The sequence below is a fragment of the Streptomyces sp. NPDC002133 genome, assembly GCF_040296405.1.
Classification (GTDB): domain Bacteria; phylum Actinomycetota; class Actinomycetes; order Streptomycetales; family Streptomycetaceae; genus Streptomyces.
This window is the reverse complement of the sequence record NZ_JBEOXF010000013.1, coordinates 28,011-139,400: the sequence shown is the minus strand read 5'-3', so window position 1 is coordinate 139,400 and position 111,390 is coordinate 28,011. Positions and strand designations below refer to the sequence as shown.

106 protein-coding genes, 10 pseudogenes and 1 riboswitch are annotated in these 111,390 nt (G+C 71.4%); of the genes and pseudogenes, 52 read left to right on the top strand and 64 right to left on the bottom strand.

Annotated features, from left to right (window positions below):
- Positions 1-557: 557 nt before the first annotated feature.
- Complete coding sequence (locus tag ABT078_RS16655; RefSeq protein WP_351228214.1) at positions 558-794, bottom strand: hypothetical protein; 237 nt, start codon at positions 792-794, stop codon at positions 558-560.
- Positions 795-1,028: 234 nt separating this feature from the next.
- On the opposite strand from ABT078_RS16655, the gene ABT078_RS16650 reads away from it, so the two are divergent.
- Complete coding sequence (locus ABT078_RS16650; RefSeq protein WP_351228212.1) at positions 1,029-1,715, top strand: alpha/beta hydrolase; 687 nt, start codon at positions 1,029-1,031, stop codon at positions 1,713-1,715.
- Between the two features lie 305 nt (positions 1,716-2,020).
- Here ABT078_RS16650 and ABT078_RS16645 read toward each other — a convergent pair whose 3' ends face one another.
- The 3 genes and pseudogenes from ABT078_RS16645 to ABT078_RS16635 all read right to left on the bottom strand — a co-directional run.
- Complete coding sequence (locus ABT078_RS16645; protein ID WP_351228210.1) at positions 2,021-2,326, bottom strand: transposase; 306 nt, start codon at positions 2,324-2,326, stop codon at positions 2,021-2,023.
- 198 nt (positions 2,327-2,524) lie between these two features.
- Positions 2,525-5,257 (bottom strand): FG-GAP repeat domain-containing protein, encoded by a 2,733-nt coding sequence (locus tag ABT078_RS16640; protein ID WP_351228208.1) that lies wholly within the window; start codon positions 5,255-5,257, stop codon positions 2,525-2,527.
- Between the two features lie 236 nt (positions 5,258-5,493).
- Positions 5,494-5,574, bottom strand: a pseudogene (locus ABT078_RS16635) (cation transporter); the annotation flags it as partial.
- Between the two features lie 250 nt (positions 5,575-5,824).
- Between ABT078_RS16635 and ABT078_RS16630 the strand changes: the two are divergent.
- Complete coding sequence (locus ABT078_RS16630) at positions 5,825-7,969, top strand: SpoIIE family protein phosphatase (RefSeq protein ID WP_351228205.1); 2,145 nt, start codon at positions 5,825-5,827, stop codon at positions 7,967-7,969.
- A 154-nt stretch (positions 7,970-8,123) separates the two neighbouring features.
- Here ABT078_RS16630 and ABT078_RS16625 read toward each other — a convergent pair.
- A pseudogene (locus tag ABT078_RS16625) lies at positions 8,124-8,309 on the bottom strand (tyrosine-type recombinase/integrase); the annotation flags it as partial.
- A gap of 208 nt (positions 8,310-8,517) precedes the next feature.
- On the opposite strand from ABT078_RS16625, the gene ABT078_RS16620 reads away from it, so the two are divergent.
- Entirely contained in the window at positions 8,518-9,681 is a 1,164-nt protein-coding gene (locus ABT078_RS16620; protein ID WP_351228203.1) for a cupin domain-containing protein, read from the top strand.
- A 312-nt stretch (positions 9,682-9,993) separates the two neighbouring features.
- Here the strand turns inward: ABT078_RS16620 and ABT078_RS16615 are convergent, their stop codons facing one another.
- The 3 genes from ABT078_RS16615 to ABT078_RS16605 all read right to left on the bottom strand — a co-directional run bounded on the left by ABT078_RS16615 (position 9,994) and on the right by ABT078_RS16605 (position 12,974).
- Positions 9,994-10,968 (bottom strand): alpha/beta hydrolase, encoded by a 975-nt coding sequence (locus tag ABT078_RS16615; protein ID WP_351228201.1) that lies wholly within the window; start codon positions 10,966-10,968, stop codon positions 9,994-9,996.
- 519 nt (positions 10,969-11,487) lie between these two features.
- Positions 11,488-12,429, bottom strand: coding sequence for a hypothetical protein (locus tag ABT078_RS16610; RefSeq protein ID WP_351228199.1), 942 nt, complete (start codon positions 12,427-12,429; stop codon positions 11,488-11,490).
- Positions 12,426-12,974 (bottom strand): SigE family RNA polymerase sigma factor, encoded by a 549-nt coding sequence (locus tag ABT078_RS16605; RefSeq protein WP_351228197.1) that lies wholly within the window; start codon positions 12,972-12,974, stop codon positions 12,426-12,428. The genes ABT078_RS16610 and ABT078_RS16605 overlap by 4 nt, the downstream gene beginning before the upstream one ends.
- Before the next feature lie 504 nt (positions 12,975-13,478).
- Here ABT078_RS16605 and ABT078_RS16600 point away from each other — a divergent pair.
- From ABT078_RS16600 to ABT078_RS16530, 15 genes are all read left to right on the top strand, one after another.
- Positions 13,479-13,637, top strand: a complete 159-nt coding sequence (locus ABT078_RS16600) for a hypothetical protein (RefSeq protein ID WP_351228195.1) — start codon at positions 13,479-13,481, stop codon at positions 13,635-13,637.
- Between the two features lie 245 nt (positions 13,638-13,882).
- On the top strand, positions 13,883-14,797 hold the full coding sequence (locus tag ABT078_RS16595) for a hypothetical protein (protein ID WP_351228193.1): 915 nt from the start codon (positions 13,883-13,885) through the stop codon (positions 14,795-14,797).
- Positions 14,794-16,242 (top strand): peptidoglycan-binding protein, encoded by a 1,449-nt coding sequence (locus ABT078_RS16590; protein ID WP_351228191.1) that lies wholly within the window; start codon positions 14,794-14,796, stop codon positions 16,240-16,242. Before ABT078_RS16595 ends, ABT078_RS16590 begins: the two co-directional genes overlap by 4 nt.
- Positions 16,239-16,976, top strand: a complete 738-nt coding sequence (locus ABT078_RS16585; protein ID WP_351228189.1) for an ABC transporter ATP-binding protein — start codon at positions 16,239-16,241, stop codon at positions 16,974-16,976. Before ABT078_RS16590 ends, ABT078_RS16585 begins: the two co-directional genes overlap by 4 nt.
- Positions 16,973-18,370 (top strand): ABC transporter permease, encoded by a 1,398-nt coding sequence (locus ABT078_RS16580; RefSeq protein ID WP_351228187.1) that lies wholly within the window; start codon positions 16,973-16,975, stop codon positions 18,368-18,370. Before ABT078_RS16585 ends, ABT078_RS16580 begins: the two co-directional genes overlap by 4 nt.
- A 168-nt stretch (positions 18,371-18,538) precedes the next feature.
- Positions 18,539-19,039, top strand: coding sequence for a SigE family RNA polymerase sigma factor (locus ABT078_RS16575; protein ID WP_351228185.1), 501 nt, complete (start codon positions 18,539-18,541; stop codon positions 19,037-19,039).
- Positions 19,040-19,043: 4 nt separating this feature from the next.
- Positions 19,044-19,772, top strand: a complete 729-nt coding sequence (locus ABT078_RS16570) for a hypothetical protein (protein ID WP_351228183.1) — start codon at positions 19,044-19,046, stop codon at positions 19,770-19,772.
- A gap of 695 nt (positions 19,773-20,467) precedes the next feature.
- Complete coding sequence (locus ABT078_RS16565; RefSeq protein ID WP_351228181.1) at positions 20,468-20,833, top strand: ArsR/SmtB family transcription factor; 366 nt, start codon at positions 20,468-20,470, stop codon at positions 20,831-20,833.
- Positions 20,830-21,087 carry a hypothetical protein gene (locus ABT078_RS16560; RefSeq protein ID WP_351228179.1) on the top strand — a complete coding sequence of 86 codons (258 nt, stop codon included), beginning with the start codon at positions 20,830-20,832 and terminating at the stop codon, positions 21,085-21,087. The genes ABT078_RS16565 and ABT078_RS16560 overlap by 4 nt, the downstream gene beginning before the upstream one ends.
- Before the next feature lie 180 nt (positions 21,088-21,267).
- Positions 21,268-23,382: an MMPL family transporter gene (locus ABT078_RS16555; protein ID WP_351228177.1), complete on the top strand. Its 2,115-nt coding sequence runs from the start codon at positions 21,268-21,270 to the stop codon at positions 23,380-23,382.
- A gap of 73 nt (positions 23,383-23,455) precedes the next feature.
- On the top strand, positions 23,456-23,653 hold the full coding sequence (locus ABT078_RS16550) for a hypothetical protein (RefSeq protein WP_351228175.1): 198 nt from the start codon (positions 23,456-23,458) through the stop codon (positions 23,651-23,653).
- A 217-nt stretch (positions 23,654-23,870) separates the two neighbouring features.
- On the top strand, positions 23,871-24,512 hold the full coding sequence (locus ABT078_RS16545; RefSeq protein WP_351228173.1) for a DUF6230 family protein: 642 nt from the start codon (positions 23,871-23,873) through the stop codon (positions 24,510-24,512).
- Complete coding sequence (locus ABT078_RS16540; protein ID WP_502981231.1) at positions 24,503-24,943, top strand: DUF6114 domain-containing protein; 441 nt, start codon at positions 24,503-24,505, stop codon at positions 24,941-24,943. The genes ABT078_RS16545 and ABT078_RS16540 overlap by 10 nt, the downstream gene beginning before the upstream one ends.
- Positions 24,944-25,199: 256 nt before the next feature.
- Entirely contained in the window at positions 25,200-26,693 is a 1,494-nt protein-coding gene (locus ABT078_RS16535; RefSeq protein ID WP_351228242.1) for a nucleobase:cation symporter-2 family protein, read from the top strand.
- Positions 26,694-27,000: 307 nt separating this feature from the next.
- Positions 27,001-27,171: a hypothetical protein gene (locus tag ABT078_RS16530; RefSeq protein WP_351228171.1), complete on the top strand. Its 171-nt coding sequence runs from the start codon at positions 27,001-27,003 to the stop codon at positions 27,169-27,171.
- A 95-nt stretch (positions 27,172-27,266) separates the two neighbouring features.
- On the opposite strand, the gene kdpA is transcribed toward ABT078_RS16530, so the two are convergent.
- The 8 genes from kdpA to ABT078_RS16490 form a co-directional block, all read right to left on the bottom strand.
- The gene (gene kdpA / locus ABT078_RS16525; protein WP_351228169.1) at positions 27,267-28,916 is read right to left on the bottom strand and encodes a potassium-transporting ATPase subunit KdpA; all 1,650 of its coding nucleotides are present in this window, start codon (positions 28,914-28,916) and stop codon (positions 27,267-27,269) included.
- A gap of 2 nt (positions 28,917-28,918) precedes the next feature.
- A complete protein-coding gene (locus tag ABT078_RS16520; RefSeq protein ID WP_351228167.1) occupies positions 28,919-29,800 on the bottom strand; it encodes a potassium-transporting ATPase subunit C in 882 nt (293 codons plus the stop codon).
- 1 nt (position 29,801) lies between these two features.
- Positions 29,802-31,991 carry a potassium-transporting ATPase subunit KdpB gene (gene kdpB / locus ABT078_RS16515; RefSeq protein WP_351228165.1) on the bottom strand — a complete coding sequence of 730 codons (2,190 nt, stop codon included), beginning with the start codon at positions 31,989-31,991 and terminating at the stop codon, positions 29,802-29,804.
- Entirely contained in the window at positions 31,991-32,080 is a 90-nt protein-coding gene (kdpF, locus tag ABT078_RS16510) for a K(+)-transporting ATPase subunit F (RefSeq protein ID WP_351228163.1), read from the bottom strand. The genes kdpB and kdpF overlap by 1 nt, the downstream gene beginning before the upstream one ends.
- A gap of 132 nt (positions 32,081-32,212) precedes the next feature.
- Positions 32,213-32,683 (bottom strand): SAV_915 family protein, encoded by a 471-nt coding sequence (locus ABT078_RS16505; RefSeq protein ID WP_351228161.1) that lies wholly within the window; start codon positions 32,681-32,683, stop codon positions 32,213-32,215.
- Between the two features lie 203 nt (positions 32,684-32,886).
- Positions 32,887-33,330: a GNAT family N-acetyltransferase gene (locus ABT078_RS16500; protein ID WP_351228159.1), complete on the bottom strand. Its 444-nt coding sequence runs from the start codon at positions 33,328-33,330 to the stop codon at positions 32,887-32,889.
- A 90-nt stretch (positions 33,331-33,420) separates the two neighbouring features.
- The gene (locus ABT078_RS16495) at positions 33,421-34,527 is read right to left on the bottom strand and encodes a sensor histidine kinase (RefSeq protein WP_351228157.1); all 1,107 of its coding nucleotides are present in this window, start codon (positions 34,525-34,527) and stop codon (positions 33,421-33,423) included.
- The gene (locus ABT078_RS16490; RefSeq protein WP_351228155.1) at positions 34,524-35,225 is read right to left on the bottom strand and encodes a response regulator; all 702 of its coding nucleotides are present in this window, start codon (positions 35,223-35,225) and stop codon (positions 34,524-34,526) included. Before ABT078_RS16490 ends, ABT078_RS16495 begins: the two co-directional genes overlap by 4 nt.
- A gap of 303 nt (positions 35,226-35,528) precedes the next feature.
- On the opposite strand from ABT078_RS16490, the gene ABT078_RS16485 reads away from it, so the two are divergent.
- Positions 35,529-36,383 (top strand): alpha/beta fold hydrolase, encoded by an 855-nt coding sequence (locus ABT078_RS16485; protein WP_351228153.1) that lies wholly within the window; start codon positions 35,529-35,531, stop codon positions 36,381-36,383.
- On the opposite strand, the gene ABT078_RS16480 is transcribed toward ABT078_RS16485, so the two are convergent.
- From ABT078_RS16480 to ABT078_RS16445, 8 genes and pseudogenes are all read right to left on the bottom strand, one after another.
- A complete protein-coding gene (locus tag ABT078_RS16480) occupies positions 36,309-36,782 on the bottom strand; it encodes a hypothetical protein (RefSeq protein ID WP_351228151.1) in 474 nt (157 codons plus the stop codon). The genes ABT078_RS16485 and ABT078_RS16480 overlap by 75 nt on opposite strands.
- A gap of 107 nt (positions 36,783-36,889) precedes the next feature.
- Positions 36,890-40,468 carry a phosphodiester glycosidase family protein gene (locus tag ABT078_RS16475; RefSeq protein WP_351228149.1) on the bottom strand — a complete coding sequence of 1,193 codons (3,579 nt, stop codon included), beginning with the start codon at positions 40,466-40,468 and terminating at the stop codon, positions 36,890-36,892.
- Positions 40,469-41,018: 550 nt separating this feature from the next.
- Positions 41,019-42,296 (bottom strand): threonine--tRNA ligase, encoded by a 1,278-nt coding sequence (gene thrS, locus ABT078_RS16470; RefSeq protein ID WP_351228147.1) that lies wholly within the window; start codon positions 42,294-42,296, stop codon positions 41,019-41,021.
- 278 nt (positions 42,297-42,574) lie between these two features.
- Positions 42,575-43,825 (bottom strand): formamidase, encoded by a 1,251-nt coding sequence (gene fmdA, locus ABT078_RS16465; RefSeq protein ID WP_351228145.1) that lies wholly within the window; start codon positions 43,823-43,825, stop codon positions 42,575-42,577.
- A gap of 25 nt (positions 43,826-43,850) precedes the next feature.
- Positions 43,851-44,489 carry an AmiS/UreI family transporter gene (locus ABT078_RS16460; RefSeq protein WP_351228240.1) on the bottom strand — a complete coding sequence of 213 codons (639 nt, stop codon included), beginning with the start codon at positions 44,487-44,489 and terminating at the stop codon, positions 43,851-43,853.
- 80 nt (positions 44,490-44,569) lie between these two features.
- Entirely contained in the window at positions 44,570-44,848 is a 279-nt protein-coding gene (locus ABT078_RS16455; RefSeq protein WP_351228238.1) for an FmdB family zinc ribbon protein, read from the bottom strand.
- Positions 44,849-44,964: 116 nt separating this feature from the next.
- A complete protein-coding gene (locus ABT078_RS16450; protein ID WP_351228143.1) occupies positions 44,965-45,207 on the bottom strand; it encodes a FluC/FEX family fluoride channel in 243 nt (80 codons plus the stop codon).
- 358 nt (positions 45,208-45,565) lie between these two features.
- Positions 45,566-45,838 (bottom strand): annotated as a pseudogene (locus ABT078_RS16445) (FluC/FEX family fluoride channel); the annotation flags it as partial.
- A 217-nt stretch (positions 45,839-46,055) separates the two neighbouring features.
- On the opposite strand from ABT078_RS16445, the gene ABT078_RS16440 reads away from it, so the two are divergent.
- From ABT078_RS16440 to ABT078_RS16430, 3 genes are all read left to right on the top strand, one after another.
- On the top strand, positions 46,056-47,219 hold the full coding sequence (locus ABT078_RS16440) for an NAD-dependent formate dehydrogenase (protein ID WP_351228141.1): 1,164 nt from the start codon (positions 46,056-46,058) through the stop codon (positions 47,217-47,219).
- Between the two features lie 277 nt (positions 47,220-47,496).
- Positions 47,497-47,919: a hypothetical protein gene (locus ABT078_RS16435; protein WP_351228236.1), complete on the top strand. Its 423-nt coding sequence runs from the start codon at positions 47,497-47,499 to the stop codon at positions 47,917-47,919.
- A 500-nt stretch (positions 47,920-48,419) separates the two neighbouring features.
- Positions 48,420-48,968: a DoxX family protein gene (locus tag ABT078_RS16430; protein WP_351228139.1), complete on the top strand. Its 549-nt coding sequence runs from the start codon at positions 48,420-48,422 to the stop codon at positions 48,966-48,968.
- Positions 48,969-49,100: 132 nt separating this feature from the next.
- On the opposite strand, the gene ABT078_RS16425 is transcribed toward ABT078_RS16430, so the two are convergent.
- Both ABT078_RS16425 and ABT078_RS16420 read right to left on the bottom strand, forming a co-directional pair.
- Positions 49,101-49,346 (bottom strand): FG-GAP repeat domain-containing protein, encoded by a 246-nt coding sequence (locus tag ABT078_RS16425; protein ID WP_351228137.1) that lies wholly within the window; start codon positions 49,344-49,346, stop codon positions 49,101-49,103.
- Positions 49,343-49,747, bottom strand: coding sequence for a YybH family protein (locus tag ABT078_RS16420; protein ID WP_351228135.1), 405 nt, complete (start codon positions 49,745-49,747; stop codon positions 49,343-49,345). The genes ABT078_RS16425 and ABT078_RS16420 overlap by 4 nt, the downstream gene beginning before the upstream one ends.
- A 195-nt stretch (positions 49,748-49,942) precedes the next feature.
- Here ABT078_RS16420 and ABT078_RS16415 point away from each other — a divergent pair, with 195 nt between their 5' ends.
- The gene (locus ABT078_RS16415; RefSeq protein ID WP_351228133.1) at positions 49,943-50,788 is read left to right on the top strand and encodes a maleylpyruvate isomerase family mycothiol-dependent enzyme; all 846 of its coding nucleotides are present in this window, start codon (positions 49,943-49,945) and stop codon (positions 50,786-50,788) included.
- A 178-nt stretch (positions 50,789-50,966) separates the two neighbouring features.
- Here ABT078_RS16415 and ABT078_RS16410 read toward each other — a convergent pair whose 3' ends face one another.
- On the bottom strand, positions 50,967-51,926 hold the full coding sequence (locus ABT078_RS16410; RefSeq protein WP_351228131.1) for a D-2-hydroxyacid dehydrogenase family protein: 960 nt from the start codon (positions 51,924-51,926) through the stop codon (positions 50,967-50,969).
- A 331-nt stretch (positions 51,927-52,257) separates the two neighbouring features.
- Here ABT078_RS16410 and ABT078_RS16405 point away from each other — a divergent pair, with 331 nt between their 5' ends.
- From ABT078_RS16405 to ABT078_RS16390, 4 genes are all read left to right on the top strand, one after another.
- On the top strand, positions 52,258-52,527 hold the full coding sequence (locus ABT078_RS16405) for an SLC13 family permease (protein WP_351228234.1): 270 nt from the start codon (positions 52,258-52,260) through the stop codon (positions 52,525-52,527).
- 127 nt (positions 52,528-52,654) lie between these two features.
- Positions 52,655-53,155, top strand: coding sequence for a hypothetical protein (locus ABT078_RS16400; RefSeq protein WP_351228129.1), 501 nt, complete (start codon positions 52,655-52,657; stop codon positions 53,153-53,155).
- Between the two features lie 73 nt (positions 53,156-53,228).
- The gene (locus tag ABT078_RS16395) at positions 53,229-53,969 is read left to right on the top strand and encodes a PP2C family protein-serine/threonine phosphatase (protein ID WP_351228232.1); all 741 of its coding nucleotides are present in this window, start codon (positions 53,229-53,231) and stop codon (positions 53,967-53,969) included.
- Between the two features lie 163 nt (positions 53,970-54,132).
- A complete protein-coding gene (locus tag ABT078_RS16390) occupies positions 54,133-55,077 on the top strand; it encodes a DUF5996 family protein (protein WP_351228127.1) in 945 nt (314 codons plus the stop codon).
- Positions 55,078-55,084: 7 nt separating this feature from the next.
- On the opposite strand, the gene ABT078_RS16385 is transcribed toward ABT078_RS16390, so the two are convergent.
- Positions 55,085-55,444: a UBP-type zinc finger domain-containing protein gene (locus ABT078_RS16385; RefSeq protein ID WP_351228125.1), complete on the bottom strand. Its 360-nt coding sequence runs from the start codon at positions 55,442-55,444 to the stop codon at positions 55,085-55,087.
- Positions 55,445-55,448: 4 nt separating this feature from the next.
- Positions 55,449-56,108 (bottom strand): NADPH-dependent FMN reductase, encoded by a 660-nt coding sequence (locus tag ABT078_RS16380; RefSeq protein ID WP_351228123.1) that lies wholly within the window; start codon positions 56,106-56,108, stop codon positions 55,449-55,451.
- A gap of 444 nt (positions 56,109-56,552) precedes the next feature.
- Between ABT078_RS16380 and ABT078_RS16375 the strand changes: the two genes are divergently transcribed.
- The 5 genes from ABT078_RS16375 to ABT078_RS16355 all read left to right on the top strand — a co-directional run bounded on the left by ABT078_RS16375 (position 56,553) and on the right by ABT078_RS16355 (position 61,145).
- Positions 56,553-57,287, top strand: coding sequence for a flavodoxin family protein (locus ABT078_RS16375; RefSeq protein WP_351228121.1), 735 nt, complete (start codon positions 56,553-56,555; stop codon positions 57,285-57,287).
- Positions 57,288-57,334: 47 nt separating this feature from the next.
- Positions 57,335-58,471, top strand: coding sequence for a sulfite oxidase (locus ABT078_RS16370; RefSeq protein WP_351228119.1), 1,137 nt, complete (start codon positions 57,335-57,337; stop codon positions 58,469-58,471).
- A 52-nt stretch (positions 58,472-58,523) separates the two neighbouring features.
- Positions 58,524-58,955, top strand: a complete 432-nt coding sequence (locus ABT078_RS16365) for a contact-dependent growth inhibition system immunity protein (RefSeq protein WP_351228117.1) — start codon at positions 58,524-58,526, stop codon at positions 58,953-58,955.
- A 125-nt stretch (positions 58,956-59,080) separates the two neighbouring features.
- Positions 59,081-60,367 carry a phosphoribosyltransferase family protein gene (locus ABT078_RS16360; RefSeq protein ID WP_351228115.1) on the top strand — a complete coding sequence of 429 codons (1,287 nt, stop codon included), beginning with the start codon at positions 59,081-59,083 and terminating at the stop codon, positions 60,365-60,367.
- 163 nt (positions 60,368-60,530) lie between these two features.
- A complete protein-coding gene (locus ABT078_RS16355; RefSeq protein WP_351228113.1) occupies positions 60,531-61,145 on the top strand; it encodes an MFS transporter in 615 nt (204 codons plus the stop codon).
- Here ABT078_RS16355 and ABT078_RS16350 read toward each other — a convergent pair.
- From ABT078_RS16350 to ABT078_RS16320, 7 genes and pseudogenes are all read right to left on the bottom strand, one after another.
- A pseudogene (locus tag ABT078_RS16350) lies at positions 61,118-61,261 on the bottom strand (4-hydroxybenzoate 3-monooxygenase); the annotation flags it as partial. The gene ABT078_RS16355 and the pseudogene ABT078_RS16350 overlap by 28 nt on opposite strands.
- Complete coding sequence (locus tag ABT078_RS16345; protein WP_351228111.1) at positions 61,258-61,551, bottom strand: alpha/beta hydrolase; 294 nt, start codon at positions 61,549-61,551, stop codon at positions 61,258-61,260. The gene ABT078_RS16345 and the pseudogene ABT078_RS16350, both read right to left, overlap by 4 nt.
- Positions 61,548-62,933, bottom strand: a complete 1,386-nt coding sequence (gene pcaB, locus ABT078_RS16340; protein ID WP_351228109.1) for a 3-carboxy-cis,cis-muconate cycloisomerase — start codon at positions 62,931-62,933, stop codon at positions 61,548-61,550. The genes ABT078_RS16345 and pcaB overlap by 4 nt, the downstream gene beginning before the upstream one ends.
- The gene (gene pcaG, locus ABT078_RS16335) at positions 62,917-63,462 is read right to left on the bottom strand and encodes a protocatechuate 3,4-dioxygenase subunit alpha (protein ID WP_351228107.1); all 546 of its coding nucleotides are present in this window, start codon (positions 63,460-63,462) and stop codon (positions 62,917-62,919) included. The genes pcaB and pcaG overlap by 17 nt, the downstream gene beginning before the upstream one ends.
- A complete protein-coding gene (pcaH, locus tag ABT078_RS16330) occupies positions 63,462-64,256 on the bottom strand; it encodes a protocatechuate 3,4-dioxygenase subunit beta (protein ID WP_351228105.1) in 795 nt (264 codons plus the stop codon). The genes pcaG and pcaH overlap by 1 nt, the downstream gene beginning before the upstream one ends.
- A gap of 8 nt (positions 64,257-64,264) precedes the next feature.
- A complete protein-coding gene (locus tag ABT078_RS16325; RefSeq protein ID WP_351228103.1) occupies positions 64,265-65,455 on the bottom strand; it encodes a thiolase family protein in 1,191 nt (396 codons plus the stop codon).
- Positions 65,452-65,966, bottom strand: a pseudogene (locus ABT078_RS16320) (CoA-transferase). Before ABT078_RS16320 ends, ABT078_RS16325 begins: the two are co-directional and overlap by 4 nt.
- Before the next feature lie 141 nt (positions 65,967-66,107).
- Here ABT078_RS16320 and ABT078_RS16315 point away from each other — a divergent pair.
- Complete coding sequence (locus tag ABT078_RS16315) at positions 66,108-67,736, top strand: IclR family transcriptional regulator domain-containing protein (protein WP_351228101.1); 1,629 nt, start codon at positions 66,108-66,110, stop codon at positions 67,734-67,736.
- Positions 67,737-67,738: 2 nt separating this feature from the next.
- Here ABT078_RS16315 and ABT078_RS16310 read toward each other — a convergent pair whose 3' ends face one another.
- The 7 genes from ABT078_RS16310 to ABT078_RS16280 form a co-directional block, all read right to left on the bottom strand.
- Entirely contained in the window at positions 67,739-68,380 is a 642-nt protein-coding gene (locus tag ABT078_RS16310; RefSeq protein ID WP_351228099.1) for a vitamin K epoxide reductase family protein, read from the bottom strand.
- A 358-nt stretch (positions 68,381-68,738) separates the two neighbouring features.
- Positions 68,739-69,242, bottom strand: a complete 504-nt coding sequence (locus tag ABT078_RS16305) for a DUF5949 family protein (protein WP_351228097.1) — start codon at positions 69,240-69,242, stop codon at positions 68,739-68,741.
- Positions 69,243-69,451: 209 nt separating this feature from the next.
- Positions 69,452-69,667 carry a hypothetical protein gene (locus ABT078_RS16300; protein ID WP_351228095.1) on the bottom strand — a complete coding sequence of 72 codons (216 nt, stop codon included), beginning with the start codon at positions 69,665-69,667 and terminating at the stop codon, positions 69,452-69,454.
- Between the two features lie 84 nt (positions 69,668-69,751).
- Entirely contained in the window at positions 69,752-70,036 is a 285-nt protein-coding gene (locus ABT078_RS16295; protein WP_351228093.1) for a hypothetical protein, read from the bottom strand.
- Positions 70,037-70,341: 305 nt separating this feature from the next.
- A complete protein-coding gene (locus ABT078_RS16290; protein ID WP_351228091.1) occupies positions 70,342-71,088 on the bottom strand; it encodes a hypothetical protein in 747 nt (248 codons plus the stop codon).
- Between the two features lie 273 nt (positions 71,089-71,361).
- Positions 71,362-71,601, bottom strand: a complete 240-nt coding sequence (locus tag ABT078_RS16285; RefSeq protein WP_351228230.1) for a chaplin — start codon at positions 71,599-71,601, stop codon at positions 71,362-71,364.
- Between the two features lie 232 nt (positions 71,602-71,833).
- Positions 71,834-72,073: a chaplin gene (locus ABT078_RS16280; RefSeq protein WP_351228228.1), complete on the bottom strand. Its 240-nt coding sequence runs from the start codon at positions 72,071-72,073 to the stop codon at positions 71,834-71,836.
- A gap of 295 nt (positions 72,074-72,368) precedes the next feature.
- Between ABT078_RS16280 and ABT078_RS16275 the strand changes: the two genes are divergently transcribed.
- Entirely contained in the window at positions 72,369-73,520 is a 1,152-nt protein-coding gene (locus ABT078_RS16275; protein WP_502981232.1) for a glycosyltransferase, read from the top strand.
- Positions 73,521-73,659: 139 nt separating this feature from the next.
- On the opposite strand, the gene ABT078_RS16270 is transcribed toward ABT078_RS16275, so the two are convergent.
- The 3 genes from ABT078_RS16270 to ABT078_RS16260 form a co-directional block, all read right to left on the bottom strand.
- Positions 73,660-74,427, bottom strand: a complete 768-nt coding sequence (locus tag ABT078_RS16270) for a chaplin (RefSeq protein WP_351228226.1) — start codon at positions 74,425-74,427, stop codon at positions 73,660-73,662.
- A gap of 110 nt (positions 74,428-74,537) precedes the next feature.
- The gene (locus ABT078_RS16265; RefSeq protein WP_351228087.1) at positions 74,538-74,771 is read right to left on the bottom strand and encodes a chaplin; all 234 of its coding nucleotides are present in this window, start codon (positions 74,769-74,771) and stop codon (positions 74,538-74,540) included.
- Positions 74,772-74,946: 175 nt separating this feature from the next.
- Positions 74,947-75,357, bottom strand: a complete 411-nt coding sequence (locus ABT078_RS16260) for a rodlin (protein ID WP_351228085.1) — start codon at positions 75,355-75,357, stop codon at positions 74,947-74,949.
- 377 nt (positions 75,358-75,734) lie between these two features.
- On the opposite strand from ABT078_RS16260, the gene ABT078_RS16255 reads away from it, so the two are divergent.
- Positions 75,735-76,145 carry a rodlin gene (locus tag ABT078_RS16255; protein WP_351228083.1) on the top strand — a complete coding sequence of 137 codons (411 nt, stop codon included), beginning with the start codon at positions 75,735-75,737 and terminating at the stop codon, positions 76,143-76,145.
- 397 nt (positions 76,146-76,542) lie between these two features.
- Here the strand turns inward: ABT078_RS16255 and ABT078_RS16250 are convergent, their stop codons facing one another.
- The 3 genes from ABT078_RS16250 to cobN all read right to left on the bottom strand — a co-directional run bounded on the left by ABT078_RS16250 (position 76,543) and on the right by cobN (position 82,038).
- Positions 76,543-77,697 (bottom strand): methyltransferase, encoded by a 1,155-nt coding sequence (locus ABT078_RS16250; RefSeq protein WP_351228081.1) that lies wholly within the window; start codon positions 77,695-77,697, stop codon positions 76,543-76,545.
- A 23-nt stretch (positions 77,698-77,720) separates the two neighbouring features.
- Positions 77,721-78,287, bottom strand: coding sequence for a DM13 domain-containing protein (locus ABT078_RS16245; RefSeq protein WP_351228079.1), 567 nt, complete (start codon positions 78,285-78,287; stop codon positions 77,721-77,723).
- A gap of 121 nt (positions 78,288-78,408) precedes the next feature.
- On the bottom strand, positions 78,409-82,038 hold the full coding sequence (cobN, locus tag ABT078_RS16240) for a cobaltochelatase subunit CobN (protein WP_351228077.1): 3,630 nt from the start codon (positions 82,036-82,038) through the stop codon (positions 78,409-78,411).
- A gap of 37 nt (positions 82,039-82,075) precedes the next feature.
- A riboswitch (cobalamin riboswitch) is annotated at positions 82,076-82,212 on the bottom strand.
- A 77-nt stretch (positions 82,213-82,289) separates the two neighbouring features.
- Between cobN and ABT078_RS16235 the strand changes: the two genes are divergently transcribed.
- The 3 genes from ABT078_RS16235 to ABT078_RS16225 are packed head-to-tail and all read left to right on the top strand — an operon-like array spanning position 82,290 to position 85,716.
- Positions 82,290-83,567, top strand: coding sequence for a ferredoxin-like domain-containing protein (locus ABT078_RS16235; protein ID WP_351228075.1), 1,278 nt, complete (start codon positions 82,290-82,292; stop codon positions 83,565-83,567).
- Complete coding sequence (locus ABT078_RS16230) at positions 83,564-84,205, top strand: precorrin-8X methylmutase (protein WP_351228073.1); 642 nt, start codon at positions 83,564-83,566, stop codon at positions 84,203-84,205. The genes ABT078_RS16235 and ABT078_RS16230 overlap by 4 nt, the downstream gene beginning before the upstream one ends.
- Positions 84,206-84,213: 8 nt before the next feature.
- Positions 84,214-85,716 (top strand): precorrin-2 C(20)-methyltransferase, encoded by a 1,503-nt coding sequence (locus ABT078_RS16225; protein WP_502981230.1) that lies wholly within the window; start codon positions 84,214-84,216, stop codon positions 85,714-85,716.
- 57 nt (positions 85,717-85,773) lie between these two features.
- Here ABT078_RS16225 and ABT078_RS16220 read toward each other — a convergent pair.
- Positions 85,774-85,881 (bottom strand): annotated as a pseudogene (locus ABT078_RS16220) (FAD-dependent oxidoreductase); the annotation flags it as partial.
- Between the two features lie 140 nt (positions 85,882-86,021).
- Positions 86,022-86,441: a hypothetical protein gene (locus ABT078_RS16215; RefSeq protein WP_351228069.1), complete on the bottom strand. Its 420-nt coding sequence runs from the start codon at positions 86,439-86,441 to the stop codon at positions 86,022-86,024.
- 39 nt (positions 86,442-86,480) lie between these two features.
- Between ABT078_RS16215 and ABT078_RS16210 the strand changes: the two genes are divergently transcribed.
- Positions 86,481-86,627: a hypothetical protein gene (locus ABT078_RS16210; RefSeq protein WP_351228067.1), complete on the top strand. Its 147-nt coding sequence runs from the start codon at positions 86,481-86,483 to the stop codon at positions 86,625-86,627.
- A 102-nt stretch (positions 86,628-86,729) separates the two neighbouring features.
- On the opposite strand, the gene ABT078_RS16205 is transcribed toward ABT078_RS16210, so the two are convergent.
- On the bottom strand, positions 86,730-87,890 hold the full coding sequence (locus tag ABT078_RS16205) for a cobalt-precorrin-5B (C(1))-methyltransferase (RefSeq protein ID WP_351228065.1): 1,161 nt from the start codon (positions 87,888-87,890) through the stop codon (positions 86,730-86,732).
- A gap of 11 nt (positions 87,891-87,901) precedes the next feature.
- Here ABT078_RS16205 and ABT078_RS16200 point away from each other — a divergent pair, with 11 nt between their 5' ends.
- On the top strand, positions 87,902-88,654 hold the full coding sequence (locus ABT078_RS16200) for a cobalt-precorrin-6A reductase (protein WP_351228063.1): 753 nt from the start codon (positions 87,902-87,904) through the stop codon (positions 88,652-88,654).
- 6 nt (positions 88,655-88,660) lie between these two features.
- Here ABT078_RS16200 and cobM read toward each other — a convergent pair whose 3' ends face one another.
- Genes cobM through ABT078_RS16185 form a run of 3 tightly spaced genes read right to left on the bottom strand, consistent with a single transcriptional unit; the run spans position 88,661 to position 90,838 of the window.
- A complete protein-coding gene (cobM, locus tag ABT078_RS16195) occupies positions 88,661-89,410 on the bottom strand; it encodes a precorrin-4 C(11)-methyltransferase (RefSeq protein WP_351228061.1) in 750 nt (249 codons plus the stop codon).
- The gene (gene cbiE / locus ABT078_RS16190) at positions 89,407-90,660 is read right to left on the bottom strand and encodes a precorrin-6y C5,15-methyltransferase (decarboxylating) subunit CbiE (RefSeq protein ID WP_351228059.1); all 1,254 of its coding nucleotides are present in this window, start codon (positions 90,658-90,660) and stop codon (positions 89,407-89,409) included. Before cbiE ends, cobM begins: the two co-directional genes overlap by 4 nt.
- 49 nt (positions 90,661-90,709) lie before the next feature.
- Positions 90,710-90,838, bottom strand: coding sequence for a DUF6126 family protein (locus ABT078_RS16185; RefSeq protein WP_351228057.1), 129 nt, complete (start codon positions 90,836-90,838; stop codon positions 90,710-90,712).
- 129 nt (positions 90,839-90,967) lie between these two features.
- Here ABT078_RS16185 and ABT078_RS16180 point away from each other — a divergent pair, with 129 nt between their 5' ends.
- Together ABT078_RS16180 and ABT078_RS16175 are read left to right on the top strand one after the other, a co-directional pair.
- Positions 90,968-92,056, top strand: coding sequence for an LLM class flavin-dependent oxidoreductase (locus ABT078_RS16180; protein WP_351228055.1), 1,089 nt, complete (start codon positions 90,968-90,970; stop codon positions 92,054-92,056).
- 2 nt (positions 92,057-92,058) lie between these two features.
- A complete protein-coding gene (locus ABT078_RS16175) occupies positions 92,059-92,685 on the top strand; it encodes an FMN reductase (protein ID WP_351228053.1) in 627 nt (208 codons plus the stop codon).
- Positions 92,686-92,792: 107 nt separating this feature from the next.
- Here the strand turns inward: ABT078_RS16175 and ABT078_RS16170 are convergent.
- The 6 genes and pseudogenes from ABT078_RS16170 to ABT078_RS16145 all read right to left on the bottom strand — a co-directional run.
- Positions 92,793-93,023, bottom strand: a pseudogene (locus ABT078_RS16170) (MerR family transcriptional regulator); the annotation flags it as partial.
- Positions 93,024-93,188: 165 nt separating this feature from the next.
- Positions 93,189-94,043 carry an ABC transporter permease gene (locus ABT078_RS16165; protein ID WP_351228051.1) on the bottom strand — a complete coding sequence of 285 codons (855 nt, stop codon included), beginning with the start codon at positions 94,041-94,043 and terminating at the stop codon, positions 93,189-93,191.
- Positions 94,040-95,035 carry an ATP-binding cassette domain-containing protein gene (locus ABT078_RS16160; RefSeq protein ID WP_351228049.1) on the bottom strand — a complete coding sequence of 332 codons (996 nt, stop codon included), beginning with the start codon at positions 95,033-95,035 and terminating at the stop codon, positions 94,040-94,042. The genes ABT078_RS16165 and ABT078_RS16160 overlap by 4 nt, the downstream gene beginning before the upstream one ends.
- Before the next feature lie 215 nt (positions 95,036-95,250).
- Positions 95,251-95,625 carry a hypothetical protein gene (locus ABT078_RS16155; RefSeq protein ID WP_351228047.1) on the bottom strand — a complete coding sequence of 125 codons (375 nt, stop codon included), beginning with the start codon at positions 95,623-95,625 and terminating at the stop codon, positions 95,251-95,253.
- Between the two features lie 72 nt (positions 95,626-95,697).
- Positions 95,698-95,913 (bottom strand): annotated as a pseudogene (locus ABT078_RS16150) (hypothetical protein); the annotation flags it as partial.
- 187 nt (positions 95,914-96,100) lie between these two features.
- Positions 96,101-97,482, bottom strand: a pseudogene (locus tag ABT078_RS16145) (aminotransferase-like domain-containing protein).
- Positions 97,483-97,557: 75 nt separating this feature from the next.
- Between ABT078_RS16145 and ABT078_RS16140 the strand changes: the two are divergent.
- Genes ABT078_RS16140 through ABT078_RS16130 form a run of 3 tightly spaced genes read left to right on the top strand, consistent with a single transcriptional unit; the run spans position 97,558 to position 99,411 of the window.
- Entirely contained in the window at positions 97,558-98,364 is an 807-nt protein-coding gene (locus tag ABT078_RS16140) for an alpha/beta fold hydrolase (RefSeq protein ID WP_351228045.1), read from the top strand.
- A gap of 37 nt (positions 98,365-98,401) precedes the next feature.
- A complete protein-coding gene (locus tag ABT078_RS16135; protein ID WP_351228043.1) occupies positions 98,402-98,833 on the top strand; it encodes a DUF7144 family membrane protein in 432 nt (143 codons plus the stop codon).
- Between the two features lie 23 nt (positions 98,834-98,856).
- The gene (locus ABT078_RS16130; protein WP_351228041.1) at positions 98,857-99,411 is read left to right on the top strand and encodes an ATP-grasp domain-containing protein; all 555 of its coding nucleotides are present in this window, start codon (positions 98,857-98,859) and stop codon (positions 99,409-99,411) included.
- A 50-nt stretch (positions 99,412-99,461) separates the two neighbouring features.
- Here the strand turns inward: ABT078_RS16130 and ABT078_RS16125 are convergent, their stop codons facing one another.
- A complete protein-coding gene (locus tag ABT078_RS16125; protein ID WP_351228039.1) occupies positions 99,462-100,289 on the bottom strand; it encodes an MBL fold metallo-hydrolase in 828 nt (275 codons plus the stop codon).
- Between the two features lie 206 nt (positions 100,290-100,495).
- Between ABT078_RS16125 and ABT078_RS16120 the strand changes: the two genes are divergently transcribed.
- The 4 genes from ABT078_RS16120 to ABT078_RS16105 all read left to right on the top strand — a co-directional run bounded on the left by ABT078_RS16120 (position 100,496) and on the right by ABT078_RS16105 (position 104,964).
- Positions 100,496-101,233 (top strand): TetR/AcrR family transcriptional regulator C-terminal domain-containing protein, encoded by a 738-nt coding sequence (locus ABT078_RS16120; protein ID WP_351228037.1) that lies wholly within the window; start codon positions 100,496-100,498, stop codon positions 101,231-101,233.
- 204 nt (positions 101,234-101,437) lie between these two features.
- Positions 101,438-101,890 carry an FxLYD domain-containing protein gene (locus ABT078_RS16115; protein ID WP_351228035.1) on the top strand — a complete coding sequence of 151 codons (453 nt, stop codon included), beginning with the start codon at positions 101,438-101,440 and terminating at the stop codon, positions 101,888-101,890.
- A gap of 13 nt (positions 101,891-101,903) precedes the next feature.
- Positions 101,904-103,016, top strand: coding sequence for an endonuclease/exonuclease/phosphatase family protein (locus ABT078_RS16110; protein WP_351228033.1), 1,113 nt, complete (start codon positions 101,904-101,906; stop codon positions 103,014-103,016).
- A gap of 4 nt (positions 103,017-103,020) precedes the next feature.
- Positions 103,021-104,964: an FUSC family protein gene (locus ABT078_RS16105; RefSeq protein WP_351228031.1), complete on the top strand. Its 1,944-nt coding sequence runs from the start codon at positions 103,021-103,023 to the stop codon at positions 104,962-104,964.
- A 463-nt stretch (positions 104,965-105,427) separates the two neighbouring features.
- On the opposite strand, the gene ABT078_RS16100 is transcribed toward ABT078_RS16105, so the two are convergent.
- On the bottom strand, positions 105,428-105,835 hold the full coding sequence (locus tag ABT078_RS16100) for an RNA-binding S4 domain-containing protein (RefSeq protein WP_351228029.1): 408 nt from the start codon (positions 105,833-105,835) through the stop codon (positions 105,428-105,430).
- A 121-nt stretch (positions 105,836-105,956) separates the two neighbouring features.
- Between ABT078_RS16100 and ABT078_RS16095 the strand changes: the two genes are divergently transcribed.
- A complete protein-coding gene (locus ABT078_RS16095; RefSeq protein WP_351228027.1) occupies positions 105,957-107,432 on the top strand; it encodes an APC family permease in 1,476 nt (491 codons plus the stop codon).
- 71 nt (positions 107,433-107,503) lie between these two features.
- Positions 107,504-108,478 carry a hypothetical protein gene (locus tag ABT078_RS16090; protein WP_351228025.1) on the top strand — a complete coding sequence of 325 codons (975 nt, stop codon included), beginning with the start codon at positions 107,504-107,506 and terminating at the stop codon, positions 108,476-108,478.
- Between the two features lie 72 nt (positions 108,479-108,550).
- Here the strand turns inward: ABT078_RS16090 and ABT078_RS16085 are convergent, their stop codons facing one another.
- On the bottom strand, positions 108,551-110,608 hold the full coding sequence (locus ABT078_RS16085) for a PhoX family protein (RefSeq protein ID WP_351228023.1): 2,058 nt from the start codon (positions 110,606-110,608) through the stop codon (positions 108,551-108,553).
- A gap of 281 nt (positions 110,609-110,889) precedes the next feature.
- On the opposite strand from ABT078_RS16085, the pseudogene ABT078_RS16080 reads away from it, so the two are divergent.
- Positions 110,890-111,390 (top strand): annotated as a pseudogene (locus ABT078_RS16080) (hypothetical protein); the annotation flags it as partial.

Sequence of the window (111,390 nt, the reverse complement as noted above, 5' to 3'; positions counted from 1 at the left end):
GATTCAGGACATCGTGATCCACTCAGAAATCACCGAGCACGGCGATTGCCTCTCGGCGACGGTCTACTACCACCTGCCGGAGGATTGATCGCCCGCCGAGGGGGATGAGGCTCAAGGCCACAGTGCGTGCCAGATCCGTGCCAGGACGGGCGGTCAGCCACGGTCAACCGCAGGACAACAGAGCGCGTTGCAACAGCGGTCGATCAGGGAATTCGCCCTGCTCAGCGGTCTTTTGGCGTCGATCCGGCCGGTGATTCCCAAGCTCAGAGCGCGGGTTCGATTCCCGTCACCCGCTCCAAAGATGAAGGCCCAGGCCAGGGACATGATCCCCGACCCGGGCCTTTGTGTTGTCTAGACCCTTCTAGGCTCCGCGCACCACCTCCGCACCACCTACCCCCTGTTATGCCTGGTCGGAGTGCCTCGTTCGCTGCTCTCGCACCTTGCGGTCGAGCCCCGCCGCAACCCTCCTTTCGAAGCCGACCCTCGTAGGTCGCAGGAGCCGAAGGCTCCTTCCTCATCTGCACTAGCCCCATTTGCGCACGTCCCGTGCGATCCGGTCAGGACGTGGGCGCGTCCACCTTCGGCTTCCGCTTCACATCAGTCACCTTCACGTCCTCCGTCTCCGGAGCCCCGAACGCTTCGACGATCACCCCACTGCTGGTGCCGGTGACCTCCAAAGCCAAGTGGCTGCCCATCATTCGCAAGTCGAGCCTCGCCCGGGGCGCACCCGCATGGTCCGGCATCTGGTGAATCCGCGACGCCGGATAGTCCAGGCCCGTCAGCTTCTTCTGCATCGCCCAGCGCATCCGACGCGGCCTGCGCCACATCCAGTACCGCGGCGACCTCATACACGGCGCCTGGCCGAACGGGCCTGGTCAACAACACCTGACCACCGCGACAACACGTTCAGCCTCGTAGGCCCAACGATTGGGATGGGGCGACACGCCTGGCCATCACGCAAGAACAGGCACTAAACGTGCAATGTGTTGCAATATTGCATATTTGATCTCCCTCTAGGAGGAAACGTCATGGCGGGCAAGCCCAGCATTGTCTTCGCCCACGGACTCTGGGCGGATGGGTCGTGCTTCAACAAGCTCATCCCCACGCTCCAGGCTGAAGGGCACGAGGTGTTCGCCTCGCAGCACGGCCTCGACTCGCTCGAAAGCGACGTCGCATGCGTCAACTTCACGCTCAACCACGTCCCCGGCCCGATCGTGCTAGTCGGTCACTCCTACGGTGGGACCCTGATCACCAAAGCGGGCACCCACGACCGCGTCGGCGCTCTGGTGTACATCGCCGCGCTCGCCCCGGACGAGGACGAAACGTCGCAGGAACAGCTGGACAAATTCCCCAGCACGCCCATCTTCGAGCACCTGGACGTCGCTGACGGCCGCGTGTGGCTCAAGCCCTCGGGCGTCCCGCACTTCTGCGGCGACCTCCCGGAAGCGGAACAGAAGCTCGTCCTGGCGACGGGCGCTGTGCCAGTGGCGGACCTGTTCAACCAGCAGGTTCCCGGCACCGCCTGGCGGACGAAGCCAAGCTGGTTCATCGTCGCCAACAACGACCGTACCGTGCACCCCGACCTGCAGCGGTCCGCCGCCGAGCGCATGGGCGCCAATGTCCGTCCCGTGGACAGCAGCCACGTTCCCATGCTCTCGCATCCTGACTTCGTCCTCGATGTGATCCGTGAGGCCGCGGAGTCCCTCGGCGCCTAGGCCAAGCCGACAACGATCAGCCGCAGCGCAACACGCAAGGAGGCGGCCCCGGACCGACCGGGCCGCCTCCTTGCAACGACATCACGCTTTCAAGCTCAGTAACACGTGCCGGAACCGATATTTCTGACTCCGATTCAAACGCCTTGCGCACAGACGTTCGCACTGGGTCGCACCACCCTGCACCACCTCCGCACCACCCGGCGCGGGAAACCACGGTCAATCACGGAGACACCGGCCGCTCCCCGAAGGACGGCAGCATCACCGTTTACGCGCCTTCTCCGCGTCGATGAACCGGTAGCGCGCGGCTACTTCGTCTTCTGCTGCGCGAAGAAGGCGGTCGCTTTTCCCAGCACCTCGATCGTCTGTTCCTGCTCGCGGACCTTGCGCCGCAGCCGGACCAGCTCCTCCCGCTCAGCGGTGGTCAACACCCCGGCCGGCCCCTCGCCCCGATCGATCTCGGCCTGCCTGACCCAGCCCCGCAGGCCCTCGGAACTCACCCCGAGCTCTCGCGCGACCTCCGTCACCGTCCGCCCGGACGAACGGACGAGATCGACGGCGTCCTTCTTGAACTCCGCCGTGTACCGCTTGCTCGTGTTGCTCTTCTTACTCACTACCTGGACTGCTTCCTCCGGGACCCATACGTCCCAGTATCAAGCTGTCCTGACATCGGGGGGAAGTTCACACTCCACCCGCCGGTCAGCCTGCTCCAGTACCAGAGGCTCGTCCGCTACCTCAGCGATCGTCAACAGCACCACAGCAGTATCCCTGCACCGCTCGGGCCCCAAAGAACCGCCATAAGAAACGACGTCTTAGAAAATGCCCTTGTAGCCCTGCCAGCCGGTGGCGATCTTCACCCGGGCGGCGAAAGCGCCGGTGCCCGTGCCGTTGTAGCGCCACAGCACGCCCGCAGTGTCGCGGGCCACCAGATCCGCCTTGCCGTCACCGGTGATGTCACCGACACCCACGACCGCGTTGTAGATCTGCCACCCGGTGCCGACCTTCACCCGCGCGGCCAGCGTGCCCTTGCCCGTGCCGTTGTACCGCCACAGCACACCAGCCGCGTCTCGCGCCAGCAGATCACCGGCCTTGTCGCCGTTCAGATCGCTGACACCCACGATCGTGTTGTAGATCTGCCACCCGGTGCCGACCTTCACCCGGGCCTTGAACGTGCCCGCGCCGCTGTCCGCGTACAGATACAGCTCACCCGCCGGCGTGCGCGCCAGCAGATCCGCACGTCCGTCACCCGTCAGATCACCCGGCGAGGTCAGCACGTTGTAGATGTTCCAGCCGGTGCCCAGCGTGGTGTACGGGGTCGTCGGCTTGAGCGCCGCCCCACAGGCCGGCTTGTACAGCCGGAGGGTGCCGGTACCGCTGCTCAGCCGGACGAGGACGTCGTTGCAGCGGTCCCCGCTCAGGTCCCCCATGGGTACCGGACGGATGCTCGTCGCCCAGCCGCTGCCGCTGACCTTCCCGGAGAACGTGCCCTTGCCCGTGCCCTGCTGGAACGTCAGCGCACCGGAGGAGTTGAGGGTGAGCAGGTCGCCGATGCCGTCCCGGCCCGCGTGGTCCCGGAGCACCGGTGCCGCAAGGGAGCCTGCGGTGAGGATGTGGATGCGCTCGCCGGCGTCCACGAACGCCACCCGGCTCCCGTACGGGTCGAGGGTCCAGCGGATCCGGCGGTCCGAGGTCGCGTCCTCCGGCCAGAGGTTGGACGGGGCGGGCAGATCGGCCACGTCGCCGGTTACCGCCGTCCCGGAGCCGACGTCGGTGCGGACCAGCTTGCCGCGGGCGTTGTCGTGGCGGACCAAGAACCCGTCGGCCAGCAGCGCGTCACCCGTTGGAACGGCCACCGACCGCCCTCGGGAGCGGTCGAACACTCCGGCCTTCTTCTGCGCGGAGCAGGCCCAGTACACAAAACGGCCGTTGACCTGCAGCTCGCTGGGCACGCACGCCGAACCGACGTTGACATCGACCGCCGGGTCGGTCGATCCGAGGCGGCTCATCGACAGGTGCCCTGCGGTGGACGTCGTGGTCCACAGCTGCCCGTCCCATAGGGCCGCGGCGTTCGCCGTGCGTGTCGAGACGACCTTGTTCTGCGTCCAGTCGACGAGGAACTGCTTCCGGTTCGCACCGCCGGACAGAAGGGCGTACCGCCCCTCCGCAGCCTCCACCATGCCGTAGAAACCCGGCACCGTCAGTGTCTGGACCTCACCCGTGGGCGTACGGCGGTGCACCCGCTGGGCGCCGTCCAGGTCGGAGTGGACGACGGACCCGTCACCGGCCCCGACCAGCCGGATGCAGCCGTAAATGAACACACATGGCTTCCACCATCCGCCAGCCTGCTGGACCGGCCCCACCTGGGGGACCGCGTCAGCGGACACCGTACGCGTGTTGAACATGACGTCGTAGGCCGGGGAGGAGGTCTGATCGGTCCAGGCCAAGGTGCCGTTGGCCAGCGACAGCCCGTCCACGGGCGCGGGCACCGGCGGCAGGTCCATCAACTCACGGTCCGCTATCTGGCCGTCCGATGCCTCGGAGAGCCGGTGCACGCCCCAGTCCGCCTTGTCAGGACCGCCGACCACGACGGCCGATCCGTCCGCCGACTGCCAGATCCAGCCGTCCATCTGCGGAAGTAGCGTGCGCCACTCTCCGGCGTCGGAGAGGGGCCTGGTGAGCACAGCGCGGGTCTCGTTGCCGTACGTGGCAACCACGACGTCGTCACCGACGACCGTGAAGTCGGTTTTCCCCTGGGTGCCCTCCCCCGGAACCGCGGTCACCGGCCCGTCGAGGGCGTCACGGCGCAGCAACTGCGCGCCGCTCCCCGGATACCACCAGCCGACGTAGTCCTCGCTCAGCACGGGTATCCGAGACGAGCGATAGTCGTAGGGGTTGAATACCTTGGTCCAGGTTCCATCGCGAACGTCGACGAGTACGAGCTGATCGAGGAACACTTTGGGGTCCTCGGTCGGCACGCGGTAGCGCATGAGCAGCGAGCGGTCGTCACGCTCGCTGCTCGCGAGGAGCTTCGCGTCGGCGGGCCAGCCGCTCAGCACCGTATCGCTGGTGCCGCCCTCGGCGGTCGCCTTCAGGAGGTGCACTTCCCGGACGTTGGCGGAGTTGCCGAGGTAGGCGACGACGACCCCCTCACCCGCCGTACCTGCGGGGCTCAGCCCGGTGGGGACGGTCACCGTGCCCCTGTCCGCACCAGAGCCCATCGCCCGGAACCGGAAGAGGCGTCGCCCCTCGGCGTCGCTTGACATCGTGTACGTGGTGTCCGACTGCGCAAGGTAGTCGGGTTGCGAGGTGCCGACGAACTCAGTCACATCCCTGGTCAGGCCCGACGCATAGTCGGTCCACCGCAAGCCGACAGAGCCCTCCGGGCTCGACAGCACACCGGTATCGCCAAAGCCTCTGAACACCGGGTTGCGCGTGGCGGACCGGTCCGCGGCAGGCAGAACGATCTCGCCCCCGCTGGCGGCCAGCGCCGTCCCAGCAGGCACGACGACCAGAGCGCCCGCAGCAAGGGCGACAGCCACGGCCACGGCCGCACCCTCCCGGCCGAGCAAACGACGTCGTACGACCCTGTAACCCTGCACGGAACCCCCCGGTCCCTCGCCCCCGACGGCTGTGTCCTCCCAACCGCCGCGGATGACCTGTCCTTGTCATGCGCGACGGGAGCGTACCAGCGTGCGGTATTCCAAAATCTTCCGACTCACGGCTCGCCCCTAAGCGCTCGCTCCACAAGTCGCCCTGAGGCTGGTGCGTGACGCACCACCTAGGCGACCGCGGCGGCGGAGGACGCCTCGATGACGGAGTCGAGGCCGAAGCCGATCAGTGCCGTCGTGGAGGTCAGTGTTCCCGGTGATGCCTGGGGCCGTACCTGTTCCGTACCCGATCACAGTGGGCGGTCACGACCGAACCGGCATTGCCACGGCTGCGGCCCAGACTGCCGTGCCGCCGCCCGCAAGGCCGGCCGCGAGGAGTTCGACAAGGTGCGCGCCGGGCGTTGTCACAAAGCAGAACCTTGCCCGGTCAAACATCCCAGAATGGGCGAATCGCTCATTACACCCCATATGCCCCGACCCCAGCCATTCGAGGACAACAGCTCGATGACTCTGACCACGATCAGCACCAACCCGATGACACTCAGCAAGCAGATGAACGTATCGGAGATGTCCGATACGGCGATCGCCCTGCTCGACGAGCAGGGAACGGTGGTCGCATGGACGCAGGCCGGCGAGCAGCTTGTCGGGTACTCCGCCGGGAGCGTGGTGGGCCGGTCCGCCGCACTCGTACTACCGTCCCTTGGCGAAGCGTCGACGATGTCGGCGTTCGTCGAGCGGTGCCGTGCCCAGAACGGCTGGTCGGGCGCGACGGCGGTGCGCCACCAAGACGGCCGGGTGCTCGACGTCGGCCTGCGGATCTCGCCTCTGCAGGGGCCGACGGGAGCTGAGTGGTGGCTTGCGTCCGTGACCCACATCGGCGCGCTGTCCGGGGACGTGGGGCACGGGTCGGTGCAGGGGGCGCTTCTTGCCCGTGCGCCGATCGGCGTCGCTGTTCGTGACCTGCAGCTGCGCTGCACCTGGGTGAACGACGTGATAGAGAGCCACGACGGCGTTCCCGCCGGCCGGCGGCTCGGACGTCGACTCACCGATGTGCGGCCCGGTGTCGAGGCCGAAACGACCGAGGCGGTGATGCGGAAGGTGCTCCGGAGCGATACGACCAAGGTCCACGAGTACCGGACGTGGCTGCCGACAAGTCTGGGTCAGGAGCACCCGTTCGCGGCCTCGTTCTCCTATCTGCAAGGCGCTGACGGCGAAGCCCTGGGGGTGTGCACGATCAGCGTCGATGTCACGGAGAGCCGGCGGGTGCGTGAGCGCCTCGCCGTTCTCGGTGAGGCAGGCACGCGCCTGGGCAGGACCCTGGATGTGATGCAGACCGGTCAGGAACTGGCCGATCTTGCCGTGCCCCTGTTCGCCGACTTCGTCACGGTGGACCTGGAGCAGTCGGCCCTGTTCGGCGAGGGAGCCCCGGTCCGCATCGGCGCGGTGGGCGAGCGCCTCCCCGTTCTCCGACGCGCCGGCCTGGCCTCGATTCACCAAGGGGCGCCGGAATCCCAGTGGGGGCGCGGTGATGCGGTCCCCATGCAGCCTGACACGCCCGTCACCGACATTCTGCGCACCGGCAGGTCCCACCTGGAGCCGGTCCTGGACACCGCTCCAGGCTCGTGGATCGACAGGGATTCGGTACGGGCGCAGAAGGTCCGTGAGACCGGCATGCACTCCGTGATGCTCGTGCCCATCCGCGTACGGCGCGTCCTGCTGGGCGTGGCGTTGTTCGCCCGCACCGAGAATCCGGTGCCGTTCCAGAAGGCGGATCTGCTCCTGGCCGAGGAGCTCGTCAGCCGTGCCGCGGTGTCGTTGGACAACGCTCGCCAGTACACGCGCGAGCACACCGCGGCCTTCGCACTCCAGCGCAACCTGCTCCCACGCCGTTTGTGTGGTGGCAGGGCGGTCGAGGCGACCTCCCGCTACCTGCCCGCCGACGTGGACCGCGGCGTCGGGGGCGACTGGTTCGATGTGATCCCCCTGTCCGGCGCCCGAGTGGCCCTCGTCGTCGGCGACGTGGTCGGACACGGCATCAACGCCGCCGCGACCATGGGAGGGCTCCGCACCGCCGTACGCACACTCGCCGCCATGGAGCTGCCCCCCGACGAACTGCTGGCCCGCCTCGACGACACGGTCCAACTACTCTCAGAAGCGGACCCCGACGCCCCGGACCAGGCTCCCGCGGTGGTGGGCGCCACCTGTCTGTATGCCGTCTACGACCCGGTCACCCGGAAGTGCACCATGGCAACCGCCGGACACCTCCCGCCCGCGATCATCGACCCGAAGGGCCGGGTGACCTTCCCCGACCTCCCCACCGGAGTCCCCCTCGGTATCGGGCTGGGGATCCCTTTCGAGGCCGTCGAGCTGGAACTGCCCGAGGGAAGTCTCCTCGCCCTGTACACCGACGGCCTGATCGAGACCCGAGGACAGGACATCGAGGAGGGAATGCACCGTTTGGGCACCGCCCTCGCGCAACCGGATCTCTCCCTGGAGGAACTCGGCACCCGGGCAACGGCGCCCGTCGAGGACCGGGAGTTGTGCGACGACGCCAGCCTGCTCCTGGTCCGCACCCGCGCACTCAGCCCGAACCAGGTCGCCTCCTGGACCCTGCCCAGCGACGACACCGCCGGCAGCCGCGCCCGGTAGCCGGCAGGCGGGCAGCTGGTCAGGCTTCAAGTCGCCCCACCTCGCTCCTGAAGCGGTGCTCAGCATCGTGCCCGATCCGTGCCCGACAGGTCGGTAGGCCACGGTCAACAGCGGGTGCCAGGAGGAGCCCCAAGGTTCCCCCTCGCACCCGTTGCGTGGGCAGCAGATGCAGCCGCAGGAGTCGGCGGTGCAGCTCGTCTGTGGTGGCGGAGAGGCCCCGCTCGTCGACCCACTGGAGCGCGTACTCCTTGAGGGTCACGGCCCCGGCGTCCGGGTCCTGCCAGTTGCCACGCGTCGGGTCGGCCTCGATCTGGGAGAGCCAGATCTCAGCGTCCTTCTTGGGTGTGGCCGTGCCCGGCGTACTCCCAGGAGGCGAGGACCAGCACATGGCGGGGGCCGGCTGAAGCCGAAGGGCTCGTGCTGCAGTCTGTCTTGTGCCACAAGCACATCCCCTGGTGGTTGCTGAGGCTCAGCTTCAAGACCTGGGATCCGTTCGTTCACCTCGACGACGACGATTGGCTCAGTTAGCGTGGGGGATGAGGCTCACCATGCGAATCGCTGTAGCCGGTGCCACTGGCAATATCGGTGCCCGCACTGCCTCGTTCCTTGAGCGCGCGGGGCACGAAGTCGTACCCATCAGCCGCTCTCTTGGCGTTGACCTGATTACGGGCCGGGGCTTGGACGCGGCGCTCAAAGGCGTTGACGCGGTGGTCGATGCCATCAGCTCCCCGCCGGTCAGCTCCGACGAGACGCTCGCCTATTTCGGCACTGCCACGAGAAATCTTCTCGCCGCCGAGGCGCGCGCGGGGGTGCGACACCACGTACTGCTGTCGATCGTCGGACTCCATCGGATCATAGGCGGTACGGCCCACTACGCGGGCAAGCGCGAGCAAGAGCGCCTGATCGAGGAGGGTCGGGTGCCGTGGACGATAGTGCCCGCCACGCAATTTCACGACTTTGGGGCGTTGGCCGGTAGCTGGACAGAGCGCGACGGCGTGGCCACCATCGCCCCACTACTTGTTCAGCCGATTGCGCCCGACGACATAGCTCAGGTCTTGGCCGAGGTCGCAACCGGGGAGCCGCAGGGCCGCTACGTCGATGTCGCCGGCCCTGAGCCGCAAGACCTTGTCGACATGGCCCGCCGCACCAATGACGTTCTCGGGCGCAAGGTGAAGCTGGTTCCGACGTGGTCGGGCCCCCTTGATGAGTCGATGGCCGGCAATGTGCTGCTGCCCGGCGAGAACGCCCGTATCGCCCCGACGACGTTCGACCAGTGGCTGGCGGCCGGCGCGAGACAGGAGGAAGCGATGGACCCCCATGAAAAGGCGAAGAACACCCGGACCGACCTTCAGAGCATCACCCCGCCCTTCATACCGGCAGAGGCCGAGGTGATGACCGTGCGGATCGATTATCCCCCCGGCGATCCCGGCATACCGCCGCACCGCCATCCCGGCGGGCCGTGTTTCGGCTACATCCTGGAGGGCGAAATGGTCTTCGAGGTGCAGGGCGAGCCGCCGCGAGTGGTCAAGGCCGGCGAGGCATTCTGGGAGCCCGGCGGGGACGCAATCCACTATCAGGACGCCAACAACCGCACCGACAGCCCGCTGCGCTTTGTCGTAACGATGCTGATGGCTCCCGGCCAGCCGCTGCTGGTCTTCCTGGACGACGACGAGCTTCAGCAGAGCGGTTGGGTAAGGCGTTCACCAGCCTGAGGGCGAGGGCGAGAGCCTGCTCGCAGCCCGTGGCCGGCGTTCAGGCGAATGGGTTCGGCCGTGCCCCAACGGGCCACAGTGGCAGGCGAGATGCTCGTCGGCTCAGCGATCCGCCTTTACGGGACGCCGGCTTCGACCGCCTCCAGGACGAGAGGCCGCAGAGCGGCATCCAGACGCTCCGACTCGGCAGCCAGGCGCGCCCGGCCGTTCTCGATCTGAGTGGGAAATTTCGCCTCAGGGGCCAGGTCGTAGACCGGGTGGCGGCCGCCTGTCGGAGTCTGCGGCAGCGGCTGGCCGCGCCCGCTCGCGAGATCACTTACCGGCGCCTGATTCCGCCGGGTAGAGAGCATCGCGAAGGGCGTTGTTGATCTGTGCGATGGCCTCACGTGCTGACTTGGTGTTCGCCAGGGCGTTGAGCATCATGAAGTCGTGGGTGACTTCTCCGTAGTGGGTGTTGGTTACCTGGACGCCAGCGGCGCGCAGCTTGTCCGCATAGGCGTTGCCTTCGTCCAGTAGGACGTCCGAGTCGGTGATCACCAGTGCCGGCGGGAGGCCGCGCAGCTGGTCGATGCCGGCGCGCAGCGGGGAGGCGGTTGGTTTGTTGCGGTCCGCCTCGTTGGGGGCGTAGGCGTCCCAGAACCACTTCATCGCCGCGCTCGCGAGCCAGCAGTTCTCGGCAAACCGCTTATAGGAAGCGGTGTCGAAGCGGGCGTCAGTGACCGGGTACATGAGGACTTGCTGGGTGAAACGGGGCCCGCCACGCTGCTTGGCCAGCATGGTCACTGCGGCAGTCATGTTGCCGCCGACCGAGTCGCCTGCGATGGCCAGGCGGCTGCCGTCGATGTTGATCTCCTTGCCGTGTTCGGCAACCCATTGGGCAGCCGCATGGGCCTGCTCGATGGCGACGGGGTAGCGGGCCTCGGGAGAGGGGGTGTAGTTGACGAAGACGACGGCGGCACGCGCGCCGTTGGCGATCTCGCGCACGAGGCGGTCGTGGGTCTGTGCGTTGCCCAGCACCCAGCCTCCGCCATGGATGTAGACGATGCCCGGCAGCGGCCCCTTGGTCCCGGGCGGCCGCACGATGCGGATGGAGACCGAACCCTCTTCACCTACGGGGATGGTCCGGTCATGGATCTCGGCTGGAAGCTTGGCGACGGGCTTGGCCTGCAGATCGTCCAGTACCTTGCGAGCGGCGTCGTAGGAAAGCTTGTAGATGGGTGGCCCGCCGGCCTGGGCGAGCTCATACAGCCAGTCCTGGTCGATCTTTTCCAGCTCTACCGGCGGCATTCCGCACGGCACGTTCACTGCGGCAACCGGGGCGGCACGCCCGCCACCCGCGGACTGTTGGGTGGTCGCAGGCGCTCCGCACGCGGAGAGCACGGATACGGATGCCAGCAGGGCAGCGAAGGCGTGGAGACGCTTGTGGTGGCCTATTCGAGCCAAGCGCATTGATTTCATAGCCCTCTCACTCTCAGATCGGTCCCTGAGACATCCTGACCAACTCGAGGTCAAGGAGCATCCCTGGCGGTCCATTGGAGTGACGATGGGCATTCAGCGGGCGCGGGCGACCCACGACGGCCGTAAGTCCGTCGATGACGGCTTGCTTGCCTTCCGGGTCAGCCCACACCGTTCGGAGGTCCCGGACTGCCCCGGGCCCGACGGTGGTTCTGCGGGGCGGACACCTCCCGCTGCCGCTTCAGGTCAGGTCCGAGTGCTGATGGAACAGCGCGGCGCTCTTGCCGCGTCCGAAATGGGCGGCCGGGGGGCGCAGTCCCCTGTGCAGCGCCCCCCGGCCCGGAGGCGGCGCTACGGCAGCGTCTTCCGGTAGCCCTTGTCCTGGTCGGAGTCGTAGACCAGTTCGCCGTCGGCGTCGTACCCCTTGATGTGCGGGGCCGCGGAGACCTGCTGGTTCAGGACGCCGGAGGCGACGAACCAGCCGTGGTCCAGGGCTGCCTGGCTGGTGGCGTCACCGTAGGAGACGGTCACCCGGGCGACCGACGGCTCGGCCCGGCCGATGGCGCCCCAGCGGAACGGAAGTTTCCAGTTGCCGCGGTCGAGGAACGACCGCTGGTAGAGCTTGCCACCGTTGATGTCGGCCATCACGGGGCCGGCGTCCGGCGGACCGCCGGCGCCGACGCTGGTGTTGATGCCCTGGGCCTCGCCGTCCTTGATTCTGCAGATCAGCCGGGTCTGCTGTGGCTTCTCCTTCACCGCGACGACGAACATGCCGTCGCCGGGCGCGTTGGAGTCGCCGGTGCTCTTCATCGCCAGGATGATCCGGTAGCCGTCGGCCGAGCCCAGGTCCGTCTTGCCCATGATGCCTTGGTGCCCACGGTCGTAGGCGAGGCACTTCTCCAGCCCTTCGGTGGCCTGCTCGAAGGTGATTCCGTCGAGGAGCTGGCCGTCCGTGGCCGGCCGCGCGGGCCCTGACGGGGACGCGGACGGCGCCGGTGTCGGCGCCGCCGTCGGCTGCGTGGCGCTGAACGACGGCGTCGGCGCCGCCGTGTCGCCACCCGTGTCCCCGCCGACCAGCGCGTACGCCCCCACGGGCACCGCCGCCAGCGTCATCAGGACCGCCCCGGCCGCCGCCACCCGGCGCCGCCGCTCCACCGTGCCCTGGCGGCGGATCGCCGGATACGGTGCCGACGAGGGCCGGATCGTGTACGCGTCCTCGGCGAGCAGCCCGCGCAGCTGCGCCTCGAAGTCCCCGCCGGTTGCCCTCTCCTGCTGCTTCTGCTCCTCGTTCACCTGATGCCTCCCTGCCCGGACGGGACCTTGCGGCGGTCAAGTCCGTCCATGACCTGCGCGAGCCCCGGATGTGTACGCAACTTCGCCAGTCCCTTGGACGCCTGGCTCTTGACCGTGCCGGTGGAGCAGCCGAGCACCTCGGCAACCTCCGCCTCGGACAGGTCCTCCCAGTAGCGCATGACGACCACTGCCCGCTGTCTGGACGGAAGTTGGGCCAGCGCCGCGAGCAGGGCGCTCCGCTCGCCGGCCCACGAGACGGCTTCGTCGCGCCCCGCCACCTCAGGCGGCGCGGCGGTCAGCGCCTCCGTCACGCGCCGCTTGCGGAACCGGTCGCTGTTGCAGCTGACCAGCATCCGGCGGATGTACGCCTCCGGACTGTCGCTGCGCGAGACGCGCCGCCACGAGCGGTACGCCTTCGCCAGCGCCGTCTGTGTCAGGTCCTCGGCGTGGTGCACGTCGCCCGTGAGCAGATACGCGGTCCGCACCAGATGGGACCACCGCGCTCTGACGAATTCCTGGAACTGAGCGTCTTGCTCGGCTTGCATCAAGCACCCTCCTCGCCCTCCAGACCACCGTTTCTGCGGATACGGTTGCCCGGGATCCGAGGCCGGGTTTCGAGGGGAGGTACCACGGCCGGTCCGGCGGCCTGGGCCAGAGGAGGTCAGCGGCGCCTCATCGATGACGCCGCCCTCTTCTGCAAGCGCGCCTTCCTGGCCCGGCGCTCAGTGACCGCACCAACAAGGTGATCCAGTGCCCCACGAGTCCGTGAAGGCACGGAGCCACGGACACACACGTCAAGGCAGCCGTGCCGGTCGATCAAGGCCGGCTGAGCCGACCTCGTAGGTCGCAGATACCGAAGGCACCTTCCGCTCTGTCGTCGTCAGGTGTTCCGAGGCGCACCACCTATGCACCACCCGCAGCGGACACCCACGGTCAATCACGGTGACGCCGACCTCGCCCCGAGGGGCACGAGCGGCTGCGTCTGCACAGGTCACCAGCCCATGGAGCGGGATCATCATCAGGATTCCCAAGCTCGGAGTGCGGGTTCGATGCCCGTCACCCGTTCCGAGGAGAAGCCACTCACGTACGCGCGGCGGCGTGATGTCATCCAGGTCCCGTTCCCCGAAGGCCGGCAGGATGCGGGGCCGGAGGCGCCGGAGGTGCCCGGCAGTGTGCCGTACGGGTCCGACTTCGGCCCGGCACGGTGACCACTGATCGGGGCACCTCGCGGCCGGTCCGCCGGTCCGGAGCATTCGGTCCCCGCGGTCCCCCCGCATCCGGGGTGCCGGCCTGTGACCCGTACCGCCCACCCCAATCCATGACGTGCGTCACATCTGGCTCGGAGGCTCTGCCCTGAGCGGGGGTCCACCGGGTTGAGGAAGTCGACGGGGCGTTTCGCCCCGCACGGCCATGTCCGATCGACAGATGGAACGATGTGACTTCCCTTCTCAGAATGCGTGGCGCCCTGCCGGTTGCCGCTGTGGCCGGTGTGCTGGCGCTCACCGGATGCTCCTCCCAGGCCGACAAGAACTCCGCCGGACCCGAAGCGGCATCCGCCGCCGGCGGCGCCTCTGCCACGGCAGCCGCCGAGAACGGCGTGCTGACGATTCCTCAGGACGCGGACGAGGAGACCAAAAAGCAGTACGTGTACCAGAACGCCCTCGCCGCCTGCATGCGGGCGAAGGGGTTCACCTACACACCGCACGTGGAGGACGACCAGGTCACGCAGCTCCCGATCGACGGTCAGGACTACGACGCAACGAAGGAGTACCGGGGGAAGTACGGGTACGGCGTCGCCTACGCCCCGGTTGTCTACCCGAACGACCCCAACGTCACCGGCCCGGAGATGGAGCCGAATCCCGACCAGGCGTATCGGGACGCGCTCTCCCCGGCACAGCGGCAGGCCTACGAAAAGGAATTGGGCGGCGCGGCACTCGTGAACGGAAAGAAGACGGAGCTCCCGGGCTGCTACAAGGACGCGCGGGTGAAGGCTTACGGGCCGGAGAAGTCCAAGGCCGAACTCGAACGTGAAAGCGCCGCCGCCGCGGAGAAGGATCGCGCGGCGCAGCAGGCGCTGGACGGGGACCCGCAGCTGGTGTCGCTGGCCCAGGAATTCGCGTCCTGCCTCCGCAGTGAGGGGATCGCCGTCACCACCACGCAGCCGACCTCCATCGGGGACATGGTGAAGTTCCAGGTGAACAACCCGGCACTGACGGACGGCCGGGGCAGGGGGGACGAGGAGACCGCGCGGGCCAAGCTCGCCCAGGAGATCAGTATCGCCCTGAAGGATCTGGAGTGCGGCAAGGAGTTCCGGGCCGCGTACTTCCCGAAGCTGGCCAAGAACCCCTTCGTCGGAGTGGGCGGATGAGCCGCCTCCGGAGCGGTCCGGCGCGCCGCAGCAGGCAGGTTGCCGTCATCGTCGGCGTGGTGGCCGTAGTCGGCGTGGGCGGCTGGTTCACCGGTATGCAGATGCAGTCCCCCGCTGATGCCGCGGCCGCGCACCAGCCGCCGAAGGCCGGTTCGGTGACGGTCGCGGTGGCGCGGCAGAAGCTGACCGCGACCGTGGTGGCCCAGGGTGAGGTGAAGTTCGGGGCACCGCAGGGCATCTCGCTGTCGGGTCCCGTGGGCTCCTCCGGGGACGACGAGACCGCCCAGCGGGTCACCAAGCTGCCGACCGAGGGGCAGACCCTCGACGAGGGCAGTGTCCTGATGCAGGTCAGCGGCCGCCCGGTGTTCGTGCTGCGCGGCTCGGTGCCGATGTACCGCTCCCTCGGTCCGGGCGGTTCGGGCGACGACGTCCGGCAGTTGCAGAGCGCCTTGCGCAGGATCGGCCACGACCCGGGTGCCGTGAGCGGGAACTACCGGGAGGGCACCGCGGCTGCGGTGGGCCGCTGGTACGAGAGCAAGGGCTACGAGCCGCAGAGCCCCGGCGTCGCCGACCGGCAGCAGCGCGCCGATCTGGAGTCGGCCGTGTCGACGGCCCAGCTGGAGCTGGTTCAGGTGCAGTCGGGCGGGGGCGACGGCCAGGACGGCGGTACGGCGTCCGCCCCGGGGTCCGCCGAAGCCGAGGCCCTCCAGCTGCGCTCCGCCCGGCAGCGGCTGGACCAGGCCAATGCGGCCCTGAACGCGTTCAGGGCCACGTACGGCACCAAGGTCCCGGCGGGTGAGGTGGTCTTCCTGCCCGACCTGCCGGTCCGTGTCGACAAGGTCAAGGTGAAGCTCGGCGACTCCCTGGACGGCGAGGTGGCCACCGTGACGAGCTCCGACGTGGTGGTGCAGGCCACGGTGCCCGGAGCGGACAGTGCCGCACTGCGCAAGGGCATGGAAGCGCGGATCGAGACGCTGGACGGCCGCGAAGTCCGCGGTGTCGTGTCACGGGTCGGCGGTGCGGGTGCCGCTGCCGGCCAGGGTGGGGACAAGGACGGTGCCGGGTCGGACGGCGGCGACGAGACCGGCGCCGCGACAGGCGACGGCGGAACGGGCGACGAGACCGGCGCCGAATCCGGCCCGGCCGATCCCACGGCACCGGTGCCGTTGGAGATCTCCGTAGCCGACCCCGGACCGCTCAGGAACCAGTCGGGTGGCGTCGCCAAGGTGACCATCGAGGTGGGCGCCTCCAAGGATTCCGTCCTGGTGGTGCCCGTGGCGGCGGTCCGCACCTCCGCCGACGGGAAGGCCCGGGTGCAGGTGCGGCGCGACGGCAGGACCATCACCGTCCCCGTCACCGTCGGGCTCGCCGCCGCCGGCCTCGTCGAGGTGACCCCGGACGGCGGTTCGCTGGACGAAGGTGACCAGGTGGTGGTCGGCCAGTGAGGCGACGCCCCGCGGCGGCGGTCACGCTCGAGGAACCGCCGGACGCGGACACCGTGATCGAACTCCGGGCGGTCGGCCGGACCTTCGACTCCGACCCGCCCGTGCACGCGCTGCGCGACGTGGACCTGACGGTCCGCCGAGGGGAGCATCTGTCGATCGTCGGCCCCTCGGGGTCGGGGAAGTCCACGCTCCTCAACACCCTGGGCCTGCTGGACCAGCCCACGTCGGGGAGCTACTGGCTCGACGGAGTGCTGACCAACGCCCTCGGCGACCTGGAGCGCACCGCGCTGCGCGGAAGCCGTATCGGTTTCGTCTTCCAGTCCTTCCACCTGCTGCCGTACCGGACCGTGGACGAGAACGTCATGCTCGCCGAGACCTACCGGGCCCCCCGGCCGGGCCGCGAGCGCCGCACCCGGGCCGAGCGTGCCCGGGAGACCCTTGCACGGGTCGGCCTCGGGCACCGCCTCGGCTTCCTGCCCGGTCGGCTGTCCGGCGGCGAGCGGCAGCGGGTGGCCATCGCCCGTGCCCTGATGGGCGAGCCGGCCCTGCTCCTGTGCGACGAGCCGACCGGCAACCTCGACAGCGAGAACACCGAGTCGGTGCTGGCGCTCTTCGACGAGCTGCAGTCCCAGGGCATGACGCTGCTGGTGATCACCCACGACGACTCCGTCAGCCGGCGCGCGAGCCGGCGGGTACGGATCCGTGACGGCCGGCTCAGTCAGGAGAGCGCATGAGGAGTCGTACCCGTTCCGTGCCGGCCCCGGAGGCACAGCCGCTCAGGCCGGGCACCGAGCACCGTCCCGCATGGCCCGAGCACCCCACGGACGGGGTGGAAGCGGAGCAACCGTCGGAAGCACGAGCCGGCGGACGTCACCGCGGCGAACACAGCCGGTCGCGCCGCCGCGACCAGCCCGAACGCCCGCGGATCGACCCTCGTGACCTGTGGTCGGAAGCGCTGGCCGGAGTGCTCGCCCGCCCGGTGCGCTCGGCGCTGACGACGCTGGGCACCGTGCTCGGCATCGGCACTCTGGTGATCACGATCGGCGTGGCATCGACGGCGGCGAACCAGATCGTCGGCCGGTTCGACGCCCTCACCGCCACCTCGGTGAGCGTCACGGTGCCGTCCCCGCGGCCGGGCTCGGACGACCCCCCGCTGGTGGACTGGTCGGGCGTCGGAGCGGTCGAGCGCCTCGCCGGAGTCGTGTCGGCCGAGGCGCTCGCCGGCTCCGACGGCACCGCGAACGTACAGGTACGGGCCAACGACGTGGTCGCGCCCGGGGAGCTGACCTCACAGACCCTGGCCGTCGTCGCGGCCGGCCCGAACCTGCCCGCGGCGGTCCGCGGCACGATGGTCACCGGCCGCTTCTACGACGCGGGCGACATCGCCCGCCACGACCGGGTGGCGGTCCTCGGGGACCAGGCGGCCCGGCTGCTCGGCATCGGTGATGTCCGCGACGCGCCCGCCGTCTTCTTCCAGGGCCAGTCGTTCACCGTGATCGGCGTGCTCGGCGGCTTCCAGCGCGAGCACCGCCTGTCCACGTCGGTGATCCTGCCGCCGACCACGGCGGCGGACCGGATGGGCCTGGCGAACGTGACCCAGGTACTGGTCAACACCTCCCTCGGCGCGGCCGGGCAGGTCGCCCGGCAGGCGCCGATCGCCCTCTCGCCCGGACACGAGGACGGTCTCACCGTGGTCTCCCCGCCCGACCTGTCCAAGGCCAGGAAGGGCGTCCAGGGTGACGTCAACGGGCTGTTCCTGGTGCTCGGGCTCGTCTCCCTCATCGTCGGTGCCATCGGCATCGCCAACGTCACCCTCGTCACGGTGATGGAACGCATCGGCGAGATCGGGCTCCGGCGGGCCCTCGGCGCGTCCAGACGCCAGGTGGCCGGCCAGTTCCTCGCGGAGTCGACCACGATCGGCCTCCTCGGCGGAGTCATCGGCGCGGCCCTCGGCATCGTCGTCGTGGTCTGCGTGGCCGGCGTCAAGGAATGGACCCCGGTACTGGACCTGCGCCTCGCCCTCGGTGCCCCGGTGGCCGGTGCCCTCGTCGGACTCCTCGCGGGCCTCTACCCCTCACTGCGCGCCGCCCGCATGGAGCCCGTGGACGCACTGCGGGCACCCTCATGAGCCGCCGCGCGGCCCTTCGCGCGAGTGGCTGCCGCGGTACTTCGGTTCGGCGGATGCACTGGAGCGATTCTGTGATGTGTGCCACGTCGGGCAACGTTCCCGGTGTGCGAACCGGTTCAGGATGCGTGAGAGCACCCGGCGCACATCGACGGACGGTACGAGGACAGTATGCGGAGCGGTTGGACGGAGTTCGAGGACTTCGTGGCCCAGTGCGGACCGCGGCTGCTCCGCTCGGCCTGGCTGCTCACCGGCGACCGGCACCTCGCCGAGGACCTGCTGCAGACGGCCCTGGCCAGGAGCTGGCCCAAGTGGCGGCGCATCCGCGACGAGCAACCCGAGGCATACGTGCGGCGGGCGATGATGAACGTGCACGCCTCCTGGTGGCGGCGGCGCTGGCGGGGGGAGGTACCGCACGCGTCGCTTCCCGAGTTCGCGGTGCCGGAGGACCGGTACGGCGAGGTGGATCTGGAACGTACGGTGCGGCAGGCGCTGCGGAGCCTGCCGGCCCGGCAGCGGGCCGTGGTGGTGCTGCGGTACCTGGAGGACCGCAGCGTGGAGGAGACCGCGGCGCTGCTGAACTGCTCTGCCGGAACGGTCAAGAGCCAGGCCGCCAAGGCCTTGCGTACGCTGCGCGGCACTCTGCCCAATCCCGTCGATCTGCGAAGGTGATCAGATGAGCACCGGTCAGGATGAGCGCGGGCCGGAGGTCGAACTGCTGCGCGCGGTGCTGCTGGATCGTCCAGTGGATCTCCCGGCACCGCCCGACCGGATGGCAGGGGTACGCAACCGGTTCCGCCGTACCCGTCGGCTGCGGGCCGCGGCGACCGCCGTGCCGTTGGCGCTGGTGGCGGCCGTCTTCCTGCCGCAGTATCTGGGCCCGGACCGGACCGCCGATGTCGCCGGCCCCCCGGCGACGTCGACATTGTCGCCGGGGGCTCCGAGCCTGCAGAACCTGTACGGCCTCCAGTTGCCCGTTCCGCCCCACTGGAGCCAGCTCACCGTCCCATCACAGCGCGACGGGGCCTCACCGGTGCGGTTCATCTCCGTCAACCCCCTCACCACGCCCCAGAAGTCCTGCTCCGACTTCCGGATCGGCGACTGGACCGACCCGGCCTGTCTGCCCGTGTCCGGGCCCGAGGTCGGAGCCCTCGTGGCCTTCCAGATCGAGGACGACCCCGCGGCAGCGACCAGGGCCGAGCGCTACGCCGCGGCGCAAGCGGTCGATGTCTCCCCCGGCTGCGGCTCCCTGGGCGGGACCAAGATGTACAGGGTGCAGCGGGCAGTGGGCCCCCGGCACCCGGATGCGGTGCTCACCGGGTCGGCATGCGTGGGCGACGTCACCCCGGAGGCCCAGAACCAGCTGATGGCCATACTCGACAAGGCTGTCTTCCCACCGACCTGACCCGGACCGCAGGCGTAGCAGCACGAGCCAGGTCCGCGGCGCCCGCGCGCCGCCCCCGGACCTGTCCCGGCCCTTGTACGTGATCAGGACCCAGGCGGTCGGTCTGCTCTGCCGGGAGGCTGGTCACCAGCACGTACCAGCCGGCAACGGCCGCCTGGGCGATCGCCCGCGCGCCGACCGTGCCCGCGGCCGTATCCAGGTGCGGGGAGGTCGCGTCCGGAGCACGGGCGAGCGGCCGTCGTTGAGCGGTGCCGGCCCGCACCAGGGCCGGGCTCGATTCAGCCGTTGCGCATGAGCCCGATCCCCTCCGAGCGGCATGTTCTCGGAGGGGCCGGATACGGAACGGCGGAGCGGCGGAGAGAACCGGGGGCGGGGGCCGGCCCTCGTTGCGGCCGGACCTGCACGATGTCCCGGTCCCCGTCCCCGTCCCCGTCTCGTGCAAACGGGCTCGGCAGAAGCCCGCCGGGGCCTAGCAGAAGCCGTTGCCCGCTGCCTGATCGTCGGGCACGCCCACGTGCCCTGGACCGGGGCACCAGCGAGGTGGATGCCGACAGCGCCGGTGCAGGCCTCACCTGGGCCCGGGCCTTCGCGACCCTGAGAACCCCCAGATATCCCTGATATGTGTCAGTTTCCTTTGACAGGTGTCGCACAGTGCTGTCAGCTTTGACTGACAGGTAGGTACGAAGGGGGTCGCGATGGCCGGGGTCCCGCACCCTCAGCCGACCGGGGACGAGCTGCTGAAGGTATTCGCGGCGCTCGGGAACCCGCACCGGCTGAGGATCGTGGAGGCGCTCGTCTCCGGGGGCCGGAACTACGTCAGCCGGCTGGCCCGCGAGCTGGAGATCGGCCGTCCGTTGCTGCACATGCATCTGCAGCGGCTGGAGGCGGCCGGACTGGTCGCCGGCTCCCTGGAGCTGTCGGAGGACGGCAAGGCGATGAAGTACTTCGAGGTCACGCCCTTCGCCTACACGCTCACCCCGGACGTCGTGGCGGCCGCGGCGCGGACGATCACCGAGGAAGAGAAGGAAGAGGCGGCGACCGTGAAGGAGAAGGCGAAGTGAACGGATCGGACTGGGCCGGCGTGGTCGGCGCCGGCGGGGTCTTTTTCCTCCTCATCGTGGTCGTCTGGCAGTTCGCCGCGACCTGGCGGGCCCGAATGCTCGCCGCCCGCGAGGAGCAGTACAGGCAGCTCGCCACGAAGTACGCCGAGCTGCTGGAGGACAACGTCGAGCTGCACCGGCGCACGCTGGACGAGCTGACGCAGGCCCGCGCCTCGATCGCCTCGATGGAGAAGATGATGCGCTCCATCGAGTAGCACCACGCCCCATGACGTACGGCCGGGAGCGGCAACTCCCGGCCGCACTGATGGAGAACGCATCCCAGGCACCCACCCCTGTGCCACGGCAGGTCGGCAAACCATCACGCCGTGGTGCGGGTCACGTGCGCCCATTCACCGGTCGGAGACCGGCCGTACTCCACACCCAGGAGACTACTCATGAACGCGCTGCTCAGACGCGCGGCGAGCGCCCCCGGCGGTCGCCGCACCAAATGGCTCGTCCTCGTCGCATGGCTGATCCTCGCCGTCGCGCTGGGTCCGCTCGCGGGCAAGCTCGGCGACGTCGAGGACACCGGCGCCAATGCCTTCCTGCCGGGTGCGTCCGAATCCGCGCAGGTCAACACGGAGTTGGAGAAGTTCCGTAACGACGCGGTGATGCCCGCGGTCGTCGTCCACACCGGCCAGGGCGCGGACGCGAAGGCCGCCGCGGACCGGGCCGCCTTCGCGACGTTCGCGGCCAAGGGTGAGCAGGTCTCGCCGCCCGTCCCGTCCGCCGACGGCAAGGCCCTGATGACGGTCGTCCCGCTCTCCACCGAGGGGGACGACATCACCGCCACGATCGACGAGATGCGCGAGATCGCGGCCGCCAACGCCCCACCGGGCGTGGACGTCGCCGTCGGCGGCCCCGCCGGTTCGCTCACCGACCAAATCGCGGTCTTCGACTCCCTCGACTCCACCCTGATGATCGCCACCGGGCTGGTCGTGGCCGTCCTGCTGCTGATCACCTACCGCAGCCCGGTCCTGTGGCTCTTCCCGCTGCTCTCGGTCGGCTTCGCGGCGGTTCTCACCCAGGTGGGCACGTATCTGCTCGCCAAGTACGCGGACCTGCCGGTCAATCCGCAGAGCTCGGGCATCCTCATGGTGCTCGTCTTCGGCGTCGGCACGGACTACGCGCTGCTGCTCATCGCCCGCTACCGCGAGGAGTTGCACCGCCACGAGGACCGGCACGAGGCCATGCAGATCGCGCTGCGCCGCTCGGGACCGGCGATCCTCGCCTCCGCCGGAACCGTCGCCGTCGGCCTCGCCTGCCTGGCCCTCGCCGACCTCGACCCCTCACGCTCCATCGGCCTGGTCGGCGCGGTGGGCGTGCTCTGCGGCTTCCTCGGGATGATCACCTTCCTGCCGGCCCTGCTCGTCGTCGCGGGCCGCTGGGTCTTCTGGCCCTTCGTACCGCGGTTCGGAACGCCCGCCCGCAAGGCCCACACCGTCTGGTCCCGTATCGGCGCCGCCGTCGCCCGGCGCCCCCGCTGGTCCTGGATGATGTCCGTCGCCGTCACCGGCGTCCTCGCGCTCAGCGCGGCCGGTATCTCCATGGGCCTGCAGCAGGCCGAGATGTTCCAGGACAAGCCCCAGTCGGTCGTCGCCCAGGAAAGGATCTCCGCGCACTACCCGTCCGGCGCTTCGGACCCCGCACGGATCGTCACGCGCGCGGCGAAGGTCTCGGACGTCGCGGCCGCGGCATCCGAGGTGAACGGTGTCGCCCGGATCGAGGACGGCGAGCGTACGCCGGACGGCCAACTGGCCACCCTGTCCGTCGTGCTGAAGGACGTCCCGGACAGCGAGGCGGCCAAGGACACCATCGACGGTCTGCGCGACGCCGTGCATGCGGTCGACGACGCCGAGGCGCTCGTCGGCGGCACCACGGCGCAGACCCTCGACATCCAGCGCGCGTCCGACCGTGACCTGAAGACGGTCATTCCGGCCGTTCTCGCCGTCGTCGTGCTCGTACTGATCTGGTTGTTGCGGTCCCTGGTCGCCCCGCTGCTGCTGCTCGCCACGGTCGTGGTCTCGTACTTCGCGGCACTCGGCGCCTCGAACCTGCTCTTCGAGCACGTCTTCGGGTTCGCGGGCGTGGACCGGTCGATCCCCCTCCTGGGCTTCGTCTTCCTCGTCGCCCTCGGCATCGACTACAACATCTTCCTGATGCACCGCGTACGGGAAGAGGTCGGCCGCATCGGCCACACCCGCGGTGTACTGGAGGGCCTGACGAGCACCGGAGGCGTCATCACCTCCGCGGGCATCGTCCTCGCCGCCACCTTCGCGGTCTTCGCCGGCCTGCCGCTGGTGACGATGGCGCAGATGGGCGTACTCGTCGGCATCGGCGTCCTCCTGGACACCTTCCTGGTCCGCACGGTCCTCGTCCCGGCCCTCGCGCTCGACCTGGGCCGCTGGTTCTGGTGGCCCGGCCGCCTGTTCCGCGGCCTGGGCCGGCGAGAGGGCACCGATGGGGCATCGCACACCGCGGCGGCGGACCGGACACACGAGCCCGCCTGACCTCGGAGGCCGAGCCAGGGCTTCCCGGTCACCTGGCGACCGGGTGGCCGGGTGGCCGGGTGGCCGGGTCAACGTGACTTGCATTCTGGCCGCCTCCGACCGTCTCCGTTCATCGGCCCGCTTCCTCCCGGACCGCGCCGGACTGCGCCTGATGCAGATCCATCAGGAAGCCGGAGATCTCACGCCGTTGGCCGGAGGGGCCGTGCTGCTGCTGTGGACGGCGGGTGTGGTGACGCTGGCCGCGGTGAGCTTCGCCCGTCGGGACGTCTGAGGCCCGGACGGGACACAGGGTCCGGACGGGGTCCACAGCCCGGAGGGGGAAGGGGCACGCTCAGCACCGTCCGATCGGGGGGCTCGAGCCCCGACGGACACCGCATCACCCGTCTGGCCAGCCTGACGTGCCGTCGCCCGCCGCAAGCGGAACCCTAGGATCCGTCACCAGAGGCAGGGATGTCGCCCGCCCCTGCCCGGCATCGGCGGGGCCCCTCATGACCGGAGGAGACGGGATGCTGCACGGCTCCGGCCGGACCCACTGGAAACGGTTCGCCGCCGTGCTCGTCCCGGGTGTCGTGGCCGCCGCCGCCCTCGGCATCGGCATGGCACAGGGAGCGCTGGCCGCGTCGTTCTTCATCTCCGGCAAAAGGTTCCAGGTCGCCATGGACACCCTGGAGGCCCGTGGTGTGAGCATCTACGGCATGGTGGACGTGACCAAGGAAGGCACCCTCGTCCCCGTCGTGGTCACCGGAGCACGCCACGCGACGATCAGCGGCCTGTGCCAGACCGTGGTGGTGCAGGTCCCGGTTCTGGGCCCGTACACGCTGAGGCTCACCGGCGGCGAAGAGCGCCGGGCCGAGGCGAGGAACCTGTTCCTCGACGCAACGTCCTCGTCGTTCGGGGAGGCGAGTTTCGACGACCTCGACATCGGTGTGGCGGCGGGAGCGATCACCAAGGGCCCGATCAGTCCGGGGGACAGGGACTCGAGGTTCTTCGATCCCAACGGCTTCGCCCAGCAGGCGGATTCGGCGTCACTGACCGACGTGGAGTGGACCACGGTCGCCGTCTCGGCCGCCACGTTCAAGGTTCCCGACCTCGAGGTGCGGGTCAAGCAAGGCCGTCACGAGTGCTTCTGAACCCGCGCGCCGCTGCCGCCGACGCCCGACGTGGATTCAGGTCGTGGCGGGGTGAACGGCCTTTCTGGGCCGGGCTGTTCACCCTCGCGGCGGGCCTGCCCATCGTCTACTTCCCGTACGCGGACATGAGCCTGGGCGGCATCCCGCTGGCCCTGTCGACCACGGCCGGCGCGGGAGCGCTGGTCATCGGAATCCTGCTCGGGGTCCTGGGCATCTCCCTCTGGTTCCACCAGCAGGTGCGCGTCTTCGCCGGGATCACGGCCATGCTGCTCTCACTCGTCTCGTTTCCCGTGGCGAACTTCGGGGGCCTCTTCATCGGGCTGTTCTGCGGCCTGATCGGCGGTTCCCTGGCCTGTGCCTGGGTTCCGCCCACGGGCACCGCCGAGCCGCGGCCCGCCGCGAACCGCGGGTCCGCGCACGACCCCTCATAGCGCGCGCCCTGGCATCGCGGTAGTGGACGAAGCGACAATTCCGCGCGCCGGTCGACTCAACATTTTGTAGAAGGCGACGATGTTCGTGAGGGGCGTCACGGGGTTTGATTCCGGTCACACGACGAGACGCTGCTGGTAACACAGCGGGGCTTCGATGCACGTGACTGTACTGACAACCCTGGGGCCGCCGACGGTGCCGGACCAGGGACAACCAGATCTCCTCTCACTCACCTACCTCTTGAAGGGCAAGGCAGAGATGGCACGTGTCGCCGCCCGGCTTTCCACGGACGGAGAGCGGAGCACCCACCCGGTCGACGAGGTACTCCCCCTCCCCAAGCTCGCCCTCTACGGCTTCCAGCACGTACTCGCGTTCTACGCGGGCGCGGTGATCGTCCCGATCATCGTCGGCGGCGCCCTGGGACTCACCACGGAACAGCTGGTCTACCTGATCAACGCGGACCTGTTCACCTGCGGTATCGCGTCCATCGTCCAGGCGTGGGGCATCGGCCGGATCGGCGCGCGGCTGCCGCTGATCCAGGGCGTCACCTTCACCGCCGTGTCCCCGATGATCGCCATCGGTCTGGGCGCCGGAGGCGGCACTGCCGCCCTCCTCGTCATCTACGGAGCCGTCATCACGGCCGGCATCGCGACCTTCGCGTTCGCCTGGCTGCCCGCCAAGGCGTTCCGCACCGTCATGCGGGCCTTCCCCCCGGTCGTCACCGGAACGGTGATCACCGTCCTCGGCATCGTGCTCATCCCGGTCGGGCTCAACGACGCCGCGGGCGGCGTCGGCAGCCCGGACTTCGGCGACCCCAAGCACTTCGCCTACGCCGGCGGCACCATGCTCTTCATCCTGATCCTGATGAAGCTCCGCAAGCCGTTCGTCTCCAGCATCGCCATCCTGCTCGGCCTGGTCGGCGGCACGGCCGTCGCCTTCCTGCTCGGCGATGCCGCGTTCGGCGACGTCGGCAAGGCGGACTGGTTCGGGGTCACCACCCCCTTCCACTTCGGTGTGCCGAAGTTCGAGTGGTTCCCGATCCTGCTGATGATCATCGTCATGCTGATCACCATGGTCGAGACGACCGGCGACACGTACGCCATCGGTGACATCGTCGGCAAGGACGTCGACAGCGAGACCGTGGCCCGCGCGCTGCGTGCCGACGGTGCCGCCACGGCCCTCGGCGGTGCCCTCAACTCCTTCCCTTACGTGGCCTTCGCGGAGAACGTGGGCCTGGTGCGCATGACCAAGGTCAAGAGCAGGTTCGTGGTGGTCGCCGCCGGCGTGTTCATGATCATCCTGGGACTGCTCCCGAAGGGTGCGGCGTTCGTCGCCTCGGTCCCCCACGGAGTGCTCGGCGGCGCGGCGACCGTGATGTTCGCCATGGTGGCCCTGGCCGGCATCCAGACCCTGGCCAAGGTCGACCTCAAGGAGGAGAAGAACGCGCTGGTCGTAGGCGTCTCCCTGGCCTTCGCGCTGCTCCCCGCCACCGTCCCGGTGCTCTTCAAGGAACATATGAACGCCGACCTGTCCTCGCTGCTCAACAGCGGTGTGACGCTCGGCGCCACGGCCGCGATCGTGCTGAACCTGATCTTCAACGGTCTGGGCAAGGACAACGCCCCGAAGGGTGAAGAGCCTCCGGCGGTCGTCCCGGCCCGCTCTGCCGAGGCCTCCGAGGGCGAGGTCTCCGAGGACAAGGCCGCCAAGAGCGGGACCCGCGAGGGTGAAGCCGCCCCGTCGCCGAGCGCCTGAGCCCTCGAGGTGTGGCCCCGGCCGAGCTTGCCGCCCGGCCGGGGCCACCGCTGTTCGCCGCATGAATGTGCGCAACGGAATCGGCAAGTCCCCCTGCACGGAGTGCCGTTCGGGCACTGAACGATCTTGCCTCCGCGCCGGGTATTCGGGAGACACCACTGCCGCCGCCGGACGGACACGGTCTGACGGCTGCGCCACTGAGGGCGTCCGCCTCCACAACCCGGCCTGCCCGTACGGGACCGACGGCCAGTACGGGCAGGTGGCCAGGACGGCCGAGCGGGCGACTGCGTGGCCCGGAACGACGGAAGTGACGGCGGTGAAGGCCCTGGCCGATGCTGCCCGTGCCCGGAGCGTGCCCGACGCCCGGCCGGCCGCCGAAGCGCTCGTCCAGGCTGCCGGCGCCATGGGCCGCAACGTCGAGCCGGTCCGCAGGGCCTGGCTCACCGAGCAGGCCCGGCAGCTGCGCGACGAGTCCTGACCATCCCGTGCCCGGAACCCTGTGGGACGTCGTCGTCCCCAACCTCCCGTTCCGGCCGGACCGGTGGGGGACCACAGGTCCGGCCGGTGCCCGCGTCAGAGCAGTCCGTCGGCGATGGTGCCGAGGGACAGGGCGGGGAGGAAGTTGAGCAGCGCCAGGATGACGGACGCCGCGGTGGCCAGGACGACGAAGTTGACGCCCTCGGCACGGAGCGTGCCGACGGTGACGATTCCCGGCTGCTGCTTGGCGAGGCGGCCGGCCAGCGCCAGGACGCAGACCATCGGCAGATAGCGTCCGGACAGCATCGCCACCACCATGAGCAGGTTGTGGAAGTCGGTGGCGCCGTTGAAGCCCGCCATCGCGCTGCCGTTGCTGTTGGTGTTGCTGGTGTACGCGTAGATGAGCTCGCTCAGGCCGTGCGCTCCCGGGTTGCCCATCGAGGTCTGGGCATGGCCGAGCGCGAGCGCGAGGCCCGCGCACCCGAGGATCACGGTGGGCGGGATCAGCGCGTACACGACGACCCACCGCATCTCCGCGAACCCGATCCGCTTGCGCAGGTATTCGGGCGTGCGCCCGACCATCAGACCGCCGATGAAGACAGCCACCAGGACCATCATGATCAGGCCGTAGAGCCCGCTGCCGGTGCCGCCGGGTGCGATCTCGCCGAGCATCATCGCGGACAGCAGCACACCGCCGCCGAGGCTGGAGAAGCTGTCGTACGCGGAGTTGGCCGCGCCGTCGGCGGAGCCCGTGGCGGCCACGCCGAAGAGCGTGGAGCCGGGGATGCCGAAGCGGGTCTCGGTGCCCTCGTACGATCCGCCGACCGCCTCGGTGACCGTGCCGGTGTGGGCGCTCTGCGCGAGCGAGCCCGCCGCGAGCAGCAGGCCGAAGAGGATGCCGACGACCGTGAGGAGCGTCCAGCTGTGCTTCAGGCTGCCGGTCATCCGGCCGAACATACGGATACAGGCCGTCGGGATGAGCAGCATCAGCACGATCTCGAAGGCGTTGGTCCACGCCGAGGGGTTCTCGAAGGGGTGGGCGCTGTTGGCGTTGAAGACACCGCCGCCGTCGCCAGAGAACAGCTTGAGCCCCTCCCAGGAGGCAGCCGGGCCGTCGAGCAGGGTCTGCTTGGCGCCCGCGACCGTGGTGACGGTCTGACCGCCGCCGAGGCTCTGGACAACGCCGCCGGCCATCAGGACCAGTCCGGCGACGACCGCGATCGGCAGCAGGATCCGGAAGATCGTGCGAAGCAGGTCGGTCCAGAAGTTGCCGAGGTCGTCCGTCGAACGCCGGACCAGGCCCCGGATCAGGGCGAGGGCCGCGCAGATGCCGACAGCCGCCGAGGCGAACGCCTGGACGCCCAGGCCCGCCATGACGGCGAGGTGACCCGTCGTCGACTCACCCGCGTAGTTCTGCCAACTGGTGTTGGTCGTGAAGGAGACGGCCGTGTGCAGGGCGAGCCGCCACGGCATGCCCTCGTGCCCCGTCGACCAGGGCAGCTTGCCCTGGAGGGTGAAGAGGGTGAAGAGCGCCGCGATGCTCACGAAGGAGAAGGCCAGCAGCGCCGTCAGATAGTGCCGCCAGGTCTGCTCCTTGTCCGGGTCGACGCCGCAGACGCGGTAGAGGGCCTTCTCCGCCCGCCAGTGCTTGCCGCCGTCGAGGGCGCGGGCCATGTAGTCGCCGAGCGGGACGTGCAGCCCCACCACCACGGCGAGAACGATCGATGCCTGGATCCAGGCCGCCATGATCAGGCTCCCTGCTTCGGGGACGGCACCGGATGGGTGCGGTCGAGCGCGATGTTCAGTTCGACGACGTTGACGCCCGGTTCGCCGAGCACACCGAGCGCCCGCCCGGTGGTGTACTGCGCGATCAGCTTGCGGATGGCGGCCTCGTCCGCGGACCGCTCACGCGCGATGCGCGGCGCCTGCAGTTCGGCGTACGCCGGGCTGATGTGCGGGTCGAGACCGCTCGCGCTCGCGGTGACCGCGTCGGCCGGCACCTTCGGGTGGGCCGGTGCCGTGCCGCGTACGGGCACGGTCACGGCGCGGCTGTAGTCCGCGCCGTCCTTCGCGCATTCCACGGCGACTCCCTTGTAGGAGGTGAGGAACGGCTTGGCGGGGCAGGCCTGGTTGAGGCTGACGACCTTGGTGACCTTGCCGCTGGTGCCGCCGTCGTGGAAGACGCCGAGGACCGCGCCGACGCCGTCGTCCGTGCAGTACGGACGCGAGCCGTCGACGCCTTCGAGGGCGCCGACCGCCTTGCTGCGCCCGCACACCAGGGTGAGCAGGCCCGGCTTGTCCTTGGTGTCGACGACGGACTCGGGGCCCTGGTTGCCGGCCGCGGAGGCGGTGGCGTCGTAGCCCGTACCGGCGTTGGAGGGCCGGGACTGGAAGTACCGCGTGAGCGGGTTCCCCTTGGCGTCGGTGAAGGACTGGCCGATCAGCGAGCTGCCGGCCGGCTTGCCGTCGGCTCCGGTGATCCGGGAGCCCTCCGCCTTGCCGTGCAGACCGGGCACCTGTGCGAAGGCCGTCATCGCGAGCGGATAGGCCAGACCGGTGAGCAGTGTGAGTACGAGGACCACCCGGAGCGCTGCGATGTGCTGGGCGAGCCAGTGCGGGATGCGTGTCATGTCAGATCCCCGGGATGAACTGGACGAGGGCGACGTCGATGAACTTGATGGCCAGGAACGGCACGGCGAGCCCGCCGAGTCCGTAGATCCACAGATTGCGGGTGAGCAGGGACGAGGCGCTGCTGGGCCGGTAGCGCACGCCGCGCAGGGCGAGCGGGATCAGCGCCACGATGACCACCGCGTTGTAGACGACGGCGGACAGGATCGCGGACTGCGGCGAATGCAGGTCCATGACGTCGAGGCCGCCGAGCCCCGGGTACACCGCGGCGAAGATCGCGGGCAGGATCGCGAAGTACTTCGCGATGTCGTTGGCGATCGAGAAGGTCGTGAGCGCGCCGCGCGTGATGAGAAGCTGCTTGCCGATCTCGACGATCTCGATGATCTTCGTGGGGTCGGAGTCGAGGTCGACCATGTTGCCGGCCTCCTTGGCGGCCGACGTGCCGGTGTTCATGGCCACGCCGACATCCGCCTGGGCCAGGGCCGGGGCGTCGTTGGTGCCGTCACCGGTCATGGCGATGAGGTGGCCGCCGGCCTGCTCGCGCTTGATCAGGTCGAGCTTGTCCTCGGGGGTGGCCTCGGCGAGGAAGTCGTCGACGCCCGCCTCCTCGGCGATCGCCCTGGCGGTCACCGGGTTGTCGCCGGTGATCATCACCGTACGGATGCCCATCCGGCGCAGCTCGCCGAAACGTTCGCGCAGGCCGGGCTTGACGACGTCCTTGAGGTGGACGATGCCGAGCACCTGGGCGGAGCCGCCGTTCACCTCGGCCACGGCCAGGGGGGTGCCGCCGGAGGCGGAGACCTGTTCGACGGTCGCCTCCAGCGCCGCCGGGATCTCGCCGCCCTGCTCGCGCACCCACGCCGCGACCGACGCCGCGGCGCCCTTGCGCAGCCGCCTGCCTCCCCCGGCCTCCGGCCGGGAGGTGCCTCCAGGCAGGTCGACGCCGGACATCCGGGTGGCGGCAGTGAACGGCACCCACTCGGCGCCGTCCGCGACCTGCTCGGTCAACTCGTACTCCTCGTGGGCGAACTCGACGATCGAGCGGCCCTCGGGAGTGTCGTCGGCCAGGCTGGACAGCAGCGCGGCCCTCGCGAGCCGCTCGACCGGCACATCGCCGACCGGCAGGAACGCGCTCGCCCGCCGGTTGCCGAAGGTGATCGTGCCGGTCTTGTCGAGCAGCAGGGTGTTCACGTCACCCGCGGCCTCGACCGCCCGGCCCGACATGGCGAGGACGTTGCGCTGGACCAGGCGGTCCATGCCGGCGATGCCGATCGCTGAGAGCAGCGCGCCGATGGTCGTCGGGATCAGGCAGACCAGCAGCGAGACCAGCACGATGCCGGTGACGCCGTCCGCGGTCAGCGCCGCGGTGTCGGGCGCGGCCGCCATGACGTCCTTGGAGAAGATCGCCATCGGCTGCAGCGTCACGACCGCGACCAGGAAGACGAAGGTCAGCATGACGAGCAGCAGGTTGAGCGCCAGCTCGTTGGGGGTCTTCTGCCGGTTGGCGCCCTCGACCAGGGAGATCATCCGGTCCAGGAAGCTCTGTCCGGGCTCCTGGGTGATCCGCACGACGAGCCGGTCGGAGAGCACCCGGGTGCCGCCGGTGACCGCGCTGCGGTCGCCGCCGGACTCGCGGATGACCGGCGCGGACTCACCGGTGATCGCGGACTCGTCGACGCTCGCGGCGCCCTCGACGACATCGCCGTCGCCGGGGATCAGCTCCCCCGCCGGCACGGACACGATGTCGCCGCGCCGGAGTTCCGCTGCGGCGACGGTCTCTTCGACGTACGCGCCCGCCGCCGCGCCGGGCTCCCAGCCGGCCAGCCGCCGTGCCGTGGTCTGCTGCCGGGTCCTGCGCAGCGAGTCGGCCTGCGCCTTGCCTCGGCTCTCTGCCACGGCCTCGGCGAGGTTGGCGAAGACCACGGTCAGCCACAGCCAGCCGGTGATCAGCCAGCCGAACAGCGTGGGGTGAAGGACGGCGATGCCGGTGGTGAGCGCGGCGCCGACCTCGGTGACGAACATGACCGGGTTGCGGAAGAGCGTCACCGGGTTCAGCTTGCGCAGCGCCTGCGGAAGCGCGCGCCACAGCTGCGTCCGGTCGAGCACTCCGGCGCCGACCCGGTGCGGCCGCTCGGGCGCCGGTGGGTGGGGGTCCGGTACGGGCGCGGGTCGGACCTGTGCAGGAGCGGACATCAGAAACGCTCCGGCTTGATCAGGGCCACCACGAGGTAGGCCAGGAGCGCGACGGCCACGATCAGGCCGACGGTGTTTTCGACGGTCATCGAGACCTCGTCCTCACAGATAGGGGATACTCAGGGATTTTTCGGGCTGTTCACGGCGCGGACGGGACAGCTCTCCGCCGGGGGAGAACCCGGCGGAGATTCAGGGGGCGGTGCGCATGGGCGCCCCGGCTGCTAGACGCCGATGTCGCGGCTGCTCATGCCGGCCGGGGACGCACGGCGCACGAGCACCCCGACACGGCCTTGCGGGACGGCGACGACGGACGGGCGGGTCGCGGAAGAAGCGGGCGCAGGGGCCGGGGCGGGCGCAGGGGCCGGGGCGGGAGCGGGCGCAAGGGCCGGGGCTGCCGCGCGGGCAGGCGCCGGGGCGGAGAACTGGGGGTCGACGGTGAGGGCGGTGACGCCCAGGGGCGCGGCAAGAGCGCGCAGCGCGGTCTCGGAGAGCCTGACACAGGCCTGGTCCTCGCCCAGCGTGGCGGCGAGCTTCTCCACCGAGGTGAAGCCGACGGCCGTGCGGTGGCCCAGGGGGGTGCGGAAGAGGCGGGCTGTCCAGCCCGCGGGTCCCGGCCGGACGGGGACGAACATACGTCCGGCCGGGACGGGTTCAGAAGGTTCCGGGTCCTCGGAATGGCCGGCTGCAGACATGGTTCCGCTCCTGAGAGAGACGCGCCGCCCGGCCGGGTCGGCCGGATGCTTCGGCGAAGATATGCCCGTCCGCCAGGGCGACGGCCGCACCGCTGACGGATGCTTGACAGGAAGAGCCGTACCCGTAACGCGACGCTGATGCGCGGAGCAAGGACTCCCGGGCAAATCGTCGCGCCGGGGCGCCGGGCGCCGGGGCGCCGTCGTCAGGAAAGCCGCAGGTCGATCCAGGGGATGGTGTCCCCCGGCAGCAGATAGCGCTCGCTCTCGACGAATCCGTGCTTCTGCGCGAACCGCAGCCCGTCCGCGTTGGAGGACAGGACGACGGTCTCGATCACCTCCGCACCCAGCTCCCGCGCCCGCGCGACGCCGCGCGCATAGAGTTCCTCGCCGAACCCCCGCCCTCGGTGAGCGGCGAGCACGCGGGCGATGACGGTGGCCGTCGACGCGTCGTCCTCCGTGGGCGGGCGCACCGTGCTGCAGCCCACGGGAGCGTCACCGAGGTAGGCGACCTCCAGGTGGTTGCGGCCGGCACGTTCCCGTACCTCGTCAAGGGACAGGACATGGGTCGGGATGATGACGTTGTGGACGTACCGCCACTCCTCGAGTGCGGCGTCGCCGTCCGGCTGTTCGAAGCGAAGGTCAGACATCGCAGCAGCCAAGCCGAGCGCGGCTCGGAGCGTCAACTCTGTTTGTTCCGCGTCCGCTTGTGACGACTCCCCTTGTGCCGACTCCGTTCGTCACGGCCTGCCTTCGGCCGGGAGCTCCAGGCTGAGCTCGTAGCCGCCGTCGGTGGTCGGGCCGGAGGTGACGGTGCCACCGAGGAGCGCGGCGCGCTGGCGCAGGCCGACCAGGCCGTAGTGCGCACTGGGCAGGGGGAGCGGCGACTGGGTCGGTGCGGTGTTGACGACCGTGACACGGACGGTGTGGCCCTCGTGGAGGACGCGGACGGTCGCGGCGGCGCCGGGGGCGTGCTTGCGTACGTTGGTCAGTGCTTCCTGGACGGTGCGGTAGATCGCGCGCTGGACGGTATGGGGAAGCCCGTCGGGGACATCGGTCTGCAGCTCGGCCTCGATGCCGCTGCTGCCGACCAGCCGCGGGAGGTCGACCAGGGACGGCTGCGGCGTCAGCTCCGTGGGGCGGCCCCCGGCGGCACGCAGGACGCTGACCATGTGCCGGAGCTCGTCCAGGGTCTGCACACTCAGCCGGCGGATCGTGGCGGCGGCCTCCTTGACCTCGGCGTCCCGGGTGCCGACCTGGAGCGCCCCGGCCCGCACCGCGATCAGGCTCACCTGGTGCGAGACGACGTCGTGCATCTCCCGGGCGAGCTGTGCGCGCTCCCTGGCCAGCACGGTCTGGGCGGTCAGCATCCGTTCGTGGTCACGCGCCTCGGAGATCTCGGCGAGCCGCAGCGACAGATCGCGCCGGGTCTGGACGAGCTGGCCCAGGAAGACGGGAGCGGCCGCAGTCGCCGCGGTGTAACCCAGAGTGATCAGGGTCGCCGTGTCGGTCAGGTCGAAGTTCGGGGACGGCCACGAGGTCATGTCGGCGATCGTGAACGCCAGGGCGCAGACGGCGAGCAGGGCGCGACGGCGGCTGAGCGAGGACAGTGTGTACAGCGCGATCAGGGCGGCGACGCCGGCGTCGGAGAGCAGCACCGCGGGCAGGGTGAGGAGGAAGACGACCAGCGGCAGGCGACGGCGCAGCGGAAGGACGCAGGCGGCGCCCAGGGCGAAGGCGAGGCGAACCGGCTGACCGGTGTCGACGTTGGCCCAGACGTCCAGCAGCGAGGCCGCGACGAGAAGGGTGTTCTGCAACAGCGGGACGAGCACACGGCGGGAAGTCATTCCCCCTCCTGGTGCTGCTGGTCCGGCGGGCCCCCGGGGCACTGCGGGTCCTGCGGCGCCTTGAGCAGGCCGGCCCGCTCGGCGAGCAGGGCGGCCTGGACACGGCCCGCCACCTCCAGCTTGGTGAGGATGGCGCTCACATGGTCCTTCACCGTGCCGGTGCTGAGATGCATGCGGGTGGCGATGTCGGCGTTGGACAGTCCCTCGGCGATGAGGACGAGTACGGCACGCTCACGCTCGGTCAGCCGGCCCAGACCGCGGGCGGCCGGCTCCTGGGGACCGGCCTCGAGATAGCCGTCCACGACCGTCCGGGTGACCTTCGACGACAGCACCGTGCCGCCGTCGGCCAGGGCCCGGACCAGGAACGGCAGCTCCTCGGGGTCGGTGTCCTTGAGCAGGAACCCGGCGGCGCCGGAGCGAAGAGCCGCTGCCACGTACTCATCCATGTCGAATGTCGTGAGCATGGCCACCACCGGAGGATGCGGCAGCCGGCGGAGTCCGGCCAGGACGGTGAGTCCGTCCACGTCCGGCATCCGGATGTCCAGCAGTACGAGGTCGGGACAGATCTCCTCTGCCGTACGGACCGCCTGGCCACCGGGAACCGCCGCGACGACCTCGATGTCGTCCGCCGCGTCGAGAATGCGCTGGAAGCCCGTACGGATCAGGGCCTCGTCGTCGACCACCATTACCCGGATCACGGTGTGCTCCACTCGCTGTCGGACCACTGTCCGATTCGTACCATGTCGGCGCATGCCATGCCGTACCGGCGCCGGATCCGGCCGGACGGCGGGACCGGGGCAGCCGGTCGGCGGGGGCGATTCCGGACAGATGCCGGATGGTTGCCACCGGCAGCTTCCCGGACGCTGGGCTCATGACGCAGGACTCGCTCCGTGCAGGCGCACCGGCTCTTCCGGCGGGAATCGCTGGAAAACCCGTCGGGCGCCGCCACCGCCCCGCCCGCCTGGTCGGATGACCGGACGGCCCCCACCCCTGGATGACTCATGGACACGTTCAGCTACCACGGCAGCGACGGATGCTCCTTGCACGCCGCCACGCTCGGGACGGGACCGGCCCTGATCCTCCTGCACGGCGGGGGCCCGGACCATCACAGTCTGGTGCCGCTGGCACGCCGGCTCGCGGAGAGCTACACGATCGTCCTGCCGGATGTACGCGGTTACGGACGCTCGGTGTGCACCGACCCCGGTCGGCACACGTGGGCGCAGTACGCCGACGACATCGCGGCCCTCCTCGGCCATCTGGGCCTCGACTCGGTGGCCCTGGGCGGGACGGGCCTGGGCGGCACGATCACGCTGCGTGCGGCTGCGGCACACCCCGAGCGCATACGGGCCGCGGTCGTCATGAGCGTCGACGACATCGAGGACGCCGCGAAGGAGCCGGAGACGGCGATGATGGAGAGCTTCGCCGAGCGCGTCCTGCAGGAAGGGATCGACGCCGCATGGAAGGCCGTCCTGCCCGATCTCGCACCGGTCATCAGGAATCTGGTCCGTGATGCCATGACCCGCTCGGACCCCGCCAGCATCGCCGCCGCCTGTGCGATCGGCCGCGATCGTGCCTTCACGAGCGTCAGCGAGCTCGCGTCCATTCCGGTTCCGACCCTGGTCGTTCCGGGCAGCGACCACCGTCGTCCAGCGGCCTCGGCCGAGGAGATGGCCGATGCCCTCCCCCACGGGCATCTCGCCAAGGTCGCCCTCTCCGGCGATCTGCTCACCGCCGACGATCTGGCACAGACGATGGCTCCGGTGATGTGGGCGTTCCTCGCCTCACACCACCTGCCCGTCCAGACCTGCCGCAGGGTCGTGCGCCGCGAGCGGCCCCTGGTCGCACTCGCGCGGTGACGAGGGAAGGCGCGCACGGTCGAACCAGTCCCTGGTGCCCTCCCTGGTCGAGAGGGCGATCAGCAGAGCACCCACCGCGACGCCGGCACCGCCCAGCTCGTATCCGGCCGGCACGGCGACCGCGCTGCCGACGAGGACCACCCAGCCGATGACAACCGCGCCGACGCGGACCTTGTCGCCTCCGCCGGCGAACTTCGCCGCGACGACGAACGAGGCCACGGCCAGCAGCGCGAACGGAAGCGCCGCGAGGAGCAGCAGGCCCAGGATGAGTTCGCCCAGGGCACCGGTCTCGAACGTCGCGGCGACCACCGTCAGCCACAGGACGGGAACGACGCCCGACGCGCCGACGGCGAAGAGCACGGCACGAGCGCATCGGGCCGTGCCGGGCATCCGGCTCATGCAGGTTCCTTCGAACGGGCGGGTGCGGGTGGCCAGGCGCACGGGGTGCGCGATGCGCTTGTTGCGCGCCTGGCCACCGTAGCCGCCCTCCGGTCGCTCGTGCCCGGTTATGCCGCCGGGGCCTGGCCCTGGACCTGGCGGGCCACGGTGAAGCGGGCCTCGGCCATCGCCCCGTTGACGGTCACCGTGAGCGTCCCGGCACCGGGCCTCAGGCCCGTGAGGCGGCCCGTCGCCGGGTCGTACGCCGCGACGTGCCAGGGCATGGCGCGGTCGGGGTCGCCGACGTACACGGTCGGCGAGCCGCTCCAGTCCGCGCTCATCGGGAAGCCGACCGGCACCTCACGCCCACCGGCGCCCTCGCCCTGGAGCACCGTCGCCACGACGTCGGTGTCCTGCCCTGCGGGCAGCGCCGCCGGGGCGGTGAGCGTCAGGCCGTCGACGTGCGCCCTGGTCTGGACGGAGACCCAGTCGGGGCCGCCGTTCCACGGCTGCCAACGGGCCGCTGCCTGCTGCGCCCGCGACACCCGGTCGACGCCGACCAGCGACCATCCGGTGAAGCCGCCCCGGTCCGCGGGAGTGGCGGGGTTCTTCCCGGAGTTGCCGTTGATCAGGTACGGAACGCCGTCCACGTGCTCGGCGTGGAACGTGCCGACGTGGCTGCCGATGAGCCCCGCACCCTTGCCCGTCGTGCGGCGGAAGTCGGCGAGCCAGTTCTCCAGCACGGCGGCCTCCTTCCGGTCGCCCAGCTGACTGCCCTTCTGCGGTGTGGGGTCGCGCGGCGGCACGTGCTGGACGACCATCACCGAGCCGATCCCCGGGTCCGCCGCGGCCAGGTCCAGCTGCCGGCGCAGCTCCTTGATCTGCGCGAAGCCTCCTCCCCGCAGCCGGAGACTGGAGGTGTCGAGGGTGACGAAGCGGGTGCCGTCGTGGTCGAACGTCCGCTGTGCGGGGCCGAATTCGGCCACGAAGTTGTCGATCTTCCCACCCATGACCTCGTGGTTGCCCGGCACGTAGTACCAGGGCAGGTCGTCGCCCAGCTCCTCCTCCAGGATCCTGCGGGCGAAGGCGAGGTCCTCGGGCGACCCCTCGTCGACCAGGTCGCCGTTGATGAGCAGGAAGTCCGGGCGGGCGGCCTTGATCTCCCGCAGGGTTCGCCGGGCCTGGGCGACGATCGGGCTGCCGGGGCTGCGGGCGACGAACTGCGCGTCCGACATCACCGCGAACCGCCAGTCGCGGCCCTCGACCTTCGCCGCCGGGTCGACGAGCGGGTCACGGTGGGCCGGCTCGGCCGGCAGCTCGACGGCCGGCGGGACCTTCGCGGTCAGGTCGTCGATGACGATCTTTCCGGTGTACGAGCGGGCGGCCCCGGTCTCCGCGAGGTAGAAGCGGTAGCCGGTCAGGGGGTACGAGACGCCGGCGGGGACGGCGAACTCGACGTACTTCCAGCCGGTCCAGGTCACATAGGGCCCGCGCAGCAACTGGTCGGAGCCCGCCGAGTCCTTCAGGTGCAGGGTCGGCCAGGCGCCGTTGCCGTCACCCTTGATCCACAGCCCGAACGACTGCGGCTGGCCGTCGACGGGTATCTGCTGCCCCGGCGGATTGGCGTACGCGGCGCGGGTGGCGGTGGACTGGGTGAAGTCGTAGGCGATCTCCAGGCCGGTGCCGGTGTGCCCGTCGGCCGTCGGCGCGACCGAGCCGGAGGCGCGGGCCGCCGTGAACGTCCAGCGGTCGGCGTCGTCGAAGGACGCCTCCTGCTGCTCGGCCAGACCGACGGTGACAGCGAGCACCGTGCTCCTGCCGGCCACGGTCGCCCTGACCTGACCGGCCGCGGGCTGCGTGGTGCGCGCCTTGACGGTGAAGCCGCCCTCGGCGTCCGGCGTGATGTCGAAGAGGCCACGGTCGTAGTCGAGCCTCACGTCGGTCGGCTCGATGGGGGCGCTCGTGCCGTGTGCGTCGAGGCCGACGATGCCGAAGCGCCCGGACGCCTGCGCGTCGGCGAGGCCGACCCGCCGGGCGGACGGCGTGATCCGGTCCAGCTCGTCGATGACGGTCAACCGGACGCTGCCGCGGGCGCTTCCGCGCTGTGCCGTCACCGTGGTGCTGCCGCTGTGCCGCGCCGTGAACACACCGTCCGGCCCGGCACGTCCGACCAGGGGGTTCTCGGCGTACCAGCGCGGCGCCCCAGCCGCAGGACCGTACGTCTCGTCGTATCCGGCCGCGGTGAGGCGGCGGGTGAGTCCGGGGAAGACGCGCTCGGGGTGGCCGCCCCTGACCGGGTCGACGGTGGGTGCGGAGCCGGGGTTCACGGCCGTCTCGACCCAGTAGCCCTTGAGCTTCCCGCTGCCGTCGGGGGCGGTGAAGGCCAGACCGTTGGGGACGGTCCGCTCGGTGCCGTCCGAGGGGCTGTTCTCCACCTGCGTCGTGTCGCTGCCCGGCTCGCGGGCGACGAGCGTCGAGGAACCGCCGCCGTCGAGGTTGATGGCGTTGTGTGCGCCGGCGCGGTGCATCATCAGGGCGAGCTCGGTGAGGGTGGTGCCACCGGAGTCGGCCTGGCGGCCGTCCACGCTGAGGATGTGCATCCGGCTGCCGTCCTGCGAGAAGCCGACGGCGGTGCGTGGGGCCGCGGTGTTGTTGCCGCCGCCCTCGTGGTTGACCGGCTTGCCGTCGACGACGAGGAGTTCGTTGGCGCCGATGGCGGTGTGCGGCGCGTCGCCGGTGTCGGCGCGCGGGCGGTACTCCAGGGCGACCGGGTCGCCGACGGCCAGCTGGGCGAGTGCGTCGGCCCCGGCGTCGCGGCCGACCAGCACGGTTGTGCCGGCCGGTATCGGCCCCTTGCCGGGCGCGGCGGCCGGGGTGGCCACCTTGCCGTCCACGACGGTCACTTCTGCGGTGCGCTGCGCTCCGTCGACGGTGAGGGCGCGGTCCGCCTCGCCCCACTGGGCGTTGTAGGCGCCGACGCCGCCCGCCGGAACATTGGCCGCGTTGAGCGCGGCGAGCGAGCGGGTCCCGGCGGGAAGGGTCAGCGTCCCGTCGAAGTACAGCTGGAGGATGCGGCCGGCGTCGGCCGGGCCGATGCCGATGGCCCGGTGATAACCATTCGCGGGGGAGTTGACGAGCTGTCCGTCGTCGACGGCGACACCGCTCGGAGCCCCAGTCTGGTTGATGTCGAAGAAGTCACCGTTGATCGCGGCCACGGTGCGCCGCCCCGGTCCGGGATCGTGCTCGGCGGCGAGCTGCGACACGGTCTTCCGGGCGGCGACCCTGCCCGGGTAGAGGTAGTCGACCTTCGTGCCACCTGTGAGGTCGACGGAGAGCGCGTCGACCCGCAGCCACTTGTCGGACTCCAGCCGGTCGTACGAGGTCAACTCGACGCCCGGGGCGAGGGGACGGGTGGTCCGGGCGGTCTCGAGCCCGTCGCCGTCCGCGACGGAGAAGCTCCCGAAGCCCCCGCCCGGGCCGCCGTCGTCCGCGTTGCTCGCTCCGGGCGGCGAAACGGCCCGCAGCATCTCGGCTGCGGACCGTGGAAGCGGCTCGGGCGGCGGTACGGTCCCGGCGGCGGCCGGCCCGGCGGCGCCCAGCGCCAGGGCCGAACACGCCGCCACGACGACCGCGGGTCTTGCGAGTCCAGGAAATAGCACGGCAACTCCGGTGAAGGCGGACAGGGTGCGCGCCTGCCGCGCACTCATCGGCGATTCAGGATCGCCATGCCTGTGACGGCTTACCAGAGGGCGTCGGCGACGTCGGGAAGAACACCTGGTCTCGACCAGTTCACTCGGCCCGGACCTGGGACGCATGGCTCGTCGTGATGGCCTGTACATGTGGCGGAGAATATGACGCTTCGTCACTTTATCGCGCAATGGCTGACGTTGCGCCAGGGATGGCACTCCGCATGCGGTCAGGCCAACCGCGGGATCCGGTGACCGCTCGGCCAATCCGGTGGGAACACAGGGCGAAGCAGTCCCGCGTCGGGCGCCCGGACGCGCCGGCCGGGCTCGCGGTCCACGATCCCGCTCGTCCTCGAGGCGGAGGCACACGGCGACCCGGCAACGAATGCGGCGACCGGCAGCGCGAGTTCGGCCTCAGTGCCGACGGCACGCGGACGGAGGACGGCGTCTCCGGAGGGTCCGGGCCTCCGGCCGAGGCCCGGTTCGTGCGGACCCGGCCCTGCCCGTCCCGTTCACCCGACCGTCGGATCCGGAGGCCCGGGGCACCGACCTGGGCCTCCGGATCGGCCCGTCACCCCGCCGCGTCGCCGTCCCACAGCTCGGTAGTGTGTGCGCTCACCAGGGCGCCGATCCGGGCCAGGACCTCGTCGGCGGGCAGGGCGTCCAGACGCCGTCCGTCGCGCAGGCGTACGGCGACGTGATCGTGCGCGGCCTCCTTGGCGCCGATGACCGCCTGGTAGGGGACGAGCCGTGCGGCGCGGACACGGGCGGCCAGGGTGCCCTGGTCCGGTGCGGCGAGCTCCGCGCGCAGCCCCTGGTCGACACAGCGGCGCACCAGCCGGGCCGCCTGGTCCAACTGCCCGTCGGAGACCGGGAGCACGACCAGTTGGGTGGGGGCCAGCCAGGCGGGGAAGGCGCCGCAGTGGACCTCGATGAGGTGCGCGACGGCCCGCTCCACGCTGCCGATGATGCTGCGGTGGACCATGACCGGCCGGTGTCGGGCACCGTCGGGGCCGATGTAGTCAAGATCGAACTGCTCGGGCTGGTGGAAGTCGATCTGGACGGTGGACAGGGTGGTCTCACGGCCCGCGCTGTCGGCGATCTGGACGTCGATCTTGGGGCCGTAGAACGCCGCCTCCCCTTCGACGGCCTCGTAGGCCACGCCCGAACGGTCGAGGACGTCGGTGAGCAGCGCGCAGGACCGCTGCCACATCCCCGGGTCGGCGACGTACTTGCCTCCGGGACCGGGCAGCGACAGCCGGTAGCGGACAGGGCGGACGCCCAGGGCCTCGTAGGCGCGGCGGATCAGCTCCAGCGCCGCCCGTGCCTCGTCGGCCGCCTGGCCCAGGGTGCAGAAGATGTGCGCGTCGTTGAGCTGGATGGCCCGTACGCGGGTCAGTCCGCCGAGCACGCCGGACAGCTCGGAGCGGTACATACCGCCCAGCTCGGCCATCCGCAACGGCAGTTCGCGGTGGCTGTGGGACCGGGAGCGGTAGATCAGCGCATGGTGGGGGCACAGGCTCGGCCGCAGGACGACCTGTTCGCCTCCGAGGTCCATCGGGGGGAACATGTCGTCGCTGTAGTGGGACCAGTGGCCGGAGATCTCGTACAGCTCACGTTTGCCCAGCACGGGCGAGTACACGTGCCGATAGCCCGCCCGGCGCTCGGCGCCGCGGATGTACTCCTCCAGGGCGTGCCGCACGGCCGCGCCGTCGGGGAGCCAGTACGGCAGCCCCGCGCCCATCAGCGGATCGGTGTCGAACAGGTCCAGTTCACGGCCGAGCTTGCGGTGGTCGGGCATCGTGGTCTCCTCGCGGACGTCGGCTCGGGACGGATGACCACACGGCAAAGCCCCGGGGCACTCGCCCCGGGGCTTCGGACAGAACAGCTGTCAGCGCGCCGGGACACTCTCCGGCGTCGTCGTCATGCTCACAGCAGCGCGCTTCATGCCGGCCACCGTACCGCCGTGCCCGAGCCGCGGGCGATCGGATTTCCGGTGCGGCCGCGCCTGGTCGGGCGGGTGGGCCCCTCGGGTGAACCCACAGTCCGGCGCCACGGCCCCGCAGTACGGCCCCGCAGTCCCTCCGGGCTGCGGGGCCGTCGTTGTCGGGTCGAACGGTCGGGCGGTCAGGCGCTGGCCGTCGCGCACTTGCCACGGTCCGCCTTCATCGGCCCTGCGGCGGAAGGCCGGACCTCGAAGTCGAACATGGCGGTGGGTACGTAAAGCGAGCAGCAGGCGTTGGGGATGTCGACGATGCCGCTGATGCGTCCCTCTATGGGCGAGGAGCCGAGCAGCAGGTAGGCCTGCTCTCCGCTGTAGCCGAACTTCTTGAAGAACTCGACGGCGTTGAGGCAGGCCCGGCGGTAGGCCAGCGTCGCGTCAAGGTAGTAGTTCGTGTCCGTGTCGTGGTCGACGGAGATCCCGATGAAGGTGAGGAACTCCGTGTACCTCGGCTCGACGTTGCCCGGAATGAACACGGGGTTGGTGGAGATGCCGTACGTCTCCATGCCGCCCTTGATCAGGTCGACGTGGAAGTCGATGAAGCCGCCCATCTCGATGGCGCCGCAGAAGGTGATCTCTCCGTCGCCCTGGCTGAAGTGCAGGTCGCCTCCGGAGAGCTTGGCGTCCTTGACGTGTACGGGGTAGAAGACCCGCGAACCGCGCGTGAAGTTCTTGATGTCGTGGTTGCCTCCGTTCTCGCGGGCCGGCACCGTGCGTGCGCCTTCAGCGGCGATGCGCTTGGCGAGGTCCCCGGTGGCCGTGCCGGCGAGTGCGTTGGTGCTGTCCGGCGGTACGGCGAGTGGCGGGACCCGGTTCGGGTCGGTGTCGATCAGCGCCTGCTCGCGGGTGTTCCAGCGGCCGAGCATCTCGGCGGACGGGGCTGTTCCGAACAGCCCGGGGTGGGTGATCCCGGTGAAGCGGATCCCGGGAAGGTGCCGGGAGACCGCCTGCTGTCCGTGGAAGTCCCATATCGCCTTGTAGGCGTCGGGGAAATAGTCGGTCAGGAAGCCGCCGCCGTTGGCCTTGGCGAAGATGCCGGTGTAGCCCCAGCCCTGGCCGGCCGCGTCGCCGGTCTGCTGCGGCACGGGGCCGAGGTCGAGTATGTCGACGACGAGCAGGTCGCCGGGTTCGGCGCCCTCCACGCCTATCGGACCGCTGAGCATGTGAGGGATGGTCAGGTCGATGTCGCGTACGTCGTTGGCGGTGTCGTTGTTGCCGACCTGGCAGTCGGTCCAGTCGCGGCATTCCATGCGGAACTCCGCTCCCGGCTTCACCATGGCGACGGTGGGGACGTCCGGGTGCCACCTGTTGTGTCCGGGAACGTCCTGGTCACGCATCGACTTGCTGTGGTCCACATGGAAGATTTCTTCGGGCATAACAGCTCCTCATTTTCGGATCAGGTCACGTGGGTGCGCCCACGCTTCCGGCCGGCGGGGCCGCTGGGGCCGGCTGCCGCGAACTCCGGGTGAGCGGCCACAACGCCGCGAATACCACCACGCCGAACACCGCCAGTGCGATGGCGATTTCGGTGGGAGTCACCCAGTAACCGGAGAGCAGCAGCGCCGCGGGAATCACGCCCGTGACCCAGCCCTGGATCGCCGTGACCCAGCCCGTGTAGATCCTGAGACTGTCCATCTTGAGGCCGAGCAGGAGGAAGAACAGGAACCACAGGAATGCCCAGTAGAGCCAGATGACCCCGAACGCGTAGTCCTGGAAGAGCCGGAAATTGACGAACGAGTATCCCAGGGCCGTAACCGCCACGAACAGCGAGTAGTAGCCGACGCCGGTGCTGTCGATATCGGCGAGGAGGCCCACGCCTACATACAAGTAGGTGAAGCCGAACAGATAGATGCCGGATGCCGCCAGGATCCCTGCGGGATCTCCGGCGGCGACAAAGATGAGGTAAGTCGGCGTCAGCACCTGCAGTGCACCGACGAAAAGGTTGAACACCGCCGCCGCTTTGGCGTCGACCTTCCCGAGCAGCAGCATTCCGTTGATGAAGAGCACCGCACCGACAAAGAGCAGTCCCACGTTGCCCACGGGACGCACCTCCTCAGCCCGCGAGGGGCCGGAATCGTCGTAACCCGCCTGGAGACGTTCAGCCTTGTCGACCACCGCCCTCAGGGTCTTGGCAGCCGCGAGAGCGCGGGGTGCGGGCGCCGTGGCACCGCCCTGCGTGGCGGCACTTCGGAAACCACCGCCGGGGCATCACGGGACTGTTCCTCCCGTTCGTGGAGGGCAGCGACCGTGTGCGAACTCTGCGTGAACCCGGGCGAGGTGTACACACGTCTCGCAGTACCTGCGCAGACAGGGCAGCCGTGAACGGTGGGCGCTGTTCCGATGGCCAACTTCACGTCGAAAGGTCCACAGCTACTGCATAGATATTCATAGGTTGCCATCAGCAGCCTCCGGATGCCGGTGGACGCTGGCCAACCCGAGTATGTGCGACGCGCCCCGATCGGCGCACGCCACAGTGCATTTCCTCTTTCAAGGAGACGTCTCGTACATCCACGTGTCAAGTGCCGGACGGTCCGGGCCGGCCCTTGCCGGAACCCTTGCCGGCACTCACGCGGGGGCCCTGTCCGAACGACCCCACGGCGAGCCCCGCCGCTGCCGCCGCCGGACCGACCACGAGGCTCGACGCGGCGTACAGCACGGCTTTTTCGGTCTGCACTTTCCGGCTCAGGAGGATCAACTCGTAACTGAACGTGGAAAACGGGGTGCATGCGCCGCAGAAGCCGACGCCGACAATGGTCACGACCTGTTTCCGGCAGCCCGTGCCGTGCGCCGAGGCCCACGAGGAGCCCGAGCACGAACGAGCCGGTGACGTTGATCAGCCACGTGCCGCGCTGGAAGTCGCCGGGGCTTCGGTACTGCACGTCCTGGTCGAGCACGTAGCGCGCAACTGCCCCGAGCGCGGCCGCCGCACCGACGACGGCGAGCAGAGTGATCACCGCATCCACCGCCCGTGCCGGTGTGCCGCCCGTGCCGGTGTGCGGGGCAGCGTCGCGTGGCGAGCCGTGCCCGCCGCGCCGCCGACCGCCTGCGACGGCCGGGCCGAGCACGGTGGCGGCCGGTCCGGCGAGGAGACTGCCGAGGACGTTGAACGCCGCGGTCGCGTAATGGCCGTGGCCCAGCAGGCGATCGGTGTCGACCATCCGGGTCGAGAAGGCGGTGAAGGAGCCGAGGAACCCGACGCCGGCGAACGGCCGCACGTACCGGGTCGGCGGCCGGATCTCGAGCACGCTCACGAGCGGCAGCGCCGGCAGGAACGAACCGGACACGTTGATGGCGAACGTCGTCAACGGGAACGCCGTCCCGGGCCTGGGAAAAGCCAACTCCAGGGCGTAACGGGCCGAGCCGCCCAGGAGCCCTCCGAGCGCGATCATCGCCAGGACATCCCGCTCAGACGCGAGCGGAACGGCTCGATCGGCGGTCTCATGGATATAGCGGCATTCCTATCCGCTCGCACACCTCCCCCATTATTGCCGGGGATTGCAGCTCCGACGCCTGCTCGACTAAAATTCAAGATCATCGGCGCCTGTCCGGTTCACCGGTGCCCTGCCGGTTCGACCGGAGCAGTGGCCCCACCGATGGAGGACGGCCATGGCAAAGATCCTTGCGGTGCTCTATCCGGATCCCGTGGGCGGTTATCCACCCGAGTACGCCCGCGACGAGATTCCCACCATCACCGGCTATCCGGGCGGTCAGACCGCACCGACCCCGCAAGCCATCGATTTCACTCCGGGACAGCTCCTCGGCTGCGTCTCCGGAGAACTGGGGCTGCGCCGCTTCCTGGAGGAGCGGGGCCATACCTTTGTCGTCACGTCCGACAAGGAAGGCGCGGACTCCACCCTGGACCGCGAGCTTCCCGACGCCGACGTCGTCATCTCGCAGCCCTTCTGGCCCGCTTATCTGACCCCCGAACGGATCGCCGCGTCTCCGCAGCTCAAACTCGCGATCACGGCCGGGATCGGATCGGACCACGTCGACCTGCCGAGCGCCATCTCCCACGGCATGACCGTGGCGGAAGTGACCTACAGCAACAGCATCAGCGTGTCCGAGCACACCGTCATGCAGATTCTCACCCTGGTGCACAACTACATGCCCGCCCATGAGTGGGTGACCGCCAAGAAGGGCTGGAACATCGCGGACAGCGTGACGCGCGCCTACGACATCGAAGGCATGGACGTCGGCGTCCTCGGCTCCGGCCGCATCGGCCAGGCGGTACTGCGCCGCCTCAAGCCGTTCGGCGTCACCCTGCACTACTGCGACGTGCACCGGCTGCCCAAGGAGGTCGAGGAGGAGCTCGAGCTGACCCATCATCCCGACGTCCGCGCGCTGGCCTCCTCGGTCGACGTGCTGTCGATCCACACCCCGCTGCATCCCCAGACGCAGAACCTCTTCGACGAAGAGCTGATCGGGGCCATGAAGCGAGGCTCGTACATCGTCAACACGGCACGCGCCCTCATCGTCGACCGCGACGCCGTGGTCCAGGCCCTCAACAGCGGCCAACTGGCCGGTTACGCCGGTGACGTCTGGTATCCGCAGCCGCCACCGCCCGACCATCCCTGGCGGACCATGCCGTACGAGGCGATGACGCCGCACGTGTCCGGTACGACCCTCTCGGCGCAGGCCCGCTACGCGGCCGGCACCCGGGAGATCCTGGAGTGCTGGCTCGACGGGCGCCCCATTCGCCCGGAGTACCTGATCGTCGACGGCGGCGGACTCGCCGGGACGGGAGCGCGCTCCTACACGGTCGCGGGATAACGAATAACGACCGGCGGACGAATCGACAGAAGATCCGGGAATATCCACCGGAAGATCCAGCAGAAGGCACGGCAGATGACCCGGCAGAAGACCGGGCATGAGATCCACCGCCCTGCTGTGAGCGCACTCACGCCGAAATTGCTGGACGGGCGACGAGAGAAACCTTTAGCGTCCGTAATTAGTTTTTGTTTTCCTTATGCGGAGGCACCCGCGCCGCGCATACTGTTTCGCAAGAAAAGACCAAGGTGAAGGCCGGGAAGGTGGATCTGTGAGCAGCATGGACGCCGTGTGGGTACGGGGCGTGAACGGCATTCAGATGCATCACGTGACCGACCTTCAGGATGCAGGCCGGTTTCTGGGCAACGCAGTCATGGCGCTGCGGGCCGCACACGTGAGGACCGGCGCCGACCGGTACGCCGGCATCGCCTCCGAGCTCAGGAGCCTGGTGCAGCGGGTGCGGGAGCTGGAGGACGAGGCGCGGTCGAGCATGCACGACCTGCACTCCACCGACCCCGAGCGGTTCGCCCGCTGCCGGGACGGTCACGAGCCGTGGCCCGGTGAGATCCCGGCGGGCTTCATCCCGCGCCACACCTGCAAGGACGAGTGCCTCTACCACGATCGCGAGGTCCTCGAGGCGATCATGCAGTGCACCTGCGGCCGGCCGCCGTGCCGGGCGTGCGAGATCGGCGGAAAGCTCTGAGAAGCTCGCGGCCGCCTGCTTGAGAAGAGGAACGTGAGAAGAGGGAGCCCCTGGCCGGGGGCTCGCTCTCCACGACTGACGCGAACATACGGTCGACGCCACGGCCGCACAGCCGGTAATCCGCGCGGCCCGGAGCCGACGGGTGGCGAACAGTGCGTATCCGCGCGACGGAGCCGCGTAACTCCTGGCCTCCCGCGTGGGCGACGACACGGGCCGGCGTGACCGGGCAAACGGCCCGTCCCCGACAGTGGCATCGGGGCGGACGTGCCCGGCCCGCCCACCCGGTCCTGCCCGCGGACACGCCGTCGCCGACCCGGTGCGGGGCGGCGTCACGGAGGCCTGTCAGGCTGCACTCGGGGCGGTGAGCGGGGAGTATCGGTGAGTGAGGGCGCCGCGAGCCGGGCCCTCACGCCGCACGGCGTGCCCCGAGCCCCGACAACTGCTCCGCCTGACCGCACCGGCCCGTCGGCACGGCTGTCGTCGCAGGAAGGGATTCCCCCATGAAACTGCCTACTGAGCGTGGTCGAGGCTCCGCCGTCCACGGCGCGGGCCCTGCGCCGTGGACGGTGAGCGCTGCCGACGTCGGCATGCTCCTGCTGCGGCTGGCGGTGGGCGTGATCCTGGCCGGCCACGGTGCCCAGAAGCTGTTCGGCTGGTTCGGGGGGCCGGGCCTGGACGCCACTGCCGGGGGCTTCGCGAAGCTCGGCTACGAGCCCGGCCTCTTCTTCGCCGGCCTGGCGGGAGCCTCCGAGTTCCTCGGCGGTCTGGGCCTCGCCGTCGGACTGCTCACTCCGCTCGCCGCGGCAGCCTCGATCGGCGTCATGATCAACGCCATGTCGGTCGCCACCGACATGTCGCTGTGGTCCGCGGCCGGACCGGCCTTCGCCTACCCCATGGTCCTGGCCGTCGCCGCCCTCACCATCGCCGCTGTGGGCCCGGGACGCCTCTCGCTCGACGCGCCCTTCCCCTGGCGGGACGGCGGATGGCTCCCGGCTGCGGTCGCCCTGGGCCTCGGTGTCGTCGCGGCCGTGATCGTCCTGGCGCTGTAGCCGGCCTCTCGGCGTACGTCCCCCGGCGCGAGCGCCGCTGCCCGTCCGGGACGCCGGGTACGTGGTCGAGTCGGGGCGCTCGCCCCGAGGGTTCGTGGACCTCGGGCCGGCGACCCACAGCGCGGATCGCGGTCAGGCGAGGGAAGCCCAGCTCTTCCAGTACGTCGCATCCCCGGCCGGGACGCGGTTGGCGAAGGTGCCGGTGCCGGTGCCCGCGTTGAGCCAGAGGCGGTTGGAGGTGTCGCGGGAGACGAGGTCGTTCCTGCCGTCGCCGTTGAAGTCTCCGGCGCCGATGACGTCCTTGCAGGAGCCGCCCCACGGACGCGTACAGATACAGAGACACGTACGGACGCATACAGAGGCGAGGCGCCCCGTCACTCCTCGATCAGGAGCGGGAAGGAGTGGTGCTCGTGCGCCACGACCCAGCGCCCGCCCTCCTTGCGCAGCCCGATGGTCAGGCGCAGCCGGTTGTCCGGATCCTCCCGCAGCTCCTGCTCGGTCCCACAGCGCAGGAGCGCGTGGGCGAAGGCCACGTCATCGCCCGCCGTGACGTCGAGCGAGACGATCTCGAACGAGGCGCCCTGCCGCTGCCACAGGAAGAACGGCGGCCAGGTGTCGCGGTAGCGGTCGATGCCCCGTACCCCGTCGTTGGGCGGCGGCACGTCGAACATCACGATGTCGTCGGCATGATCGACGAGGACACCGTCGATGTCACCCTCGTGCACCGCCTTCGCCCAGCGCTCGACGAGCGCCCTGATCTCCCTCTCGTCGTCGGCCATGACCGCGTCCCTTCATCGGTGCCGCGCCGTGCGGCGGATGTGTGCGGATATGTATAGCGGATGCGCATAAGTGAGGACCCTCGCGGCACGCGCAAGTCATCGGTCACCGGCCGGCTCTTGTCGCGGCACCCGCCGCCTGGTTGGGTACGCGCAGCGCGATCGGGCGCGGACGAGGTTGATGCCGAGGGGTGGCGCGTGGAGTCGACGAGCGGGCAGAAGCGGGGCGTACGGGAGCGAGGCGTGCTGCCCGAGGGACTCGGCGACGCGATACACGGCACCGCTGAGGAGATCGCGGCGCTGCTGCGCGGTGTCACCGACACGGGCGTGCCCGTCCCCGGGTCGCAGTGGAGTCTCGGGGAGGCGGCGGCGCATCTGGCACAGGCCAACGAGTTGATGGCCGACCTGGCGGCCGGAACCGAACGCGGCTACGGGGACGGCACGCCGCAGAGCCTGGCCGCGGCCAACGAGCAGGCGCTCGCCGCGTTCGACGAACGCGGGGCCGACCCGCTGGCGGACATGATCGTGGCGCAGGCGGAGGCCTTCCTCGCCGCCTCCCTCAAGACGGCGGAGCAGGGGTCCGCCGCGGCGACCCCGCTCACGCCGCTGGGTCCGATGGGCCTGGCCGAGCTGGGTTCGTATCTGCTCACGCACATGCTCGGGCACGGCTACGACCTCGCCCGCGCGCTGGGCCGTCCACACATGATCGACCGCACCCGGGTCGAGCTGACCCTGCCCTTCCTGATCACGGCCATGCCGCGGGTCGTCAACTCCGCCGCCACCACCGGGCTCAATGCCCGCTACTCGGTCCGTCTGCGGGGCGGTGCCGGCATCGGTGTCACGTTCACGGACGGCGAGGTCGCCGTGGGCACGCAGGCGCCGGGCCGCCCGGACTGCACGATCCTGATCGAGCCCGTCACGTTCCTGCTCATGGCGCTCGGCCGCTGCGCACCGTGGGGCGCCATGGCCCGGGGCCGTGTCCTCGCCTGGGGCCGCAAGCCCTGGCTCGCCCCCCGTTTCCCGACGCTCTTCACGGCGCCCTGAGCTCGTCTCGGGGCACCCTTGTTTGCGTACAGACGCAATAAAGGGCACCGCCACCGCGCGGTCGGCCCCGTCCGCATCCCACGATGTGAATTGCGCTTCCGTGCAAGGCTCGTGACGGGCCGCCCGCACGCCCCACAGGCACGCAGGCACGGGACCCCGAGCAAAGCAGGACGTGGTGTCAGCCGAGCCGCCGGACGGGTGAGCCCGCGAGGAAGGCCTGGATGTCCTCGACGGCGTGGCCGTAGTACGTCCGGTAGTTGTCACGGGTCACATAGCCGAGGTGCGGCGTCGCGAGCAGCCGCGGCGCCGTGCGCATCGGGTGGTCGGCCGGGAGCGGCTCGATGTCGAACACGTCCACGCCCGCGCCCGCGATCGTGCCGTCCCGCAGCGCGGCGAGCAGCGCGTCCTGGTCGACGATGGCCGCCCGGGACGTGTTGATCAGATAGCCGGTCGGCCGCATCAGACCGAGCTCCGCGGCGCCGAGCAGACCGCGCGTACGGTCGCTGAGGGCCAGATGCACGGAGACGAAGTCGCTGGTCTCCAGCAGCTCCTCCTTGGAGGCGGCGAGACCGGTGCCGACCTCGTCGGCGCGCTCCTTGGTGAGGTTCTGGCTCCAGGCCACGACGTCCATGCCGAAGGCGAGCCCGATCTGCGCGACCCGGCCGCCGATCTTCCCGAGGCCGAGCAGACCGAGCCGCCTGCCGTGCAGATCGGCGCCGAGGGTGGACTGCCACGGCCCGCCGCTGCGCAGTGCGGTGGACTCGGCCACGATCCCGCGGGCGAGGCCGAGGAGAAGCGCCCAGGTCATCTCGACGGGCGGGACGGAGGAGCTGGCGGTGCCGCACACGGTGACGCCGTGCCGCTCCGCAGCGGCGAAGTCGATGACGGAGTTGCGCATGCCGGACGCGACGAGCAGCTTGAGCCGGGGCAGCCGGGCGAACACCGTGGCCGGGAACGGAACGCGTTCGCGCAGGGTGACGGCGATGTCGAAGTCGGCGAGCACGGCGACGAGTTCGTCCTCGGAGCCGCAGTGCTCCGGGAAGGTGACGACGTCCACGTCGTCGGTGACGGGGGACCAGTCGACGACGGTGGTCGCGACGGACTGGAAGTCGTCGAGCACGGCGCAGCGAAGTCTCATGTCGGCGCTCTCCTCGGTTGGTGCCGTTGGTGCCGTTGGTGACTCGGCGTGAGTCGCCGGCAGATCGTTGGTGGGTCGCCGGGTGGCGGGGCGCTCGTGTCGCTCGTGTCGGTGACGGCCGGACACCGGCAACGTACCTGTGCCGGGGAACCCGGCCCGCGGAGCCACCCGTCGGAGGAGCGCGAACGACTGTCAGAGCTGGGCCGCGATCGTCGGGCTGGCCGTCGGGGCGAATGCCGCCGTCGTGTTCGTCGGGTACGACCGATCGCCGGAGGCCAAGTACCCGGTCGCCGTCACGGCGGCGGCTGGGTCCTCGGCAACGCCGGCACTCATGACCGTCCGGGTCGGCGCGGACGCCCTGATCATCAGCGAGAAGATCCACCGGGTCGCGGCCGCACTCGGCGGCGCCGGGCTGATACTCGCGATCGGCGCGACCGGCGACGTCTCCGCGTTCCGCCTCCAGAACCGCGGCATCGACTGGAACGTCGTCTTCCTGCTGCTCGGCATGATGGTGATCGTCGGCGTGCTCAGAAGACCGGCATGTTCGAGTACCTGGCCCTCTCGGCGGTCGAACGGGCCGGGGCCGAGCCCTTCCGGGTGACGACGCCACCGACCCGGCCCGCAGACACCGACGGGCGGGACACCGGCCTGCGGGACGCTGACCCGTACCGGCTTCCTGCCGGGCGCGGTGCCGTCGTACGCCGTGGAACGCCCGGCATGCTGAGCGGATGAGTCATCGCAGCCCCGAACCGGCGGCATCGACGGCCCGGGACTACTCCGGCGCGGTCTACGGTTCGCTCCTCGCCGCCTCGGTGATCGCCACGGCGGGAACGCTGGGCGCCTTCCCCCGGCTCCAGCTCGTGGTCATGCTGCTCACCACCGGCGTGATCTTCTGGATCACGCACGTCTACGCCCGCCTCGTGGGCGACCGGCTGGCGCATCAGACGCTGTCGTGGGAGGTGGTCCGCCACGAGGCACGCAGGGAATGGCCGATCGTCCAGGCCGCCGTCCCGCCGGCCGCCGCCGTGGCGGTGAGCCCGGCCCTCGGACTCGGCGAGGGCGACACCGCATGGCTGGCGCTCGGCGTCGCCCTCGCCGAGCAGGTCGTCTGGGCCACCGTCCCCCTGGTCAGAGCCGGTGCCCCGCGCCGCCTGATCGTCGTCACCGGTGTGGTCATCCTCCTTCTGGGACTGGTCATCGTGGGCACGAAGGCCCTGCTCAAGCACTGACCCGCGGCGCCGATGCGCCGGGGTCACAATGGGGAGGAGGGGGACTCTGCCGCTGCGGAGAGGCGGGATGCCAGTGCCGTACGTAGCCGTGACCGCCCTGAGCGATGTCGGGCTGATCCGCGACCACAACGAGGACAGCCTCGTCGTCGGGCCGTGGACCCTCTGCGGCACCGTGACCGAGAATCCCCAGACGCTTCTGTTCCCTATGGGCACCCCCCTGGTCGTCGCGGTCGCCGACGGCCTCGGCGGGCAGCCCGCCGGGGAGGTGGCGAGCGGGCTCGTCGTCCGCCACCTCGCCTCGCTCGGGCCCTCGCTGGAGGACGAGGAAGCCGTCCGTGAGATTCTGGCCCTCTGCAATCAGTCGGTGTACGCGGCCGCGGACCGCGATCCGGCACTGGTCACCATGGGGACCACGGTCGCCGGAGCCGTCGTGCTGGAGAAGTCGCTGGTGACGTTCAACGTCGGCGACAGCAAGGTCTACGGCATGGCCGACGAAGGGCTCCGCCAGGTGAGCGTCGACGACAGCCCGCCACCGCCACCCGGACGGCGCACCACCTCCGCCGTCACCCAGACGCTCGGCGGCGGCCCCGTCTTCACCGCCGTCACGCCCCATGTCGCGGTCTCCGCGATGTCCGCGGGCGACCGCTGTCTGGTGTGCACGGACGGACTCACCGACCCGGTGCCGGACGACGAGGTCGAGAGCCTGCTGCGGGTGCACGACGACGGCAGGGCCGCGTTCGAACTCTGGAAGGCCGCCATGGAGGCCGGGGGCCCCGACAACATCACGCTCGCGCTGGTCCGCATCGGCGAATAGCGCCGGACACGGGGCGGGCGGCCCCGCTGCCGACGGAGTCCGGAGGTTTGGCTGTGGTGTGGCCGGAGGTTCCGGCTGCGCCTGGCGTGCGAGGCGGGAATGCTGAGGGGAGCAGCGAGGAAGCGTCACGGCGTCCGCACAGTCGGGCAGGAAGGAGCAGGCGATGGAGCCTTTCCCGCCGATGCCGCTCGCCGAGTGGCGGGACACGAAGGAGACGCTGCACCGCTTCGCGCAGGTCGTCGGAAAGATCCGCCTGGCCGCGAGTGACCGGCGCAACCACTGGTGGAACGTTCCGTTCCATCTCACCGGGCGCGGCATCACCACCCGCCCGACGGGCCACGTCGACGGCAATCCGATCTTCACCATGGACTTCGACTTCGTCGGCCACCAGCTGATCGTCGCGACGCTGGACGGCCGGGCGGTCTCGTTCCCGCTCTTCGGCCAGTCCGTGGCGTCCTTCCACCGCACGACCCTGGACTCGCTGGCCGCACTGGGCGTCGCCGTGGACATCGACATTCCGCGGCCGTTCGACCTGCCCGACGCCGCCCGCCCCTTCTCCGAGGACACCGAGCACGCGACCTACGATCCCGTGCAGGCCAACCGCTACTGGCAGGTCCTCAGCCAAGTGGCATCGGTACTCGAGGAGTTCGCGGCCCGGTTCTCGGGCAAGGCCAGCCCGGTCCATCACTTCTGGCACACCTTCGACATCGCCCACACGCGGTTCTCCGGGCGTCGGGTCGACCAGCCGCGGCAGGTCGACCCCGTGACGCGGGAGGCGTACTCCCGCGAGGTGATCAGCTTCGGCTTCTGGTTCGGCGACGAGACCTTCCCCGAGCCCGCGTTCTACTCCTACACGGCTCCCGAGCCCGCCGGTCTGACCGCGGAGCCGCTGACACCCGCGTCCGCGCGCTGGGTTCCGCGGGGGGACAGCCATCTGGCCGTGCTGCGGTACGACGACGCCCGCGCCGAGTCCGATCCCCGTACCGCCGTGCTCGACTTCTACGACGGCGCGTACCGGGCCGGAGCCACACGCGCCGGCTGGGACATCGACGAATTCGCGTGCCCCGGCGGAATCACAGACCCCCACCTGCCGCTGCCACCGATCTGATCGCGCTTCAGTGCAGGTACGCCTCCCAGTCCGCGGGAACCCTGCCCTGGGGGCCCGGGGTCGGCTGGGAGGCCGGGTGGGAGTCGGGGCCGGCCAGCTGCGGCCCCTCGTAGTACTCGCCGGTCTCGATGTTCCAGAACCAGTCCTCGTCCGGCTCGAAGCTGGTCAGGAACGGGTGCCCCGACGCGCGCGCGTGCTTCGTGCCGTGCTGCCCCGGCGAGGAGTCGCAGCATCCGATGTGCCCGCACGCGGCGCAGCGCCGCAGGTGCAGCCACCACCCCGGCCCTTCGCCCGCCAGGCACTCGGCGCAGCCGTCCCCGCTGGGTGTCGCAGTGGGATCGATGCCCGGGATCTGGTCGTGTGCCATGTCCTCAGTCCTCCGCTCGCAGGGTGACGGGCGCCTCGGTACGGTCCCCGAGGAACTCGTACCACCGGCGCTGCAGGCAGACGTAGCGCGTATCGGCCTCGACGAGCCGCAGGAAGGCCTCGACGGTCTCTGCCAGCCGCTGCTGCAGCCCGGAGTCGGTGAGCAACCCGTCGTCGGTGAAGCCCTGATGGGCCATGCCAAGGCTGAACATGTCCGGGTAGACGCGGGTGCCGAGGTGCTCCAGAGGCACCCTCAGCGCCCACAGGCCCCGGTTCCCGCCCACCATGGACGGCGATGCGGAGACAAGCATCGCGTGCTTGTCCTTGAACGGCTGCGGCTGGACCCGGGAGACCCAGTCGATGGCGTTCTTCAGCACGCCGGGCACGGAGGCGTTGTACTCGGGGGACGAGATCACGAAAGCCTCGCACTCCTCGAGCCGCCCGCGCAGCGCGAGGGCGCCGGCCGGCACCCCTTCGGCGGCCTCCGCATCGCCGTCGTACAGCGGCATCTCGAACTCGCGCATGGTGGCGAGGTCGGCGGTGGCGCCGCTGTCGGCGATCAGACGCGCGACGAGGGCGGCGAGGCGTGCGTTGGTGGAATCGGCCCGCATCGCCGCGCCGAAGACGAGCACTCGCAGGGGACCGGCTGGGGATTCCGTGGGCATGGCTGACGTCCTTCCGATGTACCGACACGGACCAGTCTGGTCCGGGCGTGGCCACCCCGCGATCGGACCGGGCACCCGGCGCCCGGTCCGCGTGTCCCGTGCGGCGAGGAGGACGGTGTCCGTGGCCGGCCCGATGCCGACGGACGTCACGGACACCTTCGCCCCGCTCCGCGGGGCCCGCGCGCCCGCATCCGCGACCGGGCGGCTCCGGCGGCCCCTACCGCCCGGCGGAACCGCTCATGGCCCGCAAGGTCCGCTCCTCGATCACCAAGGACCCGCGCGATCTCGAACGCACGCTTCCGCAGCACTGAGCGTCACCGTGTGGCGCGGCCGTCCCGACACGCGCCGTCCCCCCACGCGCCGTCCCGGATGCGCCGTCCCACACTCGCCGTCGCTCCGGCACTACGCTCCCGGCGACGACCGGCCGCGTCCCCGGAGGCTCCGATGGCATCCCCCGACTCCCCGCGCCCCGCCGACCTGCGCTACGACGACCTGCGCGCGATGTTCATCAACTGCACGCTGAAACGCTCGCCCGAGGTCAGCAACACCCAAGGGCTGATCGACAGGAGCCGCGCCGTCATGGAGGCGGGCGGCGTCGCCACCGAGCTCGTGCGGGCCGTCGATCACGACATCGCGACCGGCGTGTGGCCGGACATGACCGAGCACGGCTGGGAGAACGACGACTGGCCCGCGCTGTACGAGCGGGTCATGGCGGCCGACATTCTGGTGCTGGCGGGGCCGATCTGGCTCGGGGACAACAGCTCGGTGATGAAGCAGGTGATCGAGCGGCTGTACGCATGCTCGTCACTGCTCAACGACCGCGGGCAGTACGCGTATTACGGGCGCGCCGGCGGTTGCCTGATCACCGGCAACGAGGACGGCGTGAAGCACTGCGCGATGAACGTCCTCTACAGCCTCCAGCACCTCGGCTACACCGTCCCCCCGCAGGCCGACGCCGGCTGGATCGGGGAGGCGGGGCCCGGGCCCTCGTATCTCGACCCCGGTTCCGGCGGGCCGGAGAACGACTTCACCAACCGCAACACCACCTTCATGACCTGGAACCTGATGCACGTGGCCGCCCTGCTCAAGCGCGCGGGCGGCATCCCCGCGCACGGCAACCAGCGCTCGGAGTGGGACGCGGGCTGCCGCTTCGACTTCCCGAACCCCGAGCACCGCTGAAGCGCGGGCGGCGGGCGGGCGGTGCACGGGCATCGCACCATGAAGGTATGGACGACGTCCGCCGCGGGGAGAGCCTCGCGGAGATCAGTGCACCCGGGCACCTCGCGAACCCCGGCGAGGGCATCAGCGAGGAGGAGCTGGCGCTCGCGGCCCGCAACCACGGCATGCCGCTGGAGGCCCTGCGCTACGGCGTGACGCCACCCGGGCTGCACTACGTCCTCGTCCACTACGACATCCCCGCCGCCGAGGCCGCCGAGTGGCGGCTCACCGTGCGGGGGCGGGTGCGCGCGCCGCTGGCACTCGGCCTGGAGGCGCTCAGGTCGTACGAGCCGGTCACCCAGCGCGTCACGATGGAGTGCGCCGGCAACGGCAGGGCCCGGCTCAGCCCGCGCCCCGTGAGCCAGCCGTGGCTCGTCGAGGCGGTGGGGACGGCGGAGTGGACCGGAGTGCCGCTGCGGGCACTCCTGGCCGACGCCGGCGTGGAGCCGGACGCCGTCGAGGCGGTCTTCACGGGCGCCGATCACGGGGTCGAGCGCGGAGTCGAGCAGGACTACCGGCGCAGCCTGCCCCTGCCGGTGGCCGCGGGCCCCGACCCCGAGGTGCTGGTCGCGTACGAGATGAACGGCGCACCCCTGCCGCCGCAGCACGGGTATCCGCTACGGCTGGTCGTACCCGGCTGGTACGGCATGGCGAACGTGAAGTGGCTGTGCGACATCAGCCTCACCGCCACCCCCTTCACCGGCTTCCAGCAGTCGGTCGCCTACCGCTACAAGCAGTCCCCCGACGACCCGGGCGAACCCGTCACCCTGATCGCACCCCGCGCCCTGATGCTCCCGCCCGGCTTCCCGGACTTCATGTCCCGGACCCGCGCCGTGCGCCCCGGCCGGATGGGACTGGAGGGCAGGGCATGGTCCGGGCACGCCCCGGTCGTCCGGGTCGAGGTCAGCACCGACGACGGCCGCACCTGGCACGACGCCCCCCTGGACCCGCCGGAAGGCCACCCCTGGGCCTGGCTCCACTGGCACACGGCCTGGACGGCCACCCCCGGCACCCATGTGCTCACCGTCCGCGCCACCGACGCCGAAGGCCGTACGCAGCCCCTCGACCAGCACTGGAACCGCGGCGGCTTCGGCAACAACCTCGTCCAGCGGATCCCCGTGGTGTGCCTGGAGGAGGACGGCTGAGCCCGCGAGCCCCGCGGCCGCCGGCACGCGCCCCCTCAGGGCACAATCGTCGATGCCCCGACCCGTCCCTCCGTCCCGCACGCTCGAAGAACTCGAGGACAACCGCCGGCCACCGCCCGCGCCCGGGGGCTCCACCGGCCTCGTCCTGGCCGTGCACGCCTTGCGCAAGCGGCCGGTCGGCTCACTGACCGTGGACGAGCTGGTGCGGCTCATCGGACAGGACCTCGGGCTGCTCTTCCTGATGCCCGTCGCGCTCAAGATCCTTCGGGACACACTGCCCGCGCAGCACGCGGGCGGCTGGTACGACGACGACCTGCTGACCGTGGCGCTGACGAGGAGCCCGGCGGCCTGGACGGCGGATCCGGAATGCTCACGCGAACTGCTGGCACTCGTCGGCGACTTGCGCCGGCCGTTGCCGTCGTACGTGCGGCGCGGCATCGAGCACTTCCTCGCGTCCCTGCCCCCGGAGGTCTCCGCTCGCTGACCGCCGGTGTCGCCCGCCGTGATCGGGCCGGCCTCTCACCGCCACCACGTGGTGCGGCCCCGAGTTGCGAAGCCGCCCGCCATGGGGTTGGTTCGAAGGAGAACCCCTGTTGGGGGTGAGCCATTGTGCTGTTCACCGATCGTGAGGACGCGGGGCGGCGCCTCGCGGATGTGCTGAAGCACCTGCGGGGGGCGGATCCCGTGGTGCTCGGGTTGCCGCGGGGTGGGGTGCCGGTGGCGTTCCAGGTGGCGCGGGAGCTGGGAGCGCCGCTGGATGTGATCGTCGTACGGAAGCTGGGAGTGCCGTACCACCGGGAGCTCGGGTTCGGGGCGATCGGGGAGGGCGGAGTGCGGGTCATCAGTGACGACATCGTGCGTCGCGGGCGTGTCTCCCGCGCGGACGTCGAGTCGGTGGAGCAGGTCGAGCAGGCCGAACTCGCCCGGCAGGCCCGTCAGTTCAGGGCCGGTCGGGAGCGGGTCGACATCGCCGGGCGAACCGTGATCGTCGTGGACGACGGGATCGCCACCGGGTCGACGGCCGCCGCGGCGTGCGAGGTCGTCCGGGCGCAGGGCGCGGCCAGGGTGGTGCTGGCCGCGCCCGTGGCACCGCCTGACGCCGTGGCATGGCTGCGCACGGAGGCGGACGAGGTCGTGTGCCTGTCGACGCCGCGCGCGTTCTCGGCGGTCGGGGAGTGGTACCGGGACTTCTCGCAGACCCCCGACGAGGAGGTCGTCGCGCTGCTGGAGCGGGCCGCGAAGACCGCACCGCCCGCCCCCACGAAGACCGAGGAGGTCGAGGTGGACGCGGGAGGGGTCCGGCTCGCCGGGGAACTCACGCTGCCGGACGGGGCCGCGGCCGCGGTGATGTTCGCCCACGGCTCCGGCAGCAGCCGCCACAGCCCGCGCAACCGCTCGGTCGCCGCCGCCCTGAACCGGGCCGGCCTCGGCACGCTGCTCTTCGACCTGCTCACGGAGGCCGAGGGCGCCGACCGGGCGAACGTCTTCGACATCGAGATCCTCGCCCGCAGACTCGCGGGTGCCACGCACTGGCTGCGCACCCGGACGCCCGTCCCGATCGGGTACTTCGGGGCGTCGACCGGGGCCGCGGCGGCGCTGTGGGCGGCGTCGACCGCCGGTACGGACGTCGGCGCCGTCGTGTCGCGCGGCGGCCGCCCGGACCTGGCCGGGCCCCGGCTTCCCGGCGTCCGCGCGCCGACGCTGCTCATCGTCGGCGGCCGTGACACGACGGTGCTCGACCTCAACCGCCAGGCCCAGGCGGCGCTTCGCTGCGGGAACCGCCTGGAGGTCGTCCCCGGCGCGACACACCTCTTCGAGGAGCCGGGCGCACTCGACGAGGTCTCGGCGCTCGCCCGGGACTGGTTCACGCTGTATCTGACCCCGCAGGAGCCATAGGGCCTGCAGAGCCTGCAGGCCTGGCGAGGAAATCAGAAGCCGATCGCCCCGCCGCCCCAGGGCGATCGGCTTCTGTCCGGCTCATTGACACCCGGCCGTGCCGACCTGACACTCATACGCCCGGAAGAGTGAATTCAAGTTCACATGGCGAACGGATTCAGGGGTGACCCCATCGCCCCACGCCTTGCCCTTCCGCACAGTGCTCCCCGTCCTCGCCCTCTGCCGGCTCGCCGTCTTCTTCGACGGCATGGACGTCAACATCCACGGCGCCGTCATGCCGCACATGCTCGACGAGACCGGCCTCGGCCCCACGCCCTCGTCCGCGGGCACCATCGGCAGCTGGACCACCTTCGGCATGCTCATCGGCGCGCTGACCGCAGGGAACATGACCGACTGGCTCGGCCGCCGACCCTTGCTCGTCGCGAGCGTCACGCTCTTCTCGCTCGGCTCCGCGCTCTGCGCCGGCACCAGCGAGATCGCTGCGGCGCCGAGCAGCCCGGCCAGGGCGAAGGCGGTGAAGCCCCAGCCCTCGTTGCCGTTCGCGGCGAGGACGCCGCCGAGCCAGGGGCCGACGACCGCGCCGGTGCGTCCGACGCCGGTCACCCGGCCCGGACCCGCGGCGCGTTCGCTGCTGCGGCAGACGGTGTTCGTGGCGGCGTACACCATCACCTGCGCGCTGAAGAGCCGGATGCCGGTGACGGCGACGACGACGACGTACGTGATGCCGAGCGGCAGATGTGCCGGCTCGTGTCAGCCGGGGAGCGGCAGACCCGTGTAGTTCTCCGCCAGTTCGGCCGCCGCGTGCGGCGACGCCGCCACCCGCTCCAGCTGCGACAACTGCAGCCGCGTCTCGAACGCCGACTGCGCCGGGTCGACATGCAGCGTCGTCGTCATGAGGTCCGGGCGCCGAGCGCGTCCGCGATGTCGAGGACGAGCCGGCCGAGGTCGGCGACGGTCGCGCCGGCGGGCAGCAGGCCGGCCGCGGAGGCCCCGTGGCCGGGGAGGTCCCAGCGGATGACGCGGTGGTCCCGGGCGAGGTCGGGGACCTGGGCGTCCCAGACGGAGAGGGAGGTCCCGAGGGACGGCCCGAGGATGAGCGAGGGCGCGTCGGTGTCCTGATCCGGGTGCGGGCCGGTGGGTGCACCTGCCGGGCCGTCGACGCGGTGATGGAGCAAGGAGGTCACGCGGCGTCGTCCCCCTGGTTCCGTGGGCCGTCGTCCCGTGCGGAGGGACGGGTGGGCGAAGTACCACCCACCGGGCCCCGGACGCGCGACAAGGCCCGGTCGACCAGGGCTGGGGCGCGGCCCAGGTACCGGCACGGGTCGGCGAGGGGGCCGAGGTCCGGCAGCTCCTCGTTCCGGGCGAGGACGTGGAACACATCCGCACCCTCCTGTGCCGCGCGGCGCGACGCCTCCGCCACCGTGCGGAGCGCCTCCTCCCGCCCCAGGCTCGGCGCCAGCGCCGCCGCCACGCGCTCCGTCAGCATCAGCCCGCCCGTCAGCTCGAGGTTCGCCCGCATCCGGTCGGGCCGGACGACCAGCCCCGCACACAGCTCCACCGCCGCCGCGGCCGCGCCGCCCGTCAACCGGAGTGCCTCCCTCAGCGGTTGCCACTCCGCGTGCCACGCCCCGGCCGGGCGTTCGTCCTCGGCGGCCAGTGAGCCGAGGAGGACCGCGGCCGACGCCGGCACCTGACGGGCCGCGGACGCGATCAGCGTCGCCCGCACGGGGTTGCTCTTGTGCGGCATGGCGGACGAGCCGCCCCCTGCGCCCTCCGCCAGCTCGCCGATCTCGGTACGCGACAGGACCAGCACGTCCGCCGCGATCTTCCCCAGCGCACCCGCGCAGAACGCCAGCGCGGCGCCCAGGTCGGCGACCGGCGTGCGCAGCACATGCCACGGCAACTGCGGTTCTGCCAGCCCGAGTTCGCGGGCGTAGGCACCCACGGGAGCCGGCCCCGCGCCCCCGAACGCCGCCAGCGTCCCCGCCGCGCCCCCGAGCTGCGCGGGCAGCGACGCCCGCACCCGCACCAGCCGCTCGTGCGCGTCCAGCACGAGGGACCGCCAGCCCGCCGCCTTCAGTCCGAAGGTGGTGGGGACGGCGTGCTGGGTGAGGGTGCGGGCGGGCATCGGGGTGGCGCGGTGCTCCGCGGCGAGAGGGCCCAGGGCGTCGACGGTCCGCTCCAGGTCGCCGAGGACCAGGTCCAGCGCCCGGGCGGCCACCAGCATGAGGCCGGTGTCCAGGATGTCCTGGCTGGTGGCGCCCCGGTGCACGAACTCCGCGTGCGCCGCGTCCACTTCGGCCACCGCCGCGGTGAGGTCGGCGACCAGCGGGATCACGGGATTGCCCCCGGCCCGCGCGCGCAGCGCGAGGGACCGCGCATCGAACCGGCCGGAGGCCCGCGCCACCGCGGTGACCGTCCCACCCGCCGCCGCGTCCTGGACCCGCGCCAGCGCGGCCTCGGCGTCCAGCAGGGCCCGGAGGAACGCCCGGTCGCCCGTGGCGGCCTCCACGGGGGTGCCCGCCCACACCGGAGCGAGCAGCCCGACGTCATCCACGGAGGTCACGGACGCCACGGAAGTCGCCGAAGTCGTGGAAGTCGAAGAAGACCGTCTCCTTCTCCCCCTGCAGATGAATGTCGAAACGGTACGTCCGCTCCCCGTCCGGCACGGCGATCAGGGTGGACCTGCGCTCCTCCGGAACCGCCGCCGGCAGCGCATCCGCGCCCGCGTCACCCACGTACGCCCGCGTGAACAGGTGGTGCATCAGCCCTCGCGCGAACACACACACCGAGAGGTACGGCGCCGCAGCCCGCGGTGGGAGCGTCCGCACCACCCAGCGCCCGTCCGCGTCGGTCGCCACCCGCCCGAACCCGGTGAAGTCGACGCCGTTGCGGCGCAGCGAACCGGGACGCCCGGCCGGCTGCCAGAGTTCCAGCAGCGCGTCCGGCACCGCATCGCCGTTCCCGTCGCGCACGTAACCGTGCACGGTGACGGTGTCGGGGTGCCCGGCGGGGGCGATGTCCCCGCCCCCGGCGAACGGCAGGGCGTACCCGTAGAAGGGGCCCACGGTCTGAGAGGGAGTGGGAGCGGGCATCACAGGCTCTCCTCGGGGTCCGGAAGCATCGCCGCCGGGCCGTCGAGCACGATGTCCCAGCGGTAGCCGAGGGACCACTCGGGCTGCGAAAGCCCGTGGTCGTACGCGGCGACGAGCCGGGCCCGTGCCGCCGGGTCGGTGACCGACTGGAGGATCGGGTCGTACGGGAAGAGCGGGTCTCCCGGGAAGTACATCTGCGTCACCAGGCGCTGTGTGAACGCGGTCCCGAAGAGGGAGAAGTGGATGTGCGCGGGGCGCCAGGCGCCCACGTGGTTGCGCCACGGATAGGCCCCGGGCCTGATCGTCGTGAACGCGTACCGCCCTTCGTCGTCCGTCAGGCAGCGGCCCACACCCGTGAAGTTCGGGTCCAGGGGCGCCGGGTGCCGGTCGCGCCGATGGGCGTACCGGCCCGAGGCGTTGGCCTGCCAGATCTCGACGAGCTGGCCGCGCACGGGCCGTCCCGCCCGGTCCAGCACGCGGCCGGTGACCGTGATGCGCTCGCCGAGCGGCTCGCCCGCGTGCTGCCGGGTCAGATCCGCGTCGAGCTCGCTCACGTCGGCGGCGCCGAAGACCGGGCCGTACAGCTCGGCCGCCTCCGGGTCGTCGGCCACGGCGACGAGCGGCTGCCGGGGATGGCGCAGGATGCTGCTGCGGTACGGGGCGAAGTCGCGGGCCGGGTGGTACGGCGGGGACGCGGTGCCGTCGGCCGGGGCGGCCTGGTGCGCGGCCGCGATCTCGGTGCTGATCTGCTCCTGGCTGGGGATCGCCGGGGTCACGCGCGTGATCGGGCCCATCGGCGGCGTCACCTCTCCAAAACGAGCGCGAGGCCCTGCCCGACGCCGATGCACAGCGTGGCGAGGCCCGTGCCGGAGCCTGCGGCGGCGAGCTGGTGGGCCACTGCGCCGGTGAGCCGGGCACCGGACGCGCCGAGGGGGTGCCCGATGGCGATGGCGCCGCCGCGCGGGTTGACGACGGCCGGGTCGAGCCCCGGCCACTGGCGCAGACAGGCCAGCGCCTGGGCGGCGAAGGCCTCGTTGAGCTCGACGGTGTGCAGGTCGCCGAACTCGCGGCTGGCCTTCTTCAGGGCCCGGCGGACGGCCTCGACCGGGCCCGCGCCGAAGTACTGCGGCTCGATGCCGGTCACGGCCGACGCGCCGATGCGGGCGAGCGGTTCGCGGCCGGTGGCGCGCAGTCCGTCCTCGTCCACGAGCAGAAGCGCGGCGGCGCCGTCGTTGAGCGGGGACGAGTTGCCGGCGGTGACGGTCCCGTCCTTGCGGAAGACCGGCTTCAGCTTGGCGAGGGCCTCCGTCGACGTGCTGTCGCGGATGCACTCGTCGCGCGCCGGCTCGACGCCGTGGACAGGGACGACCTCGCCGTCGTACAGGCCGTCGGCCCAGGCGCGGGCCGCGTTCCGGTGGCTGGCGAGAGCGAAGGCGTCCTGCTCCTCGCGCCCGATGCCGTACCGCTCGGCGAGCAGCTCCGCGCCCTCGCCGAGGCCGACGGTCCACTCCTCGGGCATGCGCGGGTTGACCATGCGCCAGCCGAGGGTCGTCGAGTGCATCTGCTGGTGTCCGGCGGGGAAACCGCGCTCCGGCTTCTGCAGCACCCAGGGCGCGCGGCTCATCGACTCGACGCCGCCCGCCACGGCGATCGACGCGTCTCCGACGGCGATGGCGCGGGCGGCCTGGATGACGGCCTCCATGCCGGAACCGCAGAGCCGGTTCACCGTCGTGCCCGGCACGGTGACCGGCAGGCCCGCGAGCAGCACGGCCATGCGGGCCACGTCGCGGTTGTCCTCGCCGGCGCCGTTGGCGTCGCCGAAGAAGACGTCGTCGATACGGGACGGGTCGAGCTCGGGCGTGCGGGAGACGAGGGCGCCGAGGACTCCCGCGGCGAGGTCGTCGGGACGTACGCCGGACAGGGCGCCGCCGTACTTGCCGATGGGGGTGCGGACGGCATCGACCACGTACACATCGCGCAGACGGTCGGTCATGTCAGCTCAGCTCCAGTCTTGTCTCGTACGTCGTCGGGGGTGACGCCCGGCGCCGTCTCGACGAGGGCGAATCCCTCGCCGGTCACATCGAGCACGCCCAGGTCGGTGATGACGCGGTGCACGCATGCCCTGCCCGTCAGCGGCAGCGTGCACACCCGGACGTGCTTCGGCGAGCCGTCCTTGGCCGTGTGGTCGGTGAGGACGACAACACGGCGGGCGCCGTGCATCAGGTCCATCGCGCCTCCCATGCCTGGCGGGCGAACTCCTTGTTCCCGCCGATGTACGAGCCGGTGACCCGGGCGATGCGGCCCGCGGCGAGCAGAATGGCGAGGCCGCCGCCGTCGACGCCGCAGTTGTTGGAGACGACGCTCAGTCCGCGGACCCCGCACGCGTGCACCGCCTCGATCAGTACATTCGGCACACCACTGAGGCCGAAACCGCCGACGGCGAGCGACGCGTGATCCGCGATGCCGGCGACCGCGTCCGCCGCGGACCGTTCGACCTTGTCCATGGGGCTTCCGTTCGATGCCTGTCGTGCGACGTCTGTCGTGTCACGCCCGTCGTGCCCGTTCGCCAGATGAACTAGAGTTCATGAACGACTCGCCCTGAGTCTGCGTGCACCGGTCACGCATGTCAACGCCCTGGAGATCCGATGCCGGCCACGCCCCCTGACGAGGCCGTAGGTCCGCTGATGCGCGGCATCGCCGTACTGTGCGCGATCAGCGACGCCGGCGGCCGGGTGCCCCTCAGCGAGCTCGTCCGTACGACCGGGCTGGCCCGCTCCACCGTCGACCGGGTCGCCGCGACCCTCGCGCGCATGGGTTACCTACGCCTCGACGGCCATGAGGCGAGGCCGGCGCCCCGGCTCATGGAGCTGGGGAACGCCTATCTGGCCGCCGTCGGTCTGCCGGGCCCGCTCGGCCCCCTCGCCGAACGGCTCGCCGACGAGCTCGACGAGTCGGTGTCGCTCGCCGTGCCGGACCGCGACGGCATCCGCTTCGTCCACCAGTCCACGCTTCGGCGTGCCATGTCGCTGACCTTCCGCATCGGCGACCTGCTGCCCGCCGAACGCACCGCGCCGGGAGCGCTGTTCGCCGCTGCGTGGACGGACGAGGAGTGGGCGGCGTGGCGCCGCGGAGCGGGCCCCGGGACCGCGCCCGGGGAGGACTTCGGGGAACGGGCCGCCCACGCCGCGGAGGACGGCTGGGCACTGGACGACCAGCTGATCGAGCCCGGACTGATCGCCCTCGCGGTCCCGGTGCACGACCCGCAGGGGCGGACGGTCTGCGCACTCAGCATCGTCAGCCACACCAGCCGGCACAGCGCCGACTCACTGCGCCGCGCGCTGCTTCCCCGCGTCCGCGAGGCCGTGACGGCGATGGAGCACGAGCTGCGGCAGGCGCCGACCGCCGCCGGGCCGACCGTGGCGGTCGGAGCCGCCGAGAGCACCGCCGGGCAGGGCCTTGCACACTGGACCGCCGCGTCCAAGCAGGAGCTCGGCGCGGAGTTCGTGGAGTCGCTCGCCCGCGGGCTGACCGTGATCACCGCCTTCGGCGAGGGCCGCGCGGAACTCGGACTCACCGCGATCGCCGAGGCCACCGGCCTCGCCCGCGCCACGGCGCGCCGCGCCCTCATCACGCTGGAGCACCTCGGCTACGTCACCTCCGATGACCGGGCCTTCCGCCTCACCCCGCGCGTGCTCGCCCTCGGTTGCCCCCCGCTCTCCCGGACGACACTCCCCGACATCGCCGTCCCGCACATGGCGGAACTGGTCCGCCATGTCCACGACTCCGCGTCCCTGGCCGTCCTCGCCGGCGACGACATCCGCTACACGGCCCGCGTCGCCACCGAACGCATCATGAGCGTCAACATCACCATCGGCACCCGTTTCCCCGCGTACGCGGCGTCGATGGGCCGCGTCCTCCTCGCCGGCCTCCCCGAGGACGAGCGCACGGCCCTCATCGCCCGCAGCGAGCCGCGCGCCCTGACCCCCCGTACCGTCACCGACCCCGCCCGGCTCGCCGCACTCGTCGACCGCGTCGGCGACGAGGGCTACGCCCTGGTCGACGAGGAACTCGAGGAGGGCCTGCGGTCCCTGGCCGTCCCGGTCCACGACCACACGGGCCGCACCGTCGCCGCGCTCAACGTCGCCATGCACACGACCCGGCGCACCCCGGACGAGTGCCTCACCGAGGTGCTCCCACAACTCCGAGTCACGGCCGCCCACATCGAGGCCGATCTCCACGTCGTGGGCCGCTTCACCCGCATCGCCGAGGTCTGACGTCAGCTGATCCAGAAGTCCCACCAGCGGGTCAGGACCAGCATCCCGATGCCCCCCGTCCACATCACCGGCGGCACCCAGCCGAACTCGCGCAGACCGCGGCGCAGGCCCGCCGGAGCCGGGAGCATCCGGTGCTCGACGGTGTGACGGGTCACGTAGCAGAACAGAAGAATCGTGGCGACCCAGGCCAGCGAGCACCAGAGACACAGCGCGCTGATGCGGTACAGCGACTGGAACTGGAGCCAGGTGCAGAACGCGACACCGAAGAACGCGCCGGCGTTGAGGGCGAGCCAGAACCAGCGGCGGTAGCGGGCACCCGCCAGTAGCCCCGCGCCGACGCCGATCACGACGGCGTACGAGACGAGGCCCAGCATCGGGTTGGGGAAGCCGAAGGCCGCGGCCTGCTCACTCTTCATGATGTTGCCGCAGGACACGACGGGATTGAGGCTGCAGCCGGGTGTGAAGCCCGGGTCCTCGAGCAGTCTGAACTTGTCGATCGTGATGACCCATGACGCGAGCAGCCCCGCCGCGCCCGTGACGATCAGCAGCCACGCGAACCCGCGGCTGCCGCCGACGGCATCTGACGGTGTGTCGTCCGGTGCCTGCGCCGGACGCGGAATGCGCGTCCTCGTACGTGTCTCCATACCGCTCTCCCTCTCCCCCGCCCTGCTCAGGCAGACCAGGAAAGATCGTTTCGACGACCCTCGCCCACGTGGACCGATGCGCGCACGCAGTAATCGACCCCCGCCCAACGCGACGGATCGTCAGATTCCGATTAGCGTCGGATCGACCCGACCCGTGCAGCGAGGAGCTCGATCATGAAGCTGACGCTTCGCCACATAACACTCAGGCTCGCCGGGGCCACCCGGGAGGTCGCGCACCCCGCGGCCGCCCGCCCGGCGAGCCGACCCCCGCATATCTGATCCGCCAGGCATGACACGGCCCGGCAGGCGGCCCACCGGCCGCCCGCCGGGCCCTTTGACGTGCGGATCGCGGCGCGGTTCATCCACTCAGCTGACGCACCGGCAGCAAACAGTGCGCGGCCCTGACCAGCATCTCCTCGTCACCGACGAAGTTCCGCAGCTGCTCCTCGGTGACCGGCACCCCGGGTGCCGCCTGCGGCCAGGGGCGGGTGGCGAAGAGGAAGTAGACGTGACCCCGCTCCCGGACCGCCGCAAGCCACTCCGGCGGCACCGGGCACTGGGCACTGAGATGAGGCATCGTCAGCACGGCCTGACCCGCCTCGACGAGAAGGGTCAGAGGGAAGCCGACGGCTTGCGCGGCGTCCACGTACTCGGTGCCGACCGGCAGCCCCACCTCGTCGAGCAGCTGCCGGGCGGCGACCTCCACCCCCTCGGGGCCGAGGTCGCCGTCACCGAGGGAGTACGCCAGCAGGAACGGCATGTCCCGCTCGTCGTCGGGGTGTTCACCGCTCCAGGCGATGACGCCGAGGGTGCCCAACTGGGCCGGGCGGAAGGCGCGCACGGCGCCGGAGGTTGAGGTCACCGTCGGACCTTAGCGACTTACCGGGATCCTCCGGGCGCCCGCGTCACCTGCGCGGGGGAGTCCCGCCGCCGATTACTCCGAAGGTGTCGGGCTCGCTCGCCCGTACGGGATCGATGCAGTGGCAGTACGGGAGCGGCCGATCGCGGACCGGCCCCGCGCAGGAGGGACCCGCGGGCCCGGCGCCCCTCCGTCGGCGCAATGCCCCAGATTCATCCGGGTGAATCCACGACCGGCCGCGCGGCCGCCCCCGGTACGCGACCCGGCCGACCACCCCCGCCGATCGGCGCAAGTTGCTGTGGCACGTCGGTGACCTCATCCTTGAGCACGCCGACGAAATTGCCGAGTTGGAAGCGCTCGATACGGGGAACCTCGATCTTGTCGGCCCAGCCGGCGTAGTAGTGCCAGTGTCCAGCGGCACTGGCCACCTCCAGCCGGGCGAGCGGCAGACGCCGTGAACGAGATCGAGCGCACCACCAGTCGGCGCATCGACACGATCGCGTGACCGGCGCTCAGGCGCCGACCGGAAGCCCGCCGAGGAGCCCCTTCGGGCCGAGCTTCCCCGCGTCGTTCAGATCGCCCGCCGCACCGTTGGCGGTGTGGAGCAGTGAACCCTTCTGCTCCGTGTCCAGCCTCTCGTTCGCCAGCGACCCGGCCGCGGCCGACGACTGGGTCGTGACGGTGTCCAGCGCACCGTTGAGACTGCTCGGCGCGAGGTCGGCGGCGAACGCCGGCGCGGCGGCGAACGCGGCCACCAGGGAACCGGCGACAACCGCGGCAACCTTCATGGGCTTCATCAGTGAATCTCTCCTTCGGCGACGCGTGTCGCGCGCGCAAGTGTCCTGCGGTTCAGGCATATTGCGGATGCTTGCGGCCGCCGCTCTGCCTGCCATTCGGCTACACCTTGTGTAACGATCCCTCGGCGCGTCAGAAACTCCGGAATCCCGGGAATTCCTTCATCCCCACCCGTATGAATTGCCCCGGCCGGATTCTCGTATGAGCTGTCGGGAACGCGTCCGTTCCGGCGACCGAACCTCGTGAAAACACGTCGTGCCGACCCCTGTGCAGGGCCGGCACGAACGGTCGGAGCAGCAGCTCCGGGTCAGCTCTCGGGCTGCGCCGGAGCGACGGCGGGCGTCTGTGCGCCGTCCGCGGGCGGCTGCAGCGACGGCAGACCCTGAAGGTCCGCAGCGGGCAGGTCGCCGCCGTGCAGGGTGGCCGCGATCAGGTTGGCGACGCCGGTCACGACGGCCGTCACTGCGGTGGCCACGGCCTCGGCCTCACCCGACCGGGACGCCTCGACAAGCGCGTCCACGCTCTTCTGCAGCGCGGCGAGCGCGTCTTCCCTCACGTCCGCCGAAGCCGCCTTGTCGTCGCCGGCCGACGGCACGGCCGCCGGTTTCTCGGCCAGGGGGCCCTCGGGCATCTGCGGGATTCCCGGGGCCTCCGGCTTCTCGGCCGCGGGCTTCTCCGGGGCTGCCGGGGTATCGGGGACCGCCGGGGCCTGCGGCGTCGTGGCGGGAGCCCCGACGGCGGCTTCGATGGCCGCCCTGATGGCGGCGGCGTGCTTCGCGACCTCTTCGGCCGAGAGCCGCCCGTCGTCGGCCGCGAGTACGGCCTTGATCAGGTCGGTGACGGGGGTCAGCACACCGCCGAGTTCGGCAAGCACAGCGGCCTGGGCGACCAGGGAATCGGCGTCCGGGACGGGAACGCCGGCGGCGTCCGATGCGGCGATGGCGCCGGCGCGCGGAGCCTGCTTCTGCGCTGCCATGGCGGGACCGCCGGCGCCCAGAACGAGCGCGAGGGAGAGGGCAGTTGTGGTGACGCGGCGCGTTGCCTGAGCACGCATGGAACATCCCTTTCGGTGATCGACGGGTCTTCTGATCACCGTGCGAGGAGCCTCTGCCAGGCGCAACCGTTCGACTCCGGAGCGTCCTCAAACCTGTCCGCGCCCGGTTCATACGTTGGCGCGTTTGCGCTGGTCAGTGCTTGATCCTCGGGTGTGTCACGTAGTCGCGTGCCGACCCCGCCATTCGAGGGACCCCACTGTCGGACACAGCGCAAGGCCGCTCTCCCCGAGATGACGGGGAGAGCGGCCCGAGGGAAACGCGGTGAAGGGCGGTCAGTCGTTCACGCAGAGGTTGCCGAACGCCGGGTTCAGCAGGCCGACGACGTTGACGGTGTTGCCGCAGACGTTGACCGGCACGTGGACCGGTACCTGGACCACGTTGCCCGAGAGAACGCCCGGCGACTGGGCCGCGGCACCCTGCGCGCCGCTGTCGGCGGTGGCGAGGCCGGCCGAGCCCGCAACGGCGGCGGCAGCGACGGTGGACAGGACAAGAGCCTTCGCGGTACGCGACATGGAGAGGTACTCCTTGGTCATTTGTTCAGTGGCCGTGCGTGACTGCCCGGCCACTGCTCCAACGCAGGCGGGGACTGTCAGGTTGCGCGGCCAAAGGGGTGAACACGGGTCGGTCGGCACGAACGCCGGGCCTGGCAGCGAGACACTGCCAGGACCAGACGTCAGGCCGAGCGCCCCGGCCTCGGCGCTCGGAAGCCCCGCAGCCATGAGGTCTGGTAGGTCGTCGACCGGATCAGCCGTTGGCGCAGGTGTTGCCGAACGCCGGGTTGAGCAGGGCGATGACGTTGACGGTGTTGCCACAGGCGTTGACCGGCACGTGCACCGGGACCTGGATGACATTGCCGGAGGCGACACCGGGCGAGCCCTCGGCGACGCCGTTCGCGCCACTGTCGGCGACGGCCATGCCGGCGCCACCCAGGACCAGGGCAGCACCGCTGCCCGCCAGCGCGACCGACTTCGCGATTCGCTTCATCATTGCTTCCTTTCGGATATCCGATGGGGGTACAACGCTCAACGACGATGGGCGACTTCCGGACACGGCTGAACATCAAAAGGATTGATTCGTCGCGCGCCGTCCCCTGCGGCTCGGACCGAAAAACGGTTAGAGTCGCATCCCGGCCCCCGCGTAACACGTGAAGCATTGGCAGATGGATTCCCCCCTTCGCCCGCGAATACGGAGGGCCGGTGAAAGCGTCATTCCAGGGGTGCCGCCTTCCAAGACGCGGGAAATGAAGTTCCGAACTCCACGACCAGAGAACGTGACCGATCTGCGTGTGCTGCCGCATTCCCTTCCGCACGGCCGGCGTCCGGCCGTGCTCCACGTCGTGCAGCCCGTCGACGGCGGGGTCGCGCAGGTCGTCACGGACCTGGTGACGAACCAGGTCCGCGACGGGCTGAGCGTGGCCGTTGCCTGCCCCGACGGCGGCGTCCTGGGCCAGGCCGTACGCGGACTCGGCGCCGACGTCCACCGCTGGCGGGCCGGCCGCGTGCCGGGGCCGCTGCTGCTCGATGAGATCCGGCAGCTCGCCCGCCTGGTGGGGCGGCTGCGACCGCGTGTCGTGCACGCCCACAGCGCGAAGGCCGGCCTGGCGGCGCGGCTCGCCGTGCGCGGCAGGATCCCGACCGTGTTCCAGCCGCACGCCTGGTCGTTCGAGGCCGTCGGCGGGGCTACGGCCCGGCTGGCGCAGCGCTGGGAGCGGTACGGGGCGCGCTGGACGGACCGTGTCGTCTGCGTCAGCGAGGCGGAACGGCGCACGGGCGAGACGGCCGGTGTCGACGCGCACTGGAGCGTCATCCCCAACGGCGTCGACACCGAGCGCTTCCGGCCGGCCCCCGACGTCCGGCAGAGGTCGCTGCCGCCGCTCGTCGCCGACCTGTCCGAGTCCGCGCCGCTCGTGGTGTGCGTGGGGCGGCTGTGCCGGCAGAAGGGGCAGGATCTGCTGCTCGTGGCCTGGGAGCAGGTGCTGCGCAGACTCCCCAACGCCTGTCTCGTCCTGGTCGGGGAAGGACCCGACGAGGAGTCACTGCACTCCTTCGCCTCCGCGTCCGTGCGCTTCGCCGGCGCCGTGCAGGACCCGACGCCCTGGTACCGGGCCGCCGACCTGGTGGTCCTCCCGTCCCGGTGGGAGGGCATGGCGCTCGCGCCGCTGGAGGCAATGGCCTGCGGGCGCCCGGTCGTCGTCACCGACGTCGACGGGGCGCGCGAGAGCCTGCCGCCCGGGCACGCCCTCTTCTGCCTGGCCCCGCCCCGTGATCCGTACGCGCTGGCCACGGCGATGGGAGATCTGCTGCTCAATGCGCCGCTGCGCAGCACACTCGGCCGTCGAGGCCACCACCACGTCCTCTCCGCACATGACGTGCGGCACACCGCGGAGGCGGTCGCCGAGGTGTACCGCGAACTGGTCGGCGGCCGGCCCTGAGGTCCGTCGGAGCAAGCGGGCCGGTGCAGGCCGGTGCAGTCGCGCAGGCGGCAGCCCTGCGAAGACCGAAAGGCCGGGAGAGTCGAGGGGAGACTCTCCCGGCCCGGGGCCACGCAAGTGACGTGCGTGTACGGACGGTTCAGCGGCGGGCGGCAGCCCTGCCGCGCCGGTAGAGCACTCCACCGCCGATCAGCAGACCCGCAGCTGCGGCGCTGGCAGCCAGCATCTCGCCCTGGAAGCCGGTCTCGGCCAGCTGCGGCGCAGGGGCGGCCGGCGTGATCGTCCGGCCCTCGTCGGTGGGTACCGGCGGGTTCGCGATCACCGGGGGCTCCGGGGTCGGCTGGGTCGGCACGCCCGGCACCGTCGGCGTCTCAGGCACGTTCGGCATGCCCGGCACCGTCGGCGTCTCCGGCTCCGGAGGCGACTGCGGCTCCGGAGGCGTCTGCGGCCCCGTGGGCGGCTCCGGCAGCTCTGCGTCACCGTTGACGCAGGTGTTGCCGAAGGCCGGGTTGAGCGCACCGATGACGTCCACGGAGTTCCCGCAGGCGTTGACCGGGACGTGCACCGGAGCCTGGATGGTGTTGCCGGAGCCCACTCCCGGGGAGTCCGCCGTGCCACCCGTCGCCGAGGACCCGGAGGCCGCGTCGCCCGGCTCGTCGGTGTCCGACACGTTCGCACAGTTGTTGCCGAATGCCGGGTTGAGCAACCCGACCACGTCCACGGAGTTCCCGCAGACATTGACCGGGACGTCGATGGGCGCCTGAACGAGGTTGCCCGACAGCACCCCGGGGGAACCTGCGGCGCCCCCGTCCGCCTGGGAGTCGGCGCTGGCGGTTGCGCCGTTCAGAGACAGAATGCTGGTGGCCGCCGCGGCCGTCAGGATTCCCTTGCTGATGACCTGTCGCATCATGTGTGTTCTTCCCGCTCTCAGTTCGAGAACCAGTCCCGGAGCGCACCGGCGGTACATCCCAGGACCGGCAGAAAACGACCCCTAAGGGCTGTGTGCCAGGCCGTACGTCAGTCGGCTGTGCAGAAATTGCCGATCGCCGGGTTCAGCAGGGCGATGACATTGACGGTGTTGCCGCACACGTTGACCGGAACATGCACGGGAATCTGGATGACATTCCCGGACAGCACACCCGGCGAATCAGTGGCCGCACCGGCGGCGTCGGAGTCCGCGAGGGCCGGCGAGGCCATACCCATGGCCAGCATCACGCCGGCGAAAGCCGCAGCGGTCTTCCTGTACTTCATCGGACTTCCTTCTTCTTGCGATCGTGTCGGTGTCATGACGAACCCGCTCGGGCCGCCCACTGACGCACTGCCAACGAGGGTGGTCCGCCGGGAAAGCCGCCCGGGCGGCCATTTCCCTGAGCCCACTCGGACGTCCACCGGACGATTCCTGTTGGTCGATCCGGAAACTCCGGAATCAGCCGTTGCTCTCGCCGTTGCCGGAGAGCGCGGCGATGTCGTTGAGTACGTGCGACAGGGACTCGTCGCCCTTGGCCTGCGTGGAGTTCTCGGTGCACTGCTGGTTCTGCGGGTTGGCGAGGACGTTGACGTCCTGGACCGTGACCGGCACGACGCCGACGAGCGAACCGGCGTTGGCCTTGGCCGGCAGGCCGACGCAGGGCTTGTTGAGCGAGCCCTGGACGAGGGCCATCTGCGGGCTCATGTTGCCGTACGTGGCCTGGTTGCCGTACACCTGCGAGGCGCCGATGCCGCTCTGGGAGACGGTGCCGATGTCATCGCCGATGGCCAGGGCCTGCGGCGCCGCCGCGGCCGAGGCGCCGACGACGGAGGCCGTGACGGCTACCGCAGTCATAACCTTCTTGATCACCAAAACTTCCCTTCCATCCGGAGCGCATGAGCTTGTCCGCGCGCCGGTTCAACTCGTGGGGCGCGGCTTGGTTCTGCGAATTCACCCGGATGGCCCGCAACGATCTCCACGCATCCCGCCGATACCGGCATACGGATGAGCGGGGCTCCGCGACCGCGTTCCGCATTCACGGGCCGCTCGTCATTCCGCCCGGTTCCCTACGCCCTGAGGGGCGAGGGACGGGCGTCGTATCCCTATGTCGGGACAGGCGGTTCGGCGCCGCCCGTTGGAGTGAAGCGGAAGAACCAACTCCGGTGGTGGGAGTTGGTCAGGAGGCTCCGGAATCGGGCCCCAGCGCCTTCCGGTACCCCTCTCACCCCCCAGAAAGGGAATCAGTCGTGATCAAGAAGGCTATGGCGGCTGTCGCCGTGACCGCCTCCGTCGTCGGCGTTTCGGCCGCGGCGGCGCCGCAGGCCCTGGCCATCGGTAACGACACCGGCACCATCTCGGAGAGCGGCACCAACTCCGCACAGCTGTACGGCAACCAGGCCACGTACGGCAACATGAGCCCGCAGATGGCCCTCGTCCAGGGCTCGCTCAACAAGCCCTGCGTCGGCCTGCCGGTCAAGGGCAACGCGGGCTCTCTCGTCGGCGTGGTGCCCGTCACGGTCCAGGACGTCAATGTGCTGGCCAACCCGCAGTACCAGCAGTGCACCGAGAACTCGACGCAGGCCAAGGGCGACGAGTCCCTGTCGCACGTACTCGACGACATCGCCGCGCTCTCCGGCAACGGCGAGAACAACAGCTGATCTCGGCACCGGGCCTCGGGCCGGGCCGTCGCGGTACTCCGCGGCGGCCCGGCCCTTCTGCATGTGCGGCTGCGCGCCCTACCAGCGCGGCCAGCAGGACCGGGATACGACCGTGTTCCATTCGCGGTCGGGGACGCCGGGGACGGTCCTGCCCTCATCGGACCACTGAGCCATGAGTGATGCGTAGATCGGCTCGGCCGGCCGGAGTGCCGGCTCGCTCCGGCTCGCCGGAATCAGTCGCTGCCGTTCCCATCGCCCTTTGTGCTCCGCCATGACCCCAATATCCCCCAAAGCCCCGCCTCGTGGCGCGAAAGAGGAACCATGCGCGCCATGTGCTTCACCTGCTCGCACCGTTCGTGTGACACGTCGTGGCGGGCACGGCCTCGCGCGGGGCCGTTCAGCGCTGTCTGACCGCGCGCAGCACGACGAACTTCGGGTTGCTCGCGACGGTCTCGCAGTTGCCGAAGAGCCGGCGCAGCCGGACGTGGTAGCCGAGATGCCGGTTGCCGATCACCCACAGTTCGCCGCCGGGGCGCAGCGCGGCGCGTGAGCCGGTGAACATGCGCCAGGAGGTGCTGTCGGTGAGGGCCCGGTGGGTGTGGAACGGCGGGTTGTTCAGTACGAGGTCCACTGACTCCCGCTCCAGGCCCGACAGCGCGTCGCCCACGAGGAACTCGGCCTTCGCGGCCGGGCCGGTGTTCGCCCGGAACGTCGCCTCGGCCGAGGCCACCGCCTGGTACGACTCGTCCGTGAAGACCACGTCGGCCTCGGGGTTCGCCACGGCGGCGGCCGTACCGACCACACCGTTGCCGCACCCCAGGTCCACGACCCGGAGCGGGCCGCTGCGCTGTGGCAGGTGCCGGAGGAAGAAGCGCGTGCCGATGTCGAGGCGCTCGGCGCAGAAGATGCCCGCGTGGTTGGTGACGGGGCGGCCGGACATGACGCCGATGTCCGGGGGCAGGTCGTAGCGGCGCGGCCAGCCGGCCGCGGCGGCCGAGGCGAGCAGCTCGGGATCCGGCGTGCAGAAGATCAGCCGCGCCTTCTTCACGGCCAGCGAGGTCCTGGTCGGGCCGATGATCCGCTCGAACAGTCTCAGCGTGGAGGTGTGGATCTCCGTCACCATGCCCGTACCGACGACGAGGGTGTCCGCGTGCAGATGCGGCGCGAGCCGCTGCAGCTGGACCTCGAGGAGGGCGAGGCTCTTGGGCACGCGCACCAGCAGGACGTCGATCCGGTCCGGGGGCGAGTCCTGGGTCGACAGCAGCCGTACGCCGTCGGCCTCGGCCGGCGTGCTGTTGCGGGCCAGATTGGCGCGGGTCGCCTGCTGGGTCAGGTACGAGTCGGTGATCTGCACGGGCCGGTGCGCGGCGAGCGCGGTGGTCAGGGCACCCCAGCGGTCGCCCAGAACGACGACGGTGCCGGCGGGCTCTTCGCCCTCCAGGTGGCGCAGCAGGTACTCGTCGGAGGCGTCCCAGGCGCGGAGCTGGTCACGGGGGTCCTCGGGAAAGCGCGTGAGGCCGAGGTCGCCCCATGACGTCGTGAAGGTGTTCATCGTCCTTTCAGGCTACGCGGCGGCTACGAGGCCGCCTTCGTGAGCTCCGCCGCACCGAAGGAGACGTCGAAGCGGTCGCACCAGATGGCGACGCTGGAGTACGTGCCCAGATCGACGTCGGCGGGCAGCGCGTAGTTCTGGTCGCCCTTGTTCCCTTTGAGCTTGCCGAGGCTGACGTACGCGCCGTCGTCGAAGACGCGCCAGCCGGCCACGCCCTCCTTCACCGGTGCGTCGGTGAGCCAGACCCGCAGGTCGGGGCCGTTGCTCGTGTCGAGGCCCTCCAGCCGGAGCGTGCGTGAGCCGTCCGGGAGCTCGACGATCCTGACCGTGCCCTTTGTGGCGTGCTCATGACTGATGAACGAGCCCGAGGCGAGGGTCACGGGGGTCGCCGGCGAGGAGGGCGCGGAAGCGGCCGTGTCCGGGGTGGCGGAGGCGGCCGGGGGCACCGCGGCCGGAAGTTCCTCGCGCACGGTCCGGTCGACGAACAGCTGCCACGGCTGGAACCAGTACAGGCCGAAGCCGAGCGCCACCGTCACCACTGCCAGGCCGATGGCGACGGCCGGTTTCCTCAACACTGCTGCTGCCTTCATGCCCCCATTGAAGCGGGGTCCACGCCCCGGCGGGCCTTTTGGCCGGTGACGGAATTCTTACGGCGGGCCACGGTCCGGCAGGCAGGTGCGGGCATGGGCGCGTTTTCACCGGAAGCCGGCCCTAGTCGTCGCCCTCCAGGTCGCCCTCGGTCTCCAGGAAAACCTGCCGAAGCGCCTCCAGCACCGCAGGGTCGGGCTTGGCCCACATACCGCGGGACTCCGCCTCCAGCAGGCGTTCGGCAATGCCGTGGAGCGCCCAGGGGTTGGCCTGCTGCAGGAACTCGCGGTTCTCGGGGTCCAGGACGTACGCCTGGGTGAGCTTGTCGTACATCCAGTCGGCGACGACGCCGGTGGTGGCGTCGTAGCCGAACAAGTAGTCCACGGTCGCGGCGAGTTCGAAGGCACCCTTGTAGCCGTGGCGGCGCATCGCCTCGATCCACTTGGGGTTGACGACCCGCGCGCGGAAGACGCGGGACGTCTCCTCGACCAGCGTCCGCGTACGGACCGTCTCGGGTCGGGTGGAGTCGCCGATGTACGCCTCGGGCGCGGTGCCGCGCAGGGCGCGGACGGTGGCGACCATGCCGCCGTGGTACTGGAAGTAGTCGTCGGAGTCGGCGATGTCGTGCTCGCGCGTGTCCGTGTTCTTCGCGGCGACCGCGATCCGCTTGTACGCCGTCTCCATCTCCTCGCGCGCCGGGCGTCCTTCGAGCCCGCGGCCGTACGCGTAGCCGCCCCACACCGTGTAGACCTCGGCGAGGTCCGCGTCGGTGCGCCAGTCGCGGGAGTCGATCAGCTGCAGCAGGCCGGCGCCGTACGTGCCCGGGCGGGAGCCGAAGATCCGGGTCGTGGCGCGGCGTTCGTCGCCGTGCTCGGCGAGGTCCGCCTGGGCATGGGCCCGTACGTGGTTGACGCCGGCGGGCTCGTCGAGCGAGGCGGCGAGCCGTACCGCGTCGTCGAGGAGTCCGATGACGTGCGGGAACGCGTCCCGGAAGAATCCGGAGATGCGGAGCGTGACATCGATGCGCGGGCGGCCCAGCTCCTCGGCCGGGACGGGCTCCAGGCCGGTGACGCGACGCGACGCGTCGTCCCAGACGGGCCGGACCCCGAGCAGGGCGAGGGCCTCGGCGACATCGTCGCCCGCCGTACGCATCGCGCTCGTCCCCCACAGGGAGAGGCCGACGGAGGTCGGCCAGTCGCCGTTGTCGGTGCGGTAGCGCGTGAGCAGCGAATCGGCGAGGGCCTGGCCGGTCTCCCAGGCGAGGCGGGAGGGGACGGCCTTGGGGTCGACGGAGTAGAAGTTGCGGCCGGTCGGCAGGACGTTGACCAGTCCGCGCAGCGGCGAGCCGGACGGGCCGGCCGGGACGAAGCCGCCGTTCAGCGCGTGGACGCTGTTGTCGAGTTCGTCGGTCGTGGCGGACAGGCGCGGGACGACCTGGCGGGCCGCGAAATCGAGGATGTCGGCGACGGCCGGTCCGTGCCCGTCGGCCACGGTGGCGACGGCGGCCGGGTTCCAGTCCGCCGCCTCCATCGCCTCGACCAGCGCGCGGGCCGTGGCCTCCGCCTCGTCGGCGGTCGTGCGGGTCGCGGCGGACTCGTCGAGGCCGAGGGCCTCGCGCAGTCCGGGCAGGGCCTGGGTGCCGCCCCAGATCTGGCGGGCGCGCAGGATCGAGAGGACCAGGTTGACCCGCTCGGGGCCGGTCGGCGCGCCGCCGAGTACGTGCAGACCGTCGCGGATCTGAGCGTCCTTGACCTCGCACAGCCAGCCGTCGACGTGGAGCAGGAAGTCGTCGAAGCCGTCGTCGTCGGGGCGGTCGTCCAGGCCGAGGTCGTGGTCGAGCCTGGCGGCCTGGATCAGCGTCCAGATCTGGGCCCGGATGGCGGGCAGCTTCGCCGGGTCCATGGAGGAGATCTGCGCGTACTCGTCGAGCAGTTGCTCCAGGCGTGCGATGTCGCCGTACGAGTCGGCGCGGGCCATCGGCGGCACGAGATGGTCGATGAGCGTGGCGTGCGCCCGGCGCTTGGCCTGGGTGCCCTCGCCCGGGTCGTTGACCAGGAACGGATAGACGAGCGGCAGGTCGCCGAGCGCCGCGTCGGGCGCGCAGGCGGCGGACAGGCCGGCGTTCTTGCCGGGCAGCCACTCCAGGTTGCCGTGCTTGCCGAGGTGGATCATCGCGTCGGCGCCGAAGCCGCCGTCGTCCTCCGCGGCCGCGATCCAGCGGTAGGCGGCGAGGTAGTGGTGCGAGGGCGGCAGATCGGGGTCGTGGTAGATCGCGATCGGGTTCTCACCGAAGCCGCGCGGGGGCTGGATGAGGATCAGCAGGTTGCCGCGCCGCAGGGCGGCCAGCACGATGTCGCCCTCCGGGTTGCGGGAGCGGTCCAGGAACATCTCGCCCGGCGCCGGGCCCCAGTGCTGCTCCACGTGCTCGCGCAGCTCCTGCGGGAGCCTGGCGTACCAGCGCCTGTAGTCGTCCGCCGGGATACGGACCGGGTTGCGGGCGAGCTGTTCGTCGGTGAGCCAGTCCCGGTCGTGGCCGCCCGCCTCGATGAGCGCGTGGATCAGCTCGTCGCCGTCGCCGGAGACAAGGCCGGGGATCTCCTCCGTGCCGAAGTCGTAGCCCTCGTCGCGGAGCCGGCGCAGCAGGGCGACGGCGGACGCGGGGGTGTCGAGGCCGACGGCGTTGCCGATGCGGGAGTGCTTCGTCGGGTACGCGGACAGGACGAGCGCGAGGCGCTTGTCGGCGTTCGGGATGTGGCGCAGCCGCGCGTGCCGTACGGCGATCCCGGCGACGCGGGCCGCGCGCTCGGCGTCGGCGACGTACGCGGGCAGGCCGTCCTCGTCGATCTCCTTGAAGGAGAACGGGACGGTGATGAGGCGGCCGTCGAACTCGGGGACCGCGACCTGGCTCGCGGCGTCCAGCGGGGACAGGCCCTCGTCGCTCTCCTCCCACGTGCTGCGCGACCCGGTCAGGCACAGCGCCTGCAGGACGGGCACGTCGAGCGCGGCGAGCGCGCCCGCGTCCCAGGACTCGTCGTCGCCGCCGGCCTGTGCCTCGGCGGGCCTGGTGCCGCCCGCGGCGAGGACGGTGGTGACGATGACGTCGGCGCCTCGGAGCCGGTCCAGCAGCTCGGGTTCGGGGGCGCGGAGCGAGGCGACGTAGAGGGGAAGGGCCTGACCGCCCGCGTCCTCGACGGCGTCGCACAGGGCGCCGACGAAGGCGGTGTTGCCGCTCATGTGGTGGGCGCGATAGTAGAGGACCGCGACCGTGGGGCCGGTCGTGCTGCGCGGGGTGCGGTCGAGGGGGCCCCAGGTGGGGGCGGGCGCCGGCGGCTCGAAGCCGTGGCCGGTGAGCAGGACCGTGTCGGAGAGGAACCGGGCGAGCTGCTCCAGGTTGGCCGGCCCGCCGTGCGCGAGGTAGGCGTGCGCCTCGGCCGCGATGCCGATGGGGACGGTGGAGGCCTCCATCAGCTGAGCGTCGGGGGCCTGTTCGCCGGTGAGGACCACCACGGGCCGCTCCTGCGCGAGCAGGGCGTCGATCCCCTCCTGCCAGGCACGGATACCACCGAGGAGGCGTACGACGACGAGGTCCGTGCCGTCGAGCAGCCCGGGCAGCTCCTCCTGCGCAAGGCGGGAGGGGTTGGCGAAGCGGTAGTCGACCGGGCCTGCGGCCGCGCGGGCGCTGAGCAGGTCCGTGTCGGAGGTCGACAGCAGCAGGATCGTGGGCGTCGCCAGGGGCGTCGTCGCGTGCGTCATCGCGTGCGCAGGCCTTCCTCGGGGTTTCCGCGCCCCGGGTGGTCGTCGTCGGCGGGAGTTCCTGACTCACCCGGCCTCCGTGTCGAGGCCCGGTTCACAGTGGCGGGACCGCGCCGGATTCTCACCGGGCTTCCTCCCTAGGGTCCTGGGACCCTGTGCCGTCTGCATAGTAGAGGCTGCCCGCTGCCGCCGGGGCGGTCACCTCGGAGGAGCTCGAAGGACGCGGGCGGGGACGTGGGAAGGACGTGGGTATGCTCGCCGCCATGCCGCCGACACCACCAACACCCCCGGACCGGGGCGAAACCCGCATACGGGACCGAGGCGATGCCTGCCCGGGTGCGTTGCGGCTGCATACGGCCGACGACGGCGGACTGGCCCGACTCCGGGTACCCGCAGGTGTTCTGACAGCTCGTCAGGTCGATGTCCTGGCCGCGTCCGCGGAGGCGCTGGGCGACGGTGCGCTGAGCATCACCTCGCGCGGGAACGTGGAGCTGCGCGGCCTCGGCGAGGGCTGCGGGGCAGAACTCGCAGCGCTGCTCCGGAAGACCGGGCTGCTTCCCTCCGACAGCCATGAGCGGGTACGGAACGTGGTGGCGTCGCCGCTCGCCGGACTCGACGGACTCGGCTGTGCCGACGTGCAGTTGTGGGCACGCGAACTGGACGAACTGCTGTGCGCGAGCGACTGGGCGGCCGGGCTTTCGGGGCGTTTCCTGTTCGCGCTGGACGACGGGCGCGGGGATGTGGCGGGGCTCGGTGCGGATGTGACCTTGCTCGCAGAGCCGGGAGGTGCGGCGGTCCTGCGCGTCGGGCCGCAGGCCTTCCGCGTCCGCACCGCTGACGCACCGCGTGCCGCCCTCGCCGCGGCCGAGGCGTTCCTCGCCGCGGCGAACGCGGCGGGCACGGGGGCGTGGCGGGTGCGGGAGCTGCCCGCGGGTCGGGACGTGGCGTTGGGGGCGTATCTGGAGGCGGCGGGTGTCGCGGCGGAGCTCTTCCCGTTCGGAGCCCGTCCGGCGCTCGAGGACGGACATCCCGCGGGCCCCCTCCCCGGGGTCGCCCAAGGGGCCGAAGGCTGGGCGCTGTCGGTCGGAGCGCCGCTCGGACGGCTCACCGTCCGCCAGGTGCGGGCGCTGCTGCCCGCGCCCGGGGGCGAGGTACGGCTCACTCCGTGGCGCGGGGTCGTCGTGCCCGGCTTCGCGGATCGCGACGCGGCCGATGCGCGGCTCGCCGCACTCACGCGGGCGGGGTTCGTCACCGGCCCCGACTCCGCCTGGTACGGCGTCGGCGCCTGCACCGGCCGGCCCGGGTGCGCCAAGTCCCTGTCCGACGTACGGGCGGACGCGGCGCCGGGCGGCCGGGGCGGCGGCCTGCCCGTGTACTGGTCCGGCTGCGAGCGGCGCTGCGGGCATCCCCACGGGGCGTACGTGGACGTGGTTGCGACGGGCGGCGACCGCTACGAGGTGAACGGCTCGCCCGTCACCCGAACTGCACTGGCCGACGCCGTGACGGCGGCGTCACGTACGAGGAAATGAGCGACAGCACCGTGTTCGACTACGAGAAGGACGGCGCGGAGATCTACCGCCAGTCCTTTGCCACCATCCGCGCCGAGGCCGACCTCTCCGCGCTCCCGGCCGACGTCAGCCAGGTCGCGGTGCGGATGATCCACGCCTGCGGCATGGTCGACCTCGTCCGCGATCTCGCCTACTCGCACGCCGTGGTGGCCCGCGCCCGCGAGGCCCTGCGCGCCGGCGCACCCATCCTGTGCGACGCCCGGATGGTCGCCAGCGGCGTCACCCGCAAGCGGCTGCCCGCCGACAACGAGGTGATCTGCACGCTCTCCGACCCGTCCGTGCCGGCACTCGCCGCCGAGCTCGGAACGACCCGGAGCGCCGCTGCCCTCGAACTGTGGCGCGACCGCCTCGAAGGCTCGGTCGTCGCCGTGGGCAACGCGCCCACCGCACTCTTCCGGCTCCTGGAGATGATCGAGGAGGGCGCGCCCCGTCCGGCGGCCGTCATCGGCGTCCCGGTCGGCTTCATAGGCGCCGCCGAGTCCAAGGAAGCGCTCGCCGGGCACAACAGCGGCATCGAACACCTCGTGGTACGCGGGCGGCGCGGCGGAAGCGCCATGGCCGCGGCGGCGATCAACGCGATAGCGAGTGAGGCGGAATGAGCAGCGGGATGACGACCGGGAAGCTGTACGGAGTGGGGCTCGGTCCCGGCGACCCGTCCCTGATGACCCTGCGCGCGGCCGAAGTCGTCGCGGAGGCGGACGTCGTCGCGTATCACAGCGCCCGGCACGGCCGTTCCATCGCCCGCTCGATCGTCGCGAGGCATCTGCGCCCCGACCACATCGAGGAGCGCCTGATGTACCCGGTCACGGTCGAGACCACCGACCACCCCGGTGGCTACCGCGGGGCGCTCAACGACTTCTACGAGGAGGCGGCGGAGCGCCTCGCGGCCCATCTCGACGCGGGGCGCACCGTCGCCGTGCTCGCAGAGGGCGACCCGCTCTTCTACGGCTCGTACCAGCACATGCACAAGCGGCTGGCCCACCGCTATCCAACCGAGGTGATCCCCGGGGTCACGTCGGTGAGCGCGGCCGCGGCACGGCTCGGGAAGCCGTTGTGCGAGGCGGAGGAGGTCCTGACGATCATCCCCGGCACGCTGCCGGAGGAGGAACTGACGGCCCGTCTGGCCTCGACCGACTCGGCCGTCGTGATGAAGCTGGGGCGTACGTTCCCCGCGGTGCGGCGGGCGCTGGAGCGCGCGGGGCGGCTGGACGACGCGCGGTACGTGGAGCGCGCCACGATGGACGGCGAGCGCACGGACCGGCTGGCGGACGTGGACCCGGAGTCGGTGCCGTACTTCTCGGTGGCGGTGCTGCCGAGCCGTGTCGACGAGGTGCCTCCGGCCGCGCGTGCCGAGGGTGAGGTCGTCGTCGTGGGCACGGGACCGGCCGGTCCGCTCTGGCTGACGCCCGAGACCCGGGGCGCGCTCGCCGCCGCCGACGACCTGGTCGGCTACACGACGTACCTGGACCGGGTGCCGGTGCGGCCGGGCCAGTGCCGCCACGGCTCCGACAACAAGGTGGAGTCGGAGCGCGCGGAGTTCGCGCTGGACCTCGCGCGGCGCGGGCGGCGCGTGGCCGTGGTGTCGGGGGGCGACCCCGGCGTCTTCGCCATGGCCACGGCGGTGTTGGAGGTCGCCTCGCAGGAGCCGTACGCGGACGTGCCCGTACGCGTCCTGCCGGGCGTCACCGCGGCGAACGCGGCGGCCGCTCGCGCGGGCGCTCCACTGGGCCACGACTACGCGACGATCTCGCTCTCCGACCGGCTCAAGCCGTGGGAGGTCATCGCGGAACGGCTGCACGCCGCGGCCGCGGCCGATCTGGTGCTGGCCCTCTACAACCCGGGCTCGCGCAGCCGCACCTGGCAGGTGGCCAAGGCCCGCGAGCTGCTCCTGGAACACCGCGCTCCCGACACCCCGGTCGTCGTCGCGCGCGACGTGGGCGGCCCCGAGGAGAGCGTACGGATCGTGCGCCTCGGCGAACTGGACCCGGCGGTGGTCGACATGAGGACGCTGCTGCTGGTCGGTTCCTCGCAGACGCGCACGGTCAGGCGAGGCTCGGACGACGGCGAGGGCGAGACCGTCGTCTGGACCCCGCGCACGTACCCCGTCTAGCCCGGGCGGCACACGCCGCGCGGGAGATCGGTTCGCGGCCAGGACTTCGCGGGCGGCGCGGTCCCTGGCCTCGAGCACCACGACCTCACGCCCGGCCCGGGCGAGCTGCCCCGCGGCCGCCAGTCCCGCGAATCCGGCGCCCACGACGCACACGTCCACTGCCATCCGCTCCATGACCCACCTCCACGGAGCAGCCTCGCTCGCCGGGGCCCGCGGCGCCCGGTGGGGGATCCGGCCGAGCGGGAAGGGTCCGGCCGGGTGGCCCGGACGGGGAACGGTGAGCCCGCGTCCGGTGTCGGCCGGCCTCAGACGCCGATGAGCTCGTCCAGGCCCGCCTTGATCTGTTCCGGGGTCACCCCGCGCTCGGCCGTCAGATGGTGGAAGAGGCTCGGCACGAACGGCGCGAGCAGCAGATGGGCCAGTACGGCCGCGTCCGCGTCGGGTCGCAGCTCCCGGAGGAGCATCGACACGTGCAGGTGCATGGCCGGGTACGGGCCGCTGGTGTAGCGCGCGGCCGGTGACGCGGCCTCGGCGGCGAGCATCAGTGTCTGCTGCGCGGCGACGTGATCGGCGAGCGCGTGGAGGAAGGACCGCAACCGGTCGACGGCCGGGGCGCCGGGGCCGAGCGGGGGCGGGCCGCTGAGGAAGCCCTCCTGGAACTGGCGCTCGCGGTCGTCGAGCAGCGCGAACAGCAGCTGCACCACATCGCCGACACGCTCCACCACTGGGGCTCGATCATCGTCTCGCCGGGCTACACCAGCCCCGTGGTCTACGGCGCGGGCGGCAACCCGTACGGCACCTCCCACCCCGGCGGCGCCGGCGCCCCGTCCGACGAGACCCTCGAGGCCGCGCGCTACCAGGGCGAGCGCCTGGCGACGATCGCGGCACGGCTGGCCGCGGGCGCGCGGTAGCACGGATGAGCGAGCCCGGCGGGAGCGGACGCGATCCGGTCCGGCCGGCCCCGGACGCGACGCACAACTGACGCGCCGGGGCCGATGCCGTCCCGGATCCCGTCAGGGTTTCGGGGAGGGGCGGGGCGGGGGAACGACCCCCGGCCCCACCGGGGCACTTCGCCCCACCACCGACCCCGCACGGTCGATGCACACCACGTCCACCGTGACCGGCGCGCCCCGGAGCACGCCGAGCGCCTGGTCGCGGGCGGCCGCGGCCACGAGGTCGCCCAGCGGTACACCGCGCGCGGCGCACATCTGCAGGGCGGCCAGGCCGGTGTTGGCGGTCGCGACCTCCTGCGACAGCGCCTCGTCCGCCCCGCCCGCCCGCGCCAGCTCCGCCAGGAAGCCCTTGTCGACCTGGGAGCGGGCGGAGTGCAGATCCAGATGCCCGGCGGCGAGTTTCGACAGCTTCGCGAAGCCGCCGCAGATGGTGAGCCGCTCCACCGGATGCCGGCGTACGTACTTGAGCACCGCGCCCGCGAAGTCGCCCATGTCGAGCAGGGCGTCCTCGGGGAGCCCGTACAGCGAGACGACGGTCTTCTCGGACGTGGATCCCGTGCAGCCCGCGACATGGGTACGGCCCGCCGCCCGGGCCACGTCCACACCGCGCCGGATCGAGTCGATCCACGCCGAGCAGGAGTAGGGGACGACGATCCCGGTCGTGCCCAGGATGGACAGCCCGCCCAGAATGCCGAGCCGTGGGTTCCACGTGGAACGGGCTGTCTCCTCGCCGTGGTCGACGGAGATCGTGATCTCGACGTCGGCGGCTGTGACGCGGTGCCGTGCCGCGACCCGGGCGACATGATCGCGCATCATCTGACGCGGTACGGGATTGATGGCGGGCTCACCGACATCGAGCGGCAGTCCGGGACGGGTGACGGTGCCGACGCCGGGACCGGCCCGGAAGACGACGCCGGAACCCGCCGGCAGGAGCCGTACCGTCACACGGACCAGCGCGCCGTGGGTGACGTCGGGGTCGTCGCCCGCGTCCTTCACGACGCCCGCCATGGCGTACCCGTCCGTCAGCTCCTCCGCGGCCAGCGCGAATGCCGGGGTCTGCCCCTTCGGCAGCGTGATCGTCACCGGGTCGGGGAAGTCGCCGCCGAGCAGCGCGGTGTACGCGGCGGTCGTCGCGGCGGTGGCGCAGGCACCGGTGGTCCAGCCGGGGCGCAGGCCGGTGTGCTTGAGTTGGGCGTCCCGCCCACCACCGGCCTCACTCATCGGAAGACCTCATGGACCGCACGCACATCCTCGTCCTCGGCGGTACGACGGAGGCCCGCGCCCTTGCCGGGGCCCTGCACGCCCGCGGGGTGCGGCTGACGACGTCGCTCGCGGGCCGGGTCGCGGCGCCCAGGCTGCCCGAGGGCGAGGTGCGCATCGGGGGCTTCGGCGGGGCGGAGGGCCTCGCGGCGTGGCTGCGCGGGCACCGCGTGGACGTGCTCATCGACGCCACCCATCCTTTCGCCGGGACGATCAGTTTCAACGCGGCGCGAGCCGCAGGCCTCGCCCATGTTCCCCTGCTGGCCCTGCGCAGGCCCGGGTGGGCCCCGGTCGAGGGCGACATCTGGCACTCCGCGGGCTCCCTGGAGGAGGCCGCACGGGCCCTGCCCGCGCTGGGCCGGCGGGTCTTCCTCACCACCGGCCGGATGGGCCTCGCGGCCTTCGCGGACGCGGACGACGCGCTCTGGTTCCTGGTCCGCTCCGTCGACCCGCCCGAGCCCCCGCACCCCGCCCGGATGGAGGTCCTCCTGGACCGCGGCCCCTTCACCCTCGACGGCGAACGCGCACTCCTGCGCGGCCACCGCGTCGACGTCCTGGTGACCAAGGACAGCGGCGGCGCCGCGACGGTTCCGAAGCTCACCGCGGCCCGCGAGGCGGGCGTCCCCGTGGTGATCGTCCGCCGCCCGCCGGTTCCGGACGGGGTGCCGGTGGCGACGACGCCGGAGGAGGCGCTGGCGTGGGTGGACGGCCTCGGCCCGGTCTGACGTCGCTCAGCAGACGTGGCGCTCGCGCGCCGGGTCGTACAGGTGGCTGTCCCGGAACTGCGACGCCGCCAGCGTGCGGCCGACGATGATCACCGCCGTCTTCGTGATCCCCGCCGCCTTCGTCTGTTCCGCGATGTCGTCCAGCGTGCCGCGCAGGACGACCTCGTCGGGGCGGCTGGCCATGGCGACGACCGCGGCCGGGCAGTCGGAGCCGTAGTGCGGCAGCAGCTCCGCGACGACGCGGTCGACGTAGCGGGCCGCCAGGTGCAGTACGAGCAGCGCGCCGCTGCGGCCGAGGGTGGCCAGGTCCTCGCCGGGAGGCATGGGGGTGGCCTGCTGGGCGATGCGCGTGAGGACGACCGTCTGGCCGACCGTCGGGACGGTCAGTTCGCGCTTCAGCGCGGCCGCGGCCGCGGCGAACGCCGGCACCCCCGGCACGACCTCGTACGGGATCCCGGCCGCGTCCAGCCGCCGCATCTGTTCCGCCACCGCGCTGAAGACCGAGGGGTCGCCGGAGTGGAGCCGGGCGACGTCGTGGCCCTCCTCGTGGGCGCGGACCATCTCGGCGACGATCCGGTCCAGGTCGAGCCGGGCCGTGTCGACGAGGCGGGCGTCGGGCGGGCAGTCGGCGAGCAGTTCGCGGGGGACGAGGGAGCCCGCGTACAGGCAGACCCGGCACGACGCGAGCGTCCGCGCGCCCCGCACGGTGATCAGGTCGGCCGCGCCGGGGCCAGCGCCGATGAAGTACACAGTCATGGGGCAGCTCCTGCCGGGGACTTGGTGACGGACCATTGGGTGACGGGCATCGCCTGGCGCCAGCCGGTGAAGCCGCCGACCGGGACGGCGTGCGCCACCGCGAGCCGTACGAGCTCGCCTCCGTGCCGCCGGTACCCGTCGGCCAGCAGCGCCTCGGACTCCAGCGTCACCGTGTTGGCGACGAGCCGGCCCCCGGCCGGCAGGGCGGACCAGCAGGCGTCCAGCAGACCGGGCGCGGTGAGTCCCCCGCCGATGAACACCGCGTCGGGCACGGGGAGTCCGTCGAGCCCCGACGGCGCGGCGGCGGTCACGATGCGCAGGCCCGGCACGCCGAGCGCCTCCGCGTTGCGGGCGATGCGTTCCGCCCGTACCGGATCCCGCTCCACGGTGACCGCCCGGCACGACCGGTGCGTACGCATCCACTCGATCGCGATCGACCCGGACCCGCCGCCGATGTCCCACAGCAGCTCGCCGGGCGCGGGCGCGAGCGCGGCCAGCGTCGCCGCGCGGACATGGCGCTTGGTGAGCTGGCCGTCGTTCTCGTACGCCTCGTCCGCAAGGCCGGGCACGGCCGACAGCCGTAGCGCGCCGGGCGCCCGTGCGCACTCGACGGCGACGATGTTGAGAGGGTCCCCGGGGGCGTGCGCCCAGGTGTCCGCGGTGCCGGTGACGTGGCGCTCCCGTACGGAACCCAGCTGTTCCAGTACGTGCATCCGGCTCGGCCCGTACCCCCGCTCCCGCAGCAGCGCCGCGACCGCGCCCGGCGTGCCCGCCCCCGCGCTGAGCGCCAGTACCCGCCGCCCGTCGTGCAGCGCTGCCGCGAGCGAGCCGAGGGGCCGGCCGACCAGGGGCACGGTCTCGGCGTCCTCCAGCGGCCAGCCGAGGCGGGCGCAGGCGTACGACACGGACGAGGGGTGCGGCAGTACCCGCAGGGCGTCGCCGCCGAGCTCCTCCGCGAGCGCGCGGCCGATCCCGTAGAACAGGGGGTCGCCGCTGGCGAGGACGGCCACGCGGCGCCCGGCATGCGTGGCGAGCAGCCCCGGCACTGCGGGCCGCAGCGGTGCGGGCCAGGTCACGCGCTCGCCCGGGCAGTCGGCCGACGGCACCAGGTCCAGCTGGCGCTCACCGCCGATGATCACGTCGGCGGCTCGCAGGGCGGCGCGGGAGCTGTCGGGGAGCCCGGCCCAGCCGTCGGCACCGATCCCGACGACGGAGACGGCGCGGTGGATCGGGCGGGGGTCGGGGCTCACGGACCGGAACTCTACTCAGTGTCCCCGGGCCCCGACCCGGGCGGGCCGATCACTTCTGGGCGTGCTCGCCCACGTAGAACAGCAGCCAGACGAAGCCCGCGAAGAGATGCGTCGCGAAGACGTACACGAAGACGCGCAGGGCGACGCCGCGCCCCTTCCAGCGCTCGCTCTCGCTCATCCGGACTCCTCGGGTGTCACAGCGTGCGGGGTACGTCGGTCCACAGTACGGGCGGAATACGACCGCGGTCGCTCCCGTTCACCATGATGGTTTAAGGTTCAACCAAATGAAACTCTGGAGGCGAATGCGATGCAGTTCGGCATCTTCACCGTCGGCGATGTGACGACCGACCCGACCAACGGCCGCACCCCGACCGAGCACGAGCGGATCAAGGCGACGGTCGCGATGGCGCTGAAGGCCGAGGAGGTCGGACTGGACGTCTTCGCGACCGGTGAGCACCACAACCCGCCGTTCGTGCCGTCGTCCCCCACGACCCTGCTGGGGCACATCGCGGCGAGGACCGAGAACCTGATCCTCTCCACGTCCACGACGCTGATCACCACCAACGACCCGGTGAAGATCGCCGAGGACTACGCGTACCTCCAGCACCTCGCCGACGGCCGCGTCGACCTGATGATGGGCCGCGGCAACACCGGGCCGGTCTACCCGTGGTTCGGGCAGGACATCCGCCAGGGCATCCCGCTCGCCATCGAGAACTACGCCCTCCTCCACAAGCTGTGGAGGGAGGACGTCGTCGACTGGGAGGGCCGGTTCCGCACGCCGCTCCAGGGCTTCACGTCCACGCCGCGGCCGCTGGACGGCGTCCCGCCGTTCGTGTGGCACGGGTCCATCCGCTCGCCGGAGATCGCCGAGCAGGCCGCCTTCTACGGCGACGGCTTCTTCCACAACAACATCTTCTGGCCGGCCGAGCACACCCGGCAGATGGTCCAGCTGTACCGGAAGCGGTACGCGCACTACGGGCACGGCACCCCGGAGCAGGCCATCGTGGGCCTCGGCGGACAGGTGTTCATGCGCAAGAACTCGCAGGACGCCGTGCGCGAGTTCCGGCCGTACTTCGACAACGCGCCCGTCTACGGACACGGCCCGTCGCTGGAGGACTTCACCCAGCAGACCCCGCTGACCGTCGGCTCCCCGCAGGAGGTCATCGAACGGACCCTGTCCTTCCGCGAGACCGTCGGCGACTACCAGCGCCAGCTGTTCCTCATGGACCACGCCGGCCTGCCGCTCAAGACCGTGCTGGAGCAGCTCGACATCCTCGGCGAGGAGGTCGTCCCGGTCCTGCGCAAGGAGTTCGCGAACCTGAGGCCCGCCGGGGTCCCGGACGCGCCCCTGCACCCCGCCGTCGCCGCCGCCCGTACGGCCGGTAAGGAGGCCTGACCATGGAGCAGTTGAAGCTCGTGGCCATATCCGCCGGACTGAGCAGCCCCTCGTCCACCCGGCTGCTAGCCGACCGCCTCGCGGAGGCGGTACGCGGCGAACTCGCCGAGCAGGACCGCAAGGTGGAGGTCGAGGTCGTCGAGCTGCGCGACCTGGCCGTCGCCATCGCCAACAACCTGGTGACCGGCTTCCCGCCGCCCGCGCTGGGCGCCGTGATCGACGCGGTGACGGACTCGGACGGGGTGATCGCCGTGACGCCGGTCTTCACGGCCTCGTACAGCGGGCTGTTCAAGTCCTTCTTCGACCTGATCGACCCGAACGCCCTGACCGGAAAGCCGGTGCTCATCGCGGCGACGGGCGGCACCGCCCGCCATTCGCTCGTCCTCGACCACGCCCTGCGGCCGCTCTTCACCTACCTGCGGGCCGTGGTCGTACCGACCGCCGTGTACGCGGCGTCGGAGGACTGGGGCTCGGGCGGCGACGAGTACACCGAGGGCCTGCCCGCGCGGATCCGGCGGGCCGGCGGCGAGCTGGCCAGGCTGATGGCGGCCCGGCCGGCGCGGGAGGCGGACGAGGCCGACGAGGTGACGGACTTCGAACGGCAGCTCGCGGACCTCCGCTTCGACTGATCCGAGGCGGCGGCGATGACCCGCCGCCTCACAGCTCCACCACGTCCGCCACCACACACCCCACGTTGTCCGGCCCGCCCGCCTCGTTCGCCAGCGCGATCCGGGTCCGCCGCGTGCAGCTCGCAGACGGACCGGACACGGGCGAGCGGCATACCGATGCGCCGCAGCCATGCCACCGGCCGAGCACGCTCCAGCCGGGCCTCGGCGTGGTAGCGGTAGCCCGTGACCGCGTCGACACGGTCCGGGGGCAGCAGGCCGAGCTCGTCGTAGCGCCGCAGGGTCTTCGCGGACAGCCGGGAGGCCCGTGCGAACGCTCCGATGGTCAGCAGCGACGCCATGCCCGATCCCCCGCCCTCTTCCTCGTACCGGGCGCCTCGCCCGGCCCCGCCGATGCTGGGGCTTCCCCCGCCGGGAAGGTCAAGCAGGAAGTGGAACATGGCGGCGGCCTGTGGCTCCATCCCTCGCAGAGCCACAGGCCGCCGTCGCCCCCCTGCCCGCGTCCCTCACTTGCGGTTGTAGAGGCGCATCGTCGCCGCGCCGAAGACGACCACGAAGACCGCCGACCAGCCCAGCGACCAGGCGGTGTCCGCCGTGGGCCAGTTGCCCGCCATCAACTCCCGTACCGCCGTGGCCAGATGGGTGACAGGGCTGTTGTTGACGAACGCCTGCAGCCAGCCTGGCATGGTCCTCGGATCGACGAAGACGTTGCTCAGGAAGGTCAGCGGGAAGATCACCATCATGCTGACGCCCATCACGGACTTCTCCGTGCGCAGCAGCAGGCCGAACATCGTCCAGACCCAGGAGAAGGCGAAGGAGAACACCATCAGCAGCGCGACACCGAGCAGGATGCCGACGACGCCGCCTTCCGGGCGGTAGCCGATGACGACTCCGACCGTCAGCATCACGACGGAGGCGATGAAGTAGCGGACGACATCGCCGAGGAGGTAGCCGACCATCGGGGCGGGGCGCCAGATCGGGAGCGTACGGAAGCGGTCGAACACGCCCTTGTCGATGTCGGTGTTGATCGCCACTCCCGTGTACATCGTGATCATCACGACGCTCATCACGAGGATGCCGGGCAGCAGGAACTGGATGTACGCGTCGACCGAGCCGGCCAGCGCCCCTCCGAAGAGGTAGGTGTACATCAGCACCATCATGATCGGGAACGCGGTCACGTCGAAGAGCTGCTCGGGCACATGTTTGATCTTGAGCATGGCCCGCCAGCCGAAGGTGAGCGACGCGGAGAGCGCGCTCGGCCGCGGCGGGCGGTCCTTGGCGACGAGCAGGGCCGCCAGATCCTCGGCCTTCGGGGCGACGAGGGCGATGTCGGCGGCTTCCTTGGTGGCGACGGTGCTCATGCCACGGTCTCCTTCGTGTCCGCCACCGCGGTGGCCTTCTTGTCGGTGAGGGCGAGGAAGACCTCGTCCAGGCTGGGCTGGCCCAGCGCGAAGTTGTCGACGGTGATGCCCGCCCTGGCCAGCTCGGACAGCGCCCGCGCGGCCTGCTCGGCCGCGCCCAGTTCGGTGCCGTGGCCGTTGACCCTGGCCGTCAGGGCGACCGGGTCCGGGTCCAGCTGGACCACCGCGTTCAGCGCGGCGGTCAGCACACGCTCGGCTTCGGGGCGCTGGTCGGCGTCCCGCAGACGCACATGGACCGCTCCGGAGCCGACGGATGCCTTCAACTCGCCCTTCGTGCCCTCGGCGATCACCCTGCCGTGGTCGATGACGGCGATGCGGGACGCCAGTTGGTCTGCCTCGTCCAGGTACTGCGTGGTCAGCAGCACCGTCGTGCCCTGCGACACCACGGCCCGCACGATGTCCCACACCTGGTTGCGGCTGCGCGGGTCGAGGCCGGTCGTCGGCTCGTCCAGGAACAGCAGGTCCGGGGTGTTGAGGATGGACGCGGCGATGTCGATACGGCGCCGCATACCGCCCGAGTAGTTCTTCACCTGCCGGTCGGCCGCCTCCGACAGCCCGAAGGCGTCCAGCAGCTGCCCGGCCCGCTCCCGGGCGGCCGGCTTGCGGTGGCCGAGCAGCCGGGCGAGCAGCAGCAGGTTCTCGGTGCCGGTGAGGTCCTCGTCCACCGAGGCGTACTGTCCGGTGAGGCTCACCCGGCTCCGTACGGCGTCGGCTTCGTGCAGCACGTCCTTGCCGAAGACCCGCGCCTCGCCGCCGTCCGGCCCGAGCAGGGTGGCCAGCACCTTCACCGTGGTCGTCTTGCCGGCGCCGTTCGGCCCCAGGAGGCCGTAGACGGTGCCGGCGGGCACGCGGAGATCGACGCCGTCGACGGCGCGGTTCTCACCGAACGTCTTCACCAGGCCCGTCGTCTCGATGGCCAGATCTGTACTCATTGTCGGGTTTCCTCGGTTCCCTCGGTGGCTCGGTCGGGGCGGAACGGTCTTCCAGGAGGTGCAGACTCCCGCCGTTGCACAAACTCACCGCATGAAGCCCGGTGAAAACCAGACGCCGCGCGGCCGCCGGATCGGATCCGGCGGCCGCGCGGTGGGCCGGGTGAGGACGGGCAGGTCAGCCTTGCAGGTCAGCCCCTGCAGGTCAGTCCCGCACGTCAGTCCTCGTGTGTATAGAGGTAGTAGAAGGTGACGCAGAAGGTGGCCGCCGCGAGCACCAGGGCGAGCACCGTCACCGTGAGGATGCTGCGCCCGCTCAGGCTGTACAGGTAGCCGACCGCGATACCCGTCAGCGCCGCGTACGCCGCCGCGCGCAGCTCACGGGGCAGCGACTGCTGGAAGCGGCCCAGCGCGAAGCACAGCCCCGCAAGCACCAGGCCGGAGACGAAGCCGATCACGAGTTGTGCCCCGACGGACGCCCCGGCCTCACGCGTCATGAACGACGTGTAGAAGCCGTAGATCACGCCGATGCCGAGGGGCAGCGCCCATCCGAGAGTGCCGTGGTGCCGGGCCGGTACCGCCGCATGTGCCATGGCAGAGCTCCTTCCGCTCCAACCGCTACTCCCCCACCAGCGGACACCCGCGCGGCGCGCGTGGCAAGTGGATCAGGCGGTCCCGTCCGGGGTGGCGCCACCGGCGGCGGAGCGGACCGCGACCGCGTCGATCTCGAAGGGCATCCCGGGCAGCGCCGGCGAGGCGACCCCGTTCAGCGTCCGGGCCGGCAGCCGCTCGCCCCACGCGGCATGCAGCGCCTTGCCGGGAATCTCCAGCTTCTCCAGGTCGTGCTCCACGGTGTACGAGCCGAGGCGTACGACGTGCTCGACCGGTGCGTCCGAGGACCCGGCTCCCGGCCCCTGCCGCCGGATCTTCGGGGCGAGGGCCGGGAGCTGCTCGCCGAGACGGGCGGGAGGCAGGTCGTGCTACGCCGCCGGCCGGGCGGCCGTGACCGCACGCTCGTGACCGAGCCGGCCCAGGTCGAGGCAGGCGTGCAGCGCCCACTCGGCGCCCTCACCCATCCCCATATCCCGGATGCCGGATATCCAGGATGTCCGGTGCGTGGGATGCAAGACCGGCAAGCGTCCTCAGTGCCCGCGCAAGTTCGCCCGCCGGCGGCGACGCCAGCCCGATCCTGACCGCGTCCGGCGCCGGGTGTGCGCCGGTCGCTGCCCCTGCTCCCACCACGCCCACCGCGAACGCCGAGCCCGGCGTCACCGCGATCCCGCGTTCGGCGGCGGCCGCGACGAACGTCTCCGCCCGCCAGGGAGCGGGCAGCCGCCACCAGCAGTAGTACGCGCGCGGGTCGGTGCCGATGTCGAAGCGGCCGAGGTACTCCCGCACCAGCAGGTGGCGCGCCGCCGCGTCCGCCCGCTTGGCCCCGGCCACCGCCGCCACGATCCCGTCGTCCGACCATCGCGTGGCCGCCGCGAGGCTGTAGCCTGCGGCGGTCCAGGCGCCGGACCGCAGCGCCCGCACGAGGGCCTCCCGGTGCCTCTCGGGCGGAACGAGATAGCCCAGCGTGAGTCCGGGCGCGAGCCGCTTGGAAAGGCTGTCGACCAGGACGGTCCGCCCGGGCGCGTGCGCCGCGAGCGGGGCCGGGCCTTCCGGCGCGAGGAACGCCCAGGTCGTGTCCTCTATCGCCGCGAGCCCCAACCCGTCGAGCGTCGCCGCCAGTTCGGCCCGCCGCGCGGACCCCGCCGTCACCGTCAGCGGATTGTGCAGGGTCGGCTGTACGTAGACGGCGGCGAGCGGTGAACCGCGGCAAGCGCGTCCGGACGCATGCCCTCCGCGTCGAGCGCGATCGGCACGAGGCTCACGCCGAGCCGTTCCGCGATCACTTTGACCAGCGGATACGTCAACGACTCGACACCGAGGCGACCACCGGGCGGCACGAGCGACGAGATCGCGGCGGCGATCGCCTGGCGACCGCTGCCCGCGAAGAGCACCCGGTCCGGCTCGGGCGCCCAGCCGTTCCTGGCGAGCACGGCGGCCGCGGCGCGGCGCGCCGCGGGCGTGCCGTCCGGCGCGGCGGGCCGGGTCGCCTCCGCGAGCACATCGGGCCGGGCCAGGGCCGCGAGCCCGTGCGCCATCAGCTCCGACTGACCCTCCACCACCGGGTAGTTGAGTTCCAGGTTGACCGGGGCGTCGCCGACCGCCTCGGCGAGCGCGGGCCCGGGCAGCAAAGGCGCCGACCGCACGAACGTCCCGCGTCCCACCTCACCCACCACGAGGCCCCGTCGCACGAGTTCGCCGTACACCCGGATAGCCGTCGAGGGCGCGATCCGGCGCCTGCGCGCGTACGTCCGCTGCGGCGGCAGCCGGTCGCCGGGCCGCAGCCGCCCCTCCGCGATGTCGTACGCGATCTCGTCGGCGAGCCGCCGGAAGTCCTGCATCTCCGCCCTCCCAGGATTGCACCGAGAGCAAAGATCTTATTGCACCGAGGAGTTGGGGCGCCTAGCGTCGGGAGCATGCCCTCCGCACTCATCGCCACCCGCACCGACGACCTGACCGACGGCCTCACCGTCGGATACGACGACAAGGGTTCCGGCCCCGCGCTCGTCCTGGTCCACGGCCATCCCTTCGACCGCTCGATGTGGGCCCCGCAGCTCGCCGCGTTCTCGGCCACGCACCGGGTCATCGCCCCTGATCTGCGCGGTTACGGTGCCTCCACCGTCGTCCCCGGAACGACGCGCCTCAGCGACTTCGCCACCGACCTGGCCGCCCTCCTCGACCAGCTCGGCGTGCCCCGCTTCGTCCTCGGCGGCCTCTCCATGGGCGGCCAGATCGCGATGGAGTGCTACCGCCTCTTCCCCGAGCGCATCACCGGCCTCGTCCTCGCCGACACCTTCCCGGCCGCCGAGACCGAGGAGGGCAAGGTGTGGCGCAACGCCATGGCGGACCGGCTCCTCAGGGAGGGGATGCGGGGGTACGCGGACGAGGTGCGGGACACGATGGTGGCGCCCTACAACACCGAGGCCTCGGAGACCGTCCACCGGATGATGCTCGCCGCCCCGCCGGAGGGCGCGGCTGCGGCGCTGCGCGGGCGCGCCGAGCGCCCGGACTACCGCGAGCTGCTCACCCGGGTCCCGGTCCCGGTGCTGGTGGTCGTGGGACGCGACGACGCGTACACCCCGGTGGCCGATGCCGAGGCGATGCACGCGGCGATCCCGGACTCGACGCTGTGCGTGATCGAGGGGGCGGCCCATATGCCGAACCTCGAGCGGCCGGAGGAGTTCGACGCGGCGCTGCGGGCGTACCTCGAACGGCTCAGCTGAAATATCCGATCAGCATCCCCGGCCGCATGCTGGCGCCATGAGCCAGAACACAGCACCGACCGCTCCCCGGACCCCCGGGCCAAGTCCCAAGAGCAGCTGGGCCGAGGGCGGCACACTCTTCGCCGGCATCCTGCTGACGGTCGTCGGAGTGATCGGCATCCTCGAGGGAATCGCCGGCATCGCCGAGGACGACGTGTACGTCCGCATCGGCAGCTACATCTACTCCTGGGACCTCACCGCCTGGGGCTGGATCCATCTGATCATCGGGATCCTCGCCGTCGTCGCGGGCTTCGGCATCCTCAAGGGCATGGAATGGGGCCGGGCCCTGGGTATCGCCCTGGCGTCGCTCAACATCATCCTCCAGTTCCTGTTCCTGCCCTACGCACCGGTGTGGGCGATCTTCTCGATGGCCATCTCGGTGTTCGTGATCTGGGCACTGGCGACGGACAAAACCCCTGCCAAGGTCTGAGGGCCGCGGGGCACCGTCCCCGCATGCCCCGCTCCGCCGCGCCAGTGTTCCTTGCGCCCCTGCCCCGGTCCGGCACGGCCGAACTCCTCGGCCGGGCGGCCGCGTGGCGGTGGTTCGAGGTGGCCACGGCGCCCGGGCGGGTGCGAGGGCGTGACGTCCACTGGTACAGCGGCCCGCTCGCGGCCGACCGGATCGGCGGGCCGCTCGGGCTCGGCCTGCTGGAGCCCTCCGACGACTGGCTGACGTCGCTCCCGTACGAGCTGACGCGGCGCCGCATCCGGCTGACCACGCCGGCCGATGCCTGGACGCTGAGGTCGCCGTCGTTCGTCAAGCCACCGTCCGACAAGTCGGTCCCGGCCGCTGTGTACGAGGACGGGACCTGCCTGCCGCGCACGGGTGAGCGGTGGGCGGTCGTGGAGGCCAACATGCGGTGGTTCGCTCAGAGTTGCGCCGCCGAGCCCGCCGCGATCCTCGATGTCGTCGTCCGCGCGGCGGGGGCCCGCCGACGGGTCGCGCCGACAGATGTCCGGTATCTCCGGGGACCTGCGCCCGACTGTGCCGGGCACGCGCCTCGATGACGGACACCCGGGCCACCCGGCGGCGGCACCGGGCGGCAGGCCTCGCCCCCCTACTCGCCGTTCGCCAGGGCGTCGAACTCGTGCGCGTCGTGCGACGAGAAGATGCGGACCAGCCGCGGATGCGCACGGCGCAGCTGCATCAGCCGCTCCAACTGACCCAACCGCAGTTCGTGGTCGTCCGCGACGAGCCGCTGGTGCAGCGCGAGCGTCCGCGGACAGCGTGGCCGCCGGAGATCGATCTCACCGTGGAAGAAGTACGCGTCGCCCGCGTGCAGCAGCCAGCGGTCCGGCTCCTGGACGGCGACCGCGCTGTGGCCACGGGTGTGGCCCGGCAGCGGCACCAGCAGGATGTCGGGAGCGCGCAGCACACGGGACGCGGGGAAGCCGAACCAGTCGAAGTCGGCGGTGTCGTGGACGATCCAGTCCACGCCGTGCGCCCACTGGGCGGGCAGATAGCGGTTCGCCTCGAGGCGGGTGTCACGGCGCATCGCCGACCGGTACTCGTCGGCCATCACGTGCACCCGGGCGTGCGGGAAGTCGGCGATGCCGCCGGCGTGATCCAGGTCGAGATGGGTGATGACGATGTCGCTCACGTCGTACGGGTCGTAGCCGAGTGCCCTCACCTGATGTACAGCCGTACGGGACAGATCGAGCTCGGGCCGCAGCGTGTGGCGGAACAGCGCACCGAGCCGCCGCGGCTCCGAGACCTCCGCAGCACCCAGACCGGTGTCCACGAGGACCAGCCCGCTGCCGGTCGCGATCAGCAGGCAGTGCGAGACGAGCGGAGCGCCGCCGAGGGGGCGCATGGGTGCGCAGTCGAGGTGGTGAATGGTCAGCGAGGAACGCCGCTGAGGGGTGGGGGTGGTACGCACAGACATCTGTGCCTCCTGCTGCCAGGGGGAGACCCGGCGGGAGGCCGGGCTGGGAGAGGATGGTGGCGGTACTGACGTGGATGCGTACATCTCGCCCCGCCTCCCGTGCAGTTGTGCCACTTACACCGTAAGTATGAAGAGGAGAGAAGCACTTACGCTGTAAGTCGTCAAGCGTTACCGCGCGTAGCCACCCGAAAGAGGAGCCACCACCCATGGCCCACGGATCAGGACGCGAACTGCCCCGACCCCGCGAACCGTTGACCCGGGAACGCATCGTCGGAGCGGCACTGGTGATCATCGACGAGGAGGGGGTCGACGGACTGTCCATGCGACGGATCGCCGCCCGCCTCGGGGTGCAGGCGATGTCGCTGTACAACCATGTGCAGGGCAAGTCGGACATCCTGGATGGGGTCACCGAGTACGTCACCACGCAGATGCGCATGCCGCGGCGGATGACGGGAAGCTGGGAGGACGGTGTCCGCTCGATCGCGTACGCCTTCCGGCAGGCGGCGCTGCGGCACCCGCGCGCGTGCGAACTGGTCCTGCTGCGCCAGCTGTCGACGCCGACGGCGCTCGCGCCCGTCGACACGATGCTCGCGATGATGCTCGACCACGGCTTCGACGAGGAGACGGCGGTGCACGCGCTGCGGCTGTTCATCTCCTTCCAGGTCGGCTCCCTGCTGTGGCACGTCCACACCTCGCCGTCGGGCGCCGGCCGCGATCCGGCGGCGATACGGGAGGCCCGCACCGCGTACTTCGCGGGTTCGGGCTTCCCCGCGGTGGCGAAGGTCGCGCCGATCCTCGCGGTGAACGACCACGAGGCGGACTTCGCGTTCGGCGTCGAGCTCATGATCGACGCGCTCCGGAGCCTCGCTCCGGTCCGCGACCAGGCCTCCGCGCCCGCTGCCGTCCCGGTGCCGGACGGCGGGCCTCGGCGCCGCACGGTCTGAGGTGTGCCCGGCACCGTCCCTGCGGCCCGGGGTCCGTCCTCGAACGCCTGGGCAGGCTTGGAATGCGCCCCGTACCGGCAGGAGGGGCCGGGGTGTCCGTCGCAACCCGGACGGGCCGGGCGTGGGCTTGGGGGCCCGAGGGCCTGCCCCGGCCCCACACCCCCCGAGTGGCCGAACGCCACGCGTCGGCGCAGGCTTGGGCGTATGAGAACGGCCCGAGGCGCCTCGCGCGCCCGCAACGCACTCATAGGCGTCGCCACCGCCGTACTGATCGCGGCGGGAGCCACTGCCTGTTCCGACACCGACCAGACACCCGAGTCCCTCGCCTCGAAGGCGAGCGAGGCCGTCGCGTCCGCAACGGCCCGGCTGTCCGACATCCAGGGCGGCTTCAACGCCAAGGGCGACGTGAAGGCGGGCGCCACCGAGAACAAGGACGGCCGTGCCGTCTCCGAGATCACGGCGACCAACAGCTCGGGCGGCTCCGCGGACTACACGATCCAGGTGAACTTCAAGGACGCGGACGGCAACCTCCTCGACGCCGCGGTCGTCACCATCAACGACGTCCCGGCAGGGGGCTCGAAGACGGGCGAGGCGCGCAGCAACCGCGATCTGTCCGGCGCCCCGGAGGCCGAGATCGCCCGGGCGGTACGGCACTGAGGCACTGACGGCGGTGGCCGCAGAACTCTTCCCGCGCGCCGACCGTTCGACGGGCATGGATCCTCTCGACACCGGCCGGGCGAGGCAGTCCACCACGGACCCCGCCCCTGCGGCACGGACGACTGCGCGGACGGCGTGGACTGCGCGGACGGCGTGGACTGCGCGGACGGCACGCCCGGCCCGGACCGCCACCGCCTGGTCCGCCGGGCTGCTGCTCGCCGCGGTCGCCGTCGTCGTCGGCTGCCGAGCCGCCGGAGTGGACGCGTACACGCCCGTTCCGCAGCTCCTCGCGTTCCTGCCCTGGCTCCTGGTGCCCGCCGTGCTCGCCCTGCTCCTCGCCGTGCTGGCCCGGCACCGCGCGCTCGTCGTGTGCGCGGTCGTGGTCCTGGCCGTGACGGGCTGGTACGTGCGGCCGTACGGGGCGGGAGCGACCCACCCGCGCGGCCCCGTCGTCGCCCAACTCCGGGTGCTCACAGCGAACGTGGAGTTCGGGCAGGCCACCCCGGACCTCATCGGCACCGTCCGCCGCGAGAAGCCGGACCTGGTGTTCGTCCAGGAGTGCGCCCGCGCCTGCAGCGACGCACTCGCCGCCCGGATTCCGCGCGCCGACTACCCGTACCGGCACGTCGTCGAGGGTGATCTCGCCCATGGCTCCGCGATCCTCTCCGTCCATCCGATCAGGAACAGCCCGGGGATTCCCGGCGAGCTGGCCATGCCGGGGGCCGAGGCGCGGATCGGGGGCCGGGCGGTCCGGTTGCAGCTCGCGCATCCACTGCCGCCCATCCCCGGCGGCATCGGGTCCTGGCGCGAGGAACTCGGCCTGGTGCGCGCGTACGCCGCCGACAGCAGGGGCACGCCCACGATCCTCGCGGGCGACTTCAACGCCACCCAGGACCACGCCGCCTTCCGCCGCATCCTCGACGCCGGGGCCCTGCACGACAGCGCCCGCGTCGCCGGGGCCTTCCGCACCCCCACCTGGCCCGCGACGAGCCCCCGTCCCTTCGGCGCACAGGTCGACCACGTGCTGGTCAGCGACGACTTCGGGGTCCTGGACGCCAGGATCCTCGACTTCGCCGACACCGACCACCGTGCCCTTCTCGTACGCCTCGAACTGCACGGAGGCTGACCCCATGGCGCAGGAACACGGACGGCTCTCCCCGCCCCCATGGCTGGTCAGGGGCCTGCGCCCGCAGCCCGCGCCCATCCCCTGGGCCGCCGTGGTCCGCGCCTCCGTCGCGCTGTCGGCGCCCCTCGCGGTCGGCTTCGCCACCGGCCGGCCGGTGTACGGGGCACTCGTGTCGATGGGCGCCCTGACCGGAGTGATCGGCGACACCGCCGACGCGTACCGGATGCGGATCTTCAACATCGCGGTCCCGCAGCTCTTCGGCGCCGTCGGCGTCACCCTCGGCACACTCGTGTACGGCCGGGGCTGGCTCGCCGTCGGCGTCCTCACCCTCGTCGCGCTCGTCTCCGGGATGATCTCGTCGATCGGTGCGGTCGCCTCCGTGTCCGGTCTGCTGCTGCTGCTCAACGCGGTGGTCGGGGCCGGCCTACCGCTGCCCAGCCCCTGGTGGATGGCGCCGCTGCTGCTCTCCCTCGGCGGCTGCGTGGTCCTCGCGCTCGCCCTCCTCGGCTGGCCGCTGCGCGGCGGCGTGCCCGAGCGGGCGGCGGTCGCCGCCACCTATCGCGCGGTCGCCGACCTCCTCGAAGCGGCGGGCGGCGACATCGGCACCTACGACACCCGCCGGCAGGCGGCCACCGAATCGCTCAACACCGCCTACGACGTGATGCTCGCCCGCCGTACCCGCGACCACGGCCGCAACCCGTCCCTCACACGGCTGCTCGCACAGCTCAACGCCGTCATCCCCGTCGTCGAGGCCGCCCCGGCCGCCCATCAGCGGGGACGCCCGGTGCCCGCAGCGGTCCCCGCCGCCATGAGGACCCTCGCCGACGCGGTCGAGGAGGCCCGCACCGGCGACCCCGGCCTCGCTCTGCCGCCTCCCCGCACCACCGCCGAACGGGCCGTGGACGAGGCCGTGCGCCACGCGGCCACGGTCGTCCACGCGGCCGACCCGGACCCGAACAACGTGGACGACCGTCTCGGCCGCCCCGCCGCCCTGCGCATCCGGGCCCGCCGCACCGCCCGCAACGTGCTGTTCTCCGAGGCGTCCTGGCGCTACGGGCTCCGGCTCGCCCTGTGCATCGGCCTCGCCCAGGCCCTGGTCTCGCTGGTCGCGCTGGACCGCTCGTACTGGGTCACGCTGACCGTCACGTTCGTCCTCAAGCCCGACTTCGGCTCGGTCTTCTCGCGGGCCGTCGCGCGGGGTCTGGGCACGGCGGCGGGGCTGGTGGTGGCCGCGGCCGTGCTGGCGGAGGTGCCGCGGGGGTGGTGGGACGTGCCGGTGATGATGGTGCTCGGCGCGCTCATCCCGGCGTTCTCGGCGAAGGGGTACGCCTTCCAGACCGCGGCGATCACCCCCGTGATCCTGCTCCTCTCCGACCTGATCAACCGGCAGGGCACCGGCCTGATCCTGACGCGGCTCGTCGACAGCCTCATCGGCTGTGCGATCGCGTTGGTCGCGGGCTATCTGCTGTGGCCGGAGAGCTGGCACACGCGCATCGGCGACCGGCTCGCCGACGCCGTCGCGGACGCGGCCCGCTACGTGGAGATGTCCTTCGCGGCGGACGCCGACCAGGGGATGCGCGCGCGGTCGCGACGGCGGCTGTACCGGGAGCTCTCCGCCGTGCGCTGCGAATTCCAGCGGGCCCTGACCGAGCCGCCGCCGACCGGGACCCGTGCGACCGCGTGGTGGCCGCTCGTCGTCGCCGTCGAGCGCATCGCCGACGCGACGACCGCGGCGCGGGTCCGCGTCAGGCAGGGGGCGCCGCCCCCTGCCCCCACGGAGGTCGCGGAAGTCGTCCACCACTTGCGCGAACTGTCCGACGGCCTCCACTCCAGCAAGGAGCTCTACGAGGTACGGGCCGACCTCCACGGCGACGAGCGCAGCGTCCTCTCCGCGCTCCGCCAGGAGGTGACGGCAGCCCGCGCCATCGCGTCGCCCCGCGGCGGCTAGGCGGCGCCTGCGGGGGCTTTCTCCCCGCCCTTTCCCGAACCGGGGCGAGCCCCCAGCCCTCACCGGGGCTTCGCCCCGGACCCGTTCCCGGGGACCCGCCCCCCCCGAACGGTGCGCTCCTCGAACGACGGAGGGGCTGGATTTCCGGGGCCCCGCAGCGACGGGGCATCCCCGGGCGAAGCCCTGGGGCAGGGTGGGCACCACCGACCCACCGGCCCGCACCCGCACACCGAGCCCGCCGGCGCGCGAGGACAGCACTGGGGTGCCGTCCCAGCCCGTGTGGCGCTTGAGGAGTGACACCCCGCCCCGCCCGGCAGTACCGCGGGCGTTCCCAGCCCGCCGGCGCAGGAGAACGGCACCGAGGCGCCCTTCCAGCCCGTCCGGCGCCTCAGGACAGCACCGGGGCGAGGACGGACGCCCCGCCCGGCGGTACCGGGCACGCCCTGCGCGAGGGCCGCGGCGTCTACCCCGGACGTCCGTGCAGGCGGTCCAGGTCGCGGCGGTCGCGCTTCGTCGGGCGGCCGGCGCCGCGGTCGCGGACGCCCATCGGCGCCACGAACTCGCGCGGCGGAGGGGGCGGGCTGTTGTCCACGTAGCACTCCACCGCCGCGGGCGCGCCCACCCGCTTGCGGATCACCCGCGACACGACGACGATCCGCTCCCGCCCCGCGTGGAACAGCCGCACCTCGTCCCCCGTCTGCACCGCATGCGCGGGCTTGACGCGCTCGCCGTTCACACGGACATGGCCGCCGCGGCACGCCGCCGCCGCCTGGGAGCGGGTCTTGGTGAGCCGAACCGACCAGATCCAGCTGTCGACCCGTACGGTCCCCTCGGCCCGTGCCGGCCCCGCGGGCCCTTCGTGATCCGCCATACGACCGACTGTACGTGGGAGGACTACGATGCGCTCCGTCTCCCGGGCACGGAAGGATCGCTTCAGCTCGGCGAACGAATCCTGATACATCGCCATATGCCCTGCCACACAAGGACATTCGATGAGCAGCAACACCGGCAGAGGGCTACAGCCCAATGTCCTCGGCACGTTCGACACGATCGTGATGGCCATCGCGGGCAGCGCTCCCGCGTACTCGCTCGCCGCCACCACCGCGGTCCTGGCCGGAGCCGCCGGGCTGGCGAGCCCTGCCGCGCTCCTGTACTGCGCGATACCCATGTTCGGCATCGTCCTGGCGTTCAGCCGCCTCGGGCGGATAGACGTCAACGCGGGAGCGAGCTACTCCTGGGTGGGCCGCACACTCCACCCCTTCCTCGGCTTTCTCTCGGGCTGGGCCCTGGTCGTCTCCGCGACGATCTTCATGGTGGCCGGCTCACTGCCGGCCGGCGCGATGACCCTCGCACTCTTCGACCCCGGCCTCGCCGACAACACCTTGCTCGCCACGGTCGTCGGTGCCGGCTGGTTCCTCGTCATGCTGCTCGTCGTCCTCGGCGGCGCCCGGCTGACCGTACGGGCGCAGCTGCTGATGACCGGCGTCGAGCTGGTCCTCCTCGTGCTCTTCCTCCTCGCCGCCCTGCTGCACAAGGGCGCCGCGCACGCCTTCGACTGGTCCTGGCTGGGCTTCTCGCACTTCGACGGAGCCTCCGGCTTCGCCTCGGGCGCCCTGATCGCCGCGTTCTACTACTGGGGCTGGGACGTCACCAGCAACCTCAGCGAGGAGACCCGTAACAGCCGCAGGACCGCGGGGCTCGCCGCCCTCGTCGGCGTCGGCGTGGTCTTCCTGCTCTTCGAGGCCGTCACGATCGCCGTGAACGTCATCCTCAGCTCCGAGCAGATCCAAGAAGGCAGCGGAAACGTCCTCGGCGTGCTCGGTGACGAGATCTGGCCCGGCGTCGGCGGAAAACTCCTGATCGTGGCGGTGATGCTGTCGACGGTCGCGACGCTGGAGACGACCCTGATCCAGGTCACGCGCTCACTCTTCGCGATGGGCCGCGACCGTACGATGCCGCCCGCGCTCGGCACGGTGCACCGCCGCTGGAACACGCCCTGGGTGGCGATCGCCGTCGTCGGGGCGGTGGCCCTCGCGATGTTCGCCGCCGCGACCGCCCTCGGCTCGGTCGGCCAGATCCTCAGCGACGCGGTCAGCGCGATCTCGCTGCAGATCGCCGTCTACTACGGCCTCGCGGGAGTCGCCGCGGTCGTCGCGTACCGCAAGATGCTGCTGACAACGGTGTCAAACTTCCTCCTCGGCGGGCTGTGGCCGCTCCTCGGCGCCGCTTTCATGTTCTGGACGTTCTTCGCCTCGCTCGGCGAGCTCAGCGGCGTCGCGGTCGCGATCGGCCTGGGCGGGCTGGGGGTCGGCCTGGTGCCGATGCTCTGGTACTGGCGGCGGGGGAGCGCCTACTACCGGCCGGCGAAGCTCGACGCGGTCCGCGCGATCGAGATGGAGCAGCCGTACGCGGGTGCCGCATCGGGCCGTCCCGATGCCGACCGCGACGCCCTGGCCACCGACTTCTGAACGCCCCAGCAGTAGGCAGACCTCCCCTACGCCCTGCGGCGTGGGGGACCCCGAGAAAGCAGGCACCCCCCATGGCCGCTGCTCGCCGCCGCTTCGAGCCCGTCTTCGACCCCGACTCCGGCGACCGCGCGCTCACGGAGGCCCGGCACGACATCGTGATCGGCCGCTGGCAGGGCGTACGGGATCTGCTGCACGCCACCGGCGACAACTGGCCGCGCCGCACGCACCGGGTGCGCCAGCTGTCGCACGCGGCGGCGGGTTCGTCGGCGGTCGAGGCGTGGCGCGCGGCCGAACCCGACAACCCGGACGCGGCCGTGCTGCGTGCCGCGACCGAGGTGGTCCGGGTCTTCGACCAGGCCATCGCGGCGGGCCGGGGCGCCGGGGTCGACCGGGCCCAGCTCGACGTGGCGGTGATGGTCTGCCTCGGCGCTGCGGAGTCGGCTCCGGCCGACCCGATGCCCTGGGTGTCGCTGCTGACGGTGGCCCGGCTGTACGAGGGCGGGGTGGGCCGGCGCGAACTGCGGGGCTGGTGGGACGAGTTGCGCCGTCGCGACCCCGACAACGTCGAGGGGCATGTGCAGTTGCTGCGCTATTGGTCGGCGCGGTGGCACGGCACCCACGGCGCGATGTACGACGTCGCGCGTGACGCGGCGGGCGCGGCGCCTTCCGGATCCCCGCTCCCGGTCCTGGTGCAGATCGCGCGCGTGGAGGAGTTCCGGTACGTCGCCGAGGGCTCGCTGGGCCGCGGCCGCAGGCACGGGGACTCCCCGGACTACGGCCAGCACTGGAAGCACGAGCTGGCGGTGACGGAGGTGCGGCGCACCTGGGAGCGGTGGCTCGGCGGCCGGGAGAACGGCCCGGTGCTCCCGGAGGAGATCCCCGAACTCAACTATCTGACGCACGCGGCCTGTTACGCCGGGGAGACGGAGCTGGCCCGCGGGCTGTTCGGGATGCTGGGCACGCGGGCGGCGCGGGTGCCGTGGTCGTACACGGGCGACCCGGCGGAGCAGTTCGTACGCCTCCGCAAGGCGACGGGTCTCGACTGACGCCTCACGGCGGGCGCGGGCTCCTCCCCGTGGGCCCGGCGGGAGCGGCCGGGCCCACGGGGGTCACTGGAGTCAGACGCCGATGTCGCGGCCGTCCTTGCGGTAGACGGCGACAACCGACGGGCGCACGATCCTGCCCGGTCCGTCGGGCCACACCGACGCGGGCTTCTCGACGGTCGCGCCGTCGAGCTCGCCCGGGTGCTGCACGGCGACGATGACGCGGCGGTCCTGGATGATCGGGCCGCAGGTCTCGGCGCCCTTCGGAACGGTGAGGAACTGCTTCAGCTCACCGCGCCGCTCGCCCTGCGTGGCGACACCGAACAGGCCGTCGTGCGAGCCGAGCTGAGCACCGTCGGTGGATATCCACAGGTTGCCGTGCGGGTCGAAGGCCACGTTGTCCGGGCAGGAGATCGGGCTGACCGTCTCCTTGGGGTAGCCCGCGAAGTACGTGGCCGGGTCCTCCGGGTCACCCGCGACCAGGAAGAGCCGCCAGGCGAAACCGTCGCTCGTCGGGTCGTCCCAGTGCTCGGCGAGCTCGAGGATCTGGCCGTGCTTGTTGAGGTTGCGCGGGTTGGCCTCGTCCGCGCCGGCCTTGCCGGGCTTGCCGCGGTCGGTGTTGTTCGTCAGCGCGATGTAGACGCGTCCGGTGCGGGGGCTCGGCTCGACGTCCTCGGGGCGGTCCATCTTGGTGGCGCCGACCTTGTCACCGGCGAGGCGGGTGAAGACGTACACCTCCTCGGCCGTCATGCCCTCGACGTGCGAGACATCGCCGGTGGCCAGCGGGATCCACACGCCGGTGCCGTCGAACTCGCCGTCGTTCGGGAGCTTGCCGGTGCCGTCGATCTCGGCGGCCGGGGAGTCACCGGTGAGCTTGGCGACGTACAGGGTGCCCTCGTCGAGCAGGGTGAGGTTGTGCTCGCGGGCGGCGCGCGAGTCGCCCTTCTTCATCCGCTTCGACGAGACGAACTTGTAGAAGTAGTCGAAGCGCTCGTCGTCGCCCATGTAGACGACCGGGCGGCCGTCACGGGTGAGGCGGGGCTGCGCGGCCTCGTGCTTGAAGCGGCCGAGGGCGGTGCGCTTACGGGGCGTGGAGTCGGGGTCGTACGGGTCGAGCTCGACGACCCAGCCGAAGCGGTGCGACTCGTTGGGCTCCTGGGCGGCGTCGAAGCGCTTGTAGAAGCGCTCCCACTTGCGCTCGGTGGCGCCGGTGCCGAGGCCGTAGCGCTTGTCGGTGGCGCTGGTGCCGTTGGCGAAGTACTGGTTGAAGTTCTCCTCGCCGTGGAGCGTGGTGCCCCAGGGAGTGGTGCCACCGGCGCAGTTGTTGAGCGTGCCGAGGACCTTGGTACCGGTCGGGTCGGCGGAGGTCTTGAGCAGATCGCTGCCCGCGGCCGGGCCGGTGAGACGGAACTCGCTCGTCGCGGTGAGGCGGCGGTTGAGCCAGTGGCGGGTGACGGGCGTGAGCTTGCCGCTCTTGCGCTCCTCCTGGACCACGACGACGGAGAGGCCGTGGGCCGCCCAGGCGATCTCGACCTGCTCGCGGGTGGGGTTGGCCGGGTCGTAGCCCTTGAACATCAGGACTTCGTCCGTGTACTCGTGGTTGGCCACGAGGACCTGGCGGCCGTGCTCGCGCAACGGGAGCAGGCTCAGGAAGTCGTTGTTGTAACCGAACTGGCCGGCTTGCGCCTTGGCGGTCTGCCTGTCGGCGTCGAAGGCCGGGGCGCCACGGAGGATGGGCTCACCCCAGCGGATGACGACATTCTGGGTGTAACCCTCAGGAACGGTCACCTGGTCGGCGGTGTTCGGCGCGACCGGCGTGAAGCGGAGACCACGGGCACCGGAACCGGTGCCGCCGTGGCTGGCGCCGGCAGCGGCGGCGGCCGTCGCCGCCTGTGCGGACGGCGCGCCCTGCGTCATGACGGCACCGCCCGCGGCGGTGGCGACGGTCACGACGGCGGCGGCGCGCATCATGGAACGGCGGGAGAGCGCACCGGCGATGATGTCGCCGGCGTACTCGTTTCCGCTGGTGTTCGGTACCTCGTGGAAGCAGGCGTCACCACAGCGGTAACGGCAGGTGAGGGCGGACCGGCCGCCCGCGTGGTTCGTACCCAGGAGCGGCAGCAGTTTGCGCACTTCTTCCCCCAGACCTCTCGGCGCACCCTGCGCCGACATCGTGTCGGAATATGTCCGGCCGTGACGCTAGGGGCACACATGTGCACTGTGGCGGCGGTCAAGTGAACACGGAATGAATGCGGGTCGACCGGGGCGGTCTTGACACCGGAGGGGGTTGCCGAGCTCACGCGCGGGCGGCCGCTAACCTTACGTGTCCGTCGTGGCCAGGGATGCGGGGCTGCCGCCCCGACGTCCTCGGACCGGACATGGATCGCACCCAAATCACGCGAAAGGCCTCGCCCATGGGCATTCGGAGCTTGCTGCGCAAGGTGTTCGGACGCGAGCGTACGGAGCCGTCGTCCTCGGCCGCCTCGACAACGACCCAGGCCCCCGCCGCCGTCCCGCCCCAGGCCGAGGCCCCCGACGGGACCGCCTCCCCGGAGGATCGCGCGGCGGACCTCGTGGCGGCGTCCTTCGACAACCCGTCGCCGCGCGCGACGATCCCGTCGGCGAGGACGACGGAGGAATCGGCGCACACGACCGAGCAGGTGACGGCGGACGGGGGCGAGCCCGCCGTCACCCCCTCCGGGGAACCGGAGCCCGCCGAGAACCGCGCGACCACCGACACCGACACCGCCCCACAGGCGGACGCGGACACCACCGACGCGACCGACGAGCCGGGGACGGCAGAGTCCCCCGACCCGAAGCCCGCCGAGAACCGCGCGACCACCGACACCGACACCGCCCCACAGGCGGACGCGGACACCACCGACGCGACCGACGAGCCGGGGACGGCAGAGTCC

What these genes read in the sequence shown, in the direction of transcription:
- ABT078_RS16655 (WP_351228214.1), bottom strand. Translation starts at nt 794, where the DNA reads ATGCAGAAGAAGCTGACGGGCCTGGACTATCCGGCGTCGCGGATTCAC.
- ABT078_RS16650 (WP_351228212.1), top strand. Translation starts at nt 1,029, where the DNA reads ATGGCGGGCAAGCCCAGCATTGTCTTCGCCCACGGACTCTGGGCGGAT.
- ABT078_RS16630 (WP_351228205.1), top strand. Translation starts at nt 5,825, where the DNA reads ATGACTCTGACCACGATCAGCACCAACCCGATGACACTCAGCAAGCAG.
- ABT078_RS16620 (WP_351228203.1), top strand. Translation starts at nt 8,518, where the DNA reads ATGCGAATCGCTGTAGCCGGTGCCACTGGCAATATCGGTGCCCGCACT.
- ABT078_RS16615 (WP_351228201.1), bottom strand. Translation starts at nt 10,968, where the DNA reads ATGCCGCCGGTAGAGCTGGAAAAGATCGACCAGGACTGGCTGTATGAG.
- ABT078_RS16605 (WP_351228197.1), bottom strand. Translation starts at nt 12,974, where the DNA reads ATGCAAGCCGAGCAAGACGCTCAGTTCCAGGAATTCGTCAGAGCGCGG.
- ABT078_RS16600 (WP_351228195.1), top strand. Translation starts at nt 13,479, where the DNA reads ATGCCCGTCACCCGTTCCGAGGAGAAGCCACTCACGTACGCGCGGCGG.
- ABT078_RS16595 (WP_351228193.1), top strand. Translation starts at nt 13,883, where the DNA reads ATGCGTGGCGCCCTGCCGGTTGCCGCTGTGGCCGGTGTGCTGGCGCTC.
- ABT078_RS16590 (WP_351228191.1), top strand. Translation starts at nt 14,794, where the DNA reads ATGAGCCGCCTCCGGAGCGGTCCGGCGCGCCGCAGCAGGCAGGTTGCC.
- ABT078_RS16580 (WP_351228187.1), top strand. Translation starts at nt 16,973, where the DNA reads ATGAGGAGTCGTACCCGTTCCGTGCCGGCCCCGGAGGCACAGCCGCTC.
- ABT078_RS16575 (WP_351228185.1), top strand. Translation starts at nt 18,539, where the DNA reads ATGCGGAGCGGTTGGACGGAGTTCGAGGACTTCGTGGCCCAGTGCGGA.
- ABT078_RS16570 (WP_351228183.1), top strand. Translation starts at nt 19,044, where the DNA reads ATGAGCACCGGTCAGGATGAGCGCGGGCCGGAGGTCGAACTGCTGCGC.
- ABT078_RS16565 (WP_351228181.1), top strand. Translation starts at nt 20,468, where the DNA reads ATGGCCGGGGTCCCGCACCCTCAGCCGACCGGGGACGAGCTGCTGAAG.
- ABT078_RS16555 (WP_351228177.1), top strand. Translation starts at nt 21,268, where the DNA reads ATGAACGCGCTGCTCAGACGCGCGGCGAGCGCCCCCGGCGGTCGCCGC.
- ABT078_RS16545 (WP_351228173.1), top strand. Translation starts at nt 23,871, where the DNA reads ATGACCGGAGGAGACGGGATGCTGCACGGCTCCGGCCGGACCCACTGG.
- ABT078_RS16535 (WP_351228242.1), top strand. Translation starts at nt 25,200, where the DNA reads ATGGCACGTGTCGCCGCCCGGCTTTCCACGGACGGAGAGCGGAGCACC.
- kdpA (WP_351228169.1), bottom strand. Translation starts at nt 28,916, where the DNA reads ATGGCGGCCTGGATCCAGGCATCGATCGTTCTCGCCGTGGTGGTGGGG.
- ABT078_RS16520 (WP_351228167.1), bottom strand. Translation starts at nt 29,800, where the DNA reads ATGACACGCATCCCGCACTGGCTCGCCCAGCACATCGCAGCGCTCCGG.
- kdpB (WP_351228165.1), bottom strand. Translation starts at nt 31,991, where the DNA reads ATGTCCGCTCCTGCACAGGTCCGACCCGCGCCCGTACCGGACCCCCAC.
- kdpF (WP_351228163.1), bottom strand. Translation starts at nt 32,080, where the DNA reads ATGACCGTCGAAAACACCGTCGGCCTGATCGTGGCCGTCGCGCTCCTG.
- ABT078_RS16505 (WP_351228161.1), bottom strand. Translation starts at nt 32,683, where the DNA reads ATGTCTGCAGCCGGCCATTCCGAGGACCCGGAACCTTCTGAACCCGTC.
- ABT078_RS16500 (WP_351228159.1), bottom strand. Translation starts at nt 33,330, where the DNA reads ATGTCTGACCTTCGCTTCGAACAGCCGGACGGCGACGCCGCACTCGAG.
- ABT078_RS16495 (WP_351228157.1), bottom strand. Translation starts at nt 34,527, where the DNA reads ATGACTTCCCGCCGTGTGCTCGTCCCGCTGTTGCAGAACACCCTTCTC.
- ABT078_RS16485 (WP_351228153.1), top strand. Translation starts at nt 35,529, where the DNA reads ATGGACACGTTCAGCTACCACGGCAGCGACGGATGCTCCTTGCACGCC.
- ABT078_RS16480 (WP_351228151.1), bottom strand. Translation starts at nt 36,782, where the DNA reads ATGAGCCGGATGCCCGGCACGGCCCGATGCGCTCGTGCCGTGCTCTTC.
- ABT078_RS16475 (WP_351228149.1), bottom strand. Translation starts at nt 40,468, where the DNA reads ATGAGTGCGCGGCAGGCGCGCACCCTGTCCGCCTTCACCGGAGTTGCC.
- fmdA (WP_351228145.1), bottom strand. Translation starts at nt 43,825, where the DNA reads ATGCCCGAAGAAATCTTCCATGTGGACCACAGCAAGTCGATGCGTGAC.
- ABT078_RS16455 (WP_351228238.1), bottom strand. Translation starts at nt 44,848, where the DNA reads ATGGCAACCTATGAATATCTATGCAGTAGCTGTGGACCTTTCGACGTG.
- ABT078_RS16440 (WP_351228141.1), top strand. Translation starts at nt 46,056, where the DNA reads ATGGCAAAGATCCTTGCGGTGCTCTATCCGGATCCCGTGGGCGGTTAT.
- ABT078_RS16435 (WP_351228236.1), top strand. Translation starts at nt 47,497, where the DNA reads ATGGACGCCGTGTGGGTACGGGGCGTGAACGGCATTCAGATGCATCAC.
- ABT078_RS16430 (WP_351228139.1), top strand. Translation starts at nt 48,420, where the DNA reads ATGAAACTGCCTACTGAGCGTGGTCGAGGCTCCGCCGTCCACGGCGCG.
- ABT078_RS16420 (WP_351228135.1), bottom strand. Translation starts at nt 49,747, where the DNA reads ATGGCCGACGACGAGAGGGAGATCAGGGCGCTCGTCGAGCGCTGGGCG.
- ABT078_RS16410 (WP_351228131.1), bottom strand. Translation starts at nt 51,926, where the DNA reads ATGAGACTTCGCTGCGCCGTGCTCGACGACTTCCAGTCCGTCGCGACC.
- ABT078_RS16405 (WP_351228234.1), top strand. Translation starts at nt 52,258, where the DNA reads ATGACCGTCCGGGTCGGCGCGGACGCCCTGATCATCAGCGAGAAGATC.
- ABT078_RS16400 (WP_351228129.1), top strand. Translation starts at nt 52,655, where the DNA reads ATGAGTCATCGCAGCCCCGAACCGGCGGCATCGACGGCCCGGGACTAC.
- ABT078_RS16390 (WP_351228127.1), top strand. Translation starts at nt 54,133, where the DNA reads ATGGAGCCTTTCCCGCCGATGCCGCTCGCCGAGTGGCGGGACACGAAG.
- ABT078_RS16385 (WP_351228125.1), bottom strand. Translation starts at nt 55,444, where the DNA reads ATGGCACACGACCAGATCCCGGGCATCGATCCCACTGCGACACCCAGC.
- ABT078_RS16380 (WP_351228123.1), bottom strand. Translation starts at nt 56,108, where the DNA reads ATGCCCACGGAATCCCCAGCCGGTCCCCTGCGAGTGCTCGTCTTCGGC.
- ABT078_RS16375 (WP_351228121.1), top strand. Translation starts at nt 56,553, where the DNA reads ATGGCATCCCCCGACTCCCCGCGCCCCGCCGACCTGCGCTACGACGAC.
- ABT078_RS16370 (WP_351228119.1), top strand. Translation starts at nt 57,335, where the DNA reads ATGGACGACGTCCGCCGCGGGGAGAGCCTCGCGGAGATCAGTGCACCC.
- ABT078_RS16365 (WP_351228117.1), top strand. Translation starts at nt 58,524, where the DNA reads ATGCCCCGACCCGTCCCTCCGTCCCGCACGCTCGAAGAACTCGAGGAC.
- pcaG (WP_351228107.1), bottom strand. Translation starts at nt 63,462, where the DNA reads ATGCCCGCTCCCACTCCCTCTCAGACCGTGGGCCCCTTCTACGGGTAC.
- pcaH (WP_351228105.1), bottom strand. Translation starts at nt 64,256, where the DNA reads ATGGGCCCGATCACGCGCGTGACCCCGGCGATCCCCAGCCAGGAGCAG.
- ABT078_RS16325 (WP_351228103.1), bottom strand. Translation starts at nt 65,455, where the DNA reads ATGACCGACCGTCTGCGCGATGTGTACGTGGTCGATGCCGTCCGCACC.
- ABT078_RS16315 (WP_351228101.1), top strand. Translation starts at nt 66,108, where the DNA reads ATGCCGGCCACGCCCCCTGACGAGGCCGTAGGTCCGCTGATGCGCGGC.
- ABT078_RS16310 (WP_351228099.1), bottom strand. Translation starts at nt 68,380, where the DNA reads ATGGAGACACGTACGAGGACGCGCATTCCGCGTCCGGCGCAGGCACCG.
- ABT078_RS16295 (WP_351228093.1), bottom strand. Translation starts at nt 70,036, where the DNA reads ATGAAGCCCATGAAGGTTGCCGCGGTTGTCGCCGGTTCCCTGGTGGCC.
- ABT078_RS16290 (WP_351228091.1), bottom strand. Translation starts at nt 71,088, where the DNA reads ATGCGTGCTCAGGCAACGCGCCGCGTCACCACAACTGCCCTCTCCCTC.
- ABT078_RS16285 (WP_351228230.1), bottom strand. Translation starts at nt 71,601, where the DNA reads ATGTCGCGTACCGCGAAGGCTCTTGTCCTGTCCACCGTCGCTGCCGCC.
- ABT078_RS16280 (WP_351228228.1), bottom strand. Translation starts at nt 72,073, where the DNA reads ATGAAGCGAATCGCGAAGTCGGTCGCGCTGGCGGGCAGCGGTGCTGCC.
- ABT078_RS16270 (WP_351228226.1), bottom strand. Translation starts at nt 74,427, where the DNA reads ATGCGACAGGTCATCAGCAAGGGAATCCTGACGGCCGCGGCGGCCACC.
- ABT078_RS16265 (WP_351228087.1), bottom strand. Translation starts at nt 74,771, where the DNA reads ATGAAGTACAGGAAGACCGCTGCGGCTTTCGCCGGCGTGATGCTGGCC.
- ABT078_RS16250 (WP_351228081.1), bottom strand. Translation starts at nt 77,697, where the DNA reads ATGAACACCTTCACGACGTCATGGGGCGACCTCGGCCTCACGCGCTTT.
- ABT078_RS16245 (WP_351228079.1), bottom strand. Translation starts at nt 78,287, where the DNA reads ATGAAGGCAGCAGCAGTGTTGAGGAAACCGGCCGTCGCCATCGGCCTG.
- cobN (WP_351228077.1), bottom strand. Translation starts at nt 82,038, where the DNA reads ATGACGCACGCGACGACGCCCCTGGCGACGCCCACGATCCTGCTGCTG.
- ABT078_RS16235 (WP_351228075.1), top strand. Translation starts at nt 82,290, where the DNA reads ATGCTCGCCGCCATGCCGCCGACACCACCAACACCCCCGGACCGGGGC.
- ABT078_RS16230 (WP_351228073.1), top strand. Translation starts at nt 83,564, where the DNA reads ATGAGCGACAGCACCGTGTTCGACTACGAGAAGGACGGCGCGGAGATC.
- ABT078_RS16225 (WP_502981230.1), top strand. Translation starts at nt 84,214, where the DNA reads ATGACGACCGGGAAGCTGTACGGAGTGGGGCTCGGTCCCGGCGACCCG.
- ABT078_RS16205 (WP_351228065.1), bottom strand. Translation starts at nt 87,890, where the DNA reads ATGAGTGAGGCCGGTGGTGGGCGGGACGCCCAACTCAAGCACACCGGC.
- ABT078_RS16200 (WP_351228063.1), top strand. Translation starts at nt 87,902, where the DNA reads ATGGACCGCACGCACATCCTCGTCCTCGGCGGTACGACGGAGGCCCGC.
- cobM (WP_351228061.1), bottom strand. Translation starts at nt 89,410, where the DNA reads ATGACTGTGTACTTCATCGGCGCTGGCCCCGGCGCGGCCGACCTGATC.
- ABT078_RS16185 (WP_351228057.1), bottom strand. Translation starts at nt 90,838, where the DNA reads ATGAGCGAGAGCGAGCGCTGGAAGGGGCGCGGCGTCGCCCTGCGCGTC.
- ABT078_RS16180 (WP_351228055.1), top strand. Translation starts at nt 90,968, where the DNA reads ATGCAGTTCGGCATCTTCACCGTCGGCGATGTGACGACCGACCCGACC.
- ABT078_RS16175 (WP_351228053.1), top strand. Translation starts at nt 92,059, where the DNA reads ATGGAGCAGTTGAAGCTCGTGGCCATATCCGCCGGACTGAGCAGCCCC.
- ABT078_RS16165 (WP_351228051.1), bottom strand. Translation starts at nt 94,043, where the DNA reads ATGAGCACCGTCGCCACCAAGGAAGCCGCCGACATCGCCCTCGTCGCC.
- ABT078_RS16160 (WP_351228049.1), bottom strand. Translation starts at nt 95,035, where the DNA reads ATGAGTACAGATCTGGCCATCGAGACGACGGGCCTGGTGAAGACGTTC.
- ABT078_RS16155 (WP_351228047.1), bottom strand. Translation starts at nt 95,625, where the DNA reads ATGGCACATGCGGCGGTACCGGCCCGGCACCACGGCACTCTCGGATGG.
- ABT078_RS16140 (WP_351228045.1), top strand. Translation starts at nt 97,558, where the DNA reads ATGCCCTCCGCACTCATCGCCACCCGCACCGACGACCTGACCGACGGC.
- ABT078_RS16135 (WP_351228043.1), top strand. Translation starts at nt 98,402, where the DNA reads ATGAGCCAGAACACAGCACCGACCGCTCCCCGGACCCCCGGGCCAAGT.
- ABT078_RS16130 (WP_351228041.1), top strand. Translation starts at nt 98,857, where the DNA reads ATGCCCCGCTCCGCCGCGCCAGTGTTCCTTGCGCCCCTGCCCCGGTCC.
- ABT078_RS16125 (WP_351228039.1), bottom strand. Translation starts at nt 100,289, where the DNA reads ATGTCTGTGCGTACCACCCCCACCCCTCAGCGGCGTTCCTCGCTGACC.
- ABT078_RS16120 (WP_351228037.1), top strand. Translation starts at nt 100,496, where the DNA reads ATGGCCCACGGATCAGGACGCGAACTGCCCCGACCCCGCGAACCGTTG.
- ABT078_RS16115 (WP_351228035.1), top strand. Translation starts at nt 101,438, where the DNA reads ATGAGAACGGCCCGAGGCGCCTCGCGCGCCCGCAACGCACTCATAGGC.
- ABT078_RS16105 (WP_351228031.1), top strand. Translation starts at nt 103,021, where the DNA reads ATGGCGCAGGAACACGGACGGCTCTCCCCGCCCCCATGGCTGGTCAGG.
- ABT078_RS16100 (WP_351228029.1), bottom strand. Translation starts at nt 105,835, where the DNA reads ATGGCGGATCACGAAGGGCCCGCGGGGCCGGCACGGGCCGAGGGGACC.
- ABT078_RS16095 (WP_351228027.1), top strand. Translation starts at nt 105,957, where the DNA reads ATGAGCAGCAACACCGGCAGAGGGCTACAGCCCAATGTCCTCGGCACG.
- ABT078_RS16090 (WP_351228025.1), top strand. Translation starts at nt 107,504, where the DNA reads ATGGCCGCTGCTCGCCGCCGCTTCGAGCCCGTCTTCGACCCCGACTCC.